General features: G+C 46.5%; 106 protein-coding genes, 1 tRNA gene, 3 pseudogenes and 2 riboswitches (1 of these 112 running past the window's edge). Of the genes and pseudogenes, 9 read left to right on the top strand and 101 right to left on the bottom strand.

Annotated features, from left to right (window positions below):
• The 10 genes from DW835_RS08595 to kduI all read right to left on the bottom strand — a co-directional run.
• On the bottom strand, window positions 1-226 hold the 5' end (the start) of the coding sequence (locus tag DW835_RS08595; protein ID WP_243029082.1) for a DUF3801 domain-containing protein. Its footprint begins 848 nt before the window's first position; only the first 226 of its 1,074 coding nucleotides appear in the window; it begins with the start codon at window positions 224-226; the stop codon falls past the left edge of the window.
• Window positions 227-382: 156 nt separating this feature from the next.
• Entirely contained in the window at window positions 383-511 is a 129-nt protein-coding gene (locus DW835_RS18620; protein WP_279221280.1) for a hypothetical protein, read from the bottom strand.
• 281 nt (window positions 512-792) lie between these two features.
• Window positions 793-1,707 carry a helix-turn-helix domain-containing protein gene (locus DW835_RS08585; protein WP_118504591.1) on the bottom strand — a complete coding sequence of 305 codons (915 nt, stop codon included), beginning with the start codon at window positions 1,705-1,707 and terminating at the stop codon, window positions 793-795.
• Between the two features lie 187 nt (window positions 1,708-1,894).
• Entirely contained in the window at window positions 1,895-2,887 is a 993-nt protein-coding gene (locus DW835_RS08580) for a nucleotidyl transferase AbiEii/AbiGii toxin family protein (protein ID WP_118504593.1), read from the bottom strand.
• Window positions 2,871-3,638 (bottom strand): transcriptional regulator, encoded by a 768-nt coding sequence (locus DW835_RS08575; protein WP_118504595.1) that lies wholly within the window; start codon window positions 3,636-3,638, stop codon window positions 2,871-2,873. Before DW835_RS08575 ends, DW835_RS08580 begins: the two co-directional genes overlap by 17 nt.
• Before the next feature lie 432 nt (window positions 3,639-4,070).
• Window positions 4,071-5,102, bottom strand: a complete 1,032-nt coding sequence (locus tag DW835_RS08570; RefSeq protein ID WP_022154725.1) for a sugar kinase — start codon at window positions 5,100-5,102, stop codon at window positions 4,071-4,073.
• Between the two features lie 258 nt (window positions 5,103-5,360).
• Window positions 5,361-6,326 (bottom strand): bifunctional 4-hydroxy-2-oxoglutarate aldolase/2-dehydro-3-deoxy-phosphogluconate aldolase, encoded by a 966-nt coding sequence (locus tag DW835_RS08565; RefSeq protein ID WP_118730980.1) that lies wholly within the window; start codon window positions 6,324-6,326, stop codon window positions 5,361-5,363.
• A 96-nt stretch (window positions 6,327-6,422) separates the two neighbouring features.
• Complete coding sequence (locus DW835_RS08560; RefSeq protein ID WP_118504601.1) at window positions 6,423-7,061, bottom strand: RpiB/LacA/LacB family sugar-phosphate isomerase; 639 nt, start codon at window positions 7,059-7,061, stop codon at window positions 6,423-6,425.
• 246 nt (window positions 7,062-7,307) lie between these two features.
• Window positions 7,308-8,111 (bottom strand): gluconate 5-dehydrogenase, encoded by an 804-nt coding sequence (locus DW835_RS08555; protein ID WP_118504603.1) that lies wholly within the window; start codon window positions 8,109-8,111, stop codon window positions 7,308-7,310.
• A gap of 58 nt (window positions 8,112-8,169) precedes the next feature.
• Window positions 8,170-9,030 carry a 5-dehydro-4-deoxy-D-glucuronate isomerase gene (gene kduI / locus DW835_RS08550; RefSeq protein WP_117465822.1) on the bottom strand — a complete coding sequence of 287 codons (861 nt, stop codon included), beginning with the start codon at window positions 9,028-9,030 and terminating at the stop codon, window positions 8,170-8,172.
• Window positions 9,031-9,306: 276 nt separating this feature from the next.
• Between kduI and DW835_RS08545 the strand changes: the two genes are divergently transcribed.
• Entirely contained in the window at window positions 9,307-10,200 is an 894-nt protein-coding gene (locus DW835_RS08545) for an AraC family transcriptional regulator (protein ID WP_118504661.1), read from the top strand.
• A 34-nt stretch (window positions 10,201-10,234) separates the two neighbouring features.
• Here DW835_RS08545 and DW835_RS08540 read toward each other — a convergent pair whose 3' ends face one another.
• The 10 genes from DW835_RS08540 to DW835_RS08495 form a co-directional block, all read right to left on the bottom strand.
• A complete protein-coding gene (locus tag DW835_RS08540; RefSeq protein WP_117465821.1) occupies window positions 10,235-11,098 on the bottom strand; it encodes a YitT family protein in 864 nt (287 codons plus the stop codon).
• Window positions 11,099-11,111: 13 nt separating this feature from the next.
• Complete coding sequence (locus DW835_RS08535; protein WP_118730979.1) at window positions 11,112-13,763, bottom strand: YfhO family protein; 2,652 nt, start codon at window positions 13,761-13,763, stop codon at window positions 11,112-11,114.
• A gap of 27 nt (window positions 13,764-13,790) precedes the next feature.
• Window positions 13,791-15,653, bottom strand: a complete 1,863-nt coding sequence (locus DW835_RS08530) for an LTA synthase family protein (protein WP_118539098.1) — start codon at window positions 15,651-15,653, stop codon at window positions 13,791-13,793.
• Window positions 15,654-15,783: 130 nt separating this feature from the next.
• Window positions 15,784-16,200, bottom strand: coding sequence for an ATP synthase F1 subunit epsilon (gene atpC, locus DW835_RS08525; RefSeq protein WP_117465818.1), 417 nt, complete (start codon window positions 16,198-16,200; stop codon window positions 15,784-15,786).
• Window positions 16,201-16,217: 17 nt separating this feature from the next.
• Entirely contained in the window at window positions 16,218-17,630 is a 1,413-nt protein-coding gene (atpD, locus tag DW835_RS08520) for a F0F1 ATP synthase subunit beta (protein ID WP_118504611.1), read from the bottom strand.
• Entirely contained in the window at window positions 17,627-18,556 is a 930-nt protein-coding gene (gene atpG, locus DW835_RS08515) for an ATP synthase F1 subunit gamma (protein ID WP_118504613.1), read from the bottom strand. Before atpG ends, atpD begins: the two co-directional genes overlap by 4 nt.
• A gap of 111 nt (window positions 18,557-18,667) precedes the next feature.
• Window positions 18,668-20,692: a F0F1 ATP synthase subunit alpha gene (atpA, locus tag DW835_RS08510; protein ID WP_347559366.1), complete on the bottom strand. Its 2,025-nt coding sequence runs from the start codon at window positions 20,690-20,692 to the stop codon at window positions 18,668-18,670.
• Window positions 20,676-21,164, bottom strand: a complete 489-nt coding sequence (locus tag DW835_RS08505) for an ATP synthase F0 subunit B (protein WP_022312934.1) — start codon at window positions 21,162-21,164, stop codon at window positions 20,676-20,678. Before DW835_RS08505 ends, atpA begins: the two co-directional genes overlap by 17 nt.
• 186 nt (window positions 21,165-21,350) lie before the next feature.
• Window positions 21,351-21,566 carry an ATP synthase F0 subunit C gene (atpE, locus tag DW835_RS08500; RefSeq protein ID WP_022154739.1) on the bottom strand — a complete coding sequence of 72 codons (216 nt, stop codon included), beginning with the start codon at window positions 21,564-21,566 and terminating at the stop codon, window positions 21,351-21,353.
• An 86-nt stretch (window positions 21,567-21,652) separates the two neighbouring features.
• On the bottom strand, window positions 21,653-22,363 hold the full coding sequence (locus DW835_RS08495; protein ID WP_022312933.1) for a F0F1 ATP synthase subunit A: 711 nt from the start codon (window positions 22,361-22,363) through the stop codon (window positions 21,653-21,655).
• Between the two features lie 175 nt (window positions 22,364-22,538).
• On the opposite strand from DW835_RS08495, the gene DW835_RS18405 reads away from it, so the two are divergent.
• The gene (locus DW835_RS18405) at window positions 22,539-23,162 is read left to right on the top strand and encodes a gamma-glutamyl-gamma-aminobutyrate hydrolase family protein (protein ID WP_118730978.1); all 624 of its coding nucleotides are present in this window, start codon (window positions 22,539-22,541) and stop codon (window positions 23,160-23,162) included.
• Window positions 23,163-23,376: 214 nt separating this feature from the next.
• Here the strand turns inward: DW835_RS18405 and DW835_RS18400 are convergent.
• A pseudogene (locus DW835_RS18400) lies at window positions 23,377-24,036 on the bottom strand (Mbeg1-like protein); the annotation flags it as partial.
• A 732-nt stretch (window positions 24,037-24,768) separates the two neighbouring features.
• Here DW835_RS18400 and DW835_RS08480 point away from each other — a divergent pair.
• Complete coding sequence (locus DW835_RS08480) at window positions 24,769-25,290, top strand: TetR/AcrR family transcriptional regulator (protein WP_117465813.1); 522 nt, start codon at window positions 24,769-24,771, stop codon at window positions 25,288-25,290.
• A 74-nt stretch (window positions 25,291-25,364) separates the two neighbouring features.
• Here DW835_RS08480 and DW835_RS08475 read toward each other — a convergent pair whose 3' ends face one another.
• The 37 genes and pseudogenes from DW835_RS08475 to DW835_RS08300 all read right to left on the bottom strand — a co-directional run bounded on the left by DW835_RS08475 (window position 25,365) and on the right by DW835_RS08300 (window position 67,898).
• On the bottom strand, window positions 25,365-26,711 hold the full coding sequence (locus DW835_RS08475) for a citrate/2-methylcitrate synthase (RefSeq protein ID WP_118539108.1): 1,347 nt from the start codon (window positions 26,709-26,711) through the stop codon (window positions 25,365-25,367).
• A gap of 175 nt (window positions 26,712-26,886) precedes the next feature.
• Window positions 26,887-28,266 carry a glycosyltransferase gene (locus DW835_RS08470; protein ID WP_347559365.1) on the bottom strand — a complete coding sequence of 460 codons (1,380 nt, stop codon included), beginning with the start codon at window positions 28,264-28,266 and terminating at the stop codon, window positions 26,887-26,889.
• Window positions 28,267-28,294: 28 nt separating this feature from the next.
• A complete protein-coding gene (locus tag DW835_RS08465) occupies window positions 28,295-29,425 on the bottom strand; it encodes a DUF362 domain-containing protein (RefSeq protein WP_117465810.1) in 1,131 nt (376 codons plus the stop codon).
• Window positions 29,426-29,655: 230 nt separating this feature from the next.
• Window positions 29,656-31,107 (bottom strand): cobyrinate a,c-diamide synthase, encoded by a 1,452-nt coding sequence (locus DW835_RS08460; protein WP_118730976.1) that lies wholly within the window; start codon window positions 31,105-31,107, stop codon window positions 29,656-29,658.
• Window positions 31,104-33,353 carry a precorrin-6A reductase gene (gene cobK / locus DW835_RS08455; RefSeq protein WP_118730975.1) on the bottom strand — a complete coding sequence of 750 codons (2,250 nt, stop codon included), beginning with the start codon at window positions 33,351-33,353 and terminating at the stop codon, window positions 31,104-31,106. Before cobK ends, DW835_RS08460 begins: the two co-directional genes overlap by 4 nt.
• Window positions 33,350-34,102: a precorrin-3B C(17)-methyltransferase gene (gene cobJ / locus DW835_RS08450; protein WP_118730974.1), complete on the bottom strand. Its 753-nt coding sequence runs from the start codon at window positions 34,100-34,102 to the stop codon at window positions 33,350-33,352. Before cobJ ends, cobK begins: the two co-directional genes overlap by 4 nt.
• A 140-nt stretch (window positions 34,103-34,242) precedes the next feature.
• On the bottom strand, window positions 34,243-35,397 hold the full coding sequence (locus DW835_RS08445; RefSeq protein WP_118730973.1) for a cobalamin biosynthesis protein: 1,155 nt from the start codon (window positions 35,395-35,397) through the stop codon (window positions 34,243-34,245).
• The gene (gene cobM, locus DW835_RS08440) at window positions 35,387-36,190 is read right to left on the bottom strand and encodes a precorrin-4 C(11)-methyltransferase (protein WP_118730972.1); all 804 of its coding nucleotides are present in this window, start codon (window positions 36,188-36,190) and stop codon (window positions 35,387-35,389) included. The genes DW835_RS08445 and cobM overlap by 11 nt, the downstream gene beginning before the upstream one ends.
• Entirely contained in the window at window positions 36,148-37,323 is a 1,176-nt protein-coding gene (gene cbiD / locus DW835_RS08435) for a cobalt-precorrin-5B (C(1))-methyltransferase CbiD (RefSeq protein ID WP_118730971.1), read from the bottom strand. The genes cobM and cbiD overlap by 43 nt, the downstream gene beginning before the upstream one ends.
• 39 nt (window positions 37,324-37,362) lie before the next feature.
• Window positions 37,363-38,031, bottom strand: coding sequence for a precorrin-8X methylmutase (locus DW835_RS08430; protein WP_118730970.1), 669 nt, complete (start codon window positions 38,029-38,031; stop codon window positions 37,363-37,365).
• Window positions 38,032-38,104: 73 nt separating this feature from the next.
• Window positions 38,105-39,175: a histidinol-phosphate transaminase gene (locus DW835_RS08425; RefSeq protein WP_118730969.1), complete on the bottom strand. Its 1,071-nt coding sequence runs from the start codon at window positions 39,173-39,175 to the stop codon at window positions 38,105-38,107.
• Between the two features lie 97 nt (window positions 39,176-39,272).
• Complete coding sequence (gene cbiB, locus DW835_RS08420) at window positions 39,273-40,256, bottom strand: adenosylcobinamide-phosphate synthase CbiB (protein ID WP_118730968.1); 984 nt, start codon at window positions 40,254-40,256, stop codon at window positions 39,273-39,275.
• On the bottom strand, window positions 40,256-40,999 hold the full coding sequence (locus DW835_RS08415) for a histidine phosphatase family protein (protein ID WP_118504645.1): 744 nt from the start codon (window positions 40,997-40,999) through the stop codon (window positions 40,256-40,258). Before DW835_RS08415 ends, cbiB begins: the two co-directional genes overlap by 1 nt.
• A complete protein-coding gene (locus tag DW835_RS08410; protein WP_118504647.1) occupies window positions 40,972-41,445 on the bottom strand; it encodes a bifunctional adenosylcobinamide kinase/adenosylcobinamide-phosphate guanylyltransferase in 474 nt (157 codons plus the stop codon). Before DW835_RS08410 ends, DW835_RS08415 begins: the two co-directional genes overlap by 28 nt.
• Window positions 41,446-41,498: 53 nt before the next feature.
• On the bottom strand, window positions 41,499-42,272 hold the full coding sequence (locus DW835_RS08405; RefSeq protein WP_118730967.1) for an adenosylcobinamide-GDP ribazoletransferase: 774 nt from the start codon (window positions 42,270-42,272) through the stop codon (window positions 41,499-41,501).
• Complete coding sequence (locus DW835_RS08400; protein ID WP_118730966.1) at window positions 42,245-42,862, bottom strand: bifunctional adenosylcobinamide kinase/adenosylcobinamide-phosphate guanylyltransferase; 618 nt, start codon at window positions 42,860-42,862, stop codon at window positions 42,245-42,247. The genes DW835_RS08405 and DW835_RS08400 overlap by 28 nt, the downstream gene beginning before the upstream one ends.
• A gap of 98 nt (window positions 42,863-42,960) precedes the next feature.
• Entirely contained in the window at window positions 42,961-44,049 is a 1,089-nt protein-coding gene (cobT, locus tag DW835_RS08395) for a nicotinate-nucleotide--dimethylbenzimidazole phosphoribosyltransferase (RefSeq protein ID WP_118730965.1), read from the bottom strand.
• On the bottom strand, window positions 44,018-45,598 hold the full coding sequence (locus DW835_RS08390; RefSeq protein ID WP_118730964.1) for a cobyric acid synthase: 1,581 nt from the start codon (window positions 45,596-45,598) through the stop codon (window positions 44,018-44,020). The genes cobT and DW835_RS08390 overlap by 32 nt, the downstream gene beginning before the upstream one ends.
• A 57-nt stretch (window positions 45,599-45,655) precedes the next feature.
• The gene (locus tag DW835_RS08385; protein ID WP_118730963.1) at window positions 45,656-46,795 is read right to left on the bottom strand and encodes an ABC transporter ATP-binding protein; all 1,140 of its coding nucleotides are present in this window, start codon (window positions 46,793-46,795) and stop codon (window positions 45,656-45,658) included.
• A 7-nt stretch (window positions 46,796-46,802) separates the two neighbouring features.
• Window positions 46,803-47,819 carry an iron ABC transporter permease gene (locus DW835_RS08380; protein ID WP_118730962.1) on the bottom strand — a complete coding sequence of 339 codons (1,017 nt, stop codon included), beginning with the start codon at window positions 47,817-47,819 and terminating at the stop codon, window positions 46,803-46,805.
• Window positions 47,820-47,912: 93 nt separating this feature from the next.
• Window positions 47,913-49,133 (bottom strand): ABC transporter substrate-binding protein, encoded by a 1,221-nt coding sequence (locus DW835_RS08375; RefSeq protein WP_243037101.1) that lies wholly within the window; start codon window positions 49,131-49,133, stop codon window positions 47,913-47,915.
• Window positions 49,134-49,169: 36 nt separating this feature from the next.
• Complete coding sequence (locus tag DW835_RS08370; RefSeq protein WP_243037100.1) at window positions 49,170-50,084, bottom strand: iron transporter; 915 nt, start codon at window positions 50,082-50,084, stop codon at window positions 49,170-49,172.
• Between the two features lie 61 nt (window positions 50,085-50,145).
• The gene (locus tag DW835_RS08365) at window positions 50,146-51,387 is read right to left on the bottom strand and encodes a sirohydrochlorin cobaltochelatase (RefSeq protein ID WP_118730983.1); all 1,242 of its coding nucleotides are present in this window, start codon (window positions 51,385-51,387) and stop codon (window positions 50,146-50,148) included.
• A 216-nt stretch (window positions 51,388-51,603) separates the two neighbouring features.
• A riboswitch (cobalamin riboswitch) is annotated at window positions 51,604-51,799 on the bottom strand.
• Window positions 51,800-51,887: 88 nt separating this feature from the next.
• Window positions 51,888-52,544 (bottom strand): TetR/AcrR family transcriptional regulator, encoded by a 657-nt coding sequence (locus DW835_RS08360; protein ID WP_118730960.1) that lies wholly within the window; start codon window positions 52,542-52,544, stop codon window positions 51,888-51,890.
• Between the two features lie 183 nt (window positions 52,545-52,727).
• Window positions 52,728-54,218, bottom strand: a complete 1,491-nt coding sequence (locus tag DW835_RS08355; protein WP_118730959.1) for an ATP-binding protein — start codon at window positions 54,216-54,218, stop codon at window positions 52,728-52,730.
• Between the two features lie 53 nt (window positions 54,219-54,271).
• Window positions 54,272-54,622: an arsenate reductase family protein gene (locus DW835_RS18395; protein WP_022154769.1), complete on the bottom strand. Its 351-nt coding sequence runs from the start codon at window positions 54,620-54,622 to the stop codon at window positions 54,272-54,274.
• A 123-nt stretch (window positions 54,623-54,745) separates the two neighbouring features.
• Window positions 54,746-55,249: pseudogene (locus DW835_RS18390) on the bottom strand (RES family NAD+ phosphorylase); the annotation flags it as partial.
• Between the two features lie 666 nt (window positions 55,250-55,915).
• Entirely contained in the window at window positions 55,916-57,013 is a 1,098-nt protein-coding gene (gene mcrC, locus DW835_RS08345; protein ID WP_118730957.1) for a 5-methylcytosine-specific restriction endonuclease system specificity protein McrC, read from the bottom strand.
• Window positions 57,010-59,844 (bottom strand): AAA family ATPase, encoded by a 2,835-nt coding sequence (locus DW835_RS08340; protein ID WP_118730956.1) that lies wholly within the window; start codon window positions 59,842-59,844, stop codon window positions 57,010-57,012. Before DW835_RS08340 ends, mcrC begins: the two co-directional genes overlap by 4 nt.
• Before the next feature lie 17 nt (window positions 59,845-59,861).
• Window positions 59,862-62,927, bottom strand: coding sequence for a DEAD/DEAH box helicase family protein (locus DW835_RS08335; RefSeq protein ID WP_118730955.1), 3,066 nt, complete (start codon window positions 62,925-62,927; stop codon window positions 59,862-59,864).
• Between the two features lie 5 nt (window positions 62,928-62,932).
• Complete coding sequence (locus DW835_RS08330; RefSeq protein ID WP_118730954.1) at window positions 62,933-63,361, bottom strand: hypothetical protein; 429 nt, start codon at window positions 63,359-63,361, stop codon at window positions 62,933-62,935.
• A complete protein-coding gene (locus tag DW835_RS08325) occupies window positions 63,358-64,620 on the bottom strand; it encodes a restriction endonuclease subunit S (RefSeq protein ID WP_118730953.1) in 1,263 nt (420 codons plus the stop codon). Before DW835_RS08325 ends, DW835_RS08330 begins: the two co-directional genes overlap by 4 nt.
• A gap of 12 nt (window positions 64,621-64,632) precedes the next feature.
• Window positions 64,633-66,723, bottom strand: coding sequence for a class I SAM-dependent DNA methyltransferase (locus DW835_RS08320; protein ID WP_118730952.1), 2,091 nt, complete (start codon window positions 66,721-66,723; stop codon window positions 64,633-64,635).
• 190 nt (window positions 66,724-66,913) lie between these two features.
• A pseudogene (locus DW835_RS08315) lies at window positions 66,914-67,180 on the bottom strand (hypothetical protein); the annotation flags it as partial.
• A gap of 21 nt (window positions 67,181-67,201) precedes the next feature.
• Window positions 67,202-67,402 carry a helix-turn-helix domain-containing protein gene (locus DW835_RS08310; protein WP_118546378.1) on the bottom strand — a complete coding sequence of 67 codons (201 nt, stop codon included), beginning with the start codon at window positions 67,400-67,402 and terminating at the stop codon, window positions 67,202-67,204.
• 3 nt (window positions 67,403-67,405) lie between these two features.
• Window positions 67,406-67,639 (bottom strand): hypothetical protein, encoded by a 234-nt coding sequence (locus DW835_RS08305; protein WP_118730950.1) that lies wholly within the window; start codon window positions 67,637-67,639, stop codon window positions 67,406-67,408.
• Entirely contained in the window at window positions 67,623-67,898 is a 276-nt protein-coding gene (locus DW835_RS08300; RefSeq protein WP_118546376.1) for a hypothetical protein, read from the bottom strand. The genes DW835_RS08305 and DW835_RS08300 overlap by 17 nt, the downstream gene beginning before the upstream one ends.
• A gap of 297 nt (window positions 67,899-68,195) precedes the next feature.
• On the opposite strand from DW835_RS08300, the gene DW835_RS18385 reads away from it, so the two are divergent.
• Together DW835_RS18385 and DW835_RS08290 are read left to right on the top strand one after the other, a co-directional pair.
• Window positions 68,196-68,705 carry a hypothetical protein gene (locus tag DW835_RS18385; RefSeq protein WP_243037098.1) on the top strand — a complete coding sequence of 170 codons (510 nt, stop codon included), beginning with the start codon at window positions 68,196-68,198 and terminating at the stop codon, window positions 68,703-68,705.
• 49 nt (window positions 68,706-68,754) lie between these two features.
• Window positions 68,755-69,027, top strand: a complete 273-nt coding sequence (locus DW835_RS08290; protein ID WP_118730949.1) for a type II toxin-antitoxin system RelB/DinJ family antitoxin — start codon at window positions 68,755-68,757, stop codon at window positions 69,025-69,027.
• Window positions 69,028-69,141: 114 nt separating this feature from the next.
• Here the strand turns inward: DW835_RS08290 and DW835_RS08285 are convergent, their stop codons facing one another.
• The 18 genes from DW835_RS08285 to DW835_RS08200 form a co-directional block, all read right to left on the bottom strand.
• Complete coding sequence (locus tag DW835_RS08285; RefSeq protein ID WP_118730948.1) at window positions 69,142-69,987, bottom strand: nucleotidyl transferase AbiEii/AbiGii toxin family protein; 846 nt, start codon at window positions 69,985-69,987, stop codon at window positions 69,142-69,144.
• Entirely contained in the window at window positions 69,984-70,577 is a 594-nt protein-coding gene (locus DW835_RS08280; protein ID WP_118730947.1) for an AbiEi antitoxin N-terminal domain-containing protein, read from the bottom strand. Before DW835_RS08280 ends, DW835_RS08285 begins: the two co-directional genes overlap by 4 nt.
• Window positions 70,578-70,654: 77 nt before the next feature.
• Window positions 70,655-70,900: a hypothetical protein gene (locus DW835_RS17970; protein WP_118730946.1), complete on the bottom strand. Its 246-nt coding sequence runs from the start codon at window positions 70,898-70,900 to the stop codon at window positions 70,655-70,657.
• Window positions 70,901-71,002: 102 nt separating this feature from the next.
• The gene (rlmD, locus tag DW835_RS08270; protein WP_118730945.1) at window positions 71,003-72,337 is read right to left on the bottom strand and encodes a 23S rRNA (uracil(1939)-C(5))-methyltransferase RlmD; all 1,335 of its coding nucleotides are present in this window, start codon (window positions 72,335-72,337) and stop codon (window positions 71,003-71,005) included.
• Window positions 72,338-73,480, bottom strand: coding sequence for a glycoside hydrolase family 88 protein (locus DW835_RS08265; RefSeq protein ID WP_347559364.1), 1,143 nt, complete (start codon window positions 73,478-73,480; stop codon window positions 72,338-72,340).
• A gap of 151 nt (window positions 73,481-73,631) precedes the next feature.
• Window positions 73,632-74,813, bottom strand: coding sequence for an ABC transporter permease (locus DW835_RS08260; RefSeq protein WP_118730944.1), 1,182 nt, complete (start codon window positions 74,811-74,813; stop codon window positions 73,632-73,634).
• Window positions 74,803-75,675, bottom strand: a complete 873-nt coding sequence (locus DW835_RS08255; protein ID WP_243037097.1) for an ABC transporter ATP-binding protein — start codon at window positions 75,673-75,675, stop codon at window positions 74,803-74,805. The genes DW835_RS08260 and DW835_RS08255 overlap by 11 nt, the downstream gene beginning before the upstream one ends.
• A gap of 18 nt (window positions 75,676-75,693) precedes the next feature.
• Window positions 75,694-76,524, bottom strand: coding sequence for a TraX family protein (locus DW835_RS08250; protein ID WP_243037096.1), 831 nt, complete (start codon window positions 76,522-76,524; stop codon window positions 75,694-75,696).
• Window positions 76,525-76,667: 143 nt separating this feature from the next.
• Entirely contained in the window at window positions 76,668-77,366 is a 699-nt protein-coding gene (locus DW835_RS08245) for a response regulator transcription factor (protein WP_118546370.1), read from the bottom strand.
• A 337-nt stretch (window positions 77,367-77,703) separates the two neighbouring features.
• On the bottom strand, window positions 77,704-78,444 hold the full coding sequence (truA, locus tag DW835_RS08240) for a tRNA pseudouridine(38-40) synthase TruA (protein ID WP_118730943.1): 741 nt from the start codon (window positions 78,442-78,444) through the stop codon (window positions 77,704-77,706).
• Window positions 78,441-79,724: a sporulation integral membrane protein YtvI gene (gene ytvI, locus DW835_RS08235; RefSeq protein ID WP_118730942.1), complete on the bottom strand. Its 1,284-nt coding sequence runs from the start codon at window positions 79,722-79,724 to the stop codon at window positions 78,441-78,443. The genes truA and ytvI overlap by 4 nt, the downstream gene beginning before the upstream one ends.
• A gap of 68 nt (window positions 79,725-79,792) precedes the next feature.
• Window positions 79,793-80,398, bottom strand: coding sequence for a ribosome biogenesis GTP-binding protein YihA/YsxC (yihA, locus tag DW835_RS08230; RefSeq protein WP_118730941.1), 606 nt, complete (start codon window positions 80,396-80,398; stop codon window positions 79,793-79,795).
• A 93-nt stretch (window positions 80,399-80,491) separates the two neighbouring features.
• Window positions 80,492-81,754, bottom strand: a complete 1,263-nt coding sequence (clpX, locus tag DW835_RS08225; protein WP_022312584.1) for an ATP-dependent Clp protease ATP-binding subunit ClpX — start codon at window positions 81,752-81,754, stop codon at window positions 80,492-80,494.
• A 161-nt stretch (window positions 81,755-81,915) separates the two neighbouring features.
• A complete protein-coding gene (gene clpP, locus DW835_RS08220) occupies window positions 81,916-82,503 on the bottom strand; it encodes an ATP-dependent Clp endopeptidase proteolytic subunit ClpP (protein WP_022154669.1) in 588 nt (195 codons plus the stop codon).
• A 168-nt stretch (window positions 82,504-82,671) separates the two neighbouring features.
• Entirely contained in the window at window positions 82,672-84,021 is a 1,350-nt protein-coding gene (gene tig / locus DW835_RS08215) for a trigger factor (protein ID WP_022312585.1), read from the bottom strand.
• 92 nt (window positions 84,022-84,113) lie between these two features.
• Window positions 84,114-84,392: a TM1266 family iron-only hydrogenase system putative regulator gene (locus DW835_RS08210; protein WP_022312586.1), complete on the bottom strand. Its 279-nt coding sequence runs from the start codon at window positions 84,390-84,392 to the stop codon at window positions 84,114-84,116.
• A 22-nt stretch (window positions 84,393-84,414) separates the two neighbouring features.
• Window positions 84,415-85,773, bottom strand: coding sequence for an ATP-binding cassette domain-containing protein (locus DW835_RS08205; protein ID WP_118668786.1), 1,359 nt, complete (start codon window positions 85,771-85,773; stop codon window positions 84,415-84,417).
• Window positions 85,760-86,875, bottom strand: a complete 1,116-nt coding sequence (locus DW835_RS08200; protein ID WP_118668787.1) for an ABC transporter substrate-binding protein — start codon at window positions 86,873-86,875, stop codon at window positions 85,760-85,762. The genes DW835_RS08205 and DW835_RS08200 overlap by 14 nt, the downstream gene beginning before the upstream one ends.
• Before the next feature lie 699 nt (window positions 86,876-87,574).
• On the opposite strand from DW835_RS08200, the gene DW835_RS08195 reads away from it, so the two are divergent.
• Complete coding sequence (locus DW835_RS08195; RefSeq protein WP_117465775.1) at window positions 87,575-87,772, top strand: alpha/beta-type small acid-soluble spore protein; 198 nt, start codon at window positions 87,575-87,577, stop codon at window positions 87,770-87,772.
• A gap of 232 nt (window positions 87,773-88,004) precedes the next feature.
• Here the strand turns inward: DW835_RS08195 and fsa are convergent, their stop codons facing one another.
• The 15 genes from fsa to DW835_RS08125 all read right to left on the bottom strand — a co-directional run bounded on the left by fsa (window position 88,005) and on the right by DW835_RS08125 (window position 100,647).
• Window positions 88,005-88,658, bottom strand: a complete 654-nt coding sequence (gene fsa, locus DW835_RS08190) for a fructose-6-phosphate aldolase (RefSeq protein ID WP_118668789.1) — start codon at window positions 88,656-88,658, stop codon at window positions 88,005-88,007.
• A 150-nt stretch (window positions 88,659-88,808) separates the two neighbouring features.
• On the bottom strand, window positions 88,809-89,675 hold the full coding sequence (locus tag DW835_RS08185; RefSeq protein ID WP_182430281.1) for a protein kinase: 867 nt from the start codon (window positions 89,673-89,675) through the stop codon (window positions 88,809-88,811).
• Window positions 89,660-90,289 (bottom strand): hypothetical protein, encoded by a 630-nt coding sequence (locus DW835_RS17965; RefSeq protein ID WP_181968661.1) that lies wholly within the window; start codon window positions 90,287-90,289, stop codon window positions 89,660-89,662. The genes DW835_RS08185 and DW835_RS17965 overlap by 16 nt, the downstream gene beginning before the upstream one ends.
• 197 nt (window positions 90,290-90,486) lie before the next feature.
• Window positions 90,487-91,542, bottom strand: coding sequence for an RIP metalloprotease RseP (gene rseP, locus DW835_RS08180; RefSeq protein ID WP_118668791.1), 1,056 nt, complete (start codon window positions 91,540-91,542; stop codon window positions 90,487-90,489).
• Complete coding sequence (locus DW835_RS08175; protein ID WP_118668792.1) at window positions 91,543-92,697, bottom strand: 1-deoxy-D-xylulose-5-phosphate reductoisomerase; 1,155 nt, start codon at window positions 92,695-92,697, stop codon at window positions 91,543-91,545.
• 32 nt (window positions 92,698-92,729) lie between these two features.
• Window positions 92,730-93,557, bottom strand: a complete 828-nt coding sequence (locus tag DW835_RS08170; protein ID WP_118668793.1) for a phosphatidate cytidylyltransferase — start codon at window positions 93,555-93,557, stop codon at window positions 92,730-92,732.
• A gap of 3 nt (window positions 93,558-93,560) precedes the next feature.
• The gene (locus DW835_RS08165; RefSeq protein ID WP_118668817.1) at window positions 93,561-94,268 is read right to left on the bottom strand and encodes an isoprenyl transferase; all 708 of its coding nucleotides are present in this window, start codon (window positions 94,266-94,268) and stop codon (window positions 93,561-93,563) included.
• Window positions 94,269-94,294: 26 nt separating this feature from the next.
• On the bottom strand, window positions 94,295-94,846 hold the full coding sequence (frr, locus tag DW835_RS08160; protein ID WP_022312179.1) for a ribosome recycling factor: 552 nt from the start codon (window positions 94,844-94,846) through the stop codon (window positions 94,295-94,297).
• Window positions 94,847-94,896: 50 nt separating this feature from the next.
• Complete coding sequence (gene pyrH, locus DW835_RS08155) at window positions 94,897-95,598, bottom strand: UMP kinase (RefSeq protein ID WP_347475455.1); 702 nt, start codon at window positions 95,596-95,598, stop codon at window positions 94,897-94,899.
• A gap of 7 nt (window positions 95,599-95,605) precedes the next feature.
• Window positions 95,606-96,505, bottom strand: a complete 900-nt coding sequence (locus DW835_RS08150; RefSeq protein WP_118668794.1) for a polymer-forming cytoskeletal protein — start codon at window positions 96,503-96,505, stop codon at window positions 95,606-95,608.
• 98 nt (window positions 96,506-96,603) lie between these two features.
• Complete coding sequence (locus DW835_RS08145; protein ID WP_022312182.1) at window positions 96,604-97,560, bottom strand: polysaccharide deacetylase family protein; 957 nt, start codon at window positions 97,558-97,560, stop codon at window positions 96,604-96,606.
• Between the two features lie 214 nt (window positions 97,561-97,774).
• Entirely contained in the window at window positions 97,775-97,999 is a 225-nt protein-coding gene (locus DW835_RS08140) for a KTSC domain-containing protein (protein WP_022312183.1), read from the bottom strand.
• A 349-nt stretch (window positions 98,000-98,348) separates the two neighbouring features.
• Window positions 98,349-98,849, bottom strand: coding sequence for a hypothetical protein (locus tag DW835_RS08135; protein ID WP_118668795.1), 501 nt, complete (start codon window positions 98,847-98,849; stop codon window positions 98,349-98,351).
• 230 nt (window positions 98,850-99,079) lie between these two features.
• Window positions 99,080-100,030 (bottom strand): hypothetical protein, encoded by a 951-nt coding sequence (locus DW835_RS17960; protein ID WP_182430280.1) that lies wholly within the window; start codon window positions 100,028-100,030, stop codon window positions 99,080-99,082.
• 59 nt (window positions 100,031-100,089) lie between these two features.
• A complete protein-coding gene (locus DW835_RS08125; RefSeq protein ID WP_022312287.1) occupies window positions 100,090-100,647 on the bottom strand; it encodes a sigma-70 family RNA polymerase sigma factor in 558 nt (185 codons plus the stop codon).
• 265 nt (window positions 100,648-100,912) lie between these two features.
• On the opposite strand from DW835_RS08125, the gene DW835_RS08120 reads away from it, so the two are divergent.
• Window positions 100,913-100,985 (top strand) — tRNA-Thr (locus DW835_RS08120).
• Between the two features lie 102 nt (window positions 100,986-101,087).
• Here the strand turns inward: DW835_RS08120 and DW835_RS08115 are convergent.
• The 10 genes from DW835_RS08115 to DW835_RS08065 all read right to left on the bottom strand — a co-directional run bounded on the left by DW835_RS08115 (window position 101,088) and on the right by DW835_RS08065 (window position 112,947).
• Window positions 101,088-101,318: a helix-turn-helix transcriptional regulator gene (locus DW835_RS08115; RefSeq protein WP_022313259.1), complete on the bottom strand. Its 231-nt coding sequence runs from the start codon at window positions 101,316-101,318 to the stop codon at window positions 101,088-101,090.
• 166 nt (window positions 101,319-101,484) lie between these two features.
• Entirely contained in the window at window positions 101,485-103,191 is a 1,707-nt protein-coding gene (locus DW835_RS08110; RefSeq protein ID WP_118668796.1) for a methyl-accepting chemotaxis protein, read from the bottom strand.
• 106 nt (window positions 103,192-103,297) lie between these two features.
• On the bottom strand, window positions 103,298-104,947 hold the full coding sequence (locus tag DW835_RS08105) for a P-loop NTPase fold protein (protein ID WP_118730940.1): 1,650 nt from the start codon (window positions 104,945-104,947) through the stop codon (window positions 103,298-103,300).
• A 130-nt stretch (window positions 104,948-105,077) separates the two neighbouring features.
• Window positions 105,078-105,719, bottom strand: a complete 642-nt coding sequence (locus DW835_RS08100) for an Rpn family recombination-promoting nuclease/putative transposase (RefSeq protein WP_182430279.1) — start codon at window positions 105,717-105,719, stop codon at window positions 105,078-105,080.
• A gap of 580 nt (window positions 105,720-106,299) precedes the next feature.
• A complete protein-coding gene (locus DW835_RS17955) occupies window positions 106,300-106,437 on the bottom strand; it encodes a hypothetical protein (RefSeq protein WP_182430278.1) in 138 nt (45 codons plus the stop codon).
• Between the two features lie 373 nt (window positions 106,438-106,810).
• Window positions 106,811-107,839, bottom strand: coding sequence for a glycosyltransferase family A protein (locus tag DW835_RS08085; protein ID WP_118504996.1), 1,029 nt, complete (start codon window positions 107,837-107,839; stop codon window positions 106,811-106,813).
• Between the two features lie 30 nt (window positions 107,840-107,869).
• Window positions 107,870-109,015 (bottom strand): A/G-specific adenine glycosylase, encoded by a 1,146-nt coding sequence (mutY, locus tag DW835_RS08080; RefSeq protein ID WP_118668801.1) that lies wholly within the window; start codon window positions 109,013-109,015, stop codon window positions 107,870-107,872.
• A 5-nt stretch (window positions 109,016-109,020) separates the two neighbouring features.
• Window positions 109,021-109,686: a DUF1653 domain-containing protein gene (locus tag DW835_RS08075; RefSeq protein ID WP_118668802.1), complete on the bottom strand. Its 666-nt coding sequence runs from the start codon at window positions 109,684-109,686 to the stop codon at window positions 109,021-109,023.
• Between the two features lie 88 nt (window positions 109,687-109,774).
• On the bottom strand, window positions 109,775-110,158 hold the full coding sequence (locus DW835_RS08070) for a hypothetical protein (protein WP_118668803.1): 384 nt from the start codon (window positions 110,156-110,158) through the stop codon (window positions 109,775-109,777).
• A gap of 107 nt (window positions 110,159-110,265) precedes the next feature.
• On the bottom strand, window positions 110,266-112,947 hold the full coding sequence (locus DW835_RS08065; RefSeq protein WP_118668804.1) for a TetM/TetW/TetO/TetS family tetracycline resistance ribosomal protection protein: 2,682 nt from the start codon (window positions 112,945-112,947) through the stop codon (window positions 110,266-110,268).
• A 305-nt stretch (window positions 112,948-113,252) separates the two neighbouring features.
• On the opposite strand from DW835_RS08065, the gene DW835_RS08060 reads away from it, so the two are divergent.
• Window positions 113,253-114,047: a Cof-type HAD-IIB family hydrolase gene (locus DW835_RS08060; RefSeq protein ID WP_118668805.1), complete on the top strand. Its 795-nt coding sequence runs from the start codon at window positions 113,253-113,255 to the stop codon at window positions 114,045-114,047.
• A 72-nt stretch (window positions 114,048-114,119) separates the two neighbouring features.
• Window positions 114,120-114,235: riboswitch (TPP riboswitch) on the top strand.
• A gap of 62 nt (window positions 114,236-114,297) precedes the next feature.
• A complete protein-coding gene (locus tag DW835_RS08055; RefSeq protein WP_118668806.1) occupies window positions 114,298-115,020 on the top strand; it encodes an energy-coupled thiamine transporter ThiT in 723 nt (240 codons plus the stop codon).
• The last annotated feature ends 323 nt before the right edge of the window (window positions 115,021-115,343 follow it).

Below are 115,343 nucleotides of genomic sequence, written 5' to 3'. Positions count from 1 at the left end.
TTGAATAGAGTATTCCATACTTCTTTGCCATCTTTTCGACCTTTTTCATATCTTCGGTATTAAACTGCAACACCTGTAAATCGCCACCCTTTAGGAGCAGCTTTCTCATGCATGTCTTGGATATTGTTTTGTTACTGACACCAATCGCATCCGCCAATTGTTGTTGCGTCATTCCCTGCTCTTTTCTTAATGTAGAAATGAATACCCCAATCTTTTCCTGATCCATTGCTGTTCCTCCCGTAAAACTATAAAAATACGATTTTCATGACTGTATTTTACAATTTTATCGCTATGAGGACAACTTTTCCTTCGTAGACCCCAGTCTATCTATCGTAGATTTTCATTGTATACAACTTCTTTCTGCGTATTTCAACAATCTTATCTACACATTATCTGCGACATAAAATGTGGGAGCCGACATATTTTCCCACTCTGTTAACGTAATATTTCCTTTTGCAATTTCCGCTGCTTCCAACAATCCCTGCATAGTTTCATCAAAAAAGTTACTCATAAGTTTTCCTCCGTAGTCTGTTACGTTTTCTCTTTATTTTATTCAGTCTCATTATGTATCAAATCTCGTTCAATTCCTTTTCCATAATTGTTTTAATTACTCTAATATCTGTAAAAGTCAACCTTACTCCACGATTATACATAGCCAATACTTCATTCAAATTTTCTACTAGCAATTTATTAAGCTTTTTATGTATTGTCACCGGCTGATCCTGCACTGTATGAATATGATCAAAATATTTTTCAATATGCAAACAACATAAAGCAAACGGTAAATCATAATTAATAACTTTGTTCTTTAATACAAACAATTGCTCCTGTCACATTATTCTCTTCTACCCACTTCTTAATCATATCAGTGGAAAACCTGATATCCCCAAAAATCCGACTATCTGGTTTCAATATTATCTCTGTACCTGACAAATGTTCCATTTTACAAGAATTCACGTCATGTTGGGCAATCCCCCTTACATAGTCCTGACTATAGCAGTTACTATCTCTATACACATTAATCCGCAAATTTTCGCATAATGAATTTATCGCCTGCATGCCACCTTGGGCAAAATCACCCATCTGTGCATATTCTATACTCGATATAGGATGGCCTGAAAGTATTTTATCCAATACCTGCTGATTTGTCTTTTCATTTTGTGAAAGAGGAATTCCTCTTCCATTATCAGTTATCTTTATTCTTCCATCCTCATACAGTGTAATATTAATTTCCGTGCAAAATCCTCCTGCATCGGCCTCTTCAAACGACGTTTTAAGTACTTCATAAACAATCTGATGCATATTATCTATTAAGCTTTCCTTGTCTGCTCCCATACGCATTCTCCTTCCTTCTATGTTTGGCACACAATATTCTGGCACCTTATACGAAGTAAGATACTTTTTCACCTTACTCGGCGTGGAACCAAACAATTGTGTAAATGAACGTGTAAATCCTTCGTGAGAATCAAATGCATACATAAGTGATACATCAAGAACTTTCCTACCCTCCAGCAAAGAACCAAGCGCATATTGTAGCTTTCTGATCCTAATGTATCCGGTTATTGGCATACCCATAATTTCTGAAAATAATTTACTGAAATAGAATGGACTATAACCAGCCATTTCTGCCAATTCCAGCAAACTGATTTTTTCATAAATATGTTCATCTATATAAGCCAAAATCTCCTTTAAAATTTCTGTACTCATTCACATTCTCCTCACATACAGTATCATGGATGAAGCCCACCATACATTCTACAAGCAGGATGCTTCTTATCCAACCTGTATATATAGTATACACGCTGGGAGTAGATATTTCTTGATTCCATATATGAAGTAATATATTTTCTATCTCAAACTTTTCATAACCCTTTTTGCACAAGCATCAGAATCATTACACTCTCTTTTCATGATCTTTATCCAAAGGCTTCTTATCTTCTTCCTTGTCCCTGCACTTCCATAATGCCATTGGATGCTTTGCTATATTTCTAAACTCATCACTATCCCCGAATACCCAGTCAGGATAATAATTTCCTTCTGAGAAAGCCTTCCAGAACAGCTTTTCCTCCTTTGTTGGCACCAGAACAGATGTAAGATAGTCTTTTACTTCCTTTTGTACAAATTCCAGGTCAAATCGTTCTCCTTTACGAAGCACTGAATTCAAATCACGCTTAATCTGCCGGAATGACACGTTCCCGATATTATCAAGCGCAAATTTTTCCGGTGGCTGCGCTGACCCGATTGCACTATAGAAGACGACACATTTACGAAGCATCGCTTCCTCACTTTCATCAAATAGCCCAAATTTTACCATGTTATGCATATCATATAAATCTCGTGGAGCTGTTCTTGTAAGTAATGCTACTGTTTTAGAAGCAAATATCTCCAATGGTGCTACGGAAAAAACGGTAAGCTTTTCCTCATTCCATGGCAGTCTTACTTCTCTCCGTGCCACAGGAAGCACATGACAGCGCAGCATGTAGTTAATCTCAATCTTAAGATTATCCTTTGTCCCTCCGCAATTTATATATTCATACACAAAGGAATCCAGTGCATGATAACTCTTTGATTTCGGACTCAGGACATATCCGTTTGCCATCATATACTTGCTGATTTTGTCTGTGATAATCCCCCTGTCTACAAGCATTTTTTCCCTTTCAATACTTCTGCAATAATCCAAATCAATATCCACCGAAAGTCTTGGCAAATCAAAAATAGCAAGATTAATGGCAGTTCCGCCTTTTAAAGCAATTCCTTCTGACAAAAGCTCATCCGATTCCATGAATCTCAACACATCCGCCAGACGGCATACCTTTTCCAACGTGTCCCTCGGAAAACCCAGTTCTTTTGCCATTCTGCCCAGAGTTAATCTATCCCATTGCATCATAAGCATCCACCCCCTTATCTATCAGTCCTTTCAACGAAACCGGTGCATAAAGCTTCCATCTTTTATGAAATACATTATCCTGCGATTCCTTCATCAGGTAGCGCTTTGCATCAGAGGAACCATTCTCACACGTTTCAAAAAACTGGGCTGAAAATTGGAATTCTTCCTGCATTTCTTCAAAAAAATATCCGCATTTCTGATACAGAAAACCATTGTTGTTTCTTGCCAGACATTCCAACACTTTCTGTTCATTCAGTCCCGGCACCAGCATCATGCACCGTATTACTTCCTCAATTCCTGCTATCTTTTCAAAATCACGTATACTGTCTACAACAGTCTGTTCCATGGATGTCACTCGTATTTTTCCCTGCTGTACTACTTCCATATCTGGTTTACGCTCTATGTGGCGGTACAACACTCCGTCATACTCAAAATCGTGAAATCGTTTATCCGTTGCAACATAACACTCATAAAACACCTGACTTCCATACCCAAATACCTCAAATGCACTGTGATGGGTGATACAAGCATCTGGGAACAGATTGGAACCTATCTGATAACGGGATAACACAGGCTGTTTCGTTTCCATGCTGATTACCACATAAAAATCTCTTTTCACTTTTTCTATCAGCCCTTTTTTCTGGTACTCATAAATTACCTGATTCGCTGCGGTTGCTGTTCCTACAATTTCTATCAGCTGTTCTCTCGAAAAAGAACCCTTTGCAAGTAGCTTTTCATAATGCTTCATCATGTATCATCTCCTAATGTTTTAAATTCAACGCAATGTATTATTTATTCTTAATACTCTATACTTTTTTAATAATCCATTTTAATTTTATTACATAGTATTAGAAATATCAAATACATTGTGCACTTTTTGAAATTACATTTTCCTCATCATCTCAAAACACAGCAGACAAAAGACAAACATTACTTAAAATGTTACTTCTTTCAACGTTTTTGCAGACCATATATACACGTAACTTTGATTATTTGGTATTTCTGCACGAATCTCTGCAAAATCGATAGACGACACCAGCCTACGCTGACAATAGATTTTTATAAGAAATGTTTATGGAAAAAGTATATCCTATATCTTCTGTTTTGGCAAGAAAAAAACTCACCTGTATGTTACCACACAGGTGAGTTCGATTTATTTTTACACTATTCTGTTCACAGAAGCTTATCTCTGTACACGTCCGGAAGCATCGCCGCCAGCCAGGGTCTCAACTTCTTTTCTGGATACCAGGTTGAAGTCGCCGGGGATGGTGTGCTTCAGAGCAGATGCAGCTACGCCGTACTCAAGAGCATCCTTGAAGTTCTTGCCATCCAGCATACCGCAGATCACGCCGCCTGCGAAGGAGTCGCCGCCGCCTACACGGTCAACGATGGGATGGATGCTGTACTCTTTGGAGTGATAGAACTCCTTGGTATCTCTGGAGTAGATGCAAGCAGACCAACCGTTATCGGAAGCGGAATGGCTTACACGCAGAGAGGATACGCAGTACTCGAAGTTGAACTTGTCAACCATCTGCTCGAAGATGGACTTGTAACCAGCCAGCTCCAGCTCACCGCTGGTAACATCGGTATCGCCGGGCTTGAAGCCAAGTACCAGCTCAGCATCTTCTTCGTTACCGATACATACATCAACGTACTTCATCAGGTTGGTCATAACCTTCTGAGCCTTCTCGGAGCTCCACAGCTTCTTACGGAAGTTCAGGTCTACGGATACCTTTACGCCATGCTTCTTAGCAGCGATCAGAGCCTTCTCGGTCAGCTCTGCAGCAGCGTCGGATACAGCGGGGGTAATACCGGTGAAGTGGAACCAGTCAGCGCCTTCGAAGATCTCATCGAAGTTGAAATCAGCCTCGGTTGCGGTGGAGATAGAGGAATGTGCTCTATCGTATACAACCTTGGAAGGTCTCATGGAAGAACCGCTCTCCAGGTAGTAGATACCCAGTCTCTCACCGCATCTTGCGATGTGCTTGGTCTCTACGTTGTACTTTCTCAGAGCTGCGACTGCGCACTCACCGATCTCGTTGTCAGGAACTGCGGTAACGAACTCAGCGTCATGACCGTAGTTAGCCAGAGATACTGCTACGTTAGCTTCACCGCCGCCGTAGTTTACATCGAACTCGTCTGCCTGGATAAATTTCTCGTTGTTGGGGGTGGACAGTCTCAGCATGATCTCACCCATGGTAATTACTTTTGCCATTTTGGTATATTCCTTTCTCAATCTATAACATTATTGATTATTACTTTGCGCTATACTATCGATCGTATAGAATAGGCTTCTTTCAATACACAGGTTGCAGTGACTGCGTGTTTTAGTTGCAGACTCTAAACGACCGTCGGTACTTAGATGCCGTACTTTGGCATCTTATGTACCGCTACGGGAGAGCCGAAGCGGAAGCGCGTCTGCAACTGAAATATGCAGTTGCTGCAACCGTACGGCTTAAAATTTGCTTATGATTTATTTCTGTACCAGATGAATAGCGAAGCCGCCGATCTCCTCTTTCAGGTAGATAGCCTTCAGGTTGCCCTTGGCATCTCTCTTCGCGGACTCTTCGTTGAACTCAACACCCAGAACAGTGCTCAGGTAGTTGACAGCTCTCTCGATGTAGTTGGTCTTAACAGCGATGTGACCGTTCTTGCCCAGGTAAGGACTCTTCATAACTTCCAGAGCAGAGCCTGCGAATACGGAGCTGTTGCCAACCTTAGCGGGCATACCGAAGATGAATGCGAAACGGTTCGCAGCCTTAACAGCCTCTTCCTCGTTCTCTGCATTGACACCAACGTGAGCCAGTTCGAAGCCCAACATGGTCTGTACTGCTTCTCTGGTCAGCTGCTCGATCTTGTCCCACTCACCAGCGTTGATCAGGTCGCCGGGAACCATCCAGGAACCACCGCATGCGATGATCTTGGGGAAGTCAAGGTAAGAAGTCAGGTTCTTAGCGTTTACACCGCCGGTAGGCATGAACTTCATATTTACATAAGGAGCTGCCATAGCCTTGATCTTAGCCAGACCGCCGGACTGCTCAGCGGGGAAGAACTTAACTACATCCAGGCCAAGCTCGATAGCCTGCTCGATGTCGCTGGGGCTGGAAGTACCGGGAGTGATAGGAATGTTCTTCTCTACACAATACTTAACGGTTCTGGGATTTAAGCCGGGGCTTACGATGAACTTGGCGCCTGCTGCTACTGCTGCGTCAACCTGCTCTGCGTTCAGAACGGTACCTGCCCCAACACACATGCTAGGGAAGTTGTCGGTCATGATCTTGATAGCTTCTGCTGCTGCGCTGGTACGGAAAGTAACCTCTGCACAGGGAAGTCCTCCTGCGCAAAGTGCCTTTGCCAGAGGAAGTGCATCTGCTGCGTTGTCAATTTTTACAACCGGTACGATACCGATTTTGCTGATTTGCTCTAATACTGCGTTCATAAATAACACCTTTCTGTCTTATAGACTAATAGTTATGTGAAAAATCTTCGCAGGAGATCCTGTCGAAAATATTTCTGCAAAATGAAACCAATACTTTTATGCCAGTACTTCCTTCACTGCCTCAGCGATCTTGTCGCACTTGCAGTTTGCAAAGAAATACTCCTTAAACCTGGCACCGGATAAAGCACCCTTTACCAGTTCACGATCCAGATTCTTCAAGATGGTAACCATATCGGTATGAGTTACTTCTTTTACCTGATCCAGGATCTTCTTGTTGCGCTGCTCGGGAACCACTCTCTCAGGGGGATATCCACCGCCGCCGGGAGCACAGAACAGCTTTTCAAAAGTATACTGTAAATTCAGTTCACCGCCCCAGCCGAAGTTCTCAGCAAAAGGAAGTGCCACACAGTTACCGTCGTTTACCTGAGAGAACAGGTAAGCATCCAGAGGGGACTCAATGTGTCCACACAGAACCTTGGGGAAGGAATTGCATGCAAGCATGGCACCTTCGCCGGTTCCGCATCCGGTGATAACGAAATCCGCTGCCCCGGAGTTCAAAAGAACTGCTGCCAGAATACCGTTCTGTACGTAGGTCAGGGAATTGGGATCCTCTGCGCCGCACATACCGTAGTTGAATACTTCATGACCCATGGGCTCTACTACTTTTTTAAGAGTAGCACAGATCATTTCATTCTTGGCAGCCTGACTGTTTTCATTGATCAAAGCTATCTTCATGAGATACTCCTTTTCCAAACGCCACAACAGTCAGCCGCCGAAATTCTTCTGCGACTGACCTGATGTGAATTGTTTATTCTGTTTTTGATATCCTGCGTAAATGCACAAGCTCCATAGCTACTCACTCGCAAATTCGTGCTTCGCACTCTGCATCCGGCTCGTAAACTCACCGGATATTTACTCGTGAGCTGTGCAAGGAAAACAAATGTCCGCTATGCGGCCGCTTGTTTTCCTTTTGCACAAGCTCTACTGGGGCTGTTTGCCGATGTAAGCAAGGATACCGCCATCTACATAGAGGATGTGTCCGTTGACTGCATTGGATGCCTCAGAAGCAAGGAATACAGCGGGACCGGTCAGCTCTTCGGGCTTCAACCATCTGTTAGCAGGGGTCTTAGCGCAGATGAACTGGTCGAAAGGATGTCTGCTGCCATCGGGCTGGATCTCACGAAGAGGAGCTGTCTGAGGAGTCTCGATGTAACCGGGTCCAAGGCCGTTACACTGAATGTTGTACTGGCCGTACTCGGAGCAGATGTTCTTGGTCAGCATCTTTAAGCCGCCCTTAGCTGCTGCATATGCAGATACAGTCTCACGACCCAGCTCGGACATCATGGAACAGATGTTGATGATCTTACCATGATTCTTCTTGATCATGCCGGGGATAACTGCCTTAGATACGATGAAAGGTGCATTCAGGTCTACGTCGATTACCTGACGGAACTGATCTGCGGTCATCTCGGTCATGGGGATTCTCTTGATGATACCTGCGTTGTTCACCAGGATATCGATGGTGCCTACTTCCTTTTCGATCTGAGCTACCATAGCGTTAACTGCCTCTTCATTGGTAACGTCGCATACATAGCCGTGAGCCTTGATACCTTTCTCAGCGTATGCTGCCATTCCCTTGTCTACCAGCTCCTGCTTGATATCGTTGAAGCAGATGGTAGCACCGCACTCAGCGTATGCGGAAGCGATAGCGAAACCAATACCGTAAGATGCGCCGGTAACCAGTGCAACCTTACCTTCCAGTGAGAAATTAGTGAATTCAGACATTGTTTTTTCTCCTTTTCTTTATAAAAACTGTTATTTTAGTTACATGTTCCAAAGGATCTTATTTCAGATCTCTGTTGTCGACACCGTCCATGTCGTCGAAGTCCTGATTCTCTCCGACCATACCCCAGATAAAGGTATATGCTCTGGAACCGCATCCGGAATGGATGGACCAGCTGGGGGAGATTACTGCTTCTTCGTTACGCATTACGATGTGGCGGGTCTCATCGGGCTCACCCATATAGTGCATAACAAAGGCATCCTCAGGCATATCGAAATACAGATATACTTCCATACGTCTGTCATGTGTATGACAAGGCATGGTGTTCCATACACTGCCGGGCTCTAACTTCGTCATACCCATCTCCAGCTGACAACTCTCTACCTGTCCGGGAAGGATATACTTGCAGATTACTCTGTGGTTGGCATCCTCCAGAGTACCCAGTTCTACTTTATTCTCATCCTTTACAATGACCACGCCCTCTTCGGGAGTACCTTCCGGCTTGATCAGCACGGTCGGATAAGTCTTATGTGCGGGAGCGGAATTCAGATAAAATTTAGCGGGCTGTTTCTCATCTTCACTTGCGAAAATGATCTCCTTGGAGCCCATTCCTATGTACATAGCTTCCTTGTAACCTACCTTGTACACTTTGCCATCAACGGTAATCATACCTGCTCCGCCGATATTGATCACACCCAGTTCTCTTCTCTGACAGAAATACTCTGCACGGAGTTCATCTCCGGCGGTCAGAGTGATAGGGCTTACAGGAACTGCTGCTCCTGTAATGATTCTGTCGATGTGGCTGTACACCAGCTTGATTTCGCCGGGTACGAACAGATTCTGGATCAGAAACTCTTCTCTCAGACGCTCTGTGGTGTAATGCTTCACATCTCTTGGTGATACTGCTGTTCTAAGTTCCACCTTACGCCTCTCTTTCCTCAACGGGCGGCCTGCATGCCGCTATTGAATGTTACCTTTTTATGAAAGCACTTACATTATAACATATCATTGTAACCATTTCCAACACATTTTTACTATTTTTTATAAAAATTTTGGAAGGCTGTAACTGCTTTTCTCTTTTGTATGAGTTAAGTATACTAGAAAAGATTCTCAAAGTCTTTTCATATTTTAATCTAAACATTGCAAATTTTGAACTTTTGGTGTTTAATAAAAGAAAAAGCGAAAAGGATGAAAGAAATGGAAGAACTTACCTCCTGTAAAACAGCCATAGAAAACTGTAAAACCTCCGGGACTTTTGCCATTGCCCACTTATATAAAGAAGAAAAAGCCATGGACATGCACATCCATGACTGCTACGAGATCTACTATTCCATCTGCGGCGGCAAACAGTTTCTGATCGACAACTGCTTCTACACCATCGCCCCAGGCGATCTCTTTATCATCAACCAGTACGAAAGTCACAAGCTGACCCAGATCGACAACTCCGTCCACGAACGTATCGTTCTGTCGGTGGCGCCGGATTTCATGAAGCTGATCTCCACCAAAGAGACGGATCTGAGCTTTTGCTTCACTCACCGCAGTGCCCCCTTTTCCCATAAGCTTTCGCTCAACAAGGAACAGCAGAAACGTTTCCTCTATTATATCAACAAAATCACTTCCGCGGAGGGCTTTGCCCATGACATCACGGAATATGCCGCTTTCATGGAGCTGATGGTCATGCTCAACACGCTGTTCATCCGCAGTGCAGAGCAGACGGCGGCCGGGGAAACCGTAACAGATCCCGCCGAATACAAGGACAGTAGCTACCGCTACAACCATCAGGTGGACGATATTCTGGCTTACATCAACCAGAACATCTCCCAGCCTATTACAGTGGAACATCTGGCCGGACAGTTCTACTTAAGCGAATCCTATATCTGCCGGATTTTCAAATCCGCCACAGGCACCACCATTAATAAATACATCACCGCCCGCCGCATCAGTATCGCCAAGGCGGTTCTGAACGAAAACGGCAATGTCATGGAAGCCTTCGAACGCAGCGGTTTCACGGACTACAGCAATTTCTTCAAAGCCTTCACCAAAGCCGTGGGTGTTTCCCCGAAAAAGTACGCAAGCCTGAGTGTCAGCTAAACTGCTGACGCTCAGGCCCTTCTTTTTACATTTCTTAATCATTCGGTCTCTGATAGAACCGGCCCGCCAGATTCTCCGTACGGATCATGTTGACAAAGGCCTGTGGGTCCGTCTCCCGCACCGTATTCACAACTTTGTTCACCTCGTCTCGTCCCACCACGGAATACAGCACGTCACATTCCTGTTTGGAATAACAGCCCTCACCCTTGATCAGGGTGGCATCGTGATGGGTGATCTCCGCAATAGCTTCGTAGACATCCTCCGGCCGTTTCGTCACGATGATCAGGGTCTGCTTCTGGTAGCGCTTGTACAGCACATGGAGTACCTGCGTGGAGGTATACTGAAAAATAATGGAATACAGCGCCTTGTCCCAGCCAAACAGTGCTCCGGCGATCCCTAGGATCACCACATTTCCCGCAAAAATATAATTCCAGGAATCAATGCCGTACTTTTCCGACAGGAAGATCGCGATAAAATCCGTACCGCCGCTGGTGGCATTGGCGAACAGACACAGGCTGATGGCCAGTGCATTGATCAGTCCACCGAAGATAGCAATCAGCAGAATATCCTCCGTTACCGGCCAGGCGGGCACCATATCCGTCAAAATACCGCTCACCACGATCATCAGACAGGAATAACCGGTGAACTTTTTTCCGATGAATTTGAAGCTGATGACCACCGGAACCGCATTTAAGATAAAGTTGATCACCGAAAAAGGAGGCTCCCAGTGCCACAACAGCACGCTGATCTCCTGGATCAGTCGGGTCAGACCGTTGAATCCACCGGGGATCAATCCCCCGGCCCGGACAAAGCTTTTCAAATTGACTGCCATGATAAAGGATCCCGCCAGGATCAGGCAGGTACGCCGCAAGGTATCACAAATACTCTTCTTCGTCATAATTCGCTCCTTCTTACATCCTTCCTGCCTCTTCCTTCACAGAACCTTCCTCTGTGTGCGTTTTTTCCGCATTCCCGTCTTCCATCGTTTCGTCTGCTGCCTTTTGCAAAGGCTCATTCTCCGCACAGTCTTTCCTTTTCCTGTCACACCTCTGACACAACACGCATCCCAACAGGATCAGTACACTTCCCGCACTCACTAAAATACCGATATTCCGTCCTTCCGGTACATAGTGCATCTGTATCGTATGTTCTCCCGCTTCCAGATCAAATGCCATGAGTGCATTGCCAAACTGCTCAGGCTCTGCATTTTCTCCGTCGATCTGCACCGTCCAGCCCTCCTCATAAGGCACGGACAGGATCAGTCTGCCGGCTTCTTTCAGACTTAAGGTTCCGGAAATATGGGTGCTGTCCATCGCTACATTTTCAAGATGTTCTTTTGACAATATCTCCACTGCCTGTGCCAGCACTTCTTCATTCATTACATAAGCTTCCGCCGATACCTTCGGGGTATCGTCCGTGTCATCCCCATTGGTCAAGGTAACTCTCTCGCCTTTTTGCAGATAGCCCAGATACAGGATAGCTCCGTCCTTCAGATCCCCGTAATCCTGGGTCTCCAGCGTTCCCCCAAGCACCTGAACCTTTTTCGTCCCTGTGGCATTGATCCTCGCGTAATAGTAGCCTGCCCTGTCCGCCGTAATACATACATTATCTCCGCTAGTCTCACTGATCGCCCGGTCCAGTAAGGGCTCTGCGATTCCCAGATCCTCGGTCAGCTGATTCTGCACTCTCACACCGGTGCCGATCTCGTCCGTAACATTCCAACCCATCGGTGCCACATAGCCAAAAGGCAGCGTATATTTACAATGATATAAATAAACATCTCCGCTGTTATTCACGATCTCATACAGACCGTTTTCGTATTTATCCGATTCGCCGAACATATAATCCACATTCAGGAGTGCCGACACGAAAGCTGTCGCTCCGTCAAATCCGTAATAAACCTTGCTGTGACGCATACCCAGCATTTTATACAGGTCCATGACGATGGAATTCATGGTGGAGGAAAATACGGAAGCCGTAGGATATCCCGTAAGAGTACCGTCATTTTTCGTCTTGCGGGTAAACTTCTCGATACGGAAGAAGTCATCCCCCTCCTGTTCCTGCGCCAGGGCGTACAACGCCTTATAATCCTCCTGGTCTCCCAGATAAGCGCTTCGTCCGGTAGTGCCCAGACTCGTATTAAATGTATTGATGCTCAGCTCCGCCACTACGCACGCCAGCACCAGAATCCCCAGCACCTGCCTCGTCAGTTCGTCTTTTCTCGTCCGGTACAGATACAGAAGCACACCATAGATCGTAACGAACACCAGCGTCAGCACTTCAATACCCGTGTCGAAATCCTCGCTCTCCACGAATTTCTCACAGGCAAGTAAAAATATCACCGCCGCCAGATACCCATAGATGATCTGCCTGGGAGAAGTGCCCTCCACATTCCGGAAAGCATCATAGCACATGACAAGGATCAGAAAAATATATAGAAAAGACTGTCTCGCCGGCAGGGAATCCGGATAATTCAGACCGTGCCATAAAAAGTCCAGGACATTGGTTCCGAAGCTGAGCAGCAAGAATCCCGCCAATGCCAGATTGCAGAACCGTTTTCTCACTGATATTTTTTCATTCAGTGCATACATGGGCACCAGTAAAAATACTGCCACACCACAGTAAATGTTCGGCCAGTGTTCCAGCCCTCTCTCCGTGGTCACACACATGCAGTGTCTCGCCAGCATATCAAACACGGAAAAATAGGACTCTAACGTACTGGGGAAATCGGAATTGCCAAAGTCTGTCCGCAAAATAGCGCAAACCTCCGGGATCAACAGTGCCGCCGCCAGACCTCCGGCCAGCAGGGAGGCAAATGCAAATCTTCCGATCCTGCCGAATACGATCCGTGCTTTCCTGCTCTGCCCTTCCGTCATGGTATAGTATTCCGTGATCAACAACATTCCAAAATACAGCACCAGAAAGATACAGATCATAATGGAGATGTAATAATTGGTCAGAATACAGAGTCCCAGAGTCACGGTATACATGACCCATTTGCCTTCTCTGACCAGCCGCTCTGCTCCTAACAGGATCAAGGGTAGCAGGATCAGGCAGTCCAGCCACATCACATTCCAGTTGTAGGCCGCCAGATAGCCGGACAGAGCATACGCAGTGGAAAACAAAAGAGCCGCCGGATCCTCCTTGCCGAACACTTTCCGCAGATAGATGCTGAAGGTAAGCCCCATAAGGCCGATCCGCAGGATCACCAGATAACTCATGAATTCCATGATCAGGCCTTCCGGCAGCAAAAATACCAGCCAGTTAAAAGGACTTGCCAGATAATAGACATACAGTGCCAGGAAATTCGATCCGATCCCTACATTGTAGGAATAGAACAGTCCCTCTCCCGCTTTGATCTTGTGCACAAATTCACTTAAAAAAGGCATATACTGATGGTACATATCGGAGAACAGAAAACTCCGGTCACCAAAAGGATATATGCCCCGTATGATAAAAAGAACCAGCATAATAAATGCAGGCACAAAGAACGCAAGCACAGAGATCCCTCTCTGCATCCTGCGCTCCGCACTACTTGTTGCTGTCGTTTTATTGCCGTTCATATTATTTTTCTCCCACGATCTTTTTTCTTACCTTCCGTAATCAAACAGCAGATAATACTCCAGACTCCGGTAATCGTTCAATGCTTCCCCACATTCCTTCACCGTCGTGAGTGTGCCGTCCGCTTCTCTCACACCGGCCGCGCTGATCACCGGATATTTTTCCCGCACCCCGGTCAGACTGCTCTGCAGGGCAGGCAACGGCAGATCACAGTTCTCCAGCACATCCATTGCCAGATAATTGGCACTGGTCTCTCCGTCCGTCTGCTCCTCAATGTCAAAGTTGCTCCAGATCACATAAGGTACTTTATATTTTAACAGATTTTCCTCATCTGTTAAAGTCTCCGGATCCACTTTATTATTTCTTAAGATCGGATTGCTCACATAGGTCGTAGGCTGATGATCCCCGAAGAATACGATCATGGTATCCTCATCGACCTGAGAGAAATAATCAATCAGTCCCTGCAGGGCGGAATCCGTCTGTTTTACCAGGGACAGATACATGGACAGTACCTTGGAATCAATACCGTCCACCGTGATATCCGGGGTAAAATTGTGGAATTCCTCCTCATAACCGCTGTGATTCTGCATGGTCACATTGAATACAAACAGAGGCTCTCCCGCTTCCTTGTTCTCATACAGTTCAATGATCTTGGCAAAGCTGCTCTCATCGGAGATATAGTTACGGATCCGTTTCGGATTCCTGAAATCGTCCTGTGACAGGAACTCATCAAATCCAAGCAGCGGATAGACTCTGTCTCTGTCCCAGCCGCTGGCATAATAAGGATGGATCGCCACAGTATGATAATCCAGTTCCTTCAGGTAGGAAGCCAGAGAAGGCATCTCCTTCTGCACATACTGCTGGTAAGCCACGCTGCCCTGCGGTAAAAATCCTATAGTGTTGCCGGTAAGGAATTCAAACTCCGTATTGGCAGTATTCCCGCCCAGCACGGAAACATTCAGGTAACCGGTTCTGGTATTCTCTGCCCCCTGTTGTAAGCTGTGAATAAAGGGCATATAGTCTTCGTTGGTGGTAAACTCTCCCCGGACTGCCAGATCCGAAAATGCCTCATCCATGATCACAATGATATTCGGACGCTTCACGCTCTCCGGTTCTTCCACAGCTGCTGCAAGCCCTGCGGAATCTTTCCCGGCCTGCTCATAATTGCTGCCGGTGCCATCTGCAGAATAATCTGCGGGTTTCTCCACATCCATATATTCCATTTCCATCAGAAATGCCACGATATTGCCATCTCTCTTATTCATGACGGTAGGGGTAAACAGCTTGTCGTATAATCCAAAGCTCTGCACAAAGCTCTCGCTCTGTATCATGCCGGTATAACCATAGATCATGACAATGCTTAACAGGATCAGTGCCGCTCTCTTTGCCACTCTTCCCGGTGCCTTCATGTGAAAACGGCTCTCGATCAACAACAAAATCAGGAATCCCACAATGACCAGTATCGTACTGGTGGACAATTCATAGTTGAAATTGCCCGCCACACTGGCTGCTGTACTGATGGAATAAATATCCCAGGGCATGATGGGTGCGGAACGGAAATTCAGCACATAATAATTCGCCAGTCCCACCACCATGAAAAAGGCCGTCTGCAACATCAGAGCCGCCCGGACATATTTCACGATTCCGAATAACAGAAGTGCGGTCAGTACATAGAACGCCATGTTCAACAGCTGGGTTTTGAAATGCATTGTCGTAAAAGGATTATGGGTATACATTTCAAACAGATAAAATGTCACCAGCGGACATACTGCCAGCGCGATACAGGAAGGAAGCTTCTCCCTGGTAATTCCTATTTTTCGAACGGAATGACGCAAAAAGCCTGTAATGGCAGCTGCGACACTTCGTATTGATTTTTTCTGTAAATAATCCATTGCTTAACTCTCCTCTTATACTTAAGAGATTTTATCGCAATGACAGAAAAATAACAATTTCCGAATTGCACACATTTGCTAACATTACAGGCTTAATTTTGTTACTTTTTACATATATTTTACTTGATTTCTAGTTGATCTCGTATTTTCCGGCTTCCTTCAGGCGCAGCATAGCTCTCGCCATGGATGCCTGGGATACATGGTACTCCTGAATGCTCTGCTTCTGACGCAGCTGCTCTTTGGCACGCTCCAGAGCGGCTTCCGCACGGACTCTGTCGATATCCTCCGGGCGCTCCGCCGTATCCACCAGCATGATCACACGGTTATGAGAAATGTAGACACAGCCCACACCGACTACGGCCTTGGTCCAGTCGTCATCCTCTTTTTCCTTAAACCGTACCTCGCCTTCCTTCGTGGCAATGACCATATCCTCATGATGGGACATGATGGCCTGCTCGCCGTCCAGAGCCGGTACGATAATGATGCCGCATTTTCCGTCGAAAAATACTTTATCACTGGCAATGACCTTCAAGCTGAAGGTGTTCATACGCACACCGCCTTTCCTTACTGTGCCATGAGCTTCTTGGCCTTCTCCACTGCCTCGTCAATGGTTCCTACATTGAAGAATGCAGCCTCGGGATACTCATCCATCTCTCCGTCGATGATCGCACGGAATCCGCGGATGGTCTCCTTCACAGGCACATACTTACCGGGTACACCGGTGAAGTTCTCTGCCACATGGAAGGGCTGGGACAGGAAACGCTGAATCTTACGGGCACGGTATACGGTGACCTTATCCTCATCGGACAGCTCCTCCATACCCAGGATGGCGATGATATCCTGCAGTTCCTTGTACTTCTGCAGCATTGCCTGCACCTGGCGTGCGGTTTCATAATGCTCCTTACCTACCACATCCTCTTCCAGAATACGGGAAGTGGATTCCAGAGGATCCACTGCGGGGTAAATACCCTGCTCCACGATCTTACGGGACAGAACGGTGGTGGCATCCAGATGGGCGAATGTAGTTGCGGGTGCAGGGTCTGTCAGGTCATCCGCAGGCACATAGACAGCCTGTACGGAAGTAACACTACCCTTATTCGTAGAAGCAATACGCTCCTGCAATTCACCGACTTCGGTAGCCAGAGTGGGCTGATATCCTACTGCGGAAGGCATACGGCCTAACAATGCGGATACCTCACTACCTGCCTGTACAAAACGGAAAATGTTATCAATGAACAGCAGCACGTTCTGGTGCTCTTCATCACGGAAGTACTCTGCCATGGTCAGTCCGGTCTCGGCTACACGCATACGTGCTCCGGGGGGCTCGTTCATCTGACCGAAGACTAGCGCAGTCTTCTCCAGAACTCCAGACTCCTTCATCTCACTCCACAGATCGTTACCCTCACGGGAACGCTCTCCGACACCAGTGAAAATAGAATATCCACCGTGCTCGGTAGCAATATTACGAATCAGCTCCTGAATCAGCACGGTCTTACCTACACCGGCACCGCCGAACAGACCAATCTTACCACCTTTTGCATAGGGAGCCAGCAGATCGATAACCTTGATACCGGTCTCCAGCATCTCTACTACAGGACTCTGCTCTTCGAAGGAAGGTGGATCTCTGTGGATAACCCAATGTTCCTCTCCTTCCAGGGATTCTCCACCGTCGATGGTCTCTCCCAATACGTTGAACAATCTGCCCAGTGTCTTATTACCTACCGGCACCTGAATTCCTTTTCCGGTAGCAATGACATCCATATCCTTGCAAAGTCCTTCACTGGCACCCAGCATGATGCAGCGAACGGTATTGTTGCCAATATGCTGTGCCACTTCCATGACCAGACGCTTGCCTTCACTGTATACTTCCAGGGCATCCTTGATAAAAGGAAGATCATTGTTCTCGAACTCTACGTCTACAACAGGTCCCATGACCTGGACGATCTTACCATGATTTTTTTCCTTTACGTTATTCAATTGTTCAGGACCTCCTTTCTTGCCTTTTTCTTCTTTTTCTGAGCCTTGGCACCAGCAATGACCTCAGTGATCTCCTGTGTGATCATGGCCTGACGTACCCGGTTGTACTGAATGGACAGATCATGGATCATGGCGGAAGCATTCTTATTTGCTGCCTCCATGGCCATCATTCTGGCATTCTGCTCACTGCAGAACGATTCTACCAGTGCACCGTAGACATATCCCATGACGAAATCCGGGACAATGTTGTTTAGCACTGCCTTGGGAGACGGTGTCATGACTAACGGTTCCTGATACATACTCAGATCCTGTCCGTCTTTGGTAATAAAACGTTCTTTTATGATAGGTAACAGACGCATCATATGTGGTTCCGTCGTCACGCTGTTTACCATATTGGTATAAATAATATATACCTCATCCAGCTGTTCTTCTTCGAACTGCTCCAGAATCGTCTCCGTAATGATACGGGCACGATGCAGGGTCGGATTCTGCGCGGTGTAATGGAACTGCTCCGCCACCTCGATTCCGCGGTGTCCGAAATACTGACGTCCCAGTTCACCGACAACGAACAGTTTGTACTTTCCGGTCTTCCCGGCTTTCCGCATCTGCTCTTCTGCCATTTTCAGTACGTTATGGTTGTAGGCTCCGGCCAGGCCTTTATCCGCGGTGACTACTACCAGTCCCGTGGTCTTCTCCTCAGCCGGTTTGTCCTTACGTTCATCGAAATATTTATTATCGATCTCCGGTAAGTGACGGACGATTCTGCTGACCATCGTCTGCAGAGTATAGAAGTAAGGCTCTGTCTCTTCCAGATTCTTCTTAGCTTTCCGAAGCTTTGTGGAAGAGATCATATACATGGCATTGGTGATCTTCATGGTATCCTGAATGCTTTTCATACGACTTTGTATTTCTCTCGTATTTGCCATGTTAACCTCCTGTTATTTGTAACTATTCAGAGCCAATGAGCGAAGTAACCACATAAGCAAAAGTAAAGCCCTGAAAGAGCGGTTTTGCGAATGGGGTTCTGAATAGTTACATTATTTCTGTAAAAATTCCTTTTTAAATTCTGTTGCAGCATCACAGATCTGCTTGTTCAGCTCGTCATCCAGAGCCTTGGTGGTCTCTAACTGACGAACGATGTCGCTGTGCTGTTCCTTCATGTAGTCTAAGTACTTCATCTGGAAATCCTTTACCTGATTTACAGGCACATCCAGCATCACTCTGCCGTTGGCTGCACACAGGGTCATAACCTGCTCTGCCATGCTCAAAGGTCTGCACAGAGGCTGCTTCAACAGTTCCATCAGTACATGTCCGTGCTGTAACTGTTCCTTTGTGGCATTATCCAGATCAGATGCGAACTGGGTGAACACTTCCATCTCACGGAACTGTGCCAGGTCGATACGGATACTTCCGGCTGCTTTCTTCATTGCCTTGGTCTGTGCAGCACCGCCGACACGGGATACGGACAGACCGACATTGACTGCAGGTCTCATGCCGGAGAAAAACAGATCACTCTCCAGGAAGATCTGACCATCGGTAATGGAGATAACGTTGGTCGGAATGTATGCGGATACATCGCCTGCCTGGGTCTCAATGATCGGCAGTGCGGTGATGGAGCCGCCACCCTTATCTGCACTCAGTCTTGCGGAACGCTCCAGCAGTCTGGAATGCAGATAGAATACATCTCCGGGATATGCCTCACGTCCGGGAGAACGTTCCAGCAGCAGGGACAGTGCACGATAAGCTACCGCATGCTTGGACAGATCATCGTATACGATGAGGACATCCTTGCCCTGATACATAAAGTACTCAGCCAGTGCGGTACCGGAATAAGGTGCGATGTACTGCAGAGGTGCAGGATCGCTGGCGGTTGCGGATACGATAATGGTGTAATCCATGGCATCGTTCTTTTTCAGGGTTCCTACCAGTTTTGCAATGGTGGATGCCTTCTGGCCGATAGCCACATAGATACATACCACATCCTTGCCCTTCTGGTTCAAAATTGCATCGATGGCAATGGAAGTCTTACCGGTCTGACGGTCACCGATGATCAGCTCACGCTGTCCACGACCGATGGGGAACATGGAATCGATAGCCAGAATACCAGTCTCCATAGGCACGCCTACGGACTGTCTGTCCACGATGGAAGGTGCCGGCTGCTCGATGGGACGATAGCCTTCTTCCTTAATAGGACCTGCACCGTCAATGGGTGCTCCCAGAGCATCCACGATTCTGCCTTTGAATCCGTCACCTACAGGAATACCGGCTCTCTTACCGGTACGAACGACTCTGGTGCCTTCGCGGATCTCGGTATCATGACCGAACAGGATACATCCGATCTCATCTCTGCGGACATCCTGTACCATACCTTTGACACCGGAATCAAAGATAACGATCTCGCCGTACTCTGCATGGTCGATACCATTGACGTTGGCGATACCGTCACCTACCCAGCTGACAGAACCGATCTCATTTTCCTGTGCCTGTAAGTTGAAATCCTCGATCTCACCTTTCAGAATGGAAATGATGCCCTGCTCACTGGCGGTCTTTCCTACCTGGGAAAGCTTGTCTGCGAACTGCTTCATACGTCCATTGGTACTCCAGTCATAGACCTCGTTACCGGCACGGATGATGAAACCGCCGCCAAGAGAAGGATCTTCTTTGGTCTCAAAGACCATATCCTCTCTGTTGTATTTCTTCTGAATAAAATTACGGATATTCTGCAGCTGCTCATCGGTGGGCGCTGTCACATAGGACAGGGTTACAACGAACTCTTCCTTTTTCTCGGGAGAGACTTCTCTGTATGCGGTGCAGATATCATCCCACAGATAGACGTCTCCGTTGTCACACAGGACTTTCAGAAAATCTCTGATCTGTAAGGGGAATACTTTTTCTATTACATTATGCTTGGCAGACAGCGACACAGCAGGGGATTCGAAATCCAGCTTCACCTGCGGTACGGCTTTGAAGATATCGCCTGTCTGACCTACAATGTCTCCGGGGATATTCAGTTCACGCAATCTTTTTGCGTATTCTAAAGCTGTACTAATCAATCTTTTCACCTGTCTTTGCTATAAATTGGTTGTAAAGTTCTCTGTCTGAATCTGCGTTCTGCTTGGCAGCTACCAGTTTTGCAGTAGCTTCCACTACCAGGCCGGCGATCTGTTCCTGTGCCTGCTCGATGCGCTTCTGCTCTTCCAGTGTAGCATTCTTACTGGCATTGTCCATGATCTTTTTCGCTTCTGTCTGGGCATCTGCCACGATGCGGTCATATTCGTTGCTGGCCTTGCCTCTTGCCTCGTTCAGAATGCTTTCTTTTTCTGCCTGAACACCGCTTAAGGATGCCTCGTACTGGCCTTTCAGTTCATTGGCACTGTCCTGTGCAGCTTTTGCATCTGCATATTGCTTATCGATCTCTGCCTGTCTTGCATCCAGGATCTTGTGGATGGGCTTGATCAGGAAGATCTTCACAATGGCAAAGATGATCAACAGATTCAGGATGGTCCATACAATATTAATATCTAATCTCAGCATGTGCTTTCATCCTTTCTTACGTTTCGCTTTCTAATTTCCTTATAACTATCCGAAACTTCCATTCGCAAAACGCTCTTTCTGAGCTTTCTTTTTGCTCATGGAGTTTTAGTCGTCGTAAATCGTCACAAAACAGCTTACAAATACAGGCATTTGACGCTTGTCTGTGACGTTTCCGGCTTCGGATAGTTATGCCATGAACAGAATGATCAGGATACCGATAACGAATCCGTAAATAGCGGTTGCCTCTGCCAGCGCACCACCTAACAGTAAGATCTTGGTAATCTTGCTCTCTGCTTCCGGCTGTCTTGCGACTGCCTCTGCTGCTTTACTTGTTGCGATACCAATACCGATACCTGCTCCGATACATGCCAGTGCTGCAATACCTGCTCCAATAGCTATCATAATTCTTTTCCTCCGTTTTTGTGTGAATTAGTGTTTCATAACTATTCATAATCGCATTCGCAAAATAGCTCTGAATAGTTATCCAGTTACTCAATGGCTTCCTTAATGTACATGGATGTCAGGAATACAAATACATATGCCTGAATCAATCCATCAAAAATATCAAAGTAAAAGCTGAAGGGTACCGGCAATGCTACCGGAACCAGAAGCTTCAACAGCTCCATGATAACGAATGCTCCCAAAACGTTACCAAACAATCGCATACACAGGGACAGGGGCTTGATGAACACCTCCAGGATATTGATAGGTGTTACGATCGCGATGGGTTCGGTAAAGCTCTTGATCCATCCGCCCACACCTTTTTTGCGGATACCTGCGGCTTCCACCAGAACGATACTCATCAGGGCCAGTGCCGCCGTTACGTTCAGATCCTTGGTAGGGGGCTTCATACCGAACAATCCAATGATATTGGATATGCCCAGATACAACAGTACGCTAACCAGATACGGTACATACCGTTTGCCTTCTTCTCCAATCATTCCCGTAACAATGCCTTCCAGCTTTGTCACGATCGTCTCTGCCACCAGCTGTCGTCTGCTGACATTGTGTACTTTGAGGTTGCTTGTAAGGATAATCGACAAGATCAGAATGACTGCCATGACCACCCAGGTGATAACGACCGATTCCGCAATGTCCAGCTGTACTCCACCGATCAGGGGTAGACCTGCCGGAAGCTTAATGGAAAAAGCCGTGTCACAATTCAGTTCCTTGAGCAGTTCTGATGCCAATTCCTCCATAATACCACTTCCTTTCCGTGAACATCCTTGAAAGAGCTTTCACTCCCTCACGGTCGTTGCTATTTTACTCCTATTTATTGAAAAACGTAAGATACATTTTTGCTAATTTGTTCCATGCAAAAATGAAAAGTTATGGCATATATTAACTATAAAAAATGAGGTATCAGAAAATCATATGACAAAATTAGTCATTTTGGGACGCAAATCCCAGACGGGCAATTATGAGACGTTTTTTTCGAAACTTCCCGCCAGAACCGTAACCACACTGGTCCCCGGGGAAGTCACCTCCTGTGATGCCCTGATTCTGCCGGGCGGCGGAGATATCACTCCGGCTTTCTTCGGAGAAAAAAACAAAGGTTCCCGTACTGTTGACACCGAACTGGACATCCTGCAATTTCAGGCCCTTGACACAGCCATTGCCGCCAGGATCCCCGTAATCGGGATCTGCAAGGGCATGCAGGTCATCAATGTTGCCTTCGGTGGCACTATTTTGCAGGATATGTCGGAAGATTTCCTGCACAGTATCCCTTCCGGTGATGCATTCCATACGTCCATTATGACGGAAGATTCCCGTCTTTTCAAGTATTTTCCTGTCGAAATGCACGTCAACAGCGCCCACCATCAGAGGATCGACCGCTTAGGTCAGCATCTGAAGATCATTCAGCGCTGCCCCGATGACGGCTGCCCCGAAGCCTTGGAGCATGACGAGCTGCCGATCCTTGGGCTGCAGTGGCATCCGGAGCGTCTTCCGGAACAGGCCGGTGAGCCTCTGCTTTCTCTTCTTTCTTCTTATTTCTGAATCTGCGCCCGGGCTTTTTCGCCGGGGCCAGCTCCTCTCTGACCTTGACTTTGGCGATTTCGAACAGGGAGCGGATGATTCCCCGCAGCATCTCCGCGGTCTGGTCGTCCACTTCCTTCAGTGCAGTAACCACCGCATTCATACTCTTTTTCCAGTCAGCGGTAAACGTGATCAGATCATCCGCCTGGGATGCGGAGATGACCTGATAGAGTGTTTCCACGAAGGTGCGGACCTGTTCTTCATTTAAGGACAGTATCCATTCGTTCAGTGCTTCATTCATGATCTTCTGGCTCTCATAAATGTCACCCACATCCACGAAATGGTCCTCCTCCACCAGCCAGGAAAAAGGATCGTGCTGCAAAAGCCCATGGCTGTTGCTCTCCACCACGCGGTAATGAATATCCCGCTCGAAAATCATACCGATCATGGAAGAATGTGGCAACAGCTTCACCACCTTGCCTTCGATGGCATTATAGTGACACTCCTTCAGCATTTCCGGCCGGAATCCAGGCCCATCCAGACTGTAGATCTTCTGGATCCGTTTCTGCACAAAAGGGGCGCATTTCATGGCACTGTAGACTGCCAGATTGCCGCCCTTGGAATGCCCTCCGATATAAAAGGGCTGGTGCAGCCATCCGGTGACCATATTTACATATTTTACACTGTACTCCTGCCCCGGCACCGGTGACAGAAATGCCATGTTGAAATCTTCCTTCCAGCCTACGATAGTCTCATCCGTTCCCCGGAATGCCAGAAACAGGGTTCCGTCATCCAGAATAAAAGTGATGGCGGAGAACTGGGTCTCCCATTCCTTTTCCACCAGATTGATATAGCAGTTCAGCTTCATATCCCGGAAACGTCTGCCGCTTAACATTCCTTCGAACAGCGCCCGGTTCTCCTTCTCAAAACGGACATCCCCGAACAGTTTGTCCACGTCCGGACGCTCTGCAATCTCCCGCAGGGTCACGGAAGGGCCATTGTGCCGCACATCGCTGACCATCCCGTCGAATTTCAGATAAGAGAGCTGGCACAATGCCAGACTGTCCACATCATTCAGAGGTTTTTCCCGAAAAGAAATGTCTCCGTATTTTTGCAAATATTCTATTACCGTTCCTGCCATATGCCGCTCCTTTCCGTAAGGAACTTTCCTTGCGTATTTCGCCGGATTGTGTTACGTTCTATATAATGATGCCAGGGTCAAAAGGTCTAAGCCCACATGAGCTTGCTCATAGGTGGGTGAAAGACCTTAGGACCCGCCCCGATATGAGCATAAAAGTGGGATGATAATCCCACGATATGCGAATATTGGGTAGGATTGTAGGAGTGCGTAGCACGGAACAATCCGTAGGCATCAAAGTCGGGGGCTTTTGACCCCGACATCATATAATTATATGGTAACTATTCAGAGCCATGCAAATCATGTCAACATGTACGTCGAATGCTTGCATTCGTAAGAACATTTGATATGATTTATATAGCGAAGTAACCACAATGAGCAGAGAACAGGCCGGCCTGTTCTCCAAGGAAGCCTCATAGAGGCGATTTTGCGAATGTAGGTCTGAATCGTTACATTATTAGGTAGAAATCATAAAGAAGGTGATCCGTCATGTCCACAAAGAATTCCAACTTTTTTTCCAGAGATTGTATGGTACAGGCTCTGATCCAGCTGCTGAAGACCAAATCCCTGTCCAATATTACAATTACCGAGCTGACCGAGCGTGCCGGTGTCTCCCGCATGACCTATTATCGCAATTACCATTCTCTGGATGATATCTTCAGCAGTTATCTGAAGGATCTGGTAGAATCCTACCGTCAGGATGTTGCGACATGGCCGGACAAGGGCAATTACAATGACTCCCGCAATATGCTGCATTGTTATGAATATTTCAATCATTACAAAGAATTCATTGCCTGTCTGGTGCAGACCGGTCTGGGGCACCTGCTGTTACAGGCACTGGACGGCTACATTCTGGATACCTATTATACCGAAGACAAGGGGCAGGATTTTTATTACACGCTCCGAGCCTTCTCCGGTTCCCTCTACAATATTTATGTCACCTGGATTCTGGAGGATTCCAAAGAATCCGCTGAAGAGATCGTATCCATTATCCGCAAGATCTATTCATAGGTTCCCCGATCTGTTCTCCATAGTAATTCAGCAAAGGACTGCGCAAAATACGCAGTCCTTTATTATTTGATAATTTATCTCTGATCCAAAGGAACATATTCCAGTTCCTGCATTACGCTCTTGTAAGCGGGACGAATGATCTTATCCATATTGATCAGCTCTTCGATACGATGTGCACTCCATCCTACGATTCTGGCAATGGCGAAGATCGGGGTATACAGTTCCAGAGGAATCTCCAACATGCTGTATACGAAACCGCTGTAGAAATCCACGTTGGCGCTGACACCCTTGTAGATCCGGGATTTCTGGGAAATGACCTCCGGTGCGATCCGCTCGATCATGGAATACAGGGCGAAATCCTTGTCTCTGCCCTTGGCTACCGCCAGTTTTTCCACGAAGCTCTTGAATACCTGGGCTCTGGGGTCAGACAGGGAGTAGACTGCATGCCCCATACCATAGATCAGTCCCTTGCCGTCGAAGGCTTCTTTGCTCAGAATCTTGTTCAGATATGCTCTTACCGCATCCTCATCTGTCCAGTCGGACACATGTGCTTCGATATCCCGCATCATCTCTACGACTTTGATATTGGCACCACCATGTTTGGGTCCCTTCAGGGAGGAAAGTGCTGCCGCAATGACAGAATAAGTATCGGATCCGGAAGAAGTCACGACTCTGGTGGTAAAGGTGGAGTTGTTACCACCGCCATGCTCCATATGCAGCACCAGTGCGGTGTCCAGTACCCTCGCCTCCAGTTCGGTGTATTGTTTGTCCGGGCGAAGCATCATCAGCAGATTCTCTGCGGTGGAAAGCTTCTTCTGGGGACGGTGTATGTACATACTCTCATCGTTGGAATAGTGATTATATGCATGGTAGCCGTAGACTGCCAGCATGGGGAACACAGCAATCAGTCCCAGGCACTGTCTTAATACATTTTCAATGGAAGTGTCGCTGCAGTTTTTATCATAGGAAGCCAGTGTCAGAACGCTCCTGGTCAGTGAATTCATAATATCACTGCTGGGGGCTTTCATAATGACGTCTCTGGTGAAGTTGGTCGGCAGAGTTCTGCTGGACGCAAGAATATCGTTAAAATGTTTCAGTTCCTCACGGTTCGGCAGCTTACCGAACAGAAGTAAATAAGCCACTTCCTCGAATCCGAAATGATCACCCCGGAAGCCGTTGACCAGCTCGATGCAGTCATAGCCGCGATACCACAGCTTACCTTCACAGGGAACTTTTTTGCCGTCTTCCATTTTGAAGGATTCGATCCGTGAAATATTGGTAAGGCCTGCGACTACGCCGTTACCGTTCTTGTCACGCAGTCCCCTCTGTACGCCGTATTCGTCGAACATCTGGGGTTCCAATCTATCTGCCGCTCTGCACAATCCGGCATGTTCCAACATATACTCTTCGTTTTTCTTCATCCAAATACCTTCCTTTCCCTCACATTTTTATATACTTATTTATCATAACTTTTTGGAAGGGGCGATGTCAATTAACAAAATATAAAATATTCCGATCCATGTAAATATCACCCAATATACGTCGAATGCTCGCATTCGTAAGAATATTGAGTGATATTTATAGGGCGAAGGAATATTATCCCAGAATCCTCTTTGTATTTTCTTTTATTTTCTCCGACAGATCTGCGTATTTTATCAGTTCTTCCTCGGTAAATCCCGCAAATCTCGCCTCATCATAATCCCGCTGTGCCAGTGCCAGTTCCTTCATGACCGCTTCCGCAGTGGGAAGGATCGTCACTGTGACCTTGGTTTTACGGTCTTTGCGCCTTGTCTCCGGCTTTTCCGCTTTTCCCTGTACTTCTCCGGCTGCCTTGCTTTTTCTGGAAGGCTTGGGTTCCTTCACTTCCTCTATTTTCAAGAAGCCCTTCATGGTCAGGCGTTGCAAGCCGCTGGTCAGGTTCGTGCGGGAGATTCCGGCGAAATCCGCCAGTTCCCGTCTGCTGTCCCACTCGTGCTTTTCACACAGGCACAGAAGCAACCGCACATCCGCTACCTTCAGATCTCCTTTTAATGCCACCGGCTCCAGATAATGTTCCAGAAGCTTCCGCTTACGGTAAGCATCCCCCGCCGGTCCCTCGGCCTGCAGGATCTCGGTGTTGACAAAGACTCTCTCGTCTCCCAGCTTCTTGGATCCGGGCAGGATGGAAGGCGGCACGGTTCCGTCTCCTGCCGCATCAATGAAGAAACGATATACCTGCAAACGGTTCTTCTCGTAGTCCTCTTCTTCCAGCACATGCTTGTAAAAGTTATTGTAATACTCAAAGACATTCAACTTCATCTTTACCGTCTTGGAGATGCTGATTCCCTGACTGGCAAGTGAGCCTTTGCGCTTCACATAATAATAGATTGGGGCATGCAGGGCATAGAATACTTTCGCGTAACGGATATATTCCAGATTGAACAGAAAATCCTCACACCAGTTGATATTCGTATCCATCCGCAGACTGTGCTCCTCCACCAGATCCCTGCGGTACAGTTTGTTCCACAACACACCATAGTAAAAGTCTGCCGGATTCTCCATCATATGTGCCGCGAACTCCTCCTGGGTGAGCACACCCTCCTCTTCAATGTCTCCCTTGGGGGACAGACGCTCTCCCACCACGCGGTAAAAGTCTGAAATGACCATATCGCAGCCATACTCTTCCGCCGCCCGCACGAACAGTCTTGTGGCATCCGGCGTGATCCAGTCGTCGCTGTCTAAGAATTGCAGATATTTTCCCCGTGCACGATCCAATGCCAGATTTCTGCTGTCGGAGACTCCGGTGTTTTCCTTCTGGATCACAATGACTCTTGTGTCCTTGTTGCCGTATTCCTCGCAGATGTCACCGGAGGAATCCGTACTGCCGTCGTTTACCAGAAACAATTCAAAATCCGTGTATTCCTGATTCAAAATGCTGTCAACACAGCGTCGTAAATATTGCTCCGCATTGTATACCGGAACAATGATGCTTACCATGGGACGCATGAGCCCATCCTTTCTGAAATTACTTCATAACAATAAGTTCGTACGCCCTGTTGCCGATGCCAATCTTCTCCGCATGCTCCAGACAGGTCTTGTACTCCGCATTGGGAGTGGTATTTTCAAAATGATCATGGTGATCACAAAAGCCCTCTTTTGCCATGGCATCCGTCAGCTGGCTGTTCGGCAGCGGTGTCTGCTTCAGGCAGGCATCCACACAGGCCTGATCCAGCGCCAGAGGATCGAAGGAGGCGAACATACCGATATTGGGCAGGATGGGTACATCATTCTCCCGGTGGCAGTCACAGTTCGGAGACACATCCACCACCAGAGAAATATGGAAGTTCGGTCTGCCGTCCACGACCGCCTTCGCATACTCTGCCATACGGCAGTTGAAATCCTTTGTTGCCGCATCGTAACCGCTATGGATTGCATCGAAGTTACAGGCACCGATACAGCGTCCACAGCCCAGGCATTTGTTATGATCAATATGCATCTTATGGGTAGTCTCGTCGTATACCAGTCCATCATTGGCACATTCTCTCATGCATCGTTTGCAGCCACGGCACAAATTCTCATTGATCTCCGGTTTGCCCTGAGCGTGCTGTTCCATTTTGCCGGCTCTGGATCCGCAGCCCATACCGATATTTTTGATAGCACCGCCGAAGCCCGCCGTTTCATGCCCCTTGAAATGATTCAGGGAAATAAACACATCCGCATCCATAATGGCCCGGCCGATCTTAGCATTTTTCACATATTCGCCGCCCTCTACCGGCACCTCAATGTCATCCGTTCCCTTCAGACCATCACCAATGATCACAGGACACCCAACCGTCAACGGTGTGAAACCATTCTCCCAGGCACAGTACATATGCTCGATGGCATTCTTACGGCTGCCGGGATACAGGGTATTACAGTCCGTCAGGAAAGGAATTCCTCCCAGTTCCTTCACCACATCTGCTACCGCCTTGGCATAATTGGGACGTAAATATCCCAGATTGCCCAGCTCACCGAAGTGCATCTTGATGGCAACAAACTTGTGATCCATATCCATATCCTGAATCCCCGCCGCCTTCATCAGGCGCTTTAACTTACTGGGAAGTCCCTCTCCCAGACGGGTTCTGAAATCTGTAAAATATACCTTTGATTTTTCCATAACTTTATCCTCCGTACCTAAAAAGATATTACGATTATAACACATTTTTTTGTTTTTGAGAATTTTTCTGCAAAAAAGGACGAACCCAACTCTCGCCAGCCGGTTTCGTCCTTTCAACGTATTTCATCCGAAATACTTCCCCATTTCTTTGTACACCGTACATCGATGTACGATGCAAGTGTTTTTTTATTTTTCTTGCACAATTTTTGCAGATACCGCCAAATATCCTGCTATTTAAAACGATTTTTGTACTGCGCAGCCTTTTCCACAAATTGCTCTGCGAACTCGGGGCAGGAAGGATAATAAAGGTGGGGGAAACCATACCAGTGGTTCTCACCGACATGGATGCAGGGATAGTTTCTTCCGATGGTTGGTTTAGTTGCGGTACAGTCTACGCCGTTATCTTCACTGTCATAGTAGTGAAATTCATGTGCCCGGATGCGGCTGCCCCGGGGCAGAAAATATTCACTGTTCTCTTCCAGTTCGATATATCCGAAGCGCACCAGGCTTCCGGTATCGAAGCATTTTTCAGGCAGCACTCCTGCCATAAGGAAGGAATGTCCTTCTCTGTCTGTCAGAGACGTATGCAGGTATAAAAAGCCTCCGCACTCCGCTACGGTGGGGAGGCCACCTATGACTGCTGCCCGGATGGCCTTGCGCATGGCATTGTTCTCACTCAGCTGTCCGGCATATAATTCCGGATAACCGCCGCCCAACAGCATCCCATGGATATTTTCCGGCAACGCCTTGTCATGCAATGGAGAAAAATACACCAGTTCCGCTCCGGTCTGTTCCAGCAGGCGCAGATTCTCTTCATAATAAAAGCAAAAGGCTTCATCCCGGGCTACAGCGATCCTCGGACACTTTACCCTATCGTTTTCCACAGAATCCGGATCTTGCTCTTCTGCCGTTTCTTCACTGCGTTCCTTCTTTTTGGTTTGGGAGGTTCTCTCTATTCTCTCAGCTCCCAGCGGTTCCGCCTCTTCTGCAATCTGCAACAGCTTCGAAATGTCTACGCTCTCCCTTAGTTTTGCCGCCGTGACCCGGATCTTTCCCTGCAGATCTTCCAGTTCTCCCGGCAGGCACAGGCCAAGATGTCTGCTGGCGATCTGTAAGTCCTTATTTTCCGGGAAATATCCCAGCACCGCAATACCAAGTTCCTCTTCCACCAGTGGCTTCAGAATCTCATAGTAAACTGCTGACATACGGTTGAAGATCACTCCCCGGATCAGATGTTCTTTATCATAAGCCAGAAATCCGGTGATCAGAGGAAGCACCGATTTTCCCATGCCTTTTGCATCCACCACCAGTATGATGGGGGTCTGCGTCACCTTTGCCAGATGATAGGAGGAGCCTTCCTCTCTTATTCCGCCCAGCCCGTCATAGAGTCCCATAACACCTTCCATGACCACAAGCTCGTCTTCCCTGCGATCTCTCAGAAACAGGCTTCTCGTGCCGTCCTCTCCGGTGAAAAAAGTGTCCAGATTTCTGGCAGAAATCCCCAGCACCTGTCTGTGGAACATGGGATCGATATAATCCGGGCCGCATTTACAGGAAGAGATATCCTCTCCGTTTTCCTTAAAAATCTGCAATAATCCACACGTGATCATAGTCTTGCCGCTGCCGCTTTTCGGGGCGGCGATCATGATGCGTCGTATCTTTTTTTCCTGTGCTCCGATCATCTCTGCACTTCTCCATTTTTCCTGTTTCCGTTTTCTTCTTCGGTCAGCAACGCTTTCTTCACTTTGTTCATAGAGCCTGTTTCTCCCTCCCTGAACGTAAATGAGCAGATCCACACCGGATTCTCCGCCTGCGGCAGATGATAGCTTCCCAGCTTCTTCACCCGGTTTACCTGCATCTGCAGGATTTCCTCGTCCTCCACAGGAAACGCTTCCAATACTTCCTGAAGCTCCGCAATCGTCTCCATGCTGATGGCATTGATCACAATGCGCATATGAGGATTTTTCCGATACAAGGTCTGTAAAATATCCATTAATCTGCCTCCACTGCCGCCGATAAAAGCATGGGTGGGCACAGGCAGTTCTTCCAGTCCCTCCGGTGCCAGTGCTTCGATGATCTCCATATTGTCCATATGGAAATGCTCTCGGTTCTTCCGAAGCAGTTCCACCGCCTCCGGTTTTCTCTCAACGGCATAGACATGCACCGTTTCCGACAATCCGGCGATTTCCACCGCCACGGATCCGGTGCCGCTGCCGATATCATAGACTACGGCTCCATCTGTCAGGTGCAGCTTGCAAACACTGACTTCCCGGACTTCTTCCTTGGTCATAGGAGTTCTGCGAAGTTTTCCCTCCGTCCCGGAAGCATCCCGTAGGAAACAGGTGTCCGCTCTGCCGTGGGTCAGGAGTTCCGGCTGTGGATGAGGATTGCGGATCAGGCAGGTATACAGACCCTCTTCGGTGACCTCCACACACTGCTCCGGCATCAGGATCCGTATATTTTCTTCCGGATAGGACAATTGATATCCCACGATCACTTCACAATCTGTCAGTCCCGTCTCCGTAAGCATCCGTCCGATCTTACGGATATCCTCACTTCCCGAGGTCAACAGGAAAGTCTTCTCATGACTCACCACAGTTGTCGGAAGATGGTTCAGCTTCTTGCCGTGCATGCTTATAATGGCGGCATCCTCATAGCTTTCTCCCACCCGGGCCGCCAGAGAAACCACCGATGAAATTCCCGGCAGGATCCTCACACTGCCTCTCAGTTGTCCTGCTGCAATCGCTTCCTGTAATTTCACATACAATTTTCTGCATCCGCTGTAGAATCCGGTATCTCCGGAAAACAGAACCGCTACCCGAAGTGTCTCCTGCTGTGCCAGTTCCTCGCTTTCCTGTAATTTTTCCAAATAGGGCAGGATCTGGGCAGCCATATAGTAGGGCTTTTTTTCTATTCTGGCAGAATAGTCTGCAATCATGCGCTCCGCCCCCAGCAGGATATCCGCAGTTTCGATTGTCTGCTGCACTTCTTTTGTCATGCAGTCTCTGCTGCCCATACCGATCCCGGCAAGGCAGATTTCCAGACTTCCCTGCTGCGAAATCTTACAATCACAGAGTTGTCCCAGTTTTCCACAGATTCCTGCAAACGAATACGAGTCTGTCCCCGGAATATTCCCGGCAGCATCCGATGTCTTCTGCGCAGGCTCAATCACATACACCGGGATTCCCAGCATTTTCGCTGCTTCCAGCTTCTCCTGGCAGCCTCCGGCCCGGCCGCTGTTTTTCGTGACCATATGGCGGATGTCGTACTGCCTTAGGATGGCAGCGTTCATCTCTGTGGAAAAAGGCCCCTGCAATGCCAGGATCTGCCGGCCTTTGATTCCCTGCTCCATGCACTGTTCCAGACTCTCTCTTCCCGGAAGGATCCGCACATGCAGGCGGTCTTTCAATCTGCCGGAAGCGCAATACACCGCCAGTTCCTTGCTTCCCGTGGTCAGCAGAATATTGCCCTCTGTATTCTCCAAAGCTTTCGCACAATCTGCATTGTTTTCAAAATATTGGACATTTGTAACAATGCCATCTGCTTCTGTAATCCCGTCGATTTTCCGTTCCAGACGCAGGTAAATGGGAAAATGTGCATCTTTTTCCAAAGATTTCAGTGTATCCACAGCTCCCCGCAGATTCTCCGTAACGACCCTGGCGTAAGGGTGGGTGGCATCCACTACAATCTCATAGCCTTCGTCATGCAGAAACTTCTGCATCTGCTCCCGGTCCATTCTGCCGCAGTGAAGGTTTACAATGGGCTGCCCGGCTGTCTGCATCGCTTTTGTGCTTTCCGTCTGTTCCCGCATTACGATTTCACCGTATTCCGTTGCCACGCATACCGTATGTGCGATTCCGGCATCAGCCAGAATCTCCGACAATCTCCGTCCTTCTGTGGTTCCCGCAAATATTACAAGCTTTTTCACTCTGCCTTTTCTCCCTTTTCTGCCTGGTAGCCTCTTCTGGTAATCAGCTTGTCCCCCAGGATCTCCGTCTCCGAATTGCCAATAAATACAGTGGTGAACATATTGACTTCCCGGTCCCTTAATTCCCGCAGCGTACAGGTCACCGCCCGGGTACCTTCTCTTCCAATATTTTCCACATAGCCACAGGGACGCTTCCCTTCTATGGTTTCCAGTAAAATATCACAGGCTCTCTGCAGATAATCTTTTCGTCTATGGCTGGAAGGATTGTAGATGGCCATGGCAAAATCTCCCACTGCTGCCGCCTGCAGTCTCTTTTCAATCTTCTCCCATGGAGTCATCAGATCACTCAGGCTGATAACGCAGAAATCATGATTTAAAGGTGCTCCCAGTACCGCCGCACCGCTGCTGGCCGCCGTGATGCCGGGAATCACAAGCAGTTCCGTCTCCGGGTGCTTTGCCCCCAGCTCGTACATCAGGGATGCCAGACCGTAGATGCCTGCATCGCCGCTGCAGATCAGTGCCACCTGATTTCCTGCTTCCGCCTCCCGGAAGCATAGCTCACAGCGCTCCGTCTCCTGCCGCATGGAAGTGGTCAGCAGCTTTTTCCCTGCAAAACGTTCTCCCAATAATTTGACATATACGGTATAACCCACAATCACATCTGCCTGCTCCAGCGCAGCGATGGCTTCTCCGGTCATCATTTCTTCCCTGCCGGGACCCATTCCTATGATATAGATTCTGTTACTCATCTGATTTTCCTCTTTCCATCATTTGCAAGCCCTCCGGATCCTCTCATGCTTCCATCACTTGTAGGTATTGTCCCAAGGATGCCTAGCTACATGAAAAAATCTTTGTTTTTTCTGACTGTCCTTCCGATTGGTCTTTACGATTACATCGATACTTTCCATGCTTTCTCGGCAATTGCCACGGTCATGCCATCCTGTGCCTGCTTAGCTCTGCAGATTCTTCCATCTGCCCCCGCCGCCTTCATGGCGGCACGTTCACACACATTGTCCACACCCACCTGTGACTTTACAAAATCGGAGCCATGAAATGTTCCGTACACCGTCTGTAATTTCTGTGCCGGATAGGTCTGAAACGGGATTCTGTACTTTTCGCTGAATTCCAGCAGACACCGTTCCTCTTTCTTTACATCAATGGAAGCCAGTGCTGCGACCTGTTCTATGGCAATGTCCTGTTCTTCCAGTATTTTTCTTAAAAAGGCTTCCAGCTTCACACTGTCCGTTCCTTTTTTACAACCCGCACCCAGAATATATTTCTTCGGCTTCAACAACAGTTCTGCTGCCTCTTTTCGAAATATTTCTTCCGTGCTGTCCGCTATTAGGACATCCACCTTTTCCACCGGAGGATATGCACACAGCCTGATCTCTGACGGAATAGTCTCGTCCACTGCCAGATGCCCTGTCTGTACGGACATGGTAATTTTCTCGCCTGCCAGTATTTTTGCCGACACCCGGGCAATCCCCTCCCGGTTGTGGATCCACAGATCATTTCTTTTGGCAAACAAATCCACCGCAAAGCTGCCATGCAGGTCTGTGGCTGTCGTGATCACAGGGACGGCTCCCAGTTCTCCGGCCAGACGGACCGCCAGTTCATTGGCTCCGCCCACATGCCCGGACAACAGCGGGATCACATACTGCCCCTGTTCATCCATGACCAGTACCGGGCTGTCATGCAGCTTGTCCGTGATCCAGGGGGCAATAGCCCGGACCGCAATACCGCAGGCACCGACGAACACCAGCGCATGATGGGCAGCCATCTGCTCACCGGCCCAGGCTGACACACTCTCCTGTACCGCTATTGTATTCCCGGTATTATCTGTCGGTACGTTACTGTCTTTGTTCGGAATCACCCCGAATGTCTGCGTTGTAACGTCCCCACTGTTTTCCGCTGTCTGCACTGTCTCTTTTCGGGAGTATTTGCTATATAGAATAATCGTCTCGTCTCCACCGCACATGCTCTTCAGAATCCGTTCCGCCATCTTCTGTCCTGTTTTCGTAAAGCTGATCACACTAATCTTCACGCTGCTCCTCCCGGTTTTCCTCTGTCTGCCGGACACTGCTTTTTGCCTGACGGAATTCTGTGGAAAAATCCGCCGCATACAGCCTCGACTTCTGATAATTTCCATGGGTGATAACATCCCCCACCAGTACCAGCGCTGTCTTAATGATGCCGTGTTCTTCCGCTACCTGTGCCAGTGTCTCCACCGTACAGATATAAGCCTCTTCCTCCGGCCAGGTTGCCTTGTAGATCAGGGCTGCGGGGGTGTTCTCCGCATAACCGCCCGCCATCAGTCTGCGGCTCAGTTCCCTCAGCATTCCCGTGCTTAAATAGATCGCCATGGAAGCCTGATGGGCTGCCAGACTTTCGATGCTCTCCTTCTGCGGCACTCCGGTCCGTCCTTCCATACGGGTGATGATCAGGGTCTGGGAGACACCGGGCAGGGTATATTCCACATTTAACGATGCCGCTGCGCCGAAGCAGGCACTGACTCCCGGACAACTCTCATAAGGGATATGTAATGCATCCAGTGCATCCATCTGCTCCCGCACCGCACCATAGATGCTTGGTTCTCCGGTGTGCAGACGCACCAGCATCTTCCCCTGTTCCTGTGCCTCCTGCATAATCTGCAGCACTTCCTCCAGGGTCAGTTTTGCGCTGTTATGGATTTCACAGTCTGTTTTGGCATATTGTAACAGCTCCGGGTTCACCAGTGATCCCGCATAGATGATGACATCCGCCTGTTGCAGCATGTGCATGCCCCGCACTGTGATCAGATCTGCTGCCCCGCTTCCTGCGCCAACAAAGTAAACCATTCCTCCGCCTCCTTACTTTTCGCCAATGCTCCGAAATCATTGGCATACATGATACATTCGATCGCAAGCTTTCCCTGCGCCCGCTTCTCCAGATAAAATAAAATACGCTCCATGGCATAATCCATGACTTCCTGTCTCCTGCCGCACTCGTCCAGAATCCGCACAGCTTCCTCTGTTGTGACACAGGACAGGAGTCTGGCAGCATCCACTGCCGCTACGCCGCATTTTACGGCAAAGGCGGTCAACAGCTCCATCCTGCAGTCGCCCTCCCGGGAATGGGTATTCATGATACCGCCCGCCACCTTGATGAGTTTCCCGATATGTCCTGCAAGAAGCAGACGCTTAAATCCCTCTTCCACCGCCATATCGATCGTCAGACCGATAAAGTTACTGCATTTTACACTTTTATCCAGATCATAGTGATAGGTGTTTTTCAAAAAATCCAGTCCGTAATTGCCGGGAGAGATCACCACGTCTTCTCTCCCCAGTGCCCGCTGCTGCCGCAGTTCCACGCGGATCGTATCCAGAATAGCCTGTGTGCTCATAGGCTCCACGACACCGCTGGTGCCCAGAATAGAAATACCGCCCACGATGCCAAGCCTTGGATTAAATGTCTTCTCTGCCAACTTTTCACCTTCCGGCACAGAGATCTCCACCGACAGGATTCCACGATAATCCAGCACCTGGCACACCTGTAATACTTCCCGTTCGATCATTTCTCTGGGGACGTGATTGATAGCTGCATTTCCCACGGGCTGATCCAGTCCCGGCTTCGTCACCCGGCCGACACCGATGCCGCCGTCGATCACGACCTGTGCCTGTTCAGGTGCATGTCCGGTTCCATTCTTCCTACCGGGTTCTTCTCTGGCTTTCCTATCCGTTATTTCCGCAAAAGAAACCTTCGCACAGATCAGCGCCCCTGTGGTAATATCGGGGTCATCCCCGCCATCCTTTTCCACGGCGCAGCTGACCTCCTGCTCCTCGCGGCAGATGTTGCGGATCTGGGCTGTGTAAGGGATACCTTTGGGTGTCTCTATGGTGATTTCTGTTTTCTCCCTTCCGGTCAGCAGCATATAGGCGGCCGCCTTGGCCGCTGCCGCTGCGCAGCTTCCTGTGGTAAATCCGTACCGCATGTCTTCTACCTCACTGTTACTATATCATGATCCGTCGTGTCAATCGCCGGGCGTAACGTTTTCCTGTTCTTTTCGCAATTCATACAACAAAGCATTGCAGATGGCCGCTGCCACGTTGCTGCCGCCTTTTCTTCCACGATTGATGATATAGGGCACATCCGTCTCCATAATCAGCTCCTTGGCAGCTTCCACATTCACGAAACCCACAGGGACCCCGATAACGAATGCCGGGCGCCAGTCCCTTTCCTGCATCAGCTCATAGATCTGTATCAACGCTGTAGGCGCATTTCCAACAGCGAAGATCACTGGTTTTTCCAGCTTCGAAGCCAATTCCATGCTGATGGCCGCCCGGGTGGTCTTCCGTTCCTTCGCCATAGCCGCCACATCCGCATCCGCCATATGGCAGTGGGCTTCCCCGCCAAAAGAAGCCAAAACCTTCTTATTGATCCCGGCCAGTGCCATATTGGTATCCGTCACAATATCCGCACCGTTTTTTATCAGGTTTTTAGCGATCTCCACCGCGTTTTCGGAATAGGTCATCGTCTCCGCATAATCAAAATCTGCGCTGGTATGGATCACCCTGCGGGTGACAGGATCCTGCTCCGCAGGCAAAGTGATGCCCCGCTCTGCCAGTTCTGCGGCAATAATTTCAAAGCTTCGCTTCTCGATTTCTTCCGGCAATACATATTCAATGCTCTTTTTTTCCATAAGTTACCTTCCCCCGAAATTCATTTTCCGTCTTCCGGCTGCTCCTATTTACTGCTTTGCAAAGAAAACGAGCTCATTCAGCAGTAATCTGCGCAAGTTCCTGTAACAGCACTTTATTCTCTTCATGTTTCTTCACCGCGATCCGATAATAGCCCTCACCCAGTCCCCGGAAATTCTCACAGTTCCGAATCAGGATACCTTTTGCAAGCAGGCTGTCATAGATGGGCTGTGTGGTATACAGCAACAGGAAATCCACTTCTCCGGACACCACCCGGATGCCAAGCTTTTCCAGTCCTTCCCACAAATATTCTCTCTCGTTTTTCACATATTCCACTGTGTCTTGCAGATATTGCTCTGACTGCTCTGCGCAGGCGATGCCCGCTCTCTGGGCAAACACCGACAGGTTCCATTCCGGTAGCTGCCTGCGTATTTTCTCCCGAAGTTCTGCGTTGCTGCATACCAGATAGCCCAGACGCACCCCTGGCATAGCAAAGCTTTTCGTAAAGGCCCGTGCCAGCAGCAGATTTTCATACTGTCCGATCTCCCCAAGCAGAAACTTTGGCTGTTCCCGGCCGGACTCGCAGAACTCTATAAAACATTCATCCACTACTACGGTGATTCCCTGCTGCCTGCAATGCTCTAACAGTTCCTGCAGATATTCTCTGCCCATCAGCTGCCCCGTGGGATTGTTGGGATTCGCTACAAACAGCATATCTGTATCCGCTGTCAGCTCCTGTAACAGCTCCCGCCCCGGACGGAATCCGGTCTCTTCCGGCAGATATACATATTTTATATGGCTGCCTGCTGCTTCCGCCACATACTCGTATCCGTAAAAGGATGGCACGGGAATCACAATATTCCGGGGCTTAAGTGCATGCACAACCGCCAGAAAAAGTTCTGATGCCCCGTTGCCAAACAGCAGATACTCCTTTGGGATTTCTCTGCCACATTCTCCGGATAACATCCGGCTCACGGCTTCCGTCAGGGCCGCCGCAGTAATATCCGGATATTCTCCCACATGCTGCACTGCTTCATGAATCGCCTGCACCGCCGCATCCGGCATCCCTAAAGGATTGCCGTTTACCGAAAAATCCAGCCGTATCTGTCTGCTGTAAATATCACCGCCATGTATGTTCTGCTGCATTTTCCTTCCTTTCCGGTTCCTGTTACCATAGGACTTTTCATGTCCTCTATCGTCTGCAAATCATCAAAAGCTTTCACACCCGGCCAAACTCTGCTTTTCACACTGCCACCGCAATCAGGATCCCCAGACACAGAATCTCACAGATCCACGCCGTCCGGTTCATCAATCGGTTCGTTCTGCGGATATCCTCCGGTTCCACTGCCCTTGTTGGATCCCCGATATAGGGCTTTTTCACGACCTTGCCAAAATAACTGGCATCTCCCGCCAGCTGGATTCCCAGCGCTCCTGCGCACACGGATTCCGTCTGGGCGGAATTGGGGCTGGCATGCTTTCTGTTGTCTCTGCGCCAGATACGCCATGCCTGCTTTCCGTTATAGCTTTTCCCGCTGATAAAAGCCGTCCCGACCATCAACAGCGCGCTGATCCTCGCCGGGAGAAAATTCATCACATCATCCAGTTTCGCTGCGGCTCTGCCGAAGTGAAGATACTTCTCATTCTTATATCCTACCATAGAATCCATGGTATTGACTGCCTTATATAAAAATCCCAACACCGGGCCTCCCAGTGCAGTATACAGCATGGGGGCAATCACACCGTCGGACGTATTTTCCGCCACGGTCTCGATGGCCGCCTTTGCCACGCCTTCCTCTGTCAGATGTTCCGTGTCCCTCCCTACGATCATGGATACCGCTTTTCTGGCTTCCTCCAGGCTCCCGGTGTTCAATTGTTTCCACACCTTGCTGCTCTCCACCTGAAGACACCTCGCCGCCAGAATCTGGTAGGTCATGACCGCTTCTATGACCACTCCCAGTCCCGGATGCATCGCATAAGCACCGAATAAAATCAGTGCCGACAGCATTCCCGTAAACAGTAAAACGACCACCACCAGAAGGTTTCCCTGTCTGCGCTCCACCCCCTCTCTCTCGGTCGAATTGCCCTGTGGATTGCCTGCTCGCAGTGTCTTTTCTGTCTTCGCTATCAGCCAGCCGATTCCCCGGATGGGATGGGGCAGAAAATAGGGATCTCCAAAGAGCTGATCCAGTAAAAATCCCGCTCCGAATGCCAGAATATGATATTTCATCAATATGTTTCTCCTTTTGTAAATTCCGACAGTGGGCGAAATTCTTTCCACTCCGGGGTTCCTCCGCCTGCCAGGAATACCAGCCTGCCGCTATAACCCTGTCCGCATTTTACCTGATAATTAAAATATTGCTCTCCCAGAAAATGACTGAGCAGTGCCATGATGGTTCCACCGTGGACGACTGCGGATACGCTTTGTATCCCGGCGTCCTGTGCTCCAATTTCATCGCTTCTTTCCAACTCCGTTTTCTCCGATCCTGTATTGTAATCACCCTGCTCAGATGCAGCACTTCTCTCCAAGATCATTTTCATGTAGTATAACATTTTTTCATATCCGGCAACGTTTCTGCGAATGAATTCCTCTCTGCTCTCGCCTTCCGGAAACGGCAGTGTACCGCCGCTGTCGATCCATCTCTGATATGCCGGATCCCCGGAAAGTTCCTGATAATTGTGTCCTTCGAATGCACCGAAATCCATCTCCGTCCACTCCGGTACAAAAATGGGAGTCTGCCCTGGATACAGGATCTGTGCTGTCTCGAGACACCGCTTCATGGGACCGGAAAACAGAAGGTCAGCAGTCGGATAGTTTCCTCCCGTCACAGCTTTTTTCAGCATTCCTATTCCTTCCGGGCTCAATGCTTCATCCGTTTTTCCAAGATAACGTCCTTCTTTATTGGAAAGAGTCGCTCCGTGCCGGATCAGGGTCAGGCGGATCTCTATTTGATTTTCTGGCCGATTCCGCATACGACTCTCACCACCTCATCTGCCTGCGCCGCCAACCCTTCCAGAATTCTGCCGGTGCATTCTCTGTAAGTTCTCTCCTCCGCTTCCATGGGGACGATGCCGTTGCCGATCTCGTCACAGATCAGAATGCAGTCCGGATATTCCTTATAGAAATTCGCTATCATTGCCTCCGGATCTGTTCCCTGTCGCAACTGCTCCCGGATATATCGGTGCAGATGATTGACGATCACCTGCGGTCCAGCCGTCTGCCGCCCTGTAGGCTGCTCTGTCTGCTTTCCAGGCATTGTTTCAACCGCGCTCTCAGTTGCCCATGTTATTTTACTATCCGATGCCAGCCTCAGTGTTCCATCCAGAACCGGCACTTCCTGCCTGTCTTCACGCTGAACGTAATGCTGCTCTACATAATGTAATTTTCCCTGAGCAAAGCCGCCAATAATTAATATCATTTCCCTCTCCCATTTCAAATGTGCTTCTGCGCCACCCTATCCGGCAATACATTTTACACTGTCAGCATCATATGTTCTGCGATTGCTGCCGCAACCACCACGCATCCTTCGCAAAACGTCACAAAATACCCCGCCGTATCTCCGGTGATGCCGCCGAACTCTTTTTTGCTGCGATAGTAATAATACGCAAAGCTAAGCAGGGCTGCTGCCACGGCGAGCCCTCCCGCCACGACAGATATCCACAGCATAAATAAAATGCAAAGGATTCCCTGTCCGTACAAAGTACTTTTTACCACCCTTTTGTGGGCTTTATCCGCAAACAGATACAGTGTCCCCTCCTGCTTTGCCGAAGGGAAACTCACCACTGCGATACCGCTTAATACTCTGGACAGGAAGCATCCGGCTCCCGTCACAGTAAGCATGCGCAGTGTCGTGATCTCCGAGAATCCTCCCAGGAAAATCAGTCCATACAGTGCAAGCATGATCACTGCAAATGCCCCGATATGAGAGTCCTTCAATATCTCCAGTTTCCGGTCTCTTGACTGGTAGGAATGCAGTGCATCACAGGTATCTAAAAAACCGTCCACATGAAAGCCCCCGGTGACCAAAAGCGGTATTGCCGTCCCCACCACAGCATAGCACAGGGTTCCCACCGCGAACCGGTCACAGAACCATTTCCACAGATACCACAAAGCACCGATCACCGCACCCACCCATGGAAAAAAGCAGAGGGCGTACCGCATGTCCTCGTCCTTCCACTGAAACTGTGGCATGGGGATCTTGGAATACATGGAAAACGCTATGAAAAACGATTTGATAATTCGCATGTCTGTTTCCTTTCTATCCCCCGGCTGTCCTGCCGGTTCTGTGCTTTTGCTCCTGGTGAGCCGGGTTTGATCCGCTGTGGGATCCCGGCTATAACTTCCACGACCTCGTCCGCCTCCGCGGCAAGTCGTTCGTTGATCCGCCCCAGTGCCTCGATGTATTCCATCGTAGAATCATCGTAGATCATTCCATCCTCAAATACATTATTGGTTACAATGACGAACGGATCCGCCTGTTTTCTTAATCCTTCCATACCTTGCAGAATCTTTGTGATCACCGTCTGACGATCCACAGGCTGTTCCCCGGAAAACATTTCGTTGGCGGTGAGATTTGACATACATTCCAACAATACCGCTCCTGCCGGTTCCATTTGCAAGACCGCCTGCTCCAACTCCGTAGGCTGTTCGATGGTAGTGAAGCCTTTCCCCTGTCGCAGCCTGTGATGCCTGTCCACCTTTGCCTGCATCTCCGCATCCCGGATCTGCATGGTGGCGATATAATATTTGTTCTTATCACCGGCAGCCCGCAGCAGATAATCTTCCGCATAAGCGGATTTTCCGCTGCCACTGCCGCCCAGGATCAGTGTCATCATGTTGCTTCTCCGTTCGTCTGAATGTTCAGCCCACGCCATTCGCTCACAAAATCATGCAAGCATGATTTTTGCGCCCGGATATGTTCATGGCTGAACTGTTAACGTCTATATTGTTCCACTTTGATTTCTGAGAAGGTAGCGCTCTGTCCATAAATGCTCATTGCCATATCCAGCAGTGTGAACATCATAACGGCTCCGGTTCCTTCTCCCAGTGCCATTCCCGCATGGATCACCGGAGACAGCTGCAAAGCATCTGCCAGCTTCACTGCCGCCGGTTCTTTCCCGAGATGGGAAGGAATCAGATATTCCCGCACACCGGGGAACAGCCGCTCCGCCACCAGGGCCGCTGCCATGCTGATCACGCCATCCAGCACGATGGGCACATGCCACAAAGCTCCGCCGATGCACATACCGGTCAGTCCGGCAATATCCAGCCCTCCGACTGTCTGCAATACCGTGAAGGCATCCGCATGCCACAGATCATAGGTTTCCAGGGCGGTGCGCACCACCTGTTGCTTCCGAGCCAGTCCCTGATCTGTCAGTCCCGCGCCTCTGCCGGTGACTTCCTCTGCCCCACACTGTAATAGGGCGGCTGTCACTGCACTGCTGGTGGTGGTGTTGCCGATTCCCATTTCCCCGGTGGCAAGGATACCGTATCCTTTTTCCTTACACTCCCGTACCAGTCTGGTTCCTGTGGCAATGGCACGGACGGTCTCTTCTTCCGTCATAGCCGGTTCTTTTAAGAAATTTCTTGTTCCGGAGCACACTTTGCAGTTCCATACTCCGGGGATGGATTCCTCACTATTTATCCCGATGTCCACGGGAATGGTCTCGGCACCGATGCTCTGTGCCATCCTGCAGACTGAGGAACCCTTCCTGGCCATGGACTTTGCCACCGCCAGCGTAACCTCCTGCCCGGACTGGGTCACCCCCTCCTCTACAATGCCGTTATCGGCGCAGAAGAGCAGCACACCTTTTTTACGAATATCGATCGCTTCCGTCCCTAAGATGGCTCCGATCTGTGCCGTGATGGTTTCAAAGCTGCCCATGCCGTCCAGCGGCTTTGCCAGAGTGTCCCAATGCTTTTTCACAAGCTTTCTCACTGCTTCGTCCGGCGGCGTGATCCGGATCTGCGCCAATTCCCGTACGGTATAGTTATGAAATACGGGCTTCTCTGAGCATTCCATAGATTTCCTCCATACGCAGATATTCCCGCAGGGTATCTGCCAGCTTATCGTATTGTCTTTCCTTAATAGTGCTGTAATCCTCCCAGACGCCGTCCTCCAGAGAGATGCCTTTTTCCCGGGCCAGGGTCTGTATCATACGACCGGCGATCTCCCCCTTGTCGAACAGACCGTGAATATAGGAACCATAGATTCTGCCGGTGGAGTCACTGACTACATTTTCTGTAATTTTTGTATTCCTCATGGCATCGTCTGCACAGAAAGCGCTCCGATTGCTTTCTGCACTATTTGCCGGTCTGGCTACCTTGTCCATTGTCCCCTTCGCACTGCTGCCGTCCCCGTTACAATACACTGTCTGTCCCATATGGATCTCATACCCCGTGAACTCGCATCCCGTAAGTCCGGAGAAAATACCCTCCACTGCATCCAGAGTTCCATCTGTCTGGCAGCGATGTTTCTCCTTCTGCAGCACTGTCCGTACCGGAAGCAGTTCCATGCCGCGGATCTGTCCGCCTTCCTCTACACTGTCCGGATCCGCGATCTCACAGCCTAACATCTGATAGCCTCCGCAGATTCCGAAAATGGGAACTTTTCCCGCAGCCCGTTTTACCGCTGCCTCCAGTCCGTTCTGCCGCATCCATTTCAGATCTCCCATGGTATTTTTACTGCCGGGGAGAAATATCAGATCCGGCGTTCCCAGCTCTCTTACATTCGTCACATACCGGACACTGACCTCCGGCATCTGCTCAAACACATCAAAATCCGTAAAATTTGAAATTCTGGGATAGTGGATCACAGCCAGATCGATCTTCCCCACATGTTTTGCATCGAAACGGTCCGTCAGACTGTCCTCATCTTCCAGCGTAAGTTCCATATAAGGTACCGTTCCCAGCACCGGCACCTGCCCCCGTTCGGTTAACATCTGAATGCCGGGGTCTAAAATCGTGCTGTCTCCACGGAATTTGTTGATGATCAATCCCTTTACCCGTTCCCGTTCCTCTTCGGTCAGCAGCATCAGGGTTCCCAAAAGCTGTGCGAACACGCCGCCTCTGTCAATGTCTCCCACTAAAAGTACCGGTGCATCCACCATTGCCGCCATTCCCATATTTACGATGTCATTCTGTTTCAGATTGATCTCCGCCGGACTTCCGGCGCCCTCGATGACAATGATATCCGCATAAGTCTCCAGCTTGCGGAAGGCTGCCTTGATATCCGGGATCAGTTCTGTCTTATGGGCAAAATAGTCTCTGGCGGACAGATTTCCCCGTACCTCCCCGTTCACGATGACCTGGGAGCCGGTATGACTGGTAGGCTTTAATAAAATAGGATTCATGCATACCAGCGGTTCGATCCCTGCCGCTTCCGCCTGCATCACCTGTGCCCTGCCCATTTCCAGTCCTTCTTTCGTAATATAGGAATTGAGTGCCATATTCTGTGATTTAAAAGGGGCGACCCGATAACCGTCCTGCCGGAAGATCCGGCATAGGCCCGCCACCAGGAGACTTTTCCCGGCACCGGACATGGTGCCCTGTATCATAATAACTTTTGCCATCGTTTTCTCCATCCCACAGATGCCACCGACATCCCGGGAATTTCGTTTCTCTGTTTTCTAACACCCACGCTGTTGCTCCGGGCTTTCTGACTTTTCTATCTGCTTCCCCAGCTGTTCTGCGTACTCTAAAAGCTCTCTCTGATAAGTCTCCAGACTGCCGAAATTCTCCCGACAGCAGATAACGCGGTTACACTTTTCCAACTGTTTCTTCGCTGCCTGTATTTTTTCCTGTGCCACCGGCTCAAAAGGATGCTCTGCGATCACCTCGGCCGCCAGTGCCTTCGCCACGGGATAATCCAGATCATTTTCATGCAGGATCCCGGTGACAAAGGGGATCCCCGCTCTCTGCAGACGCCGGTAAATTTTCCGTCCGCTTCCGGCTCCGGCGATCACGAAGACCTGCGGTGTTCCTTCCGGCGCCGCCAGCTCCATATCACTGCTGCCCTCATCATAGCTTCCCATCCGGATGCCATAGAGTTCGGTGATATAGCCGGCTGTCATGACTTCCTCCGGCGTTCCGATCCGGTCCACCGCCCTGCCGTTCACACACAGGATTCTATCGGAGATCTTCTCCGCCAGTTCCAACTCATGCAAGGACAGGATCACCGTAAGTTCTCTCTCCCTGCACAGCTTTTGCAGGATTGATAAAAATTCCAGTTTATGCCGCACATCCAGGTAAGAAGTCGGCTCGTCCAGGATCAATATCTCCGGCTCCTGACAAATGGCTCTTGCCAACATCACCCGCTGTCTCTGCCCGTCACTGATCCGGTCAAACAAAGAATCCCCAATCTCTGCCACCTGCACCAGTTCCATGGCGTTTTGCACCGCTGCATGATCTTCTGCCCGCAGCACGCCGAAACGCCCTGTGTAGGGGTATCTTCCGGTGGCCACCACATCCTCGCAGGTCATCAGTTCCCCCCGCAGGCGTTTTGTCATTACCACTGCCATTTTTTTTGACAGTTCTGCCCCGGTGAGCGACTTCATATCTTCTCCGTCCAACCGCACCGTTCCCGCGATCAGGGACAGCTGTCTCGCAATACTTTTTAAGATCGTCGATTTTCCGGCACCGTTAGGTCCCAGTAACGTCAGGATCTCTCCCTTCCTGAGTGCGATCTCCACTTCTTCGATCAGAGGCTTTCCATCGTAACCCACGCTTATTTTTTCCGTTGTAATATAATAAGGCTTCTGCGTCTTCATAGATAAGTTATCCACGCTCCCGTCTGCTTTTGGATACCATGATCCACAATACCACCGGTGCTCCGAAGATTGCCGTCACTGTGCTGATACCAAGCTCTGTGGGTGCCATCCAGGTTCTTGCCAACAGATCACAGAACAGGCAGAACACACTGCCTCCTAAGAAACATGCCGGTATCATGAGTAACGGTTTTGTGGTGCCGAATAATTTCCGGATCAGCTGCGGCACGGCGATCCCCACAAAAGAGATGGGTCCGGCAAATGCCACGATGCATGCCGAAAGTACGCTGGACAACACCACCAGCAGAATCCGCAATGTCCGGATGTTCACTCCCAGATTCTGTGCATACGTCTCACCCAACTGGTAGGCTTCCAGCGGCTTTGCTAACAGGATCACCATAAGGAAAGTCACTGCCACCACGATACTCATCACTTTCACATTGTCCCAGGTCATTCCGGAAAAGCTTCCTCGCGACCAGTTGTGGAGATTCACGATATCCGCGTCCTCCGCAAAAGTCACCACCAGTTCCGTAATGGCAGAACAGATGTAACCGATCATCACGCCGCTGACCACCAGCATGGACATGCTGTCTACCTTTCTCGCCATGAGAAGTACGAATCCCATGGACAACATAGCTCCTAAAAATGCCGCCAGGATCAATAGTCCGGAGCTGACACGGACCGTATTCCCCAGCAAAAATACCATCACCAGTGCCACTACCATCTTCGCCCCGGAAGAAATTCCCAGCACGAAGGGTCCGGCTATGGGATTGTGGAAAAAGGTCTGCAACAGATACCCGGCAAGTGCCAACGCTCCGCCCAGGATCCCCGCCGCCAGTGTCCGGGGAAGACGGATCTCCCACAGAATCCTCGCATTCATGCCTTCTTTGGTTCTTCCCGTAGTCAGTATTTCTGTCAATGGGATCTTCACCGTTCCGATCCCTATATTGCAAAGCAACAGCACGAGAATGCCTGCCGTCAATAGAACAAACGCTATGAGATATCTGATTTTCCTGCGCTGCTGCATGTTTTTCTCCTTCTTTTCCTATTCGTATACCAATCGTATTCTAATCTCATTCTAAGACTCTTATACTTACGCTGTGTTTCTAGGTCCTTCATCTTACTGTAAGAGAAACAGATAACGCAACTTAGCGGTATCATCGTCCGTCAACACCGTATGCATATCCTGCAATAAATACCCGATCGCCATGGACTGCTGGTACATATCGTTGGTGGTGCAATAGACCTGCCCCTCCTGTACCGCCTTGAAGTCTTTTAGAATATTGCATTTGCCGATCAGTTCGTCCAACGTGGTCACGCCACCGTCGATCGAGCTGTTGTAGATCAGAATGTCTGCATCCTTCCCCCCGGCATAGAAATCTTCGACCTGCATGTTCAGTGTGGAGCGTCCGCTTCCGCTGTCCTCAAGATCCTCAAAAATGTATCTTCCTCCTGCCAGTTCGATCAGCTTCGGAATATAATCCGTACTCTGCCGTACCTGGATCAGTCCATTGGAAGTCACATAGAAAAATGCTATGGTCTTCCCTGTTTTTTCCCCGCTTTCTACTTTTTCCAGAATCTCTGTCTGCTCCGCAAAGGCTTCTTCTGCCTCCGCTTCCTTTCCGGTCAGGGCTCCGAAAAATTTGACCCATTCCACTTTTCCCAAAGGATGCTGTTCATAGCTGGAATATTCGATCATCACCGGAATATCAAAGCTTTGAAGCATTTCCACCACCTCCGGCGAGTGCGTGATCATCCGGTTCTCGATCGCCAGATCACAGCCTTCAGACACCAGTAATTCATAATCCGGTTTACTGTATTTTCCGGCATAGATCATATCCCCTGCCGCCATGGCATCCTTTGCTGTCTGAATGTACCAGTTCTCCTGCTTCTGTCCGGAGAACCGGATCTGATCCACAGCATCCACGGATGCGAACATATCCATCACCCCGGATGCCACCAGATATATATTTTGAAGTGGTTCCTGCAAGATACTGACGTCCTCATCCAGTCCCCTTGGCACCGGCTGTCCCTCCGGCACTAACAGATACTGTTTACTGTCGGGAAGCGTTGTCAGCATCTTATAACCATCTTCGTAATAGTCCACAGCGAAATTTTCCGCATATTGCAGCTCCATGCTGCCTGTTTTTACTAATTCTGTCTGTTCTTCCTGCGTGGCCTCTGCTGCCTGGGTAACCTCCGATGGTGCTTCCGACGATGTCTCCGTAGAAGCAGAAGAAGGACTGCCGCAGCCACTAAGCCCCAGCAGTCCCATAAGAAGCAGAACATAGATCCATTTTCTTCTATTTCTTCCTGACCTCAAAGTTTTCATGCCTTTCATAGCCTGCAATATTTGAGCCGCAGGCACCAATGTGTATTACTTGCCGCTCTCTGCACTCTCAAGTGTCTCAGAGTGGAAAGTTACGGTGTATTCCACCTCATGAGGTGTACTCATTGCCACGGTATCACCGATCATGGTAAGGGGTACATCCAGTGCTTCCACCGGCACTTCAAATACGGAATTGCCCTCCGTATTTACCGGCAGATATTTTTCACTGTTTACCAACATATAATCATAGTTCGGGCTGCTCCATTCCAGAATCGCCGTTGCCGCTCCGTCAGCTATCGCAAGCTGTGCGGGGGACTGGATGCTTGCTCTGCCGCTTCCGCCCTCCATGGTCAGTTCGATGGTGTAGCTGCCGTCTTCTACAGTGCTCAGATCAAAAGTGTCTGCGGTGCCCTCCGCTACCGGATCAGATACCTTTACTTTATGATCGTACCATTTTCCCTTGGTACCGATCAGTGCCAGATCGAATTCCTCTCCGATCACGGGTACAGGAACATCGAAGCCGTAGACTTCTTCCGTCATGCCGTCACTGTAAGTTACGGTATCCGTGGTGGGTTCAAGCAGCACTGCACCATCTTTGGCTGCATCTTCCGCCAGACCCGGATAGAGATTCAGAATCTTCTTGGAACCTAAGGAAATGTGAATGGTCATAACACCATCCTTTACCATCAGGGTTCCCTTGCCGTCACAGGCTTCACTGACATGGAACATGGAGCTGTCCGTGGAAAATTCAGCGGTGTAGACACCATCAGGAAGCTGTGCCTTGTCCTGCGCAGTCTCTGTGCTGACAGTTTCCGCCGTTTCCGTGCTCTCTGTCGGTGTTACGGTACTTTCCTGTGCGGCAAATGTGCTTTCTGCAGATGTTGCATCCGCTGCCTGACCTGCTCCACAGCCGCCAAGCAGCAGACAGGCACTCAGTCCGCCCACGATTATGATTTTATTCATTAATGTCTTTGCTTTCATTACTGATTTTAATCCTTATTTTATTTGTAATCTTGATTCTTATTTATTTCTCAGCCATTGCTGCTGCGGTATGTGCCACATACAGATCCTGGATAGCCTTGATCCCGCCAAGACCTGCGATCTGGGTATCCACGCTGTCGAACTTACCGGAAGCATTGAACTGGCTTAACCAGGAATCCTCATCCTCGCCTGCCATATCGTTGTTGGCATGGTCACCTGCTACTACCATCAGGGGACGAAGAACCACTTTGGTGTAACCTGCTTCCGCAACAGCCTTGATGACTTCTTCGCAGGCGGTCTCTTCCGGCTCACCTTCTACAGTTCCGATGAATACGTTAGCATAACCGAGGTCGTTCATCTGGGTCTGCATCTGGCTGTAAGACACCTTTGCGGTGTGGGAAGTTCCGTGACCCATGAATACGAATGCCACGCCATCTTCCTTTGCAGCATCCAGGCTGTCATACCCAGCGGTCTTCACTGCTTCTGCAGTCAGATCTTCCGCTACTGCTTTCTTATCTGCATTGACAACGGTTGCATCGTCTCCCACTTCACCTAACAGGGGCTCAGCGACTTTTACAGATGCAAACTGATCCTTATACGCTTCTACAGCTTCCATCAGCTCGTCATACTCTGCGCCATGCATCAGATGCGTGGGCTGTACTACCAGGTTCTTAACACCGTTTGCCACAGCGCGGTCCAGTGCCTGATCCATGTTGTCGATATGCTCATCATCTCTTGCCTGTATATGGTTGATGATAATCTGTGCGGTAAATGCTCTTCTTACAGACCAGTCGGGATTGGCTGCTGCGATCGCATCCTCGATACCCTTGATATCAGCCACACGGCTGTCGTTAAAGGAAGTGCCGAAGCTTACTACCAGAATCTCGTTCTCACCGATCTCATCCTGATTACGGGGATCATCCTTGGAAGCATCTCCGGTATCTCTGCCGAAATAATCGGGATCTGCATTTTCTCCCTCTACCAGTTCCTTCTGTGCGTCGGTCAGTGCATCCCATGCTGCCTTGGCATCTGCACACTGTTTATCGGTATTCTCAGTTCTCTCCTGCACATAGATGGCATCGATCATTGCTGCTACTTCATCGGCTGCTGCCTGATCTGCATCTTCGGTGCTTTCGGTAGCTGCTGTTTCCGCTGCCTGGGTGGTCTGAGCCTCAGTGCTTACCTGTGCAGTGCTCTCTACGGTCTCCTGGGTATTTCCGCATCCGGTGATGCATACAGCGCCCAGTACGGTTGCCAGTACTACTGCTACGATTCTTCTTTTCATGTTTCCTCCTCTGACAGGTTTTCTGTCTCTTTTGATTTTGGGGCTTGCCCCGGTATTCTTAAATATGTAAGTCAGAAACATGTTTTTCGCAACAAAAACAAAAACCCTTTCCTGTATCAGGTAAAGGGTTTGTACACATAAGAAACGAATGCAAAAAGCTTCTGTCGCTTCTGCATTCCACACGTACAACCAGTTACTCGTGGCTTTGAAACAAATGTTTCTGTACAGCATTCAGGCAGGTCTCCCGGCTTGAAGATCATTGCATCCGCCATCTTCCCGGTCTCCCAGTGATCTATCGGCTTCAGCTCCCTAATTACGGTGACGAGTTCGTGCAGGACTTACACCTGCTTCCCTTTTCACCGGAGCCAGCTACTTACGTGGCTGCTCCGGCACCTGAATACTCCATATTCAATTGTGGCTACTATATCACAGATTTTCTGAAATTGCAATGTCAATCAGTCATCTGTTCCACCGGCTGTCGGGATCAGTATACCTGAAAATTAGAGATTGGCGTCATTCCGGGCATAATTCAGGATCATTTCCTTTAAAAGCAGCAGATCACCTGTATAATCCTTGTTGTCCGTTGCTCCCCAGATAAAACCACCTGCGTAATGGGTACACGCTGCCATCATGGTATGCACCGTCACACGCATGAACTGTTCCTCCGGAATATCCGTGCGGAAGGTCTTGTCCTCTTTTGCCTTCGCATACATCATATGAAGTCTTGTGTTGACGGAATTCAGGGATGCGTGGAAATTCGCCAGTTCCTCCTGCCGCACCGTCTGGTGTGTTATATAATTGTTGAAGTTGTCATTATACTGCAGCAGATCCTTATGGTTCTGATACATGCCGATATAACTGTCCAGCGTAAAAATAAATCTTCCGATGGCCGGAATATCGTGTATCGAAGAGATTGGCCTCGTCTCATCCAGCTTGTCCAGATAAGCCTTCCATTTCGATGCGCAGACCGCAATAGCCAGCTCCGTCTTATTGTTGTAACAGCGGAACAATGTGGCACGTCCCACACCGGCTTCCTTTGCGACTTCATCCATACTGACCGCTTCGATTTTCTTTTCCACAAAAAGCCGGAATGCCGTATCAATGATCCGCTGGTTGCGCTCCTGCTCTTTCTCCATCTGTTTCTCAGATTTTCCCATTTTTCTCTTCCTTTTTCATACATTCTTACTGTTCATTTTATACCACGCCATACAGACTTACTACTGGCAATATCAATCACTCCCATAAAGTGCCTCCGTAAATTATTCTTTCTGTATCGGTCACTCTATCAGTCACCCCAACGGTCACCTTCTTTGTTTTATGAACAACTCTCACGATTTATACTAATTATCATCAGCTAAGCGATATCTTCTATTATTTGTTGTGCCTTCATATTCAAGCCCTGACATTTCTTTCAGTATAGCTCTTGTACGGGCAGGGCTTAATCCAATAGCTTGTGCGATATCCGTTGTCTTAGACAATCCATTTTCCTTCAAATACTTTCTAATCAACTGATAATTCTCTTCTGTTTTTCTATGTTTATTTTGTTCGCTTGTTTTGTTCGCTTGTTTTGTTCGCTTGTTTTGTTCGCTTGTTTTGTTCGCTTGTTTCTTAAATTCAAGCGATAAACGAGTCCTGTCAGGATTATAACTTTCTTCCACCACAGGCATTGGCCAGCCTTCATTCTCCCAAACCTGATAAATATCTGGAATACCACTACCGGCTCTTTCACCAATACCAATCATATTAAACATCTTCATTAGTGTTTTATTTCTAGGATCTGAAATACCACCACGAAGCATCTGCTTTTTACCAGTGCGAATGCTACCAGGATTCTCGATAACCAACTTGTCATCTTCCTTCTTAATCACTACACCGCAAGGCAAGAAATAATCTGTATTAACCAAACAATTAACTAAAGCCTCCCGAACTGCCTTATGAACTGGAGTATCATCCACCCTCGTAATACCTTCAAGCTTAAAAGGCTTCTTAATATCCTTTGCAATTTTGCTATTTACTCTAAAGAAGAAATCAAATACATTACCGCTCCAATCACCGGAGCTAGACTGCAAGCGATCTGTCCAACGTATTGTTGGGTCCAGCATCTCTCTATAATCTAGGAAATACTCTGGAAATTCTCTTACGATATGATATTCTTCACCGAACATAAGCAACCCAGCTGTAGTAGGATGTAATTTACCATCCTCACCAAATCCTGCTGCACCTATTCTCTCTAAATACTCATCATCTGGTAAATTATTAAATACGTGCTCTGGACGATAGCTCTTATGATGATTTCTGAATCCCTTCAAGGACTCTGTATCAATTGCAGAAATATCAAACTGTTCTACAATCTTCATATCCTCTGTCTCATCCGCAGCATCACGGAGCATACCTTTAATTTCTGCCTTTGAGCAATGATAGTCGCCTTCCCAATCTCTACGATAGCAGCCACCAAATAAATCGTTATTAATATAAACAGGCTTCTGATCACGTTTAGCTCTTGGTACATAAATAACCAGAATGGTATCGCCATTAACCTCGTAGGACTCCACATTTTTATCCGATAGCAAATTAATGCTTACCTTCTTAGTATCATGAATTGTATTCCAAAAGTTTCTCTTAAGTTTATCCGCATTCTTAAGTCCAGTAGTATACCAAGTTCCATCCTGCCGCTCTCCAACGCCAAGAATAATAACACCACCATTAGAATTGGCAAATGAGGAATACGACTCCCATAATGCTATAGGCAATCCACCTTCTGCCTTTTTCACTTCTCGGCAGTTATCTTCTTTATATTTATCAAAGTTCGATAAATCAAACAAATCTGACATATGAGATTCTCAGCTCCTTTCCTCCATATACATAAACGAATTCTCAAAAATTATCAATTCAATTTTTCAGCCCATTCTGCTTCCTTGAAGCCAACAAGCACAGTATCTCCATTTACAACAAGTGGACGCTTTACCAACATTCCATTTGTAGCAAGTAACTGAATCTGTTCCTCTTCACTCATTGTAGGCAGCTTGTCCTTAAGCTGCATTTCTTTATAAAGAAGCCCGCTAGTATTAAAGAACTTCTTAAGGGTCAGTCCACTCTTCCCATACCATTCCTTTAATTCGTCATAAGTAGGATTCACCTCTACAATATGGCGCTCAGTATATTTTATATTATGCTCATCCAGCCATTTTTTAGCCTTTTGACAGGTTGAACATTTGGGGTAACATATAAATAACATTTGTGATTGCTCCTTATCTTCATTTTCCATTGGCATAACTTGGCTAATATCTATATCTAGTGTATTAACAGTATACACTTTTGAACCTGTAATATCATAAACTCTTGTTTTCGCATCAACATCAAAAAGCAACACATTTGTACCAGTTGCTGATACTGCACTTTTAAACTTAATTCCATCAAAACCAAGTCTTTTAATATATTCACAGAGAAATTGTGTCGGTGCATACTCTATTTGATCTCCAAAATTAGGCTTAGAAAACTCTTCAGAAATTCTATGTAAGTCCGCAACTATAGAATACTCATCCTCCTTTATTTTTTCGGGCGAATATGTAAAATCAAATATCTTAGCATCTCTGATGATTTCTATAGTGGCTATGTTATACATTTTCTGCATCTGTGGCCGCATTTCCAATATTGCCGTTTTAATATCTTTTGCAGTATATAAATAGCTTATTCCTTTTGGATTAGCTCTCCCCTCTTTTGCATAAGCATTCGGCGGAGCATCAGAATTACTTTTATCAAAACCATAGAAGTCCTTTTTATTATTCAACAGATTATCTATTTTTTCTGTAATTCTTCTCCTCTTTTCCTCATCACCACATAGGTAAATGGACGCAATATTCATTGCTGATTCATTAAAAATGTCAGTAGCATCAAATTCTAAATTAGAAAACTCATCCTTCATTATCTCAGAAAGAGCTATTACCATATCATTTTTAAAGAAATCTTGTTCGGTATAATCTCGTGCACGATACAAAATATCACCTTTTGATATAGTACACGTTGCTTTTTCTGCGATATCAGATATCTTTTTTAGCAATTCACTTTCTGGAAAAAATCTGTTTTTTGTCTTTACTTCTTCTGCAAAACTTTCCCATAACTTTTGCGTATTGTAATCAATATACATCAATAGGATAAACAGCATAATAAACCAATACGTTGTTTCATCATCAAAATCCTTAAACGCTTCGATATTTTTATATTTGGATGCAAATTCTATCATTTCTTCTTTCGTAACAGATGCTTGTTCACTTATTGAATCATTTTTTGTTTTATTAATACTTTTCATTTTAAGCTAGTCTCCTACAATCCGAATTAGACTATCAATTACTATCGTGATGAAAAAATTTTTAATATTGTTTCATCATCATTTTCCATTGTTTCATCGGAATAATAACAAAAACTGATACTCTCATCGTTACTAAAATTGGTATATAAGGATGGTCTTAACAGTTTGGTTTTATCAGCATTAAATTCGCTTCTATGCCCATTATTAGGATTTCTTCGAACTTTAATTACAATATATTTTACTTGGATCCTTCGAATCACTCTTACTCAAATCAAAGTGTGTTTCTGCAATGGTATTCAGTTGCTTAGCAATATCCGAAAAAGGCTTATTCAAATCTAATGTCCTGACCGAAATCTGGTTACCATGCATTTGATACACATTATCCGGTTGAATTTCCTCATCCGTTTTCGCATACAGCAGCATTCCGGAAACCTTGTGATCTTCATCTCCAAATTCATAATCGCGATTCTTCACATACGTGAATATTTGGTACATATTGTTCGAATGGAGCGTGTGTTTTTCATACTGCGTTTGAGTTGTGTGACTATAATATTTCGCATCAATAATCAGTACGGTATTATCTTTTTGCAGATGAATATCACTCTGCATTACCGGCAGCATCGTTCTGATTCCATCGTCCACAGACCAAGGTATCTGAGATGCACTGACTGACAGCTCAGGAAAATGCTTACTGTAATATTCAAGAATAAATTTCTCGTACAGCCTACACATACGTTGCTCATCCACAAAGGATGCAAGCCTATACTCTCCAGCATCTGTTGTAATAAGCATACCCTCAATTATCAGCTGACAAATGCTTATAAGCATCCGGTAGGTCTGATTGTTTCTCTGAAATCTGATGGATGACCATCGTATGGAGGTTGGTTCAATTAGATCAACGTTAGAAAAGAATAACATCTTCTTTTTCAGATCATCCCTGTACTCCGCCTTAACCTTTGCATTTCGCAGTAACAACATAACCGCCGTCTTGATTATTTGATTAAGAAGATTATTCTCAGACAACTCATCATAATCACATGTCAGTAGCTGCTTACGTGCCAGTCGATTCTTAATTGTTCCCGGCAGGTTAATCTTCCCGCGCATTACCGGAAGCTCCTCCTGACGGTTTATGTACTCCCGGTAGAGACCTTGTTTCAGCTGAATTCCAATTCCCTTCGCGAGAATCGCAGCCAATAGATCATACATCTCATCAAACGATTCAGCTGCTACATCACCATAGTTTTCCTGATTCAATGTTTGAAAAGCATAGGACAGCATATAATATATATTTTTGATGAATATGCTCTTATCTTTCGTCATTGAAATACACCGTGCAAGATATTCTCCCACCGCTGTAACTTTGAACTTTCGTCAAACCAGTATTCACTGAGCATCGGTAAAATATCAAAATCAACAACGTCCTTCATCCATTCTTCTGCGCAGTCATTCGCATTACAGAAATAGCTATGCCCTATGCAGAAGCCTTTACCCAGAGCCTTATCCTGAGCTATTTCCTTGTTGAGTTCCTTAATACGCTCAATGAGAGTGTTGAATGTTTCATTTGCAAAGCTATTCTGATAATTGATAAATCCTTCCGAATCAAAGCCTGGTTCCATATCGAAAAAGCTGAATCTACGTCTTAATGCATAATCAATCATTGCCAGACTTCGGTCTGCGGTATTCATCATTCCGATAATATGTAATCTCTTAGGTACTGAAAAGCTCAGGCCATTATAAGCCAGCGTTGCTTTTTTATCTCGATAGTCTGCCTCTATCAGCATCAGCAGTTCTCCGAAAATCTTGCTCATGTTTCCACGGTTGATCTCATCTATGATGAAGAAATAGTCTTTATCTGGATGGTTTGCAGCCTTCTGACAAAAGCGATAGAAAATACCATATTTTAGCTCAAATCCATTTTCCACAGGCTTATAGCCCATCATGAAATCTTCGTAAGAGTAATTCTGATGAAACTGAACAAATTCGATACGATCGTCATCTACTTCGCCCATCACCGAATAGGCTAATCTTTTTGCTGCAAATGTCTTTCCAACTCCTGGCGCTCCTTGCAGAATAATGTTCTTTTTCTTTTTCAGAACCGCTGCAAGCCTATCGTATTTGGCTTCTGTCATATAGACTTCTCTTAAAAAATCTGTTTTCGTATATTCGGTATTGCCTTTCCCTGAAGGAGCCGGATTTTCCTCTCGGATCATGTCGATGATAAAATCATATTCTCCGCGTGTAAGCTTAAACAAGCTGCCCTGTGTCATAGAGAAATATTCCATTTTCTCAAGCTCTGAGCATTCTTTCAACGTCGAAAAATCAATAGGAGAGGAAAGGCCTTCTACTTTCTCAAAATAGATTTTCTGCCCATCTTGCTCCGCACTAACGCGCAGAATTGCAACGATCTGCTTTACTGGTGTCGATTCATAACCAATTACCATATCGCCAGCCTTAGCATCTAAAAAGTTCTGAAAAATCCTTCGTTTATTTCCATTATCGTTATAAAGGGTATAGTCCTGAACCTCACCAATTGGCATACTGGACATACTCCATATTTTAGGATTTGCATTTAGAAACCAGTAGTGCAACCCTGATGCATCGTTCTTCAGAAGTTCTTCTTTTGTAATGTTGAAATATGGTTTTAAGATGTAGTCTTCAAAGAGCTGCGTTTCACTTTTGGGAACAACAATGCAAGTCGAGTTTTCGTTTGGCGTCCACCACTTTTTATTTCCAGAATAGGCACTTGTATCACGAGACTCCGTAATAACCGTATAGCTTCTCTCATACCAGCCATCCTGCTTTTCTGGATTTTCATTTACTTCATCCGAATCAATACGTCCTAAAAGCCGTATGCTGTTTCCGCGGCACAAATAGAAGAAATCGCCTTTCTTCATTGTAGCCATAAAATCTTCGCCCTGAGATACTTTTGATTTACCCTTTGCAGCTGTATCCTTATGTACCACAATTACTTGTCTTTTTTCAAATGCTGCTGCCTCTACATCAGAAATACAGTCATTACCATGGCTTATCTTCCAGAAATTAGGCTCTAAATTTGCATACAAATTCACCTTAGACAAATCAACTCGTCCAAGAGCTTCTGCAAGCTCATCTCTAAGCTTCCAAACATAAGATCCTTCTTCATCCTTCTTGGCAGCCTTGCCAACATAAAGAACTGACCACCATTTACTTTCATCGTTGTCCCGCGACATTATTGGGCAGTTTGTTTTATTTACAATCCTTCTGGCCAACGCTGATGATCCTGAATTATAGAAATTCTTACTTTCCCCATATTTTATCGCAAGTTGAGTACAGGTAGCCTTCCCTCCATAATCAAGAATGCGCTTCATTATTTCAAGGCTACTGTCTGTAAATATATCCGCATCATTAAGCAATACTTCCCAATCATCGACTGATAATGCAGGAGTATAATCTGTCGGCCACCATTCATCTGATGTCGGTGCAGATTCATCTTTATTCAGGTATCGACTTATAAAGAATCCAACATCAATTGTCAGTGTTTTTAATTCTGGATCTGGATAGCATGTTCCCGTTATTTGTGATGCAAGCATATTTTTGAGTTCTTCATCTTGATTCAACTCGTCACAGATTTCATTATAAAAAGCAAAGAAATTACGAATGTTATCTGCATACGCGCCCTTTTTGAACGTATAATCACTTTCCAGCTCATTGGAAACTGCCTTGATCTCTGTAAGTTTATAAATGTAATACTTATCCGGATAACGCAACCATAAATAGGTGCATATCGCATTCTCATACTGATAATGCTGTGCCGCGCCATTGCCATATCTTTCAAGAAGGCTATTCGATTTCTGCTTGAAGGAGTCGATACGTTCATACACATCTTTGCCTTCATCAAAGAGCTCGATGAACATTGCTCTGACTTCTTCCTGTGCTATCTCCGCAAACTTGATAATCATTTTGGCCGGAAAGTTATTTACTGAAGCCAGCAGATTGCCTGTCTGCGACAATGCCTTTGTAAGCATTGCCGCAAAATCATCCGCATTAACATCCCAGTTCACCTGAAAGCATTTCACAGCTTCCCACTTATATTTTTCGTCCGGCCACTGTGTCTGTATAAATCGTTTCTTGTATTCAACAAGCGCTGACTTTAGTCGCATTTTATTGAACATTACAAATCACCACCTTATCATTTTGCATTACGAAGACTCTTGTATATCTCATCTGAGAAAATACCAAGAACCTGCCGCTTCATCTCATCATTGGAGAGAAGCATGGAGAAAAAGTCCTGATTCTGTGACAATCCCTCAATCAAAGCGTCATCAATATCATCAAAATAGGAAAACTCAAAATCCTGCTGCGTATTATTACGTGCGCTGGTCTTCAGTTTGTCTGACTTCATCAGAATATCTCGAATCTGCAGCATGGCTTTGACCACCACATCGTTGTCATAATTCTTACCGGTACGGCTGTTAATTTCATCGATGATCTCAGATAGTCTCTTTTCCTTGTCTTCTGTCAACCCAAAATGCTCTGCTGTTGGAAGCTTCATAACCGGATCGGCAACGAGATCAGCCGACTTATGCTCTTCGCCCTTCTTCTGTACGAAATTAGTAGCCTTAATCTTTCCATCCAGATTAAAACCGCCGCCTGGATGTTTGATGTTAATATAAGCCAGCAGATAAGACACAAAGTTATATTTCTTATGTAAATCAGTATCTTCAAAGCTGGACACCTGCAGCAGAAATTCATAGAAGCGGACAAAACTTCTCATATCAGCTACGCACTGGCGCTGCGTATTGTATTCATAATGTTCAATCAGCTTCTTGCTCTTCTGAAGGAAAAAGGTTAATCGCTGTTTCTGCTTACCATTCACTTTGTCGGCATACAGGATATCGTTAGCTGCTTCGATATCCGCAGGATCTAATATGCCATAAGCATCAATCTTAGCTTCCAGATCATATACCGCACTCGGTGTTACAGAATTGGCCAGTAATGTCGTCGTATAATATGGTGCGAAAGCAGACTTGATATCTTCATAGCTATTTACAAAATCCAGCACGAACGTCTTTTTATCATAAGGTGCACAGATACGGTTTAACCGGGATAATGTCTGTACCGCATTAACACCTTTCAGTTTTTTCAGAACATACATGGCACAGAGTTTCGGCTGGTCAAATCCGGTCTGATATTTATTTGCTACCAGGAGAACCTGATATTTATCCGTATCAAATTCCTTTGTAAGACGATCCTCCGGAAATCCATTCAAAGAGCTTTCCGTATACTCCTGCTCATCATCCGGAAGCTTTACTTTTCCAGAGAAAGCCACCAATGCATGAATGCCCTCGTATCCTTTCTTCGCAATGTAATCTTCAAATGCCTGACGATACTTCACTGCACTCTGGCGAGAAGCGGTAATCACCATTGCCTTAGCCTGACCGCCTAATTCCTGCATGACCGTGGTGCGGAAATGTTCTACAATCACTTCCACACGCTGCGCAATATTGGTATCATGCAATTCTATGAAACGTGCGATCTGGCGTTTCGCATCATTGGTTTTACAGCGCGGATCATCCTCAATTTCTTTGTTAATCTGATAGAAAGTTGAATACTCCGTATAATTCTGCAGTACATCCAGGATAAATCCCTCTTCAATGGCCTGCTTCATGGAATATACATGAAATGCTTCCTTCTGGCCCTTTGTGTTCTGATGTCCAAAAAGCTGAATAGTGGTAGGCTTCGGTGTTGCTGTAAAAGCAAACATTGATACATTGGCCTGCTTACCATTCCGCTTGATTTCGCTGGAAATCATATCTTCCACATCCGCTTCCGTATCTTCTCCGGATCCAAGCGTCATCGTGATGGCAGCCATATCTTTACCGGCTGTCGAAGAATGCGCCTCGTCAATGATGACGGCAAACCGCTTGTTCTTCAAATTAGCTACACTATCAACGATATATGGGAATTTCTGAATCGTTGTTGCAATAATCTTTGTATTGCCATTCAACGCAATCGCCAGGTCCGCGGACACACACTTATCATCCATCACACGGATGAGTCCTGCCTTGTGTTCCATACCCATGATGGCTTTCTGCAGCTGCCTATCTACAACAACTCGGTCTGTAACAATCACAACATTGTCAAAGATAATCTTGTTGTTAGCATCATGCAGTGAAGTTAACCGGTGCGCCAGCCACGCAATAGAGTTGGTCTTTCCGGATCCTGCACTATGCTGAATCAGATAATTCTGTGCGGTACCATTCTCACGCACATCTGCCAGTATCTTACGTATAACATCCAGCTGGTGATAACGTGGAAAAATCAGATTTTCCGAGCGCTTCACTTTTCCGGTTTCTTCATCGACCTTTTCTTTTACTTCCACAAAGATAAACTTGCTGATCAGATCGAGAATCGTATCCTTGGTAAGGATATCCTCCCACATATAGGACACACTGTATTTATCTTTAAATGCCGGATTTCCAGCTCCTGCAGTGACGCCGTGACCATTACCCATATTAAAAGGCAAGAAGAATGTAGCCTGACCATCAAGCTTTGTGGTCATATATACTTCTTCTAAATCCATAGCAAAATTCACAAGAGTTCCCGCTTTGAACCGGAAAAGTCTTGTCTTTGGATTTCGGTCAGTACGGAACTGATAGATGGCATCCTGATAAGACTGACCTGCCGCATTACATTTCAGCTCAAAAGCCATAATCGCCAGACCATTCAGGAAAATAACCACATCGATTCTTTCCTTGTCGCTGGCCCAGACCTCCTCCATCACAGAGAAAATATTCTGGCTGTATTTCTTCGTCAATTCCGGATTAAAGGTAGTCGCAGGCTTCGTATACATGAGCTCAATCTTCTGATTTGAAAGCTCAATGCCATGTTTCAGCACTTCAATCAGGCTGCCTCGTGTTTTCGTAGTCTCCGCATTGATGAAGCTGACAATCGTCTCTTCCAGATCGTCTTTGTAAATTTTACGCAGATAATCCATTGTATCAGGCTGTGTATCGTTCAAGAATTTTAAGAGCATCTCACGATCCACGGCATAATAGCGGTCAAAATTTGCAGCCTTACGAACCACAAAACCATTGTCCTTCTCCAAACGCTCTAACAAGAACTTCTGGTATTCCTTTTCTGAAACAATAGATGTCTGATGAATCAGGCGCTTGCGATATTCTGTGGCTCTTTTTGCAGTACCGTCAGTATCCTGCTGTTCCACATGAAGCTCAAGTATATTTTTATCATCCATTCGCTTTAAGCCTCCTCTCTGATCCATCTGCCGGTTTTCAAATCGATAAACTCATTCAACTTGATTTTTCCTTCAAAATCCGCCCCATATTCACCGGCACGAGTCTGGTCATCAAACTTGAAGCTGTTGTTATAGTATCTACCGGTCTTAGTTTTCCTAATCAGCTCATTGTCCATCATAAACTGAATCACACGCTTATGATTCTCAATATCATCACCATTCAGGTAAAAGCAAATCACTCCCGTCGGAGCAAGCTGCACTTCCATGTCGGTACACTTGCACTCATAGCATACGTGCTCCGTAATGGCCTTCTCGCATATCCGCTGTGCAAATGACTGATCTTCAAAAAAGTACATCCACTTGCCGCATTTGTGCTTTTCGAGCTTGGTCTCTTCACCGGAAAGATACCAGTACCATCCACCTTGTCTGATCATATAGATGGCACCTCCTTCTTTCCTGTTACGTATTCATAGATCAGGGATTTTTTGTATTCTGCAAGTATTTCTAACTGGTTATTCTTACTTTTCAATATTTCATCAATTTTTCTAACCTTTTCATCAAGGTATTCCGATATCTGTTTTTGCTCATCTAGTGGAATAATAAAAAGCGGAACCTGGGCAAAATTAGCATATCGCATTGCTTGTCCATCTCGAACAAGATTAGAAGTACTTTGAATGGCATTTATATATTTGCTTGACTTAAAAAACCAGCGATAAAATGGTGGATATACGTATTCGTTATTTGGAATCAGCATTACATAGGCGGAACTAATACTTCCTCTTCTTTCACTATACTCAAGTCCTCCCTGAAAGCTCCTCATACTAATCACAAAATCGTTAGGTTCTACATGCTTTAATATGCTGAAATCCTTCATGACTGTCACAATTTTTGTACCAGTAAGCTCCATATACTCATCTTGATAAATAACCCCATATTCTTGGCTTGCTGTTAGCTGCTTATCTCCTGGGTAAGCTCTATCTAAGCGTTGAGTGAATAGTGCTTTAGGATTTGCATATTTCCAATGTATCGGAATTAGTGGGCACCACGGTGTTCCGCTATCCTTCATCTCCACATCTGGATTCAGCCCCCTGGTTACTGCTTCAGTAATTACGGAACGCTTATATTGCTCTAGTATGTCAATCTGTGTTTGAATATCCGCTGAGAGAGCGTCAATCTCAGAACACTTGGCATCAAGAAAATCAGCAATCTTCTTTTGCTCTTGAACAGGTGGAACAATCACTGAAATTGCTCCAAGTTGATCTTCTGTCAGTGAATGCCTAAGATTTTTAGCTAAATGCAACAACGTTTTATCGTTATCAAGCATCGTATAGTAATAGCAATAATATTCTGCATTCCCCATATCATTGAGCTCAAACTGACTATACGCTGGGCTTGATAATCCCACCTGCTTTATCAAGCCTATACAGCGCGGTGTGACATCGATATCAAACAAACACATCAACAAATTTCCTGGTTCTAATCGCTGATAGCCATCAAACGACGTTGGCATCTTTCCGCCTGCATCTAAATCTCGGACTATAACTCCCTTCATTGTTAAAGAGAGAATATCTTCTCCCTTATATACCGGGCAAATAACTTTCTTCTTTTTCATGAGATACTTGTTAGGCATCACATTCCATGAGGAAGGTATTTTACCAATCCACTTCAATCCGCTGTCCTTCATCTCTCGCATATCATCACCGCCTTACTCGAACAACTTTGACACACGTTCAGAAACTGAAAGCTCCAGATCCATGAACTTCGCTTCCAGTTCTTCGCTTGGTGTCGGCTGCTGATACTTATAGAAGTAGCGTGTAAACGGAATCTCTGCGCCAGTCTTTATGACTGGTTTCTTTTTGCCCAGATCCTCTTCAAAGAATGCCTTAGCATCCGGGACATGCGGCAGTACTTCTCTCGCCATATAATCGTCGATGCTTTCTTCCCATTTCACCAGTTCTGTATCTTTGGTTTCCTTATCAAAGAGAATATTGCCTTTTTTATCTTTCTGAATTTCAGCATCCTTATCCATGACAGACAAACCATCCGCAATCTTATCAAGCAGCTTCTTATCTGCTGTTGCATTTGCAAGGACCTTTGTCAGCACCGGCATAAATGCTTTTGGTGAATCATAAACCTGCTCTGATATTGCCGCCTGCAGCGCCGCAATAATTGCTTCGTAGAGTGGCTGGTTATTCTGATAAGCTTCCAACTTCTTTAAATCCTTACCGGACAGCTCTTCCATATTCTCCAGCTCATCCACCTTCGCCTGGTCGTAAAGGGAAGAAAGAGAGCCTTTTGACAGCATTGCTTCAATTCTATCTTCTGTAATGGCATAACTTCTCTGAAGAGGCTGCATCACCGTGTACTCGCGGTAGATAAATTCCTCATTTCTATAGATCTTGCAATACTCATTTTCAGCGAAATCTGCATATAGCTTCGTGATCTGCGTACGATTTTCCGATGAAATCTCGTTTTTCTTATTGCCCAGTGCCTTTCTCAATTTTCCATAAAAACCAGACGCATCGATCAGCTGAATCTTACCTTTTCTTTCACGTCTCTTATTCTTAGAAAGTACCCAGATGTATGTAGCGATACCTGTGTTGTAGAAAAGATCCGTAGGTAGTGCAATAATTGCCTCAATCAGATCGTTTTCCAACATCCAACGACGGACCTGGCTTTCACCGGAAGCAGTTCCACCAGAGAACAGTGGACTACCATTTTCAATAATCGCAGCACGGCCAAAATTGTCGTCCATCTTATCTATAGCAGACTGCAAGAACAACATCTGCATATCGCCAGAGCCAGGAAGACCCGCACCCCAGCGACCGTCGAAGCCTTTTGTATATTCATCATTAACTGCCTGTTCCACACCTTCCGCTGCATCTTTACCACCCCATGGTGTACCGAATGGTGGGTTTTCAATGACGAAACGCATCTTGGTTCCCTTGAATCGGTCAGCTTTCATCGTGTCCTGATAGCAAATGTTTTCTGCGTTCTGACCTTTAATCATCATCTCAGCCAAGCAGATCGCATATGATTCCGGATTGATTTCCTGTCCAAACAGGCGCACATCCGCAGACGGATTGTAGCGCTTGATGAAGTTGTAGCTGGTGGAAAGCATACCGCCGGTTCCACACGCCTGATCCAATACTGTGATGACCTTTCCATCATCAAAGATATCATCACAGCCTTCTGCCAGCAGAATATTGACCATCAGCTTGATGATGTCTCTACCGGTATAGTGATCACCCGCCTCCGCATTTTCTGAAAATCTTCTGATCAAATCTTCAAAGATGTATCCCATCTTTACATTATCGATTGTCACCGGATTCAAATCCAATTCCGAGAAAGCCTTCACCACACTGAGCAGACGATTGTTCTTGTCCATTTTGTCAATCTGCTTATCAAAATCCAGGCTCTTAATAATATCCTGAATATTTGCAGAAAAACCCTGAATATAGGATTTGAAGTTCGCTGCAAGATGGTCCGCATCATTTACCAGCTCTGCAAGATCAAACTCACTGGTGTTGTAGAACTGATATCCAGATACACGATACATCGCCTTTGCCGGATATGCCGGATTCGCCTTGAACTGATCTACTACTTTCTGTTTTGTTGGTGCCAATGCACACTCAAATCTACGGATGATAACCATCGGAATGATGACATCCTTGTATTTGTCACTCTGGTAAGTGCCGCGCAGCTTGTTTGCGGTAGACCAGATAAAATTCACCTCTGTAGAAACGTCAACAGGGGAGTCGTCCCACATTGCGTCAATTGTCTGCTTTTCAGCCATTGCTGTATCCTCCGTTCATCGGGATCAGATATCCCTGTCTAAATCTATTTTAATTCTTACCGTGCCCATAATCAGGACTCCACATTCATCATCATTTTGTAATGCTGTTCCTGCTGCATTGCCTCAAAAATCATCTTGAACACTTCTTTTATCTGCTCTGCATCAAATCCCGTCTGCATCAAATGTTGGTCTAAGTGTTTTGCTTTGATTCAGCTGCTACGGACTTCTTTTTATACTCTTCCGCAACCGCACTCTTATCAGCTTGAAGGGCCTCTATCTTTTTTGGCACTTCTATATTTGTTTCGCAAACGGTAAATACACCGGCCAGATTTCCATAGTTGGCGAAATTGGCATCAATAAATTCTGTATTGTATGTAAGCACATCATAGTCTGATGCTGACTTGCCATTTTTCCATTCTATTCCTGTATTATCACGAAGAGATCTGGCTATTGTGGATTTTCCCGCACCTCTTTTCCTTTATTCCGTAATTTTCCCTGTTCTAACCCACTCATCAACTTCGGAAATTTTAAACTTATATCTCTTACCTGCTTTGTAAAAAGGCAGCTTTCCTTCTTTTATCCATGTCCTGACGGTATCCTGGCTGAGACTCAAATGTACTGCTACATCCTCAAGGTTTACCCATTTTTCTACGTTCATTTCTTCGTATTCCTTGCTCATTTTCTACCTCCATTCATTGCTGCCTGCGAGCTGTATTACATAGAGAAAACTTGAATTCCCCCGCAGGCCTAATTCAAATAAAAGCTCATTTAGTTTCTGCTGTGGAATCGAATTCAAAAACTGATAGTATATCTTTATTCCTTTATCTTGAACTTTTATATCGGTGATAATTCCATAGTGAGCATAATGCGCTTCATCGGTTTTCCCATAACTATGGTTTTCAGTGGCTATTGCCAAAAGGGAAATAAGTGCCTCCTTTGTTTTTGCAGCTCTTGTATTCCGACGTATTCCCTTTAATGGTTGTCATCATACTTTCTAGCGGCTCCTGAAAATCAGGAACCAAGACCTTAGATAATCCTATCAATACTTCTGGTTCAGACAGCCCATCCTTTTCTCCCGCGTAATGTTCTCTTACTCCGGCCCGTGGCTTTCTATCCTCAAGCAGTAAGGTGAAAAACGTGCCGCCACAGAGTCTTATATTCTCACTATTTGTCATTGATTGTGCCTCTTTTTCAAAATCACAACTCTACTAACTATGCCAACTATGACACGTTAACTCAAGCAACTATTGGATGTCCTTGTGAGCAAATCACAGGGACTTTTTTATTTTGATGCAGGATTTTCTCTGGTATACAAATCAGACCAAACCCCAATAAACCTTAATAAAGTATATCACAATCCACACTTCTTTTCAATTGCACGCAACGTTTTGTGATGATAGGAAGATAAGAATTTCGTGATAGCCAAATGCCCCTGCGATTGCTCAACAAAACCAATCACAGGAGGAAAATTTATGGCAAATCACAAAAATCTTAGTACACCATTCATCTATCTTCGCTCTACAGGAGAGAATATCTCTGTCACAAAGGAACAGCGTGATGCTTTCTATAAGGAGGCCGACCGCATCCGTCATAAAGAGCAGCACCATCATCGTTGTATGTGTAGCAAAAAACATCTCTGGGAATGCGATGGAGACTGCATCGGATGCAAATATCATGCAGCCGGAGATACGCTTTCACTCGACATTCCTACCCTTGTAGATGCCTGGCGTCAGTCAAACCCACACATCGTACAATTCTGGTGGGCTGTAGATCATGCTGTCACAGAAGCCGTGAAATATAAGCACACGACAACCGGATACGTTCTTACATTTTACTGCCGCAGGGGCATGCTTTTTATCACACTACCTTCCGGCAGAAACCTGGTCTATGTGAAGCCAAAGGCTATGCACAGATCGCTACGCATAAGGATTTCGATGCATTTTAGCAGAGTTTATGTTTCTTTTATGATGACATTGTGTTGACATCATGTGCATATTTGAGCATACTATACTTGAATGGGAGGTGTTCTGTATGGCAACAACTAATTTAAATATTCGTACAGACAAGGCAATCAAGGACCAGGCAGAGGAAATCTTCAATAAACTTGGTCTGAATATGACAACTGCTGTAAATATATTCCTGAGAACCGCTATCCGTGAGCATGGTATTCCTTTTGAATTAAAACTGGAAGTACCGAATGATACGACAGCAGTTGCCATTGAGGAAGGCAGAAAAATGATGAAGGATCCTTCTGCTCCGCGTTATTCCAGTATGGATGCGCTTAAGGCAGCTCTCGACGTATGAAATACGATATTCAGTTTACCAATCAGTTTAAAACGGATTTGAAGCTGCTTCTGATAAATTCCATCAGCACAATCATAGTATTGGATTGATGTTTCAAACTGGCTTGCCTCGAAATTAACTGACTGCAATTTCTTCAATATTATCTACTATTGTTTCCAATACTTCTCCCCACGAAAGATCATCAACAAAATAGTTTACACGATTAAAACGATTCCACATTTCTTCGAGTCCAGAATCATCTTTAATCTTGTCTAAGGTTTCTCTCACTTCCTCCTCGCCAAAAGAAGTTTCACGCTTCATGCAAGTAGCCGCAAATGCCTTTTTCAAAACATCAAAGCTTATCTGATCAGCCTTTGAATTCATAATCTCATATACATCATAAAAATCCCTCATTCTGGTATTCGCAAGTCCTCTTGCCAAAATCGTTTGCATCTTTTCTGCAAGAAGAGTTTCAAGATTATACGACAAAACTGAAATTGATCTGTTTTCAAACATCAGCTTGTATTTATACTCCACTGCACCTGGCGTGATTGCATCATCCGTAGAAATATCGATCTTAAAAGGTTGTCTCATTCGTTCCAGATTAGCTTCTATCATCATCCTAATGCCAGGATAATTAAATTCTTCCATGATTTCTTTTACTAATGTAATCTTAAATTTTACCCCATCTTCAAGCTGAAGCTCACCGATTCTCTCAATGATTGCTCTAGCATTCTTCTCATTAAGAGGTAATGCTTTCACAGTGGTATCGATATCCATTGTAGCTCTCATGTCTACACCAACAATAGAAGCGACAAGCATTCCGCCTTTCAGAATAAAATTATTCCTGTATTCAGAAACAGAAACTCTTTCTAAGAACCTTTCCATAAAATATGTTCTAATTAACGCTTGCGCAACTTCACTATTTCCGCCGGACATGTTTTTTACTTTGTCTTTAAGTTGTTTCGCTGTATGAATCATACCATTACCTCCACATACATCATCACTTCATCCCTTACTCCAAGTTTAACCGCATATTCAATCAATCTTGAAAGATTCTTTTCCTTCGAGGACATATATTCCTTGATTGCTGTCTGATATAACTGAATTTCATATTTCTTTCGATCTTTAATCAAATCACAAATACATCTCTCCTTGTCATATACTTTAACCAAATTACCGCTGCTTGACGGGATTTCACAAGTTCCCATATCAAGAATCTCTGGGTTTGCATAACGAACTTCTTTGTTTTTCTTTTTGATATGTGTTGCATTATACCCGGTAGGAACAGTGAAACAAATATGATTGTATTCTCTGTCGCTAAGACCATGCAAATAAAGGGCGGTCTCGCCCGAATAAATAATATTCTTATTTCGTTGCTGCAGTACAAACAACTCATCTGGCCACACATTATCTAAGATATAAATGCCATGTGCTACTTTTTCCATATCATGCTCTCTGACGTATTTTGAGACAGATGGCTTTGATACACCTGATTCAACAGCCTTCGATGTAATCAAATATCCATTGTCTTTTTCAATTAGCGATTCCAAAATATCTGATGTTGCCATAGCTATCCTCCTTATCCTTGATATTTGCTTTTGTGCTTAAATTATATTGTATTTAAGCGTAAAAGTAAATACAATCCTTAGCTTGCAGAAGTAAAAGATATTTCTTCTTTATTCTGTTTTTGTTCCTCCTGAAAATGTGCATGGTCAACAATTTCCATATAATTTTCTATGAAATTACTTTGTTCATCAGAAAGCTCAGAGCGAAATTTCTCATATATCATTTCAATCCCTACGAATTTTCTTGTATTTAAAACACCAATATTAGCGAAAAAAAATACAAAAGCAGGTGATTTTGTCTTATAGAAATGCTTTATTTTCGCCAAGTACGCAAATAAAAGAAATTCCGTACAAAAATTCCTGATTTCGGAACTTTTTTGTACGGAATTCAATGTTTTTATACTATTTACACCAAACTGACTTTTCAGTTACTTCTTCTGCCGGACCAGCAGGGTGACTGCCTCCAACGAATCGGTGAACGGGAACATGTCCACGCCCACGCCCTTCGACACGCGGTAACCCTTCTTCTTAAAATACTTCAAATCCCTGACCAGTGTCTCGGGATTGCAGGAGACGTAGACGATTCGTTCGGGACCAATCTGGACTACGGAGCTCATGAATTCTTCGGTGCTGCCGCTTCTGGGAGGATCCATCAGGACGACATCTACTTTAGCGCCCTGTGCCGCCATCTCCACCAGGAATTTCCCGGCATCGTTCTGGTAGAACTGGATGTTGCGGATCTGGTTCGCCTTGGCATTGTTGCGGGCATCCCGTACAGCATCGGCATTTAACTCCACACCGATGACCTTGCCGGCCTTATCGCTCGCGATCATACCGATGGTTCCGGTTCCGCAGTAGGCATCCACCACAGTCTCTTTGCCGGTGAGTCCGGCATACTCCAAAGCTTTCCCATAGAGTATCTCGGTCTGTACCGGATTCACCTGATAGAAGGATTTGGGAGAAATACGGAACCTCTTTCCGCACAGTTCATCCTCAATATATCCCTTGCCGTAGATCACATGCTCCTTGTCGCCAAGTACCATGCTGGTATTTCGATTGTTAACATTGATGACCACGGTAGTAATCTCCGGGTGAAGCTTCAGCAGTGCCTTCACAAAATTATTCTTGGAGGGCAGGATCGGGGAAGCCAGCACCAGTACCACCATAATCTGGCCGGTGACATGTCCGGTGCGGATCAGGACATGGCGCAGCAGTCCGTATCCGGTGTCCTCATTGTAAGGGCGGATATGAAAAGATTTCAGCAGCCCTCTTATAGAGACAATGATCTCATCCGCCTTGGCATTCTCGATCAGGCAGCTGTCCACGGGAACGATCCGGTGGCTCTTCTGTTCATAAATGCCGGAGATGGCATCGTGATACCGGTTCTCGCCGAATACCGCATGTACCTTGTTTCGGTAATGCTCCGGATGCTCCATGGGAATCACGCCCTCTATTTTGCAAAAGGGGGCCAGTAGCTCCCCTAATTGCTTTTCTTTCTTTTTTAATTGTTCTGCATACGGCTGATTGATCCAGCTACAGCCACCGCACTTGTCGGCTACCGGGCAGATGCCGCTCTTATTTTTCACGGTCGTCTTTTCCCGTCCCTGTCCTACGGGTGTCTGTTTTTCCTTGTCTGCCATCACTTTAGGGGTTCCCGCCGCATTGATTTTTCCCGTCACTTTGGTCTTCCCCGTCCCATTCGCAGTCCTGGACGCTCTTCTATCATTTCTATTATCGTTCTTCATCATTCCGCCTGACTTCATTTAGTCATCCAGTCTTCTCATTTCTGTGTAAGCCAAAAGCAGCGGTCCCACACCCTTGGCATCGTCTTCCACGATGGGCTCTGACATATAGTATTCGAAGCTGCCGTCACGGCGGCGGTTATCCTCCGGTCCCAGTCCTGCTACGAGGCAGATACCGCCGAGACTTAAATGTCCGTCCTTCTCCTTCAGATAGCGGTCACAGATACCCTGGAATGCCTTTAAACCATAGGCTCTGTAAGACTCCGGTAAAAATCCGAGTCTCACGCCCTTCAGCAGAGAGTAAGCCATGATCGCACTTCCGCTGGTCTCTAAGTAGTTCGGCTCCCTGCCGCCCAGTGCGGGAAGCTGGTACCACATACCGCTCTCATCCTGGAATTTTAACATGGAATCGATCAGATCCACGAATACCTTCTTCAGATTGTCATACTCTGCCTTGTACTCTTCTCCCGGCTCACATTTGCTCAAGGTGTCTAACAATGCCATGGAATACCAGCCCAGTGCTCTCAGCCAGAAATTCTGTGACAGGCCGGTCTCCTTGTCACACCAGAAAGCTTTCTTCGAAGCATCATAACCGTGATAGTATAATCCGGTCTCGGGGTCTCTCATATATTTTACGACATTGGCAAACTGATGGAAAATGTCATCATAGTGCTTCTTGGCATCGAATTTAGTTTCATATTCCATGTAAAAGGGCTGTCCCATATACATACCGTCCAGCCATACCTGATTGGGGTAGATCTTCTTGTGCCAGAAGTTGCCCTCCTCGGTACGGGGCTGCGTCTCCACCTGACTGTAGATCAGGTCGATCGCCTTGCGGTATTTTTCCTTGCCATTTAAGGCATACAATGCGAACAGGGTCTTTCCCGCATTGACATTGTCAATATTATATTCTTGCACGGAATACTTCGTAATCGTACCGTCTTCCTGTACTCTGTGGTCAATAAATGCATCTGCAAATTCGTAATACTTCTTCTCTCCGGTAGCGCTGTAAATCTCCAAAAGTGCCAGGATCATGCAGCCGTCAATATAATTCCAGCCGGCAGCTTTTCCTTCTCTCGCCTTCTCAATGTTCCATGCGGGAACATCCAACGTACTCTTCTCGATCAGTTCATCAATGTATTTCTCAAAAATAGGCAGTTGCATGTATTATTTTCCTCCATTTTCTGTATTCAGAGCATCATTCGCAAAATTGCCCCTGCGGTGCTTTCTTTTTGCTCGAATTTACGTTGCTCCGAATAGTTATCATTGTACACATTTCTCACTTTATAGTCAATAATTATAAAATACTATGCTCTTACCCAAACATCACTTTCTCGCTCTGGAATGCCCTCGTCAGTCCGAATACCAACACTCCCGCCACACACAGATTCACGATCACGGTCAAAAGAATTTCCACCGGCTGATAGCTAAAAGAAAAAATACCGTTCATGCACTGTACGCTGTTATATACCGGAATCAGATACCGGTACAGCGGAATCTCTTTTCCCTGACTGAGCATGGGGCTCAGTCCGATAAAGGTCACCACGATGGTAAAAGGTGAGACTGTCGTAGCTGCTTCTTTCACGCTTTTTGCAAAAGCGGAGGCCAGTGCGATCATGGATACCAGCACCATTACCGTAGACAAAATGATCAGAAGCAGCATTGCAAAATCCATAGGCGTATACACCGAGGAATCTACCCCGGTCAGTTCCCCGCCCATCATTTTCGGCAGTGCCGCAAAGGTTCCGATAAAGCTGGAACAACCTGCCAGAAGTGCAATAATGCTTAAGGAAAATACTTTGCCAAGTGCCAGAGAGCTCCTCTTCATGGGAGTTACAAGCAAGGTCGCTATGGTACCACGCTCCTTCTCCCCGGCGATGGATTCCGGTGCCACGGACATGCATCCACTGTATAAAAACATCATAAGCAGCAGGGGCATCATCATCGAAAACATCTGTCCCGTAGTATCTTTGCTGGTGGCACAATCGTAATACACGGAATCCCCGGCATTGATGTCTAACTTATTGGATATAGATGTCTCATATGCCTCCAAAATGTCCGACACTTCATTGTAAAAATGAGTGGATTCCGTCTCCGCGGAATTGTAATAGATCTCCACGTTGGGCGCCGGTTTCCCACTCTGCACCTGATAGTTTTCCACTGCCTGATCAAAATCCACCGGGAATACTACCAGTCCGTCTGCCTGTTTGTCCTGTATCTCCTGTCGCATCTGTGTCAGCTGCTCTCTGTCAGCAGGCTGCCAGTCTACCTTAAGCTCCCGCAGTTCTTCTCTTAACGACTCCGGCATATCCACCACATAAGCTTTCGCCACGTAAGCTTCTTCCGGAAGTATGGACTTCATCATGGCGCTTCCCAAAAAACTGTACACCACATAGATCATGATTCCAGGGAGCAAAAGTGTCGTGATTACCAGCCTTCTGTCTCCGAAAAATCTTGCCAGTTCTTTTTTCATTACCGTAATCGTATTATTTGTCATGGTTCTCGTCCTCCCCGTTCACCGCTTCATAGATTTCAAAAAAGCGATCCTCCAGGCTCTTATCACCGCAAAGCGTCCGCAGGTCCTCACAGGCTGCCATACGACCGTTAATAATAATTCCCACCCGGTCGCAGATCTTCTCCACCAGACTGAAAATGTGCGTTGATATGATAATGGTCTTCCCCTGCTCCTTCAGGTCCAAAAGAAAATCCGTCACCACCTTCGCCGTCAGAATATCCAACCCGTTGGTGGGTTCATCAAAAATTATGATCTCCGGATCCTGCACCAGTGAGATCACCAGGGATACCTTCTGCTTCATTCCTGTGGACAGATCCCTGACGCGCACCTGTGCAAACTCCTGAATGCCGAACCGTGCAAACAGCATGCGTTTTCTGGCGTCCCGTCTGTCTGTCGGAATACCGTACAATTCAGAGAAAAAGTCATACAGATAATCCGGGGTAAAAAAATCCTCCAGCTTCAGTTCACTGGTCAGAAAGCCGATCTTACGCCGTACCTCCTCCGGCTGTGTCACAATGCTGCTGCCGGATAACACCGCATCCCCGCTGTCCGGTCGGATCAGCGTTGCCAGCATCCGAAGAGTTGTGGTCTTACCGGCACCGTTGGGTCCCAAAAGTCCAAACACTTCCCCTCTGTTTACGCAAAAGCTCACTTGATTCACGGCAGTCTTCGTCTTCGCCGTGCTATGCTCCAGTTTCTGCTGTTTTGCCGACAGATGAAATGTCTTGCTGATCTCCTGTACCCGGATCAATTCTTCGCTGTCCCCTATCTTCCATTTTTTCTCTTCCATATACGCCATATCCTCCATGTCACTGTCTTCCCCGTCTTCCACTTTACTATCCACAGAGCATCCTGCTGTTCGTCAGATTGCAGGAATTCCCGCAATTCCCATTGCCACACATACCAGCCATAAGAGCAGAAGATGCGCAGGATAGAAAAAGTAAAAGAAATATTTATTCTGCCGCCCTCTCGTTCCGTTGTAGAACCAGATCAGAATAAAGGAAAGTGCTGCAAACATCTCCAGGCTGTCCATCAATAAAAAAATGATGACACCGGCCCACATCTGTGCTTTCTTCCGGTTACGGAACAGATAAAGTACAGTGATTGCCAAAATCCCCTTAAAATCATAATCCGTCTTAAGAACCAATGCCAGTACACATCCTGTCAGAATAATAACGGCATTCAGTCCCACGCGCAGAATCGTTTTTCCAACCGTTGTACCCGCAAAATGCTGTTCCACCAGATGAAGTCCCGCGATCACCAGCAGCCCCAATAACAATGTAAAAAATACATTCTGATATGCCGGATACCATGCCTTGCCGCTGAATGCCAGATCAAAGAGTACCTCCGAAATCAGTGCAAATAAAAACATCCTGCCCAGATACTTTTTCACATTGTGAGTCTTTTGGAATCCCTCTACCAGTAAAAAACAGTAAATCGGAAATGCAAGTCTGCCGATGATACGCATTGCCATGTAGATGCCGTACATTCCACCGTTCTGCCCCATCCAGGCAGTATAGGCCTCCTGATTCACCATAGCTTCATACAGCCCGTTTCGGATCAGCATCCTGGTCATAATCACCGCCCCGATGTGATCGATCAACATAGTCACTACCGCGATATTTTTCAGCACTGCACTGTTGATTCCTCGTTTCCCCTGTATTTTCCCTTCCTGCATTACTTCTGTCTGCATCCTTATGCTCCATCCTTGTTTCGCTTGTATTATTTAATTAGTACAATAATGCATTTGTATTGCTTTGTCAAGCATCTCGCCGATCAAGCTTTGACAAAAATGTCCCCTGCTGACGCAGAGGACACACTTATTAACAATCTTTTTCATCCTACCTTATATCCGGTTCCCCATACCACTTTCAGGTATCTGGGTTCCTTGGGATTGCTCTCGATCTTCTCACGGATGTGGCGGATATGCACCGCAATGGTATTGTCCGCACCGATAGCCTGCATATGCCAGATAGACTCATAGATCTGGCTGATGGATAATACCTTTCCCCGCTCTTGCACCAGCAGGCGTAAGATCTTATATTCAATGGGTGTCATCTTCACTTCACGACCGTCTACCGTTACCGTACGGTTCCGGTCATTGATCTCCAGCCCATCCACGCGATAAATACTATCAATACTTTCACACAGATTGACCAGCTGTGTATACCGGCGAAGCTGTGATTTCACTCTGGCTAACAGTTCCAACGGATTATACCCCACCGTCACATAATCATCTGCACCGGCATTCAGCGCCATGATCTTGGCAGTCTCCGCATCCTGTGCGGAAATGATAATAACGGGGATCGTAGTCATATTACGGATGTCATGGATCATCTCAATGCCTTCTCCCCAGCCTCTGCCATCCAGTTCTACATCCAGCAGCAGAAGCTGGATCTCCTGTGCCCGCAGTAATTCTTGTAACTGTGCTCTCCCCGTCACTGCCACCATTTTTAAGCCTTCTCCTGCGAGAAGGGAACTCATTGTCTCTACTACACCTGTATTATTATTGTATACTGCAACCCTTTTTTCCATGGTCCACACCTTACACCTTTCGTATGGGATAAAGCCCCTCTGCCTTATCCACGTTTATCGTATCCTGTCAATGCATATTTTCTGCAACATAATTATTAAAATTCTATAAACATTTCGTTTTGCTCTTATCCATTCATAAAAGCGTCTGCTTCGCAGCCGACGCCGCTACCGCGGCTCATCTTTTATTTCATGAATAAGACGCTTCGCTCATGGAATCGTAAATACACTGCTTTGCGTGCAAGCACTCACGCAGCTTATTTACGATTTCATGGCAAAACGAAACCCTACAACTACATAGACGCAATTGTAGGGCAAAAAGTTGCAGTATTTTTATTTTTCAGGTGTAAAAAACTTCTTCCAGTACCAGTCCTTTGGCCGGTACTAACGCTCCCGCCTTCGCTCTGTCTCCGGACTTCAGTATATCTGTCACACTCTCCGGCGTCCGGATGCCTTTTCCGACTTCGAGGAGGGTTCCCATGAGAATACGGATCATGTGATGCAAAAATCCATTTCCGGTAAATACAAACTCCACACGGTTCTCTATCCGTTCGATCCGGATCTCGTCGATCCGGCGGACGGTGGATTTCTTACTTTTCTTCGCAGAGGTAAATGCCTTGAAATCGTGCTCTCCAAGCAATAGCTCCGCAGCCTTTCGCATAGCATCCAAATCTAATTCTTCCGGTTCCTCTGTCGCATAGCGTCTCCAGAATACATCCGGGATCTGACTGTTGATGATGCGGTAACGGTAACGCTTCCCGGTAGCATTTAATCTGCTGTGGAATCTGGGTGCCGCCTCCGACACCTCCACCACGGCAATATCCTCCGGCAGATATCGGTTACAATATTCCAGGATCTCCTCCACACTCATGGTAGCTTCCGTGTGGAAATTCGCCACCTGCCCCAGGGCATGCACCCCCGCATCGGTCCTACCGCTGGCAGAGATCTCTATGGGTTCACCACACATTTTGGTCAGCAGCGTCTCCATTTTCCCCTGGATCGTATTATCCGTGGAAGTCTGTTTCTGCCATCCCTGATATCTGGTTCCTTCATATTGCAGTCGTAGTCTGATATTTCTCATGATTTCTTTTCTTTCTGTTTTTTCGCAGAAGCTTCTTTTTGAGCTTCTTTTCGAGCTTCCTTTTGGGCTTCTTTTTGAGCCTCTTCCTCTGCTGCCTGTCTGGCCAGTTCCTCGCTCAGCCTCCGGTCTCTCTCCTGCATCTGCCGCACTTCGTCCATATCCTCCGGTTTCAGTCTGCGGAAATGATTGATCCCGGCTGTCAGAATCTTCACACTATCCTTGGTCGTCTGTAAAGCTCCCTCCTGATACATGGTAAGTGCGATCAGTCCGACCGGTACTGCCACGATCATTCCTACGACACCGCCCAGCTTATATCCTATGTACAGAAGGAACAGAGTCGGCAGAGGAGGCATTCCCATGGAATCTCCCACGATCTTCGGCTGGATCAGCTGACGCGCCAGCTGTCCGATGCCCCAGATGATCAGAAGCCCTATGGCCATTTTATAATCAGAGCTTAAGATCTTGATAATTGCCCAGGGGACCATGACGGTTCCGGTTCCAAAGAAAGGCAGGAAATCCAGAAATGCGATCCCCAGTGCGATCAACAACGCATAGTCTACCTGCAGAATGGCAAATCCGATGACTAATAGCAGATACATCCACACTTCGATCTTAAGCTGTGCCTTAAGATACCCGCCTACTGCTTTGACCAGTCCGCGCTTCAGCATATAATACCAGGACAGTACTTCCGCCGGTGTGTGCTTACGGAACCATGTTGCCAGCTGATCCCTCTCCGCTACGAAGAAATAGGAAGAAAGCAGTGCCATGATCAATCCGATCAGGATCGAAGGAACCTGCTTGGCAAAATTGCCCACAGCATTGATCGTAGGGGTGCCGATCTTACCCAGCAGATCTCCCACATAGCTTCCGATCTGATTGATGACATCCATGATGCTTTGCTGTACATCCGCGGGAAAACGGTTATAGATAACACTCAGGTTCTGTCCGATATCGGCAAAATCATTCTCCGCACTGTCCCAGATATCCGGCAGTGCACCGATCAATCCCATGATCTCATCGGTTAACTTCGCCCCTACCAGATAAAGGATCAATATCACCAGCGCGATGACCGCCACGATGACAAATGCACTTCCCGCTTTTCGCTTGATCTTTACCTTTTCCTCAAAAAACCTCACCAGGGGACTGGCGATCAACGCAATGATCCAGCCTGCTACAAACGGTGCAAAGAATACTAACAGCTTCGGCACCAGGAAAACAATCAATAGTAATATAATAAATGCCACACCCAGATTCACTAAGGCTTTACAATATTTCTTCATATACTCTCACTCTCTCACGCATTATGTCTCTACACTCATTCACCATTCCTACGGTCTATTCCTACGGTCTATTCCTGTGCAGGATCCTCTGCAGCCAAGATACCGTCCAGGATCTCGTAGATTTCTTCCCTTCCCTGTTTCGTCTGTGCGGAATAAGGTACAATCTGTGTATCCGCTCCGGCCTGCAGGGTGGTGCGGATCAGCTTCACCTGCTTCTGTATCTGACTGCGGTTGATCTTGTCCAGCTTGGTGGCAATGATGATGGGATCGTAGCCATTGCGACGGATCCAGTCATACATGATCCGGTCGTTCTCTGAGGGAGCATGCCGGATATCGATCAGCAGAAATACCAGCTTCAGCTGTTTGGATTTATGCAGATAATCTTCGATCATCTTACCCCACTGGGCTTTCACATGCTCATTGGCCTGTGCATAGCCGTAGCCAGGCAGATCTACAAAGTAGATTTCATCGTTAATGTTGTAATAATTGATGGTCTGTGTCTTGCCCGGCTGGGAACTGGTCCTGGCCAGAGACTTACGGTTCATCAATCCGTTGATCAGAGAGGATTTGCCGACATTACTTTTCCCGGCGAATGCCACTTCGGGATGTATATTCTCCGGAAGCTTGCTGGTAATACCACAGACCGTTTCCAGACTTACATTCTTTATGATCATAAAAACTCCATTTCTGCGCTGCTTTTGCGCATCTTAGGTTTGTACTTTTTTGCACAAAACGCTGCCCTGTGTGACCACAAGGCAGCGCCCGGATTATTTTGCCTTTTTCAGAGATTCATCATGTATGGTGAGGGGCTCGCTCTCTCCATCCACTGCCGCCTTGGTGACAACACATTCTTCGATGGTGTCATCCGAAGGAATCTCATACATGGTATCCATCATTACGGATTCCATAATGGAGCGTAAGCCTCTGGCTCCGGTCTTGCGTTCCAGTGCCTTGTCAGCAATAGCCTCGATGGCATCCTGCTCAAAGCTCAATTCTACGTTATCCATCTGGAACAGCTTCTGGTACTGTTTTACCAGAGCGTTCTTCGGCTCTTGAAGAATACGGATCAGTGCTTCTCTGTCCAGTCCTCTTAAGGAGACACAGATAGGAACACGTCCTACGAACTCGGGGATCAGACCGAACTTCACCAGATCATGCGGAGTTACTTCCTGCAGCAGTTCGCTGATATCCTTATCCTCTCTTCTGCCCAGCTCCGTATTGAAACCGATGGCCTTACGATCCAGTCTGGACTCTACGATCTTCTCCAGTCCATCGAAAGCACCGCCGCAGATAAACAGAATGTTGGTGGTATCGATCTGAATCAGCTCCTGATGAGGATGCTTTCTGCCTCCCTGGGGAGGTACGCTTGCCACAGTACCCTCGATGATTTTTAACAGAGCCTGCTGTACACCTTCTCCGGATACATCACGGGTAATGGATACATTCTCGCTCTTTTTTGTGATCTTATCGATCTCGTCAATATATACGATACCGTACTGTGCACGCTCTACATCATAATCTGCCGCCTGGATCAGCTTTAACAGGATGTTCTCCACATCCTCACCTACATAACCCGCTTCGGTCAGTGTGGTGGCATCCGCTATGGCAAACGGTACATTGATGATCTTGGCCAGTGTCTGGGCCAGGTAAGTCTTACCGGAACCGGTAGGGCCTACCATGATAATATTACTCTTTTGCAGCTCCACATCATTCAGATCCTTGGGAGCCGTTACTCTTTTGTAATGATTGTACACCGCAACGGAGAGGACTTTTTTGGCCTCCTCCTGTCCGATGACGTATTCATCCAGGAAGTTCTTGATCTCCTTGGGTTTCAGAAGGTTAATGTCGGGACTCGCAGTCTCTTCCACTTCTTCATCTTCCAGTTCTTCCTCCAGGATGTCTGCGCAGATGTCTACGCACTCATCACAGATATATACCCCGGCAGGTCCCGCGATCAGCTTGCGGACCTGACTCTGGGTCTTGTTACAAAATGAACATCTGATGTCATTTCCGGAATTTTTTCCTGCCATTATTATACTCCTGTTATTTTATCTCCTTCCGAAGACGCCGCTTTTGCGTCGTAGGAAACGCGAGCCAAATTTCAGATTTGGCTCTGCGATAAAAGCTACTTTGTGCCGTATGCGGCACAAATAGCTGTGTAAAAAATATGCTATCAAGCATATTTTTTACACTATGCCTCGTGGAAGGTGATCACCTTATCGATCAGACCATACTCACAAGCTTCCTCAGCGCTTTTCCAGTTATCTCTCTCGGTGTCTGCGCAGATGGTCTCATAATCCTTGCCGGTGTTCTCAGCCAGCATACGGTTCAACTTCTCCTTGGTACGAAGAATATGCTTTGCTGCGATCTCAATCTCGGTAGCCTGACCCTGTGTTCCACCCAGTGGCTGATGAATCATAATTTCTGCATTGGGCAGTGCAAAACGCTTGCCCTTGGCACCGCCTGCTAAAAGGAAAGCTCCCATGCTGGCTGCCATACCAATACATACGGTGGACACATCGCACTTGATATATTTCATGGTATCATAAATTGCCATACCTGCAGTAACGCTTCCGCCCGGGCTGTTGATATACAAATGGATATCCTTATCCGGATCCTCTGCTTCCAGGAACAGCAGCTGTGCTACAATGATGCTGGCAGAAGTCTCATTGACTTCCTCTCCCAGAAAAATGATTCTGTCCTTCAACAGTCTGGAATAAATATCATAAGACCGCTCACCTTTGCTGGTCTGTTCAATGACGTAAGGTACTAAACTCATATTCTAAAACCTCCATTACTTCTGATTAATATTACTATCGTATCCTACTTAGCAGGCTTTTTCAACGAGATTCCAAAGATTTAATAAAAATTTAAAAGAAAGCGTATCCCCACCTCCCTGCGGACGTGGGAATCCGCTTTCTCTTCCTATCGTATCTTAAAGCATAAATTATGCTTCTTCAGGCTTCTCTTCTGCTGCCTTTTCCTTCTTGGTGGTCTTCTTGGCTGCAGTCTTTGCTTCCTTAGCGTTGTCTACGATGAAATCAGCTGCCTTTCTTACGCAGATATCTTCCTTCACCTGCTTAGCGCCCTGCTCACCCAGAAGCTCTTTTACCTTGTCAGCTTCCATCTGGTAAGCTTCTGCCATGCTCTTAACTTCAGCTTCGAAGTCTTCCTCGGTAGCTTCCATCTTCTCAGCAGCTGCTACAGCTTCCAGAACCAGACGGGACTGGATTCTCTTCAGTGCTTCGGGCTTCAGCTGCTCCATCATGGTCTGAGCGGTCAGACCGGTGAACTGCATGTACTGCTCCAGAGTGATTCCCTGTGCCTGGATTCTCTGTGCAAAGTTCTCTAACAGCTGTCTCTGCTGGGTCTCTAACATAGCATCGGGGATCTCCATCTGAGCGTCTGCGATCACTGCATCCAGAGCTGCCTCTTCCTTGGCAATCTTAGCTTCCTCTTCCTTCTTGGAAGTCAGCTTCTTCTGTACATCTTCTCTATACTCAGCCATAGTATCGAAATCGGATACCTCGCTTGCGAACTCGTCATCCAGATCAGGAAGCTGCTTCTCCTTGATCTCCTTAACGGTGCACTTGAATACTGCAGGCTTGCCTGCCAGATCGGTTGCATGATAATCCTCAGGGAAGGTTACGTTTACTTCGGTCTCCTTGTTCAGTTCAGCACCAACCAGTGCCTCTTCAAAACCGGGAATGAAGGAACCGGAACCGATGGTCAGGGGATAGTTCTCACCCTTGCCGCCCTCAAATGCAACACCGTCTACAAAACCTTCGAAATCGATAACGGTCATATCGCCGTCCTTAACAGCACGGTCTTCCACGCTGATGGTTCTGGCATTGCTCTCACGCTCTCTGTTGATCTCAGCGTCGATATCCTCATCGCTTACCTTAACGTCGATCTTGTCAACCTTCACACCCTTGTATTTGCCAAGAGTAACTTCAGGCTTCAGAGCAACCTCTGCGGTAAAGATGAAAGGCTTGCCGGCCTCTAACTGGGTCACATCGATCTTCGGAGAAGATACGATCTGCTCCTCACACTCTTCCAGAGCCTTATCGTAAGCATCGGGAATCAGTGCGTTTGCTGCATCCTCATAGAATACGGACTTGCCGTACATCTGCTCGATCATCTTACGGGGAGCTTTGCCCTTACGGAAACCGGGAATGCTGATCTTGTTCTTATTCTTCTGGTAAGCACCTTCAATTGCCTTCTCCAGTTCTTCAGCAGATACTTCGATGGTCAGCTTGGCCATGTTTTTCTCTAACTTTTCAACCTGTAAACTCATTATAACATTTCCTCCTTTATACCCTTGCGGGTCTGTATCCAGTCGCAGTCATTTTGCAATTATAGCATAAGTTGGAGGAATTGACAACCTTTTTATTTTGGGGCTTTTTGCGCATCCGGGGCATACAGGCACTTCGTGCTGACTCCGGGGATCATTCCCAGCTTCCCCGACAGGGCACTGACTTTTTCCTGGGGGGCATCCATGACCACACTGATGATGTTCATCTGCTTTTCATGATAAGGTATCCCCATTCTGCCGATGATATATTCCCCATATTCGTGTAAAAGTCCGTTGATCCTTATCGCCGCCTCCGGATCCTCCACAATAATGCCGATCAGGGTCACTCTTGTATTTTCCGTACCTTTTTCCATATCGGTCTTCCTCCTGTGGTTTCTATATCTGCATCTGCGTCATTTCCGAAAATTCTTCTCCGGTTCTGATATGAGTAGCTATCATCACGATCCGGCCTCTCGTCTTCCTCCGGATATAGTCTTCGGCCTTTTTGCGGTTTTCTTCATCCAGTCCGGTAAAAGGCTCATCCAGCAGAACACACTGCGCTTCCGCCTCCATGGCCCGTACCAGAGACACTCTCCGTTTCATGCCTCCCGATAGTTCGTGGCAGGGCTGATCCAACGCTTCTTCCGGCAACAACTGCGTCAATGCCGTTCTCGCCTGTGAAACATCTCCCAGGATCATTTCCAGATTCTTCACGGCACTACAGTCTTCACACAAACGATCCTCCTGGAATTGCATGGCAAAAGCATCCATTTCCGACACTTCTCCCTCCTCCGGCCGCTCCAGTCCGCACAGACACCGGAAAAAAGTGGTCTTGCCACTGCCGGAAGGGTTATCCAGTACATACGGTTCCCCGCTGTGAAATTCGTGATCCACATGTCGGAAGATCCATTGATTGTGAAAACTTTTTCCAAGATTCCTTACACACAGGGTGCGCTGTTCTCTACCAGCGATTTTCTGTGGCATGGAGGGATCCTTACAGGCAGGCTCCCACCGGAAAAAGACTTCAATCCCGTAGAATATTATTTTTTCAAAAAATACACTGAGTACTACGATCACCGCTGTCCAGGCAAACAGATCCGCCGTATCCAGATAAATCTTCGCCAGATACAGTGCTCCACCGATGGAATGACTGGGAGTGCCAATCACTTCCGCCGCCACTCCGGACTTCCAGCACATTCCCAGAGATAGCTGAAACGCGCTGAGCAAAAAAGGCTTTAACGCCGGACGGTAAATGTAGAAGAACTGAGTACCAAGGGGAAGGCGGAATACCTCCGCCATCTCTAACAGCCCTCTGTCCGCGCTCTTTAGTCCTTCCAGCGTATTCAGGTAAATATTCGGAAATACTACCAGAAAACAGATAGCCACCGCCAGCATGGAAGAACCCCACCAGATCAGCAAAAGCACTGCAAATACCGCTACCGGTACTGCCTTGCAGAATACCATGAAAGGACGCAGGACTTCTTCCGCCAGCGGATAACGGTAGCTGATGGCCGCCAGAAGAAGTGCCAATACCGCCCCCAGCAAAAAGCCGAAGGCGATCCGCCACAGCGAATCAAAGGCACTCCGCCAGAACTCCACCTGCCCGGCCAGAGTAAGCAGTGCCCGCAATGCCTGCAAAGGTGTCACCACCAGCAGGAAATTGTCCACACACATTGCCAGAATCTGCCATACTCCCAGCCAGAACAACAGTATTATAAATTTTTTAACGTATATTTTACCCTTATTCTGCATCATAATAGAAATCGGATTCCGGAAGTCCGCCACCTATGGACAGGGAATCCTGGTGAAACAGTACGTCAAGGTATCCGGAAAGTGCCTGCTTCATTTCAGCTTTGTCAATATAGGTAATGTTGCAGTTCGGAATTGCTTTCTGAGCAATGGGCTCTTTGGCTACGATCTGGGCTTCCACTGCCAGTGCAGCACCGGTGGCAGGGTCTGCATTGATGTCTTCCGCACTTGCCTTATGATCTTCCATAAAGGATTTCACTGCTTCTTCGTTCTCCTCGAGGAATTCCTTGCGAACCACTGTTACACCGGTGACCATGCTGCTGCCGTCCTCTCCCTGTACCTTATTCCACTCTTCGTTTAAGTCGAAGATCACCTTCAGTGCATCATTCTGCATGCAGGCTGCGGTAACAAAAGGCTGAGGCAACAGGCCGATGGCTGTTGGATCTTCTGCCAGTACAGATGCCACCTCTGTTGCTTCGGATTTATACTCCAGTATCACGTCATCCGCAGACATACCATTTGCTGTCAGCAGGTACTGCAATACATAGTCCGGTGTGGTTCCTTTTCCAGTCAGATAAATGGTCTTACCCTTTAGATCGGTAAAGTTTGTCAGACCGTCTTCTCCGGATACCATATAAAGTACACCCAGAGTATTGATATCAATGACTTCCACACCGCCCTGTGTCTTATGATAGAGAACGCTTGCCACATTGGCGGGTACCAGTGCAATGTCCAGATCTCCCTTTACCATCAGCGGCAGGATCTCATCTGCACCAGTAGCCATCTGGAATTCATAGGTATTGGCAGTCTCACCCTTGTCTGCTTTATTCATTAAAAATAAAAGTCCTAATGAGGTCGGTCCCTTTAAGGATGCCACACGTACCAGCGTGCCATCCGCGGTCTCCGTATTTTCTGCTGTGGCTTCTGTGCCTTCCGCAACGGTTTCCGTACTCTCCACCGTTTCAGTGGGCTGTACGCTCTCCGCTGCCAGATCTTCCGACACTGTTTCCACACTCTGTGCCTGTCCGCATCCGGCAAGACCGCTGCACAACAGTCCAAGAGTCAGTGCAAGTGCCAGAGTTTTTGTGATTTTTGTTTTCTTTTTCATTGTTTTTTCGCCTTTCTGTCATAAAATGATGTCGGGGTCAAAAGCCCCCGACTTTGATGCCTACGGATTGTTCCGTGCTACGCACTCCCACAATCCTACCCAATATTCGCATATCGTGGGATTATCATCCCACTTTTATGCTCATATCGGGGCGGGTCCTAAGGTCTTTCACCCACCTATGAGCAAGCTCATGTGGGCTTAGACCTTTTGACCCTGGCATCATAAAATAGTTACAATGTAACTATTCAGCCCACCCCAGCATTCGCAAAACCGCGCGATAAATCGTGCTTTCTTGCTGCAAGGCAGCTAATTTTGCTCATGTACGGGGCAGTGACTCTATTCAAGTCACCTTGCAAATAAGAAAACTACTACTTGCATGCAAGCATGAAGTATCAGCCTTCTTATTCGAAGGGGTTCTGAATAGTTACATTTTGACAACAAAAAAACACCTTCTCTTCTCAGCTTCCGCAGTTACGACGTAGCTTCAAAGGTCAGTCACTTCTGTGGGATTCCGGTCAGTGGATCGTTGGTCACGCTTTCCGGTCTCCGTATCCTTCGTTGCTGTTTGAGTGTAACATAAAAATGAAAAACTTACCAGCATGAAAAAAAAGCCGATGCTCATACTAATACCAAGATAAGTGATCACAAAAAGCGCTTATCTGAAACAAGAAAACCCAAATCCAAACGGAGGTGAACGAAATGGCAAGTAAAACCAATAGAGTAGAAGTTCCCGAAGCAAAGGCTGCAATGGACCGTTTCAAGACTGAGGTAGCATCTGAGCTGGGTGTTAACCTGAAAGAGGGTTACAACGGCGACCTTACTTCTAAGGAAGCAGGAAGCATCGGCGGTGAGATGGTCCGTCGTATGATCAAGAAGCAGGAAGAGCAGATGAAATAAGCTCTGCCGGAATCGACAGAACCCAAAAGAAGCTGTACAGAGATATTCTCTGTACAGCTTCTTACTGTGTCAGTATCTTTGGTGAATCACGCGCTTCTCCGTGCTTCGCACTCTCGAACCGCTACAGACATTCGCATTCCGGGCTATCGCCCTACTTGCTCATGTCTGTTTGTCCGTCTAATGCATAGGCATTCCTGCCTGCAAGCAGTCGTCCCGCCTATGCATTGACAGACTATTCACCAAAAACTGCCTTATAATCTGCCTGGAACTTGGCGATACCGGCATCAGTCAGAGGATGCTTTACCATCTGCTCGATAACGGAGTAAGGAACGGTAGCAATATCCGCACCTGCCAGTGCACAATCGGTTACATGGATGGGATTACGCACGCTTGCTGCGATGATCTTGGTATCCAGATCGGTCACTGCGAAAATATCAGCGATATCACGGATCAGATCTACACCTCTGGTGCTGATATCATCCAGTCTGCCCAGGAAAGGAGATACATAGGTAGCACCTGCGCGGGCAGCCAACAGAGCCTGGTTCGCAGAGAAGATCAGGGTCACATTGGTCTTGATTCCCTCAGAGCTTAATACCTTACATGCCTTTAAACCTTCTACAGTCATAGGGATCTTAACGACCATATTCGGATGGATCGCTGCAATCTCTCTTCCTTCTTTGATCATACCCTCTGCATCTACGGTGGTAGCCTTTACCTCACCGCTGATAGGTCCGTCCACGATGGATGCAATCTCTTTGATCACTTCTACGAAATCTCTGCCCTCTTTTGCGATCAGGGAGGGATTGGTAGTTACTCCGCAAATAACCCCCATGTCATTTGCTTTCTTAATGTCTTCTACTTTTGCAGTGTCAATAAAAAAACGCATAACTCTTCTCCTTTTTGCTATGTAAATTTAATTGCTTCCGGTCCTCATACGCTTCTTTGAACCTTTAGTTACAGTATACTCATTTCTCTCCAAAACAGCAAGCACTTTTTTGTAAATTTTCTTGATTGTGTTCGAGCACGGAACGTACAACTATGGGCAGTACAACTTCCGGACATAGTAAAAATCAGCTGCCCTACATGCACGTTTCCTCTCCCTCCCGGAATCATCCGTCACCATCAAAAGAGTACGCAGCATTTTGATCTCCGGGATACGATCCTTACGCTCTTCACAGGTTGCCATGGCGATCACTTTGCGAAGCCATTTTTCCTGTCTTTGCTCTTTTCGTCCGCAACGTTTTTCCGCATTACGCCTCCTTATTCCCACAGATTGTCTGACTGTGCCGTCTGTGTCATCTCCCAACATAACTGCCAGCAGTCTGCCCACTGCATAGACATCACTCTCTTCCCCGGGAATCTCCCCCGGCACGAACTGCTCCGGAGCGCTGAAGCTTCGGTTTCCCGCTCCCGACCAGTCCTGCTCCCGGTTCCACAGACATCCCAGATCCAGAATCCCCGCTCTGCCATCCACGCGGATGCGGATATTTTCCGGCTTCAGATCCCGGTAGAGAAACGGATGCGGCCGTTCATGCAGATATTGCAATCCCTCTGTAATCTGCAAAGCTATCCGGGCCGCCTGTCCCGGTGACAGTCTCCCCCTCCTGTCCAGCATTTTCCGCAAGTCACAGCCATCCCAGAATTCCATGACCAGATACCCCCATTCCCCGTCTGTCCAGTGTTCTCTGTAGGCCGGAAACAGAGGATGACAGATCTCTCTGCTGTTACGACACTCCTGTTCCCACTGTTCTGTAACTTTCGATATCTTACATGCCTGAAAGTCCCTTTTTTCGTCCCGGACGCGGTAAACCTTCGCGAAACTCCCCTTGCCCACAAATACCGGATCCAGATAGCCATGTTCTTTTAATGATCTGCCCATATTTTCTGTTATTCTCTGCTCCATCCTTTTCCTCCCATAACCGGCAGGATCCACACCGCTCCCATGTGTGTTCCTCCGTGTCTCTCCGCCTTTTCTCCCAGTTCCTTCAGCCGTCTTGCAGCGCCTTCCACGCGTTCCCGCGCATCCGGTCTTCCTGCAATCTGCGGTTGCAGACATGCTGTCAGTTCCTCTTCACAGAAATTCAGGAACCCATTGTCCGCCATCAACATGGCCGTCCCCGGTTCCACTTCTCCCGCCATGCAGGATTCCTGCATCGTCCTCCATTGTGTCCTGCCGAATCTCTGAAAACATCCACAGATCCGCATTCTCCCGTGACTGAAAAACAATACTCTGCTCCCCACGCATAAGATTCCCGCATAACTGTCATCCTGCTTTTGCTGCCTTATAATGTCCATCCATTTCTCCTGCAATATTTCTTCCCGAAACGGCCTCCAGACATTCTCTTCTTCCAGTTCCTCCTCCATTTTGTTTTGCAGACTTCTTACCAGTTCCCCGTTGTCCGAGATACAGGCGCATACCACGGAAATCCCCAGCCTACGGTATTTTCGTTGCTGCAAAGATAAAAACAGCTCTGCAGGTGTTTCCTTTTGCCAATAACAGGCTGTCACATGCTCCATACGCATTCCTCCTTTTTTATTCTGTTTTGTCCGTACTGTTTCTTACTTCAGTGTTACATTGCTACATCAGGAAATTTTTGCCGATCGGCATGAAATTTTTCAAAGAAATGTGCCTTGCACAAATATAAAAAGAGCATACCATGCGGTATGCCCTTTGTCAACGGATCTTACCTATTGAACGTCTTGAATTATCCGGCTTATCCAAAGATATTAACCAGATCATTAAATAACAGGAACACCATCAGTACCATGAAGAACATCAGTCCAATAAAGTGTACCATGCCTTCTTTTTCGGGAGGCACCGGCTTGTGTGTGATGGCTTCCCAGATCAGGAATACCAGTCGGCCGCCGTCCAGCGCGGGGATCGGCAGAAGATTCAGAATTCCCAGGTTAACAGTAAGCATCAGGGTGATGTTCAACATATTCACCAGTACATTCTGCCAGCCGTAATCCTTGGTACTTTCGTAGGTCTTGCCAACAACATTTACCGCGATGCCTACAGGGCCTGCCACATCCTGCCTGGAGACCTGCCCCTGCACCAGCATCGCCAGACTCTTCCAGGTCATGTTCACGCAGTAGCGCATCTCATACCAGGAATACCGGAAGCTGTCCAATCCGGACAGTTCTACGAAATCCGCATTACTGATGCCGATCAGATAGCGGCCTTCGCTCTCATCGTACTTCGGTGTCAGCATTGTAGTTCCCTTTACACCATCCCTTTCATATTCCACCGCTACTTCTCCGCCACGGTAAGTCAGAGTAAATAACTGTATTTCTTCATACAGGTGTATTTTACTGCCATTTAAGGAAAGTATCCTGTCTCCGGCCTCCAGTCCCGCTTCCTGTGCGGCGCCGCCATCCACGATCTCCGTGGCTACCGGATCACGGATCACAATCAGATTCACCATAATAAAGGCAATGATAAAGCCCAGAATAAAGTTAAATATTGGTCCTGCCAACACGGTGGAAATCCTCGCCCACACATTGGCGTTCAGGAAAGATCCGCTGTGATCTTCACCGTCCTCCTTCTCATTCAGACCATCTTCCCCCTCAAACATACAGGCTCCGCCGATGGGAAGAAGCTTCAGGGAATATTTCGTGTCTCCTTTCTGGAAAGAAAACAGATTCGGGCCCATACCCACGGAAAATTCTATCACATGAATTCCATTGGCCTTCGCCAGCAGAAAATGTCCGAATTCATGTGAGATTACCACCACCCCAAAGATCAACACAAACAAGATCAAAGTAACCATTTATTGCCTCTCAGAATACACTTTTTCAATAAAATCATAGACAGATGCCTCTGTCTCCAGGATCTCCTCCACATTCGGATTCTCGATCACCTTATGTTGCTCCATGGCCTCACGGATCAGCTCCGGGATCTGAAGATAAGCGATCTTACGGTCTAAGAACAGTCCTACTGCTTTCTCGTTGGCTGCATTATACACCGTAGGCATACTGCCGCCGATGCGCTGTGCATCATAAGCCAGCTTCAGGCCAAAGAATGTCTCCATATCCGGCTTTTCAAATGTGATCTGTGCCAGTTCATAGAAGTCCAGACGTTTTCCCGGCATTGGACGCCGATCCGGATAAAACAGCGCATACTGGATCGGCAATTTCATATCCGGAGTTCCCAACTGTGCGATCACCGCTCCGTCCACATACTGTACTGCGGAATGGATAATGCTCTGGGGATGCACAATGACCTGGATCTGATCCAAATCCACACCGAACAGCCACTTTACTTCCATGACTTCCAGACCTTTGTTCACCAGTGTGGAAGAATCAATGGTAATCTTCCGTCCCATGGACCAGTTGGGATGCTTCAAAGCATCCTCCACCTGAATATTCTGCAGTTGCTCTCTGGTCCTGCCGCGGAACGGTCCACCGGATGCCGTAAGCAGGATCTTCTCGATTCTTCCGGCCGGTTCTCCGTTCAGTGACTGGAAAATCGCGCTATGTTCACTGTCCACCGGCAGGATCTTCACACCCATTTTCGCCGCTAACGGCATAATGATGTGCCCTGCCGTTACCAGCGTCTCCTTGTTAGCCAGGGCAATATCTTTCCCTGCTTCAATGGCAGCGATCGTCGGTCTGATACCAATCATTCCCACAATCGCCGTCACTAATACCTGGGACTGAGGCATTGTTGCGATCTCCAACAGACCATCCATGCCACTTACGACTTTCACAGGTAAATCCGCCACACGGCTCCGCAGGTCTGCTGCCGCTTCCTCACTCCACATGCCTGCGATCAGAGGATGGAATTCTCTGATCTGCTTTTCCATCTGTTCTACGCTTTTTCCGGCAGCCAGTGCTGCCACCTGCAATTCCGGATTATTGCGAACGACTTCCAGAGTCTGGGTTCCGATGGAGCCGGTAGACCCCAGAATTGCTATCTTTTTCATAGTGCTATGCTCCTTGTATCTTACCTTTGGGACTAACGCAGTCCAATCATCAGAATGGCAAGAAAATACGTCATCGGTGCTGTCACCGTCATGCTGTCAAACCGGTCCATGATCCCACCATGTCCGGGAATCAGTTTGCCATAATCCTTGATGTTATGGTTCCTCTTGATGGCAGATGCCGCCAAGTCACCGACCATACTCATCACCGCGCCCGCCGCACAGATGAATGCGATTGTCCAGGTGATGATCTGATCAGGGAATGCCGCTTCCACAAAGAAATGTGCATACAAACCACCGATCAGGGCTGCTCCGGCGACACCGCCGATACATCCCTCGAGAGACTTATGCGGGCTTAATTCCGGGAAAATATGCTTCTTTCCGATCAGTTTGCCGACAACATAGGCACAGGTATCGCATCCCCATGAACTGATCAGGATCAGCCATACCAGATAAATTCCGTTCTCGCACTCGCGGGTCAGATAGACAAAGGACAACAGCACCGGTGCATACAGGAAAGAGAACACTGCTGCCATGACCTGACTTGCCTGATATTTCGGAAAGGCTGCCACATAGCAGAACATTTCCGCCATGAACAGTGCTACAATACACATCAGCAGTAATGTATGGTCTCTGGTGAAAAACAGTGTTGCATAATATGCCGTCACTCCCACAAAACCGATCCATTCCAGTGCATTAAATTTTTTCTCATCCGTTGCACATTTTAATGCCTTGGTAAGCTCTCTGTATGCAATCAGAGAAATAAGCCACAACGGCACTGCCAGAAATACATTGCCGAAGCTGAACGTAGCCAGTGCAATGGCAAGCAATACGATGCCACTGAGCAAACGGGTCCAAAACATAAGCTATTCCTCCTTCAGGCCGCCATATCTTCTGTCTCTATGATTATATGCTTCCACAGCCTTGATCAATTCTTCTTTTGTAAAATCCGGCCAGGGAACCGGGGTAAAATAAAACTCCGTATATGCCAGCTGCCACAACAGGAAATTGGAAATCCTCTGTTCATTGCAGGTTCGGATCAGCAGATCCGGATCCGGAATTCCAGCAGTATCCAGGTATCCTTCCAGAGTATCTGCCGTGATCCCTGCAGGATCCACTTCTCCACTCTGTACTTTTGCGGACAGTTTTTTCACTGCACGGACGATCTCATCCCTGCCTCCGTAATTAATGGCAATCTGGAAATGCAGGCCATCGTTGTTCTTTGTGGCCTCTTCCAGTTCCGCGATCCGCGTCCGGATATCCTCATCCAGTCTGGTCTTGTCACCCAGGACTCTGACACACATACGGTTCTTCTCCGCTGTCTTCAGACAGGTCTTCATATAATTGCGGAGCAGCTTCATCAGCGCGTCCACTTCATCCTGCGGGCGGTTCCAGTTCTCTGTAGAAAAAGCATATACTGTCAGATACTGGATTCCCATACGGTACGCCTCTTCACAGATCACTTCCACCGTCTTGGCTCCCTGCATATGCCCGTAATTGCGGGGCATTCCTTTTGCTTTGGCCCAACGGCCGTTGCCGTCCAGAATAATTGCTACATGATTCGGAATTTTCAGATTCTCTTCCATAATTTTAAACCTTCTTAAACCGTCATGATTTCCTTGGACTTGCTGTCGATCAGAGCATCAATATCCTTTACATACTTGTCGGTAAGCTTCTGCAGATCATCTTCCAGACCCTTGATCTCATCTTCGGATACTTCTGTCTTTGCCAGCTTCTTGAAGGCATCGTTGCCGTCTCTTCTGATATTACGGATAGCTACTTTGCCTTCCTCACCCTTCTTCTTTACTTCTTTTACCAGATCTTTTCTGCGTTCCTCGGTAAGCTCCGGGAATACCAGGCGGATCACACTGCCGTCGTTGGAAGGGTTGATACCGATATCGGAAGTCATGATTGCTTTCTCGATCTCTTTGATCAGAGACTTCTCCCAGGGAGCGATCTGGATGATACGTGCCTCGGGAACGGTTACATTACCCACCTGCTGAATAGGGGTAGGCGTTCCATAGTAGTCAACTCTCAGTTTGTCTAATACATGAGGGTTCGCACGTCCCGCACGGATAGCAGCAAAATCTGCCTCCAGAAACTCATAAGCCTTCTGCATCTTGTCACTATATACCTGTACTCTTGCGTCCATTGTTTTCCTCTCTTCTGCGCTCTGCGCCTTTCCATTTTTATTTTCTGAAATTATACGGTTACCTTGGTTCCGTTGAACTTGCCCTTCAAGGTATTCACAATGCTGTTCTCTTCATTCAGGCCGAATACCCACATGGGCATCTTGTTGTCTCTGGCCAGAATGGAAGCGGTCATATCCACTACCTGAAGATTCTTGGCAATTACTTCATCAATAGATACTTCATCATATTTCTTCGCTGTAGGATCTTTGGCGGGATCTGCATTGTAGACACCGTCGATTGCCTTAGCCAGCAGAATGACATCTGCCTCTACCTCAATGGCACGAAGAACAACGCCGGTATCGGTGGAGAAATAAGGGTGTCCCGTACCACCTGCGAAGAACACTACCATACCTTTGGCAAAATATTTATTTGCTCTGTCCTTGGAAAACAGCTTGGTAAAGGATCCGCACTCAAAAGGTGTCAGGATATTGGTCATCATGCCTACGGAACGGAAAATCTCGGAGACATAAATACAGTTCATGATCGTAGCCAGCATTCCGATCTGGTCTGCCTTGGTACGGTCAATGTTCTCACTGGAACGTCCTCTCCAGAAATTGCCACCACCGATAACGATACCTACCTGAATACCGTCATCTACCAGTTCCTTTACCTGTAATGCTACCTTTCTGACGGTCTCCTCGTCAAAACCGGTCTTCTTCTCTCCTGCCAGTGCTTCTCCACTAAGCTTCAGTAATATTCTCTTCATGGTCATATGCTCCTTATTTTACTTTCTTTTTCTCGGGCTTGTAATCATCGAAGAAGGAAGTCGGGCTGACATCCGCATAGCACTGAGAGCACATACCTTCGATTACGGCACCGTTGTTGATCTGTACGGACTTGGACTTGATGTTGCCCATTACGATGGCGGAAGAATCCAGCACTACAGGTCCCTGTACATCAATATCGCCCTTTACTGCACCTGCAATAGCTGCGCTGATGGCAGTGATGTTGCCGATGACTACAGAACTTGCACCGATTTTTACAGAACCTTCGCTGACGATCTCACCGTTGATCTTGGCTCCCTCTGCAAAGATCTCGGCAGCCTTGGAATTTCCATTGATATATCCGGTAATATTCAGTTTGCCCAGAATATCAATATTTCCGTTGATCGTACCTACCAGATCCATAGATCCTTCAGAACTTACATCTCCGGTGATAACCATACCTGCGGTGATAACTGCTGTTTCATCTGATGCGATTTTTGCGTCCATTCTCTTCTCTGCTCCTTTGCTATTCTCTGTATTCTCCTGCTTCAGAACACTGTCCACAGTCATATCGTTCTGAAGTATACTGTCCAGATCCAGTTCCGGTACGGTCTCTCCTATGGGAGCTTCCTCTATCCGGGATTCTTCTGCCGTTGTTTCCTCTTCCGGCTGTTCTTCTTTTTCCTGGGGAATTTCAATAGAATCCAGGTTCTTCAACATTTCTTCCAATGCTGCATTGTCATTTGGTGTCTCTTCCGTCTGCGGCTCCATCGGAGTCTCTTCCGTTGTCTCCTGCGTATTTTCCACCGGCTGCTCCTTCGTCTCTTCCACGGCTGCCTGATCCAGCTCTTCCTCCGGCATCAGTTCATTAACCGCCTGGGACAGATCTTCCTTCAAGTCTGAGAAAAATCCCATGATTATGTACCTCCATTTGTTTCTTGTTATTTATCAGCGGTTTTCGCGTTCTGCGAACGATCAAAACCGCAACAGGCATTCTCTTCTTACAGGTATTCCTACTCTATATGATGAATCGGCCTGGTATTTTCCGTAATCGGCAGGATCACTGTATCCGGCCGGGCCAGAATATTCTCTATGATATCCGGCAAAGCTTCCACTGTAGTCGGCTTCTCCGCGGAATCATGCAACAGTATGATAGACGTGTCTCTGGTATCGATATCCTTGGTACAGTTTTCCAGTAATGTATCCGTGGATAACTTCATGCTTCCGCCGTCTCCGGAGGACACATTCCAGTCGTAGTATTCCACTCCCTGACTGTCCAGATAATCGATAAAATCATGCATATCGATCTCGCTGATCGTATTGGAGCTTCCACCCGGGAACCGGTAACAGACACTCTCCACTCCGGTGGCCTGATAGATGGAGTCCCTGATCCGGGCAAAATCCTGTGTAAAACTGTCCATTGATTCATACAATTCCTTATATTTATGACTGTATGAATGCATTCCCAGCGTATGTCCTTCGTCAACGATCCTTTGCAGCGCCTCTTCTGCATTGGTTCCTTCTTTTCCCACCACAAAAAATGTGGCTTTGACATTGTAGCTGTCTAAAATATCCAGGATGTCATTCGTATAAATACTGGGGCCATCGTCGAACGTCAGATACACCTTGTGAATTTCTTCCTGCCCGAAGCTTTCCTCCGCCACCGGCTCTGAAGCTTCTGCGCCGGGACTGTCCTCCTGTATCTGAGGTGTCTGTACCGGTGTACTCTTCTGCTCCTGCAACTGCTGCAGCAGCGTCTGTAACTCCTGATTCCGGATATCCAGTTCATCCAGTCTCTGCTCCAGTGTCTTCAAAGTTCCGTCAATCGTATGCAGCCTGCAGATCAGATACACACAGCACAGGAGCGGAATCACGATTCCCGCCGCCACGATACCTATGATCATCTTCTTCAACCGCTGCACTCTTTTTCGCCGGGCTTCCGGCAATGTCTGTTGCAGTTCTTTTGCCATGAATCTGTTAACGTCTCTCTTCCTATTTCGAAAATCTCAGCCTCCATCAGACAAGACTTCTGTAACAGTATAGCATATTCCACTTTTTTGGGAAAGAGATTTATGTAAAATGTTATTTTGTAACGCAGGAAGCCGCAGGAGATATTGCTATCTCTGCGGCTTCCTGCGTTATAATTTCATTCCCCTGTTTGTATTCCCCGTATGCCTGGGTTCCCTACCCAATTTCCTGCATTCTTCGTTCCGGATAATGTCCCATAATGAAATTATGGAAAAAGAGTTCCGGAAGATGGTGACTCCGAAAGCGATACCAGATATCCTCCGGTACATTATCAAACTGCCAGATCTGTCCGTTGTTTGCAAATTCGATTTCCAACATTTGCTGCTGGGCATCGTACCCGGCAGACTTGATCATGGGATTTGCCCACATTATTCGCTTCATCTTTTGTTCTCTCTTTCTCATCCTGCTTGTTGTCACCCCTGACATAAATGTCCATTAGCTGTAAGGCGTTCAGCTGTATCTTTTTCCTGAAAGATTTCCCCTTATACTTTCACGTGAAGATTTTTGTCCCACCCACTGTGACAATTGCAGTATATTTTATTTTTCCCTTCGTTTTCCCTTATGCAGGTTTTAGCATACTTTCTGAATACATTGTTGTATCCCCACCCCCAGTGGTTCCTGCTGCAAGTAATATGTACTTTGTATTTCTGCAGTTCATACATTATTAAGTTTTTTCGTAAGTGTAGCAAGGGTTTATTGTGTGTTATTTGTTACCTGGTAGTTCTAATTGTTATAGTACGAATTTGAAGGCACCGGTGTCGTTGACAACTTCTTCGTAAACATCATAGTTTGCATAGTGAGTGCAAATAACCCGGTAGGTTTTACCATTAACCGCATCAGGATAAGTTAAATCAGCGCCAAAAACTGCTTCATTCTGATTTTCTGCCCCATCAGAAGTCATTACTGTTTTCCAACCGTACCACATTTTTTGCTGCACTTTAATATCTTTTACTCCAATAACGGATGATACTTCAACAGACGAAGTTGTAAAAGACATCTCTAACCCTTCCAATGTAAATGCTAAAACAATCTGACAATTAAACATGGTCGTTAATGGTTGTACTTGTGACTGGTATCCTATTATTTTATTTGTTGTAATTACTTCTACATCAGTTGTTTCAACATTTTCTGCTGCACATGCCTTTAAGCTAGGTGTAGGTACCATAAATATCATGGTCATTAACGCAGCCATTACCCTAATTCTCCAATTTTTCTTTCTCCTTTTCTTCAATCATCTTTCTCCTTTCTAAATAACATTTTTGCTACACTAGCAGGATATCTTCACATTATTTGATATCCTTCTATATACTTCATGACAAATATACACATATTCTTACAACTTTTTTTAAATTAATAAAATTTAGTTAATAAAATTTAGTTAATAAAATTTTAAAAAACTTTTTTGCATCATTGCATAAAAAAAGCCGATAATTATCAAATTACCAGCTTTTTTCATTTATATTATTTATTATAATCTAAAATTACATTTCTATATTCTATCGCAATGTCACATATTTTTTCTTCATCCCCTTTACCTATTACCATATATTTTTCTTTTCCATAGTAAAAGCATGTTAAATATGTATTTTCTCCAGATAATTCTTTTCTTGAAAATATATCAATACTTCCCCCACCATCATCAAGTTCTTTTTCAAAAGTATATCCTGGATATGATTCTCTAACTCTTAAAATCTCTTGTTGATATATTATAATTTCAATTCTTAAGACATCGTCATTATTTTTCACAAATACAGATACTGTATCATCATGCTTTAATCTATGTACTTTAATGTAATCAAGCATGCTCTCTGAGATAGCATTAATTTGAAATACTTCTTTCACATAGTTCCTATATATTTCCGGCACATCTTCTATATTGTAATATTCTTCTACCTCTGCATTTGAAGAGACTTGTTGCCCGCCTTCCGGTGCCGTAATCATAGTCGTCCCTTCCTCGTTCTTATCCATCCACCAGAAGAAACCTCCATGCTTCTCCGCATTGGCAACTACCTGCCAGGAACCGCCGAGTACCATTACGACAAGTACCACTGCCGCTACTACCGCAAATCTGCGTCTGTGAAAATACCAGAGCACTTTATGAAGCTTACCCTCCCTGGGCTTGTCCTCCTCTTTCTCTGCAACAGGTTCACTTTTGTCCTTCTCTTCTTCGGTGCCAAGCAACAGGCGCTCCTCTTCTTCCCTTTCCTCACAATGTTTCCAGAAATCATCCAATGCCTCTTCCACAGGCAATTCATCTTCTATATTGTCTTCCTCTGTTTTCAGGTTATCCAGCAGTTTCATTAATGTCTGTACTTCATCCGCATCAAACTCTTCATCTGATGCTTCCATAATGTACCAGTCCAACCGCTTGGTAAGCTCCTGAATCAGGCTTTCGTTATCCTGCTTCTTCATATTAATTCCAATTCCTTTCCCTTCTGCATATCCTTATCTGGTGTAATATTGGTCCCTCGTTAAGTACATGATTCTTTTTTGTCAATTCTTACAGATTTTTTGTATTTTTTGTCGATACCGGACTCGTCGGGTATGTTTTGGGCTATCTTGCTTCTCAATCTGCTGATCCTGACACTCATATTGTTCTCGGATATTTTCTCAAGTTGTGCCAGCTCAGAAATTGAATACCCGTGAAGAAAATATTTGTAAAATCTGTTCTTCTCCTCTTCCGTCAGGCCTTTCGTTATTATGAGATCAAGTTCTGATTTTCCGTAACCGTCTTCCGTGAATGTATATTCGTCGGCATCCAGGTCGACTTCACATTCTATCTTCTTCAATGACTTATTCAGTTCACGTATTTTATTCTTGGCAGTATTGATCAGCCATCCCATTGGATTGGAATGTTCACAGAGAATATCCCACTTTTTATACGCAACATAATACGTTTCTTGCAGGACATCCTTTGCCAGTTCCTTGTCTGCCACCCTGTAGCGGATAAACTTGTATATTTCCGCCTGTGTCCTACGGTACATCTCATCAAATTCTTGATGGTCTCCTGTTGTCTCTTCTTTCTGCATGTGCACCTACCATCGCCTCATATAGAGGTTTTATCTTTCTAAAATATTTACTCTATAATTTAACATTTATCCCCGTACTAAATATAGATGATTTTACTATAAAGTAAAAATTTGTTTTACATCTGCTTATATTTTACTTTTCGTAGATTTTGTGTCAATTTTTTCTCATCGACAAATACTGTTAAAATTTGCAATTTTTGTTGTTGACAAACGGTATCTCTTTTGTTAGAATGAATCACGGTGATTGCGTTAGCCGTCACGTGATGCTGCTGTGGCTCAGTCGGTAGAGCGTCGCATTGGTAGTGCGGAGGTCACGGGTCCGATTCCCGTCAGCAGCTCTCATATAAGAAGCGGAAACATTGATTTTACAGTGTTTCCGCTTTTTGTTTTTCACAAACGCTGTAGATTTTCTTACTGCAAATCTCATCTCTGTCACAAAATTATAAATCCTCCAATAATACATGTGCCGGTATCTCCAGCACTTCAGCAATATCAAATATTACCTCCAAAGAAAACGGCTGGTCACAATTCGGTGCCTCGATCTTGGTGAGATAGCTGATACTAATACTTACTCTGTCCGCCAACTGCTCCTGTGTAAGTCCTCGTTGTTTTCGATATTTTTTAATCGCCTGTCCTATAATTTTATATTGTTCCGAATGTTTCTGACTCATTCCCTCATCTCCTGTTTCCTACCTCTACAATTCTAAAGGATAATGAAAGAATGAATGTTTCAGTCATAATGAAAGTTATGGGTAAAAAAATACCGATTTATTTTGCATCCGTTTCCAATGCCTGATAAATCGGTATTTCATAAACAATTATTTTCTTCCTAATAGTTTAATCTCTGCGTAATGTAAATTTGCCTACCACTTCATTTAAGGAATATGCCTGTGCCGACAATTCCTCGCTGGTTGCAGAAGATTCCTCCGCAGATGCGGAATTGGATTGTACGACCTCCGAAATCTGAGTCACTCCCACTTCTGCCTGTTCCATTGCCTGTGCCTGCGCTGTTGATTCTTCACTAAGTCTCCTGGAATCTGCTGCGATCTCCTTAACTCCGGTCACAATCTGCTCCAGTGATTCCGCTGCCGCTTCAGCGGCCTGATTTCCCCTCTCAATTTCCTGCAGAGAGCCTTCGATCAGACTTCTGGTATCCACTGCGGACTGTGCACTCTGTTCTGCCAGTTTGCGAATCTGTTCTGCCACAACAGCAAAGCCTCTTCCTGCTTCCCCTGCTCTGGCAGCCTCGATTGCGGCATTCAATGACAGCAGGTTGGTCTGACTGGCAATGTCTTCGATTTCTGCAATAATATTCTGAATCTTTTTGGACGTATCGTTGATTCGATCCATCTCTTCCATAAGAGATTTCATCTGTGCATGTCCGGCATCCGCCTGCTGTGCATAATTTTCCGCCTTCCGGGTGGTCTTCTGCAATTCACCCGCCGTACGGTTCACTGCATCCGCGATATTTGTAATTGTTGCTGTCAGTTCCTCCACCGAACCTGCCTGATCGGTAGCTCCCTCCGCAAGGGACTGGGCAGATTCTGCCAGATTCTCAGCGCCGGCTGATACCTGTTTTGCAGCTTCTTCTACCTGATGCAGCGTACCGTTCATCTGACGGTTCATTTTACGCATGGCATCCTTCAATGCCACAAACTGTCCTACATATTTATCCTCAATCTTAGTGCCGATAGCATAATTTCCCTCTGCCATCTGTCCCAGAAGTTCTCCGGCATCCGTAATGATCATATCCAGATCCGATGCCATCCCCTTTGCCACCTGTATCATATAAGAAATCTCATCTTCCGTTGCACACTCCGGAAATGCGCTGCTTAAATCTCCCTGTGCGAAGGTCTGCAGACGATCTGCCAATGCTATCATGGGCTTTTCTATGTCTTGCGCCATTTTTCGTCCCAGGATCACCGAACTCCAGAAAGAAACCACAACGATTGCCAGGATCACCAACAGCATATTCCGTTCCATTGCCCGCAGATCCGCTTCCGCACGGTCACCTTTCTGCACGCACAGGTTCATCAGTTCAACGAATTCTGCATAAATCTGTTCATATTGAGCCGTCAAATCTGTCGTATCCAGTTCCTGCGCTTCCAGATAACCATCCGCATCATCCGAAGTTGCCAATTCCAAGATTCGTGCATCCAGCTCCCAATAGCCGTCAAGTTCCGTCAAGACCGCATTGTAAGCTTCTCTTCCCTCGGAGAATTTGAGTGTTCTGCTCAATTCATCCATATAAGTTTCGAATGCCTCTTTCTTCTGGTCATGCAGAGCTGTCTGCTTTTCGATCACAGCTTCATCATCATACCCGACCACTGCGCGCAATGCACTTCTACTCTCCGAAAAAGCGGTCATCGCCTTACCGATATCCCCCTGTGTAAAACCATACCGATTCAGTGCTTTTTCATACTGCGCCGCAGCAATCAGAAGCGCTCCGATTCCAATGATTGCAGCTACCGCTCCAATTACCGCCACTTTTGTGAATCCCTTTGTCAATCGCTTCTTAATACCCTGTTGCTTTTGTGTTGCCATATATCGGTCCCCCTTGTTATTTATAAAAAATGCCATAATTTGCATTTTCATGTAAATTGTAGCACTTTCTGTTTTCCTCTTCAACTGTACGAAGGAATCACTTTTCTCATGTTTTCTGGTCTTTCATTATCTCTTCCGACAAAACCTCTATCCTATGTCTTGACATCTTATCACAATCTTTTTTTATGTCAGTACAATAGTTCAAAAATTTCTCCTTATCTGCATGGTACAGTAAATACATGATATTATAACAGGTATGATATCTATTCTGATCTACGTCCCCCACAGGAAAAGACGTCTTATTATACAGCTGATCCACTTTTGTCATTATGATCTCATGGTAATAACTGTTGCTAAAATAATTTCTGAGTTTATATGAAAATTGGTACGCTTTTTCCCCGTGGGTTGTGATCCTCAAATGTTCTACATATGTCTCAATCAAAAATTCTTTCATGTTTTCATTTTCTTCCATGTATATTATTTTCACCTTGTCTGAAGACATATGGAATAAATCATAAGAGTGCGTTAAAATTTCTTCTTTTCCATCTCTGACTGCCTGTTTTAGCATTTTGTTTAACCCGTTTTTATATATGGTTAAAACATCCTCATTATCTTCCTCCAGAATATCACTCCATACCATATAGGAATCTGCAAATTCGTTTAATTCCACAATGTTTTTTGCCTGAAGCAATCCCTTTTTTAAATCCGGCAGCATTACTTTTATCTCTGCATCTGTCTTATAATAATTGGGTTTATCTCCCGATTTAAGAAACAGTCGATACTCGGCTTCTAATTGTTCTTTATCAAGCGTCCCCTCCTGATAGTATCTCAACAGCATTCCGGTCAAATTATTACTGCTCTTTGTACCATAAAGATATTTCCCTATTCTATGCTCCAACGTATTTTCAATACTGCTCACCATCTTTTTCACCGAATCCGTATTGTTGGGATCATCCTCCTTATAATACAGATTGTGTGTACTTTCAACGACGATGGCATAACATATCAGTCTCAGTTCCTCCAAAAATTCATCTTTATTGCAGTCTTCACAAAATAATATTACATCATCATAAAATCGCTGCGCCTTTTCAAGTGTCCGCAAGTTTTCCACTTTATGAAGGTTCAGAAATTTTTCAATAAATTGAGCATGGATATGCAATTTACTCCACTCGACACTCTCTGCCCGTTCCGTAATAGCATATGTTCGTTCAATTACCTTTTCACTGTATTTGTCAAATATCTCTTTTTTATCTTTTGACATTTCTGCGGTATTCGCAACGAGTATAACTTTCACATAATTACATTGTTTCAGTTCCTCTATGATTCCAAATATCTCTTCCAAATTCATATTACTGTTCATTCTTTCCAGATCGTCTATGACCACAATGTGAAGGAATGTAAATTCTTTGGACAATAATAAAAATAGTTCTCTTTCGTTTGCTATATTTTGTACCACATCCCGGGCCTGTCCGACTTTATCCCAGACCTTTGCTGCGCCTTCTATGATATTATTAGCTATTTCACCAATCTTCCCGCCGACATTATTCTTCAATGCCAGTTGAAACAATACTTCATGATATATTTGTCTCGCATCTGTCATTCCGAACATTGATATTTTACAAACGTCCGGATTTCCTGCCAACGCCTCATTTACCGCATAAGACTTCCCGACACCCCAGGTTCCATCAAACAAGATGGTCTTATAAGGTAAGTCATTGATATTGCCAATTATAGTTTTTATTTTATCTGCTCTCATTTTTTCCTCTCTGTACACAAATTCATAATAACCGGACAATCTTTTTACATAAGTTTCTCCGGTTATCTGTCGTTCTGCGTTGTGTAATTGTTGGTGAGTTCCGGTTTGCAAACGGATTGTCTTATAAATGTCACAGATTAATCATTCCATATTTTCTCTGCATTGCCAGTAGCACTTCCGGATCATCCAGCTGCGCCACCTTATCTGTATCTCCTCCGGCATTGTTTGTCTGCATCCGCAGCATATCCAGTTCTCCTTCCGTCTTTATGTTGAAAAAACGTATCCATTCATCTATGTTCTGTCCCATTAAGACCTTATTCAGTTCTATCACATGCAGTTCCAACAGATTGCTGAACAATCTTCCTTCTTCATCACGCAACAAATATGTCTTATGGTACTGTTTATCTTCCGTCAGGTTAAAATCCAATATACTGATTGCTACACAACGCTTCATCACATCGTAGCTTCTGCCAAAAGAAATCTCTTCTGTGAGCATCTTTCCTAAATAGAACAGTTGTCTCTTGTCCCAGTTTCTGACTGCTTTCACCTGAAGTTCAATATTAATTTTCGTATCATCATTCAGTTCTACCAGAACATCCAGGATCCCCTGTTTCTGGTAACGATATCTTCTCCACAGGTATGTATTCAGCAGTCGCGTACTGCGAATCATCTCCACCGGAATATTCAACACCACACTGATAAAATACTTTCGGATCACCGGATTACGGAATAATTCCTTCATACAGTAATCCCATTTAGGACTGATTATCATTTGCATTCTCCTCTCACACTTGCCACAGGAGAATACGCTGACAACGTCAGCAAATCAAATTTCCATTCGCTCTACGCCTTCTCCTGCTCTATTATGATCATTGGGGGTAATTAAGCAGGAATTCATTCCTCTGAAGTCATAGACACCGGCTTATGCCGATATAGAAATTCGAAATAGAAAATCTGCTTACGAGTAGAGAATAACAAATGGGGACTCGCTTGTCAACGTGGCAAAATAACAAAATCTGTCCCTGGCGAATTTGGGCATTATGCTTTAAAATTAATTTTAACTCCATCTATATATTTATTTTTGTCTTATAGCCTGTCCTTCAGATTTTTCTGAACATCTTTTCATAATCATTCTCCATAATGTAAATCCTATTATTGCTCCAAGGACATTATGAAACGGATCATCAAAAAGTTCAAAGAGTCCACGTTTTGTTAATAACTGGCTGAATTCTATACTGTAACTTATCAATATCACCCATTTTAACTTTCGAACACCTAATCCCTGTAATCCTATTCCTACCTTATTGCTTTAATATAATTCCAAAATGACATAAATTCTGCCCTCGGATTTCTTATTGTTTGACGGGCATGGAATCGTTCTTCACGTTGTGTCCATAGATCACCGTATTGTTGTCTGTAATGTCCTTACTGTTCAGATTCTCCGTATATATGCACCCGGGATATCCATACGAACCATCAATATTATGCATAAAGTAATAGGAATTATCGGAAGGATGCTGTAAAATCGGATATTCAATTTCTGTCCCCGGTACAGCGATCCAGGCATACACATCCGGATTCACCGACTGCCGCTCCTGCCACAATGGTCATTATCTTTCGTTTCATGTGAGCTCCTTCTTCCCAAATAATGGAAGATTTTACTACTCCTAAATTTTATTCTACGTTTTTTAACGTAATTTTAATTCCGTTTTAAATGTAACCGTTATATACGTTCAAAACAGGTATTGTCAATAGTTTGGGGGCTTCATGCAGGACGAGATGGCTGGAAAAACAGAAGAAAACGGATACTTCGGGTAAACCGCCGAAGTATCCGCTATTTTGACTATGTTAAACAATTCCGTTCTAATTAAATCCGAACAATTTCTGGCAGATCTTATATCCCTCTACCGAAATCTTCCGTCCGCCTCTTCCGGGCAGGTTCATGGTACCGCCCATAATGCCGTTACGCATCCACAGATACAGGCGTTTGTCTTTTCCTTTCAGGTACTCCCACAGTTCTTTCTTTTTCTCCAGATGTTCTGTGGTACCGGAGCGGATTAACAGTACGGAAGATACTGTCATGATGATCTCCAGATAGTTGCGCATGTACTGGTACAGACGTCGGTTTTTCACCAGTTCCGACTTTCTGCCCACCAGATAATCAATCATCAGCTTCGTCACTCGGATCTGCTGGTCGATGCGGGAGATCATCACGGTCTCATTCACCGACTGATCCTGTCTTCCTATATAATATCTGTAGAAATTCACATCCAGATAATACATATTCTTCACATAAGGAAGCGGTTCAAATACATACAGGTTGTCCACATAGAAGGTGTGCTCCGGAAGCTTCAGTCCACATTCCTGTAACAGTCTGGTACGGAAGATCACGGAGTGCATCAGTATGTAATGGCCCTTCAGAAAATGATGGCAGTCCGTCCAGGTGAACATCTTCTCCACCGGCAGGATATGACGGTACTGGATCACCTTTTTGCGGCGCTCGCCTTCTTTTTCATAGACATAGTTGCTGATGAGCATATCCAACGCCTGACCGCCGCCGGCCAGTTCTCTGAGAGTGTCCAGGATCTTAAAATATGCATCCTGCTTCACCCAGTCATCACTATCCACTACTTTAAAATATAGTCCCGTGGCATTGGCGATTCCGGTGTTCACAGCAGAACCATGTCCGCCGTTCTCCTTATGAATAGCACGCACAATCGTAGGAAACTGTGCTTCATATTCGTCTGCAATCTCTGCGGTACGGTCTTTGGTAGAACCGTCATCGATGATCAGGATCTCCACATCCTCTCCGCCGATCAGCAGGGAATCAATACATTTTCTCATATACTTTTCAGAATTGTAACAGGGAATTGCTATGGAAAGTAATTTCATATCGCTGTCCTTTCTTCACTATCTTGTTATTCACTGTCCGGGATCGTTCTCTCGGGCCCCCAGTTTCATGTTCAATCCCTTCGCATAGACTGCAAACGCGGAAGGAATGGGATATTTCTCCCTTGTCTCCGAAGGTTCAATATAGATCCAGTCTGCTGAATCCGGGCCTTCACGCTTCGGTGCCAGTTCATCCACACGGATCAGATATCCTTTCATATGCCATTCTCTATGGGAAAAAATATGCTTTGCATCCTCAAGGGGCTGGATCCGGAGTACCTGCAACCCGTTCTCCGCCAGATATTCCTTGACCTCCTCCGCGGTATGATATCCCTTCATCGAAGGGAATTCATACATACCGGCCAGCAGACCTTTCGCCGGACGCTTATGCAATGCCGCCAGCTCCGCATCCCGGATAATGAGGATCGTCTTCTCCTCCACCGTACGTTCTTTTGCTTTGGCTTTGTTCGGATATTGCAGCTGTGTACCGTCCGCATTCGCCAGACATATCTGCTGTAGGGGACATTCCTCACAGTGCGGAGCCCCGTTGGGAATACATACACAGGCACCGATTTCCATCATAGCCTGGTTGAAATCTCCCGGCCTGTCTGTAGGAATGACCTCCCACAGATCCTTTTCCACAGCCTTTTTTACTTTATCCTCAGAGATACAGCGTTCATCCTTGCGGACTCTTGCAATGACTCTCAGAACATTGCCGTCCACCGCCGGATTGGGCTTGCCGTAAGCAATAGAGGATACCGCCCCAGCCGTATAGCTGCCGATTCCTTTTAACTTTAATAACTCCTCATAAGAATCCGGCATGACTCCGCCATAATCTTCCATGATCTGGATGGCTGCTTTCTGTAGATTCCGTACCCGGTTATAATATCCCAGGCCCTCCCACAGCTTTAACAGCACCTCTTCCGGTGCCTGCGCAAGCGCAGCAATATCCGGCAACGTCTCCATAAAGCGCTGGAAATAGGGCTTTACCGCTTCCACTCTGGTCTGCTGCAGCATGATCTCAGAGACCCATATGCGGTAGGGAGCAGGATCCTCTCTCCAGGGAAGGATCCTACGGTTATTATCATACCATTTTAAAAGTGGTTTGGGAATCGCCCGAAGGTCACCTTTCCTAAAGATTTCCTTAACATCCGTTAAATTTTCATTGTATTTATCCATAGAGTCTACCGCAGACGGTTGCATTCGAACTTCTCCATGGTGAGCAGGCAGTTCTTCAATTCTTCATAACGCTCTTCCGGCTCACCGTCATTTACTTCAATATCACAGGAAATCGCCATGGTTGTGATCATCTCGTTGGTGATACGATGGTGCAGTCCTGCCAGAATATTTAGCTTCTCCTCGTAGGAATCCGCATCCAGAAATTCCAGTACCAACGGATCCAGTGCGGGCTCTTCATCTTCTGCGGGAGAAACCGGTGCTATTATTGTCTGTGCCGCGGTCGCCGTTGCCTGTGCTGCTATGTTCTGCGCCACAATCGGCGTTGCCTGGGCTGCTGCGGGCTGGGACGCAGTCGACGGCATCTTTGCTGTCTTCGTCTGAACTGCTGCCGTCTGTGTCCCGCTCACTGCGTCCGCCTCGTGTGCCTGTCTGTCCGCCTCCGCTCCCTGTAATTCAAAACGAAAACGCTGTGTCACCTCAGGGTATCTCTGACGATCCACTTCTCCGGTAAACATGGCAAGAGGCCTTGCATAGGTCTTGAAATCTCCATACAAAGCCTGATAAATCACCAGCTGTTCTCCGGTCTCTGAATGTTCCGCAATCGTTACGACCTGATACAGATTGCCCTTAAAATGCTTATATATCTCATGTGGTTTGGGAATAAATGTCATCTGTCGTTCTCCTTTCCCATCGCCTCGTTTACTGTGGCATATGGTATCAGTATACCCCTTATTTCCAAAAAAGTCATGTAAATAGTCTCTAAAAATCCGTCAGCAGATATTCATAAGAGACCGAATAATTGCTGCCTGCGTTGCAGGCCCGTGCCAGTTCTGCGCTCAATGCTCCCCGTTCCGTCTCACTCATGCTGTTGATCTTCTTATGATGAATGGTAAACGTATAATCCGGACTGCCGTCTTCTTCCAGTGCATAGGTCAGCGTCACGCCGCTGTTGCGATAACCGTTCTCATTCAGATACTGCTTCATATCGCTCATCAGTTGCTGTTCCTGTATCCGGTTCTCCATGCGCTGCGTCTCATCCCGGCTCTCGCTCTTCACGGTTGCGCCGATACATAATACAATGATCAGAATAAGTACTGCGGTAGTACTGTAAAATGCCACATTGGAAACGAACTGTCTTCTCATAACCCATACCTCTTTTTCTGCTTTTTGTGCTCAGGGTTCTGTCGGAAATCTTATTTTCCCGTCCTGACAGGTATAGATTACACTTTTTCAAGTCCAATAAAACTCTCTTATTTAAAATATTCGGCACCTGCTGCCTCTACCGCTGCTTTCAGCCCCAGTGCGGACATTCTGGTGGCACCGTTGCCCCAGATGATCATCTGTTCCAGTGCATCGGAGGTTGCCACCGTCACCCGGTATTTCTGCGGCTTAGCACCCAACTGATGGGTCGTGCGCTCGATATACTGGTCTGCAGTCTCCGCTTCTTTTGTATAGACCACTTCTATATTATGATATTTCATGGTGGAGCCGGGATTGTCCTTCACCTTGTAGGCATCATAGACCAGGATCAGGCGACAGCCCTGATATCCCTGATAGTTACACAGAATATCCATCAGTTTGTCCCTGGCACTGTCCAGATTGATCTTCGCCAGCTCCCGCAGTTCCGGCCAGGCAAAAATAATGTTATAACCGTCCACCAGAAGGTATTCCTCCGGTTTTTCCTGCGGTACGACCTTCCGCATACCGGTGTCACCGGCACTTCCCGCCAAGCTGCCCGTATAGCTGCCACGGTTTCCGGAGGAAGTATGGTATCTGCGGAATCTGTGGGGATCCTCCGCCTTTTTCCCATAAGTCTGGCGGAAGATCTCTTCGATCTCTTCCTGAGAAATAATCCGCTCTACACCACCCCCGGTCTGACGAATAGCGCCCTGCTGCCTGTTTACTGCCTGCAGTCCCGCATCCGAAATGCCGTCCGCATCTTTGGTTCCTTCCTTCTCCGGCTTCCAGCCGCTCTCCACATGGGCATATTCTGGCACCTGGTCCCAGGACACCTGAAAACCGGCACCATGAGCGCAGAATACCGATCCGGTGGGGTTGACCACATCCGCTTCCGGATCATAGCCGATCTCTGCCATTACCTCCTCCGGATTATGGCAGGGTTCATATCCCTTCAGTGTGCAGGACAAACGCCCATGACCTTTGGTATAAGATGCCACCTCTTTTCCATAATCTCCCATGGAAGCCACGGGAACACTTCCCGTCAGCACACTGTTATTGCCTTCTGTCTCCGGTGCTTCAAAGCTTCCGTTCATCCTCGTGATATCCGACATGGCTCTGCCAAGATTCTCCGTAGGCACCTCCAGTCGGAAGGAAAACCATGGTTCTAAGAGAATGCTCTTTCCGCTGCGCATTCCCTGACGTACTGCACGGTAAGTGGCCTGTCGGAAATCTCCGCCCTCTGTATGTTTGGTGTGGGCTTTTCCGGCAATCAGCAATATCCGCAGATCCGTGAGTTCGGAACCGGTCAGCACACCCACATGACGTTTTTCCTCCAGATGCGTCAGGATCAGCCGCTGCCAGTTACGGTCCAGCATGTCCTCGCTGCACAGAGAGGCAAATTGCAATCCACTGCCCCGCTCCCCGGGCTCCAGCAACAGATGTACCTCCGCATAATGACGCAGGGGTTCAAAATGCCCGATGCCTTCCACTGGCTCCGCCAGAGTTTCCTTGTATACAATGCTTCCCTCATCGAATTCCACTTCCAGACCGAAGCGCTCCCACAGGATATTTTTGAGGATTTCCATCTGCACCTGTCCCATGACCTGCATATGGATTTCCCTGTTTTCCTCCTGCCACAACACATGCAGCTGCGGTTCTTCCTCTTCCAGCTGGCGTAGTTTCCCCAGTGCCACGACAGGATCCACCTCCGGAGGGAGCAGTAGTCTGTAAGTCAGCACCGGTTCCAGTATCGGCGTGGAGTTCTCGCTTTCATAGCCCAGTCCCTGCCCGGCGAAAGTCTTCGTAAGTCCCGTGACCGCACAGACCTCACCGGCTTTCACCGTATCCACTGCCTCATAGCTTCCGCCATTATACAGACGCAGCTGGTCGCATTTTTCCTCCCAGATTTCCTCTCCTGCACCGCTTCTGCTGTTTCCCACCGGCATTTTAACCCGCAGACTTCCTCCGGTGACCTTCAAATACGACAATCTGATTCCTGCGTTATCTCTGCCGATCTTATAAACCCGGGCTCCGAATTCCTCCGGATATTCCGGCTGGGGCAGATACGCATTCAATCCGTCTAACAGCTCTGTAATTCCCCATTGTTTCAAGGCGGAGCCGAAAAAGCAGGGGAACAGCTTACGCTCCGCCACAGTGTCCGATATGTTTTCCGCCGACAGTTCTCCGGTTTCCAGATATTCTTCCATCAAGGCTTCACTACACATGGCCGCGTGTTCCAGCTCTGTTTCCCGTTCTCCTTCATTGTCCCCAGGCTGCAGCAGTTTTTCCACGGATGTAATATTGCTATCCAGCTTTTTCTGTAGCTCCGTCAGTACTTTTTCCGGATCCGTCCCCGGTTGATCCATCTTGTTTACAAATAAAAATACCGGCACTTCATATCTTTTTAACAGCCGCCACAGCGTATGTACATCTCCTTGCACTCCATCGCTTCCGTCGATGACCAGAACCGCCGCATCCAGTACCTGCAGCGTCCGTTCCATTTCCGCAGAGAAATCCACATGTCCCGGGGTGTCTAACAGTGTGATATCCACATCTTTCCACCGGATTCTCGCCTGTTTGGAGAAAATGGTGATTCCTCTTTTCCGTTCCATGTCCCCGTTATCCAGAAAAGCATCTCCGTGATCCACTCTTCCGGCCTTTTCTATGACACCACAGGCACATAAAAGGCTTTCTGCCAATGTTGTCTTCCCGGCATCCACATGTGCCAGGATCCCAACGATACTTTTTTTCATGCTTATCCTATCCTTCCAATGCCAGCATCATCCTGCAGGCACGTATAAAACGTTTTTTCTATTATAAAGAATACTATATCCATGAGCATTTTCCAACTGTTTTGTATTTCCAGATACCGTTTGCAAATCCGGTGGACAGTAGGATATAATGTAATGAGCCTCAAGGAAAAACAAGCGGCTGCGAAGCAGACATTTGTTTTTCTGGGCTCATTAGCGAACGAATATCCTGCGAAGCAGGATGTAGAGCGCGATAGCGCGGATTCGTGAGCTCATGATATAATGAAATGTAAGATTCAGGAGGCACTATGATCAAACTTATTGCAACCGATATTGACGGCACGCTATTGAAGGACGGCACTCTGATGCTGGATCCTGAATACATGACCGTCATTGAAAAGCTGATTGCAAAAGGCATCCGTTTCGTTGCCTGTTCCGGCAGACAATTTATCAGTGAGCGGAAGCTTTTTGCCCCCATCCGCGACAAGCTCCTCTATATCACCGACGGCGGTACCGTGGTCCGCACACCGAAGGAAATTTTAAAGGTGCATACCTTACCCGAAGAGATCTGGCACGGCATGTGTGAGACAGTCCGGAACGAATTACCGGACTGCGATTATTTTATTGCCACACCGGATTATTGTCTAGCGGAAGATGCTGGAAGCCGGATGTTCCGGTGGCTTACGGATTCCTACGGATATGACATCCGGGAATCTGCCGATCTTATGAAAACGCCCGTGGACAATGTGATCAAGTTCACTGTATATCATCCTTCCGCCTGTGAAGAAATGTGTGCACCTGTCTTCACTCCCACCTGGCAGTCCCGGGTGAAGCTTGCTTCTGCCGGAAAAGAATGGGTGGACTGCAATCCCCTTGGGGTAAATAAGGGGTCTGCGATCCGTTTTCTCCAGGAATATTTGGGGATCGCGCCGGATGAGACCTGTACCTTTGGAGACAATCTGAACGACATCGAAATGCTGCAAAGCGCCGGAATGAGCTATGCTGTCTCCAATGCAAGAGAGGAAGTCATTGCCGCTGCAAGGGATACCTGTGCGCCCTATTGGGAAAACGGAGTGTTGCAGGTGTTGAAAACTTTTTTATAAATTCCCCGGGGCATTCCGAAAGTAAACGCTTGACACTGCTGCGATAAAGCACTATAGTAAACAGGTAAATAGAATATCCGCTAGGGGAGCACATCGCTGAGATTGAAGTGCCGCCATCAAGGCTTCACTTCTAACCCTCACTACTTGAACCGGGTAATACCGGCGTAAGGAAGCACATTATTCATACAGAGAATTTATCTGTATGAATACGATGTTGTCCCTCCTCGCGCACACGAAGGAGGATTTTTTTATGTTGTACACTGCTGTTACCAATGACTGGGGAGAGACTACTTATATCCCCACTCCCCTGGGAAATGTCTTGTTGGTGATCATTCTGGCCGCACTGTTGGCGGCCGCTGTTTTATTTGCCCGCATGCAGATGAAAAAGACTGCGGCAGCTCCCGCTTCTTCCGATGGTGATTCCAGGATGAAGCACGGCAAGCTCACCGTGAAGCAGCTGGCATTCTGTGCCATGGCTATTGCCCTGGGAACCGTTCTTTCCAATATCAAATTGTTCCATTTTCCTACCGGCGGCTCCATTACTTTGCTGTCCATGCTGGTGATCTGCCTGCCCGGCTACTGGTTCGGTCTGGGTGCCGGTATTGCCACAGGTGTAGCCTACGGTGTCCTGCAGCTGCTCATAGATCCCTATGTATTATATCCCCTGCAGCTGGTGGTAGACTATCTTCTTGCTTTCGGCGCTCTGGGACTGTCCGGTCTCTTCTCCAATGCGAAGCTAGGACTGATCAAGGGATATATTGCCGGGGTTCTTGGAAGATATGTGTTTGCCGTGATCTCCGGATGGATCTTCTTCGGCTACTATGCCTGGGAAGGCTGGGATCCCCTGCCTTACTCCCTCGCCTACAATGCTATCTATATCTTCTCTGAAGCAGCCATAACTCTGGTAATTTTAAGCGCTAAGCCGGTACGGAATTTGTTTGCGAAATTGAAAGACATGGCTTTGAACGACTAAATAGAAAGTTACGCGAGCAATGAGCCGCGCATAGGCATAGTGAAGACAGCGATGGGCGCTTGCGCACAATTCGCTGTCTTTACTTATGCCGAGATGCGGCGAACGCCGCGATATGAAATAAGATTGGCAGCGTTTTATGCTGACAATCTTATGAATAACGTGGTTCATTGCAGATGGTAGTTTCAAATCCACGAACGTCCACAGCAAACGGAACATCCTTCCATGGTGGGCATCGCGGCATTTATTATAGCCTACGTTACGAAATGTCCTGTAATTTACGTCTTTTCTCTGCTGAGCCCCGGAAGTTTCCGACAAGCGGGGCG

It is taken from the genome of Clostridium sp. AM34-9AC, assembly GCF_003480225.1.
Lineage (GTDB): Bacteria > Bacillota > Clostridia > Lachnospirales > Lachnospiraceae > Acetatifactor > Acetatifactor acetigignens.
This window is presented reverse-complemented; position numbering and strand designations above follow the sequence as displayed.

Bases quoted from the DNA above. Each gene is read 5' to 3' on its own strand.
- DW835_RS08260 (WP_118730944.1), bottom strand. From the start codon at position 74,813: ATGACAAATAATACGATTACGGTAATGAAAAAAGAACTGGCAAGATTT.
- mutY (WP_118668801.1), bottom strand. From the start codon at position 109,015: ATGGATAAATACAATGAAAATTTAACGGATGTTAAGGAAATCTTTAGG.
- rlmD (WP_118730945.1), bottom strand. From the start codon at position 72,337: ATGAAGTCAGGCGGAATGATGAAGAACGATAATAGAAATGATAGAAGA.
- DW835_RS08065 (WP_118668804.1), bottom strand. From the start codon at position 112,947: ATGAAAAAAAGTATCGTTGGGATCCTGGCACATGTGGATGCCGGGAAG.
- cobM (WP_118730972.1), bottom strand. From the start codon at position 36,190: ATGGTTTACTTTGTTGGCGCAGGAAGCGGGGCAGCAGATCTGATCACA.
- DW835_RS17960 (WP_182430280.1), bottom strand. From the start codon at position 100,030: ATGAAGAAGCAGGATAACGAAAGCCTGATTCAGGAGCTTACCAAGCGG.
- DW835_RS17955 (WP_182430278.1), bottom strand. From the start codon at position 106,437: ATGCATAATATTGATGGTTCGTATGGATATCCCGGGTGCATATATACG.
- DW835_RS08335 (WP_118730955.1), bottom strand. From the start codon at position 62,927: ATGGATGATAAAAATATACTTGAGCTTCATGTGGAACAGCAGGATACT.
- DW835_RS08140 (WP_022312183.1), bottom strand. From the start codon at position 97,999: ATGAAGCGAATAATGTGGGCAAATCCCATGATCAAGTCTGCCGGGTAC.
- atpC (WP_117465818.1), bottom strand. From the start codon at position 16,200: ATGAACACCTTCAGCTTGAAGGTCATTGCCAGTGATAAAGTATTTTTC.
- DW835_RS18405 (WP_118730978.1), top strand. From the start codon at position 22,539: ATGACAAAATTAGTCATTTTGGGACGCAAATCCCAGACGGGCAATTAT.
- DW835_RS18620 (WP_279221280.1), bottom strand. From the start codon at position 511: ATGAGTAACTTTTTTGATGAAACTATGCAGGGATTGTTGGAAGCAGCG.
- DW835_RS08100 (WP_182430279.1), bottom strand. From the start codon at position 105,719: ATGATAATCAGTCCTAAATGGGATTACTGTATGAAGGAATTATTCCGT.
- DW835_RS08505 (WP_022312934.1), bottom strand. From the start codon at position 21,164: ATGCTGAGATTAGATATTAATATTGTATGGACCATCCTGAATCTGTTG.
- rseP (WP_118668791.1), bottom strand. From the start codon at position 91,542: ATGGTTACTTTGATCTTGTTTGTGTTGATCTTTGGGGTGGTGGTAATC.
- DW835_RS08430 (WP_118730970.1), bottom strand. From the start codon at position 38,031: ATGGAAAAAAAGAGCATTGAATATGTATTGCCGGAAGAAATCGAGAAG.
- DW835_RS08115 (WP_022313259.1), bottom strand. From the start codon at position 101,318: ATGAGTCAGAAACATTCGGAACAATATAAAATTATAGGACAGGCGATT.
- pyrH (WP_347475455.1), bottom strand. From the start codon at position 95,598: ATGACCATGAAGAGAATATTACTGAAGCTTAGTGGAGAAGCACTGGCA.
- DW835_RS08360 (WP_118730960.1), bottom strand. From the start codon at position 52,544: ATGGGAAAATCTGAGAAACAGATGGAGAAAGAGCAGGAGCGCAACCAG.
- cbiB (WP_118730968.1), bottom strand. From the start codon at position 40,256: ATGAAATATCATATTCTGGCATTCGGAGCGGGATTTTTACTGGATCAG.
- DW835_RS17965 (WP_181968661.1), bottom strand. From the start codon at position 90,289: ATGGAGCATGTGACAGCCTGTTATTGGCAAAAGGAAACACCTGCAGAG.
- DW835_RS08075 (WP_118668802.1), bottom strand. From the start codon at position 109,686: ATGACATTTATTCCCAAACCACATGAGATATATAAGCATTTTAAGGGC.
- tig (WP_022312585.1), bottom strand. From the start codon at position 84,021: ATGAGTTTACAGGTTGAAAAGTTAGAGAAAAACATGGCCAAGCTGACC.
- DW835_RS08125 (WP_022312287.1), bottom strand. From the start codon at position 100,647: ATGCAGAAAGAAGAGACAACAGGAGACCATCAAGAATTTGATGAGATG.
- DW835_RS08300 (WP_118546376.1), bottom strand. From the start codon at position 67,898: ATGACAAATAGTGAGAATATAAGACTCTGTGGCGGCACGTTTTTCACC.
- frr (WP_022312179.1), bottom strand. From the start codon at position 94,846: ATGGACGCAAGAGTACAGGTATATAGTGACAAGATGCAGAAGGCTTAT.
- DW835_RS18385 (WP_243037098.1), top strand. From the start codon at position 68,196: ATGGCAAATCACAAAAATCTTAGTACACCATTCATCTATCTTCGCTCT.
- DW835_RS08405 (WP_118730967.1), bottom strand. From the start codon at position 42,272: ATGCGAATTATCAAATCGTTTTTCATAGCGTTTTCCATGTATTCCAAG.
- fsa (WP_118668789.1), bottom strand. From the start codon at position 88,658: ATGCGTTTTTTTATTGACACTGCAAAAGTAGAAGACATTAAGAAAGCA.
- DW835_RS08310 (WP_118546378.1), bottom strand. From the start codon at position 67,402: ATGAGCAAGGAATACGAAGAAATGAACGTAGAAAAATGGGTAAACCTT.
- DW835_RS08175 (WP_118668792.1), bottom strand. From the start codon at position 92,697: ATGAAAAAGATAGCAATTCTGGGGTCTACCGGCTCCATCGGAACCCAG.
- DW835_RS08320 (WP_118730952.1), bottom strand. From the start codon at position 66,723: ATGGCTGAAAAGCAGACAATTGACGCAATGTGGGACGACTCCCCTGTT.
- DW835_RS08560 (WP_118504601.1), bottom strand. From the start codon at position 7,061: ATGAAGATAGCTTTGATCAATGAAAACAGTCAGGCTGCCAAGAATGAA.
- DW835_RS08375 (WP_243037101.1), bottom strand. From the start codon at position 49,133: ATGAAAGGCATGAAAACTTTGAGGTCAGGAAGAAATAGAAGAAAATGG.
- DW835_RS08355 (WP_118730959.1), bottom strand. From the start codon at position 54,218: ATGTCAGATTTGTTTGATTTATCGAACTTTGATAAATATAAAGAAGAT.
- clpP (WP_022154669.1), bottom strand. From the start codon at position 82,503: ATGAGTTTAGTACCTTACGTCATTGAACAGACCAGCAAAGGTGAGCGG.
- DW835_RS08465 (WP_117465810.1), bottom strand. From the start codon at position 29,425: ATGGAAAAATCAAAGGTATATTTTACAGATTTCAGAACCCGTCTGGGA.
- DW835_RS08555 (WP_118504603.1), bottom strand. From the start codon at position 8,111: ATGTCTGAATTCACTAATTTCTCACTGGAAGGTAAGGTTGCACTGGTT.
- DW835_RS08495 (WP_022312933.1), bottom strand. From the start codon at position 22,363: ATGGAGGAATTGGCATCAGAACTGCTCAAGGAACTGAATTGTGACACG.
- DW835_RS08150 (WP_118668794.1), bottom strand. From the start codon at position 96,505: ATGGGATTTTTCTCAGACTTGAAGGAAGATCTGTCCCAGGCGGTTAAT.
- DW835_RS08185 (WP_182430281.1), bottom strand. From the start codon at position 89,675: ATGGAGCAGAGAATAACAGAAAATATGGGCAGATCATTAAAAGAACAT.
- DW835_RS08475 (WP_118539108.1), bottom strand. From the start codon at position 26,711: ATGAAGAAAAACGAAGAGTATATGTTGGAACATGCCGGATTGTGCAGA.
- DW835_RS08070 (WP_118668803.1), bottom strand. From the start codon at position 110,158: ATGAGAAGACAGTTCGTTTCCAATGTGGCATTTTACAGTACTACCGCA.
- DW835_RS08085 (WP_118504996.1), bottom strand. From the start codon at position 107,839: ATGAAATTACTTTCCATAGCAATTCCCTGTTACAATTCTGAAAAGTAT.
- DW835_RS08145 (WP_022312182.1), bottom strand. From the start codon at position 97,560: ATGGCAAAAGAACTGCAACAGACATTGCCGGAAGCCCGGCGAAAAAGA.
- DW835_RS08575 (WP_118504595.1), bottom strand. From the start codon at position 3,638: ATGATGAAGCATTATGAAAAGCTACTTGCAAAGGGTTCTTTTTCGAGA.
- truA (WP_118730943.1), bottom strand. From the start codon at position 78,444: ATGAGAAATATCAGACTACGACTGCAATATGAAGGAACCAGATATCAG.
- DW835_RS08110 (WP_118668796.1), bottom strand. From the start codon at position 103,191: ATGGCAACACAAAAGCAACAGGGTATTAAGAAGCGATTGACAAAGGGA.
- DW835_RS08410 (WP_118504647.1), bottom strand. From the start codon at position 41,445: ATGATATTAATTATTGGCGGCTTTGCTCAGGGAAAATTACATTATGTA.
- DW835_RS08400 (WP_118730966.1), bottom strand. From the start codon at position 42,862: ATGATGACACTGATCCTGGGCGGCAGTGGCAGCGGAAAATCCGCTTAT.
- DW835_RS08290 (WP_118730949.1), top strand. From the start codon at position 68,755: ATGGCAACAACTAATTTAAATATTCGTACAGACAAGGCAATCAAGGAC.
- DW835_RS08285 (WP_118730948.1), bottom strand. From the start codon at position 69,987: ATGATTCATACAGCGAAACAACTTAAAGACAAAGTAAAAAACATGTCC.
- DW835_RS08390 (WP_118730964.1), bottom strand. From the start codon at position 45,598: ATGGCAAAAGTTATTATGATACAGGGCACCATGTCCGGTGCCGGGAAA.
- DW835_RS08245 (WP_118546370.1), bottom strand. From the start codon at position 77,366: ATGGAAAAAAGGGTTGCAGTATACAATAATAATACAGGTGTAGTAGAG.
- DW835_RS08460 (WP_118730976.1), bottom strand. From the start codon at position 31,107: ATGATCGGAGCACAGGAAAAAAAGATACGACGCATCATGATCGCCGCC.
- DW835_RS08370 (WP_243037100.1), bottom strand. From the start codon at position 50,084: ATGAATAAAATCATAATCGTGGGCGGACTGAGTGCCTGTCTGCTGCTT.
- DW835_RS08055 (WP_118668806.1), top strand. From the start codon at position 114,298: ATGTTGTACACTGCTGTTACCAATGACTGGGGAGAGACTACTTATATC.
- DW835_RS08105 (WP_118730940.1), bottom strand. From the start codon at position 104,947: ATGAGAGCAGATAAAATAAAAACTATAATTGGCAATATCAATGACTTA.
- DW835_RS08325 (WP_118730953.1), bottom strand. From the start codon at position 64,620: ATGCGAGAGATGAAGGACAGCGGATTGAAGTGGATTGGTAAAATACCT.
- DW835_RS08210 (WP_022312586.1), bottom strand. From the start codon at position 84,392: ATGGAAAAAGGTACGGAAAATACAAGAGTGACCCTGATCGGCATTATT.
- DW835_RS08565 (WP_118730980.1), bottom strand. From the start codon at position 6,326: ATGAACGCAGTATTAGAGCAAATCAGCAAAATCGGTATCGTACCGGTT.
- DW835_RS08330 (WP_118730954.1), bottom strand. From the start codon at position 63,361: ATGATCAGACAAGGTGGATGGTACTGGTATCTTTCCGGTGAAGAGACC.
- cobJ (WP_118730974.1), bottom strand. From the start codon at position 34,102: ATGAGTAACAGAATCTATATCATAGGAATGGGTCCCGGCAGGGAAGAA.
- DW835_RS08200 (WP_118668787.1), bottom strand. From the start codon at position 86,875: ATGAAAAAGAAAACAAAAATCACAAAAACTCTGGCACTTGCACTGACT.
- clpX (WP_022312584.1), bottom strand. From the start codon at position 81,754: ATGGCAGGAAAAAATTCCGGAAATGACATCAGATGTTCATTTTGTAAC.
- DW835_RS08385 (WP_118730963.1), bottom strand. From the start codon at position 46,795: ATGAAGACGCAGAAGCCTTATTATATTACAACGGAAAAAATAAGCGTG.
- DW835_RS08530 (WP_118539098.1), bottom strand. From the start codon at position 15,653: ATGGATTATTTACAGAAAAAATCAATACGAAGTGTCGCAGCTGCCATT.
- cobT (WP_118730965.1), bottom strand. From the start codon at position 44,049: ATGGAATGCTCAGAGAAGCCCGTATTTCATAACTATACCGTACGGGAA.
- DW835_RS08365 (WP_118730983.1), bottom strand. From the start codon at position 51,387: ATGAAAAGAAGAATCGTAGCAGTAGTACTGGCAACCGTACTGGGCGCT.
- DW835_RS08470 (WP_347559365.1), bottom strand. From the start codon at position 28,266: ATGGTAAGCATCATTGTTCCGGTATACAATGCGGAGCAATATTTACGA.
- atpE (WP_022154739.1), bottom strand. From the start codon at position 21,566: ATGATAGCTATTGGAGCAGGTATTGCAGCACTGGCATGTATCGGAGCA.
- atpG (WP_118504613.1), bottom strand. From the start codon at position 18,556: ATGGCAAATACGAGAGAAATACAAAGTCGTATGAAAAGCATTCAGGAT.
- DW835_RS08265 (WP_347559364.1), bottom strand. From the start codon at position 73,480: ATGCAACTGCCTATTTTTGAGAAATACATTGATGAACTGATCGAGAAG.
- DW835_RS08280 (WP_118730947.1), bottom strand. From the start codon at position 70,577: ATGGCAACATCAGATATTTTGGAATCGCTAATTGAAAAAGACAATGGA.
- DW835_RS08170 (WP_118668793.1), bottom strand. From the start codon at position 93,557: ATGTTTTGGACCCGTTTGCTCAGTGGCATCGTATTGCTTGCCATTGCA.
- cbiD (WP_118730971.1), bottom strand. From the start codon at position 37,323: ATGCGGTACGGATTTACCACAGGAAGCTGCGCAGCGGCAGCGGCCAAG.
- DW835_RS08585 (WP_118504591.1), bottom strand. From the start codon at position 1,707: ATGAGTACAGAAATTTTAAAGGAGATTTTGGCTTATATAGATGAACAT.
- yihA (WP_118730941.1), bottom strand. From the start codon at position 80,398: ATGATCATAAAGAATGTAAGTCTGGAAACGGTCTGTGGTATTACCAGC.
- DW835_RS08580 (WP_118504593.1), bottom strand. From the start codon at position 2,887: ATGATGCAATGGGATAGATTAACTCTGGGCAGAATGGCAAAAGAACTG.
- DW835_RS08195 (WP_117465775.1), top strand. From the start codon at position 87,575: ATGGCAAGTAAAACCAATAGAGTAGAAGTTCCCGAAGCAAAGGCTGCA.
- DW835_RS08060 (WP_118668805.1), top strand. From the start codon at position 113,253: ATGATCAAACTTATTGCAACCGATATTGACGGCACGCTATTGAAGGAC.
- DW835_RS08425 (WP_118730969.1), bottom strand. From the start codon at position 39,175: ATGCAGCAGAACATACATGGCGGTGATATTTACAGCAGACAGATACGG.
- DW835_RS08380 (WP_118730962.1), bottom strand. From the start codon at position 47,819: ATGCAGCAGCGCAGGAAAATCAGATATCTCATAGCGTTTGTTCTATTG.
- DW835_RS08535 (WP_118730979.1), bottom strand. From the start codon at position 13,763: ATGAACGGCAATAAAACGACAGCAACAAGTAGTGCGGAGCGCAGGATG.
- DW835_RS18395 (WP_022154769.1), bottom strand. From the start codon at position 54,622: ATGTTATTTATATGTTACCCCAAATGTTCAACCTGTCAAAAGGCTAAA.
- mcrC (WP_118730957.1), bottom strand. From the start codon at position 57,013: ATGACGAAAGATAAGAGCATATTCATCAAAAATATATATTATATGCTG.
- DW835_RS08250 (WP_243037096.1), bottom strand. From the start codon at position 76,524: ATGCAGACAGAAGTAATGCAGGAAGGGAAAATACAGGGGAAACGAGGA.
- DW835_RS08570 (WP_022154725.1), bottom strand. From the start codon at position 5,102: ATGGCAAAAGTAATTACCATGGGTGAGATCATGCTGAGACTGTCCACC.
- DW835_RS08340 (WP_118730956.1), bottom strand. From the start codon at position 59,844: ATGTTCAATAAAATGCGACTAAAGTCAGCGCTTGTTGAATACAAGAAA.
- ytvI (WP_118730942.1), bottom strand. From the start codon at position 79,724: ATGAAGAAATATTGTAAAGCCTTAGTGAATCTGGGTGTGGCATTTATT.
- DW835_RS08540 (WP_117465821.1), bottom strand. From the start codon at position 11,098: ATGACGAAGAAGAGTATTTGTGATACCTTGCGGCGTACCTGCCTGATC.
- DW835_RS08205 (WP_118668786.1), bottom strand. From the start codon at position 85,773: ATGATGCAGAATAAGGGTAAAATATACGTTAAAAAATTTATAATACTG.
- DW835_RS08415 (WP_118504645.1), bottom strand. From the start codon at position 40,999: ATGCGGAATCGGCCAGAAAATCAAATAGAGATCCGCCTGACCCTGATC.
- DW835_RS08545 (WP_118504661.1), top strand. From the start codon at position 9,307: ATGGAAGAACTTACCTCCTGTAAAACAGCCATAGAAAACTGTAAAACC.
- DW835_RS08480 (WP_117465813.1), top strand. From the start codon at position 24,769: ATGTCCACAAAGAATTCCAACTTTTTTTCCAGAGATTGTATGGTACAG.